This is a genomic window from Selenomonas timonae (assembly GCF_014250475.1).
Taxonomy (GTDB): domain Bacteria; phylum Bacillota; class Negativicutes; order Selenomonadales; family Selenomonadaceae; genus Centipeda; species Centipeda timonae.
Genome location: NZ_CP060204.1, coordinates 1 through 115343, shown reverse-complemented (window position 1 = coordinate 115343; position 115343 = coordinate 1). Strand labels below are relative to the sequence as shown.

At 57.8% G+C, this 115343-nt stretch carries 96 protein-coding genes and 2 pseudogenes (1 of these 98 running past the window's edge); 70 read left to right on the top strand and 28 right to left on the bottom strand.

Annotated elements, in window-relative coordinates; translation table 11 throughout:
* The 13 genes from secG to H1B31_RS00430 form a co-directional block, all read left to right on the top strand.
* Positions 1-29, top strand: the 3' end of a protein-coding gene (secG, locus tag H1B31_RS00490; RefSeq protein WP_185981183.1) for a preprotein translocase subunit SecG. The gene continues 184 nt to the left of window position 1, outside the view; the window shows 29 of its 213 coding nt (coding positions 185-213); its start codon lies beyond the left edge, outside the window; it ends in the stop codon at positions 27-29.
* 82 nt (positions 30-111) lie between these two features.
* Positions 112-861 (top strand): alpha/beta hydrolase, encoded by a 750-nt coding sequence (locus tag H1B31_RS00485; protein ID WP_185980463.1) that lies wholly within the window; start codon positions 112-114, stop codon positions 859-861.
* A gap of 42 nt (positions 862-903) precedes the next feature.
* A complete protein-coding gene (gene rnr / locus H1B31_RS00480; RefSeq protein WP_185980462.1) occupies positions 904-3615 on the top strand; it encodes a ribonuclease R in 2712 nt (903 codons plus the stop codon).
* Between the two features lie 9 nt (positions 3616-3624).
* The gene (gene smpB, locus H1B31_RS00475) at positions 3625-4098 is read left to right on the top strand and encodes an SsrA-binding protein SmpB (protein ID WP_009655063.1); all 474 of its coding nucleotides are present in this window, start codon (positions 3625-3627) and stop codon (positions 4096-4098) included.
* A gap of 12 nt (positions 4099-4110) precedes the next feature.
* Positions 4111-5460 carry an amino acid permease gene (locus H1B31_RS00470; protein ID WP_185980461.1) on the top strand — a complete coding sequence of 450 codons (1350 nt, stop codon included), beginning with the start codon at positions 4111-4113 and terminating at the stop codon, positions 5458-5460.
* A gap of 130 nt (positions 5461-5590) precedes the next feature.
* A complete protein-coding gene (locus tag H1B31_RS00465) occupies positions 5591-6238 on the top strand; it encodes a zinc ribbon domain-containing protein (protein WP_185980460.1) in 648 nt (215 codons plus the stop codon).
* Positions 6239-6610: a DUF488 domain-containing protein gene (locus tag H1B31_RS00460; RefSeq protein ID WP_185980459.1), complete on the top strand. Its 372-nt coding sequence runs from the start codon at positions 6239-6241 to the stop codon at positions 6608-6610.
* A gap of 203 nt (positions 6611-6813) precedes the next feature.
* A complete protein-coding gene (locus H1B31_RS00455; RefSeq protein WP_185980458.1) occupies positions 6814-7752 on the top strand; it encodes a sugar-binding transcriptional regulator in 939 nt (312 codons plus the stop codon).
* Between the two features lie 25 nt (positions 7753-7777).
* Positions 7778-8170: a transcriptional regulator GutM gene (locus H1B31_RS00450; RefSeq protein ID WP_037346001.1), complete on the top strand. Its 393-nt coding sequence runs from the start codon at positions 7778-7780 to the stop codon at positions 8168-8170.
* A gap of 30 nt (positions 8171-8200) precedes the next feature.
* Positions 8201-8755 (top strand): PTS glucitol/sorbitol transporter subunit IIC, encoded by a 555-nt coding sequence (gene srlA, locus H1B31_RS00445; RefSeq protein ID WP_009440416.1) that lies wholly within the window; start codon positions 8201-8203, stop codon positions 8753-8755.
* 24 nt (positions 8756-8779) lie between these two features.
* Positions 8780-9778, top strand: coding sequence for a PTS glucitol/sorbitol transporter subunit IIB (gene srlE, locus H1B31_RS00440; RefSeq protein ID WP_185980457.1), 999 nt, complete (start codon positions 8780-8782; stop codon positions 9776-9778).
* Between the two features lie 42 nt (positions 9779-9820).
* Positions 9821-10630 carry an SDR family oxidoreductase gene (locus tag H1B31_RS00435; RefSeq protein WP_185980456.1) on the top strand — a complete coding sequence of 270 codons (810 nt, stop codon included), beginning with the start codon at positions 9821-9823 and terminating at the stop codon, positions 10628-10630.
* A 163-nt stretch (positions 10631-10793) separates the two neighbouring features.
* On the top strand, positions 10794-11630 hold the full coding sequence (locus H1B31_RS00430) for an Rpn family recombination-promoting nuclease/putative transposase (RefSeq protein WP_185980455.1): 837 nt from the start codon (positions 10794-10796) through the stop codon (positions 11628-11630).
* A 131-nt stretch (positions 11631-11761) separates the two neighbouring features.
* Here H1B31_RS00430 and H1B31_RS00425 read toward each other — a convergent pair whose 3' ends face one another.
* The 3 genes from H1B31_RS00425 to H1B31_RS00415 form a co-directional block, all read right to left on the bottom strand.
* Positions 11762-13273: a Na+/H+ antiporter NhaC family protein gene (locus H1B31_RS00425; RefSeq protein WP_185980454.1), complete on the bottom strand. Its 1512-nt coding sequence runs from the start codon at positions 13271-13273 to the stop codon at positions 11762-11764.
* Positions 13274-13371: 98 nt separating this feature from the next.
* Complete coding sequence (locus H1B31_RS00420) at positions 13372-14079, bottom strand: response regulator transcription factor (RefSeq protein WP_185980453.1); 708 nt, start codon at positions 14077-14079, stop codon at positions 13372-13374.
* The gene (locus H1B31_RS00415) at positions 14076-15572 is read right to left on the bottom strand and encodes a HAMP domain-containing sensor histidine kinase (RefSeq protein ID WP_185980452.1); all 1497 of its coding nucleotides are present in this window, start codon (positions 15570-15572) and stop codon (positions 14076-14078) included. The genes H1B31_RS00420 and H1B31_RS00415 overlap by 4 nt, the downstream gene beginning before the upstream one ends.
* Before the next feature lie 344 nt (positions 15573-15916).
* Between H1B31_RS00415 and H1B31_RS00410 the strand changes: the two genes are divergently transcribed.
* Both H1B31_RS00410 and H1B31_RS00405 read left to right on the top strand, forming a co-directional pair.
* Positions 15917-16597, top strand: a complete 681-nt coding sequence (locus H1B31_RS00410) for a PepSY domain-containing protein (RefSeq protein ID WP_185980451.1) — start codon at positions 15917-15919, stop codon at positions 16595-16597.
* A 233-nt stretch (positions 16598-16830) separates the two neighbouring features.
* Complete coding sequence (locus tag H1B31_RS00405) at positions 16831-18966, top strand: methyl-accepting chemotaxis protein (protein ID WP_185980450.1); 2136 nt, start codon at positions 16831-16833, stop codon at positions 18964-18966.
* 78 nt (positions 18967-19044) lie between these two features.
* Here the strand turns inward: H1B31_RS00405 and H1B31_RS00400 are convergent, their stop codons facing one another.
* Together H1B31_RS00400 and H1B31_RS00395 are read right to left on the bottom strand one after the other, a co-directional pair.
* On the bottom strand, positions 19045-19998 hold the full coding sequence (locus tag H1B31_RS00400) for an AEC family transporter (RefSeq protein ID WP_009655055.1): 954 nt from the start codon (positions 19996-19998) through the stop codon (positions 19045-19047).
* Between the two features lie 15 nt (positions 19999-20013).
* Positions 20014-20970 (bottom strand): AEC family transporter, encoded by a 957-nt coding sequence (locus H1B31_RS00395; protein WP_185980449.1) that lies wholly within the window; start codon positions 20968-20970, stop codon positions 20014-20016.
* 268 nt (positions 20971-21238) lie between these two features.
* Between H1B31_RS00395 and H1B31_RS00390 the strand changes: the two genes are divergently transcribed.
* The 7 genes from H1B31_RS00390 (at position 21239) to eno (ending at position 29440) form a co-directional block, all read left to right on the top strand.
* Positions 21239-22594 (top strand): phosphohexomutase domain-containing protein, encoded by a 1356-nt coding sequence (locus tag H1B31_RS00390; protein ID WP_185980448.1) that lies wholly within the window; start codon positions 21239-21241, stop codon positions 22592-22594.
* 30 nt (positions 22595-22624) lie between these two features.
* Positions 22625-24073 carry a glucose-6-phosphate isomerase gene (locus H1B31_RS00385; RefSeq protein ID WP_185980447.1) on the top strand — a complete coding sequence of 483 codons (1449 nt, stop codon included), beginning with the start codon at positions 22625-22627 and terminating at the stop codon, positions 24071-24073.
* 93 nt (positions 24074-24166) lie between these two features.
* A complete protein-coding gene (locus H1B31_RS00380) occupies positions 24167-24697 on the top strand; it encodes a hypothetical protein (RefSeq protein WP_226372169.1) in 531 nt (176 codons plus the stop codon).
* 6 nt (positions 24698-24703) lie between these two features.
* Complete coding sequence (locus tag H1B31_RS00375) at positions 24704-25990, top strand: secretin N-terminal domain-containing protein (RefSeq protein WP_009440401.1); 1287 nt, start codon at positions 24704-24706, stop codon at positions 25988-25990.
* Between the two features lie 67 nt (positions 25991-26057).
* Positions 26058-26729, top strand: a complete 672-nt coding sequence (locus tag H1B31_RS00370; protein ID WP_009656547.1) for a response regulator — start codon at positions 26058-26060, stop codon at positions 26727-26729.
* Positions 26730-26852: 123 nt separating this feature from the next.
* The gene (locus tag H1B31_RS00365; RefSeq protein ID WP_009440399.1) at positions 26853-27632 is read left to right on the top strand and encodes a ZIP family metal transporter; all 780 of its coding nucleotides are present in this window, start codon (positions 26853-26855) and stop codon (positions 27630-27632) included.
* A 503-nt stretch (positions 27633-28135) separates the two neighbouring features.
* Positions 28136-29440 (top strand): phosphopyruvate hydratase, encoded by a 1305-nt coding sequence (gene eno, locus H1B31_RS00360; RefSeq protein ID WP_185980446.1) that lies wholly within the window; start codon positions 28136-28138, stop codon positions 29438-29440.
* 65 nt (positions 29441-29505) lie between these two features.
* Here eno and H1B31_RS00355 read toward each other — a convergent pair whose 3' ends face one another.
* Positions 29506-30018: a nitroreductase family protein gene (locus tag H1B31_RS00355; protein WP_185980445.1), complete on the bottom strand. Its 513-nt coding sequence runs from the start codon at positions 30016-30018 to the stop codon at positions 29506-29508.
* A 161-nt stretch (positions 30019-30179) separates the two neighbouring features.
* Between H1B31_RS00355 and H1B31_RS00350 the strand changes: the two genes are divergently transcribed.
* Positions 30180-31022 (top strand): ankyrin repeat domain-containing protein, encoded by an 843-nt coding sequence (locus tag H1B31_RS00350; protein ID WP_185980444.1) that lies wholly within the window; start codon positions 30180-30182, stop codon positions 31020-31022.
* Between the two features lie 142 nt (positions 31023-31164).
* Positions 31165-32985: a M48 family metallopeptidase gene (locus H1B31_RS00345; protein WP_185980443.1), complete on the top strand. Its 1821-nt coding sequence runs from the start codon at positions 31165-31167 to the stop codon at positions 32983-32985.
* Positions 32986-33013: 28 nt separating this feature from the next.
* On the opposite strand, the gene H1B31_RS00340 is transcribed toward H1B31_RS00345, so the two are convergent.
* The gene (locus H1B31_RS00340; RefSeq protein ID WP_185980442.1) at positions 33014-34192 is read right to left on the bottom strand and encodes an MFS transporter; all 1179 of its coding nucleotides are present in this window, start codon (positions 34190-34192) and stop codon (positions 33014-33016) included.
* Between the two features lie 157 nt (positions 34193-34349).
* On the opposite strand from H1B31_RS00340, the gene H1B31_RS00335 reads away from it, so the two are divergent.
* From H1B31_RS00335 to hcp, 3 genes are all read left to right on the top strand, one after another.
* Positions 34350-35507, top strand: a complete 1158-nt coding sequence (locus tag H1B31_RS00335; RefSeq protein ID WP_185980441.1) for an MFS transporter — start codon at positions 34350-34352, stop codon at positions 35505-35507.
* Between the two features lie 95 nt (positions 35508-35602).
* Positions 35603-36010, top strand: a complete 408-nt coding sequence (locus H1B31_RS00330) for a YkvA family protein (protein WP_185980440.1) — start codon at positions 35603-35605, stop codon at positions 36008-36010.
* A gap of 118 nt (positions 36011-36128) precedes the next feature.
* Positions 36129-37790, top strand: a complete 1662-nt coding sequence (gene hcp / locus H1B31_RS00325; RefSeq protein WP_185980439.1) for a hydroxylamine reductase — start codon at positions 36129-36131, stop codon at positions 37788-37790.
* 120 nt (positions 37791-37910) lie between these two features.
* On the opposite strand, the gene H1B31_RS00320 is transcribed toward hcp, so the two are convergent.
* The 4 genes from H1B31_RS00320 to H1B31_RS00305 all read right to left on the bottom strand — a co-directional run bounded on the left by H1B31_RS00320 (position 37911) and on the right by H1B31_RS00305 (position 43112).
* A complete protein-coding gene (locus tag H1B31_RS00320) occupies positions 37911-39560 on the bottom strand; it encodes a dipeptide ABC transporter ATP-binding protein (RefSeq protein ID WP_185980438.1) in 1650 nt (549 codons plus the stop codon).
* A gap of 31 nt (positions 39561-39591) precedes the next feature.
* A complete protein-coding gene (locus H1B31_RS00315; RefSeq protein ID WP_185980437.1) occupies positions 39592-41115 on the bottom strand; it encodes an ABC transporter substrate-binding protein in 1524 nt (507 codons plus the stop codon).
* A gap of 230 nt (positions 41116-41345) precedes the next feature.
* Positions 41346-42179: an ABC transporter permease gene (locus H1B31_RS00310; protein WP_185980436.1), complete on the bottom strand. Its 834-nt coding sequence runs from the start codon at positions 42177-42179 to the stop codon at positions 41346-41348.
* Positions 42180-43112, bottom strand: a complete 933-nt coding sequence (locus tag H1B31_RS00305; RefSeq protein ID WP_185980435.1) for an ABC transporter permease — start codon at positions 43110-43112, stop codon at positions 42180-42182. It abuts the gene before it with no gap.
* Positions 43113-43356: 244 nt separating this feature from the next.
* Between H1B31_RS00305 and serA the strand changes: the two genes are divergently transcribed.
* A complete protein-coding gene (gene serA, locus H1B31_RS00300; protein WP_185980434.1) occupies positions 43357-44952 on the top strand; it encodes a phosphoglycerate dehydrogenase in 1596 nt (531 codons plus the stop codon).
* A 144-nt stretch (positions 44953-45096) separates the two neighbouring features.
* A complete protein-coding gene (gene htpX / locus H1B31_RS00295) occupies positions 45097-45966 on the top strand; it encodes a zinc metalloprotease HtpX (RefSeq protein WP_185980433.1) in 870 nt (289 codons plus the stop codon).
* A 52-nt stretch (positions 45967-46018) separates the two neighbouring features.
* Here the strand turns inward: htpX and H1B31_RS00290 are convergent, their stop codons facing one another.
* Together H1B31_RS00290 and H1B31_RS00285 are read right to left on the bottom strand one after the other, a co-directional pair.
* Positions 46019-46858, bottom strand: a complete 840-nt coding sequence (locus H1B31_RS00290) for a hypothetical protein (RefSeq protein WP_185980432.1) — start codon at positions 46856-46858, stop codon at positions 46019-46021.
* A complete protein-coding gene (locus H1B31_RS00285) occupies positions 46855-47736 on the bottom strand; it encodes a LysR family transcriptional regulator (RefSeq protein ID WP_009655675.1) in 882 nt (293 codons plus the stop codon). The genes H1B31_RS00290 and H1B31_RS00285 overlap by 4 nt, the downstream gene beginning before the upstream one ends.
* A 77-nt stretch (positions 47737-47813) precedes the next feature.
* Here H1B31_RS00285 and H1B31_RS00280 point away from each other — a divergent pair.
* From H1B31_RS00280 to H1B31_RS00220, 13 genes and pseudogenes are all read left to right on the top strand, one after another.
* A pseudogene (locus H1B31_RS00280) lies at positions 47814-48934 on the top strand (DASS family sodium-coupled anion symporter).
* A 150-nt stretch (positions 48935-49084) separates the two neighbouring features.
* Positions 49085-49393, top strand: coding sequence for a type II toxin-antitoxin system RelB/DinJ family antitoxin (locus tag H1B31_RS00275; RefSeq protein WP_009440377.1), 309 nt, complete (start codon positions 49085-49087; stop codon positions 49391-49393).
* Positions 49390-49731 carry a type II toxin-antitoxin system RelE/ParE family toxin gene (locus tag H1B31_RS00270; protein WP_185980431.1) on the top strand — a complete coding sequence of 114 codons (342 nt, stop codon included), beginning with the start codon at positions 49390-49392 and terminating at the stop codon, positions 49729-49731. The genes H1B31_RS00275 and H1B31_RS00270 overlap by 4 nt, the downstream gene beginning before the upstream one ends.
* A 48-nt stretch (positions 49732-49779) precedes the next feature.
* Complete coding sequence (deoD, locus tag H1B31_RS00265) at positions 49780-50487, top strand: purine-nucleoside phosphorylase (RefSeq protein WP_185980430.1); 708 nt, start codon at positions 49780-49782, stop codon at positions 50485-50487.
* 273 nt (positions 50488-50760) lie between these two features.
* On the top strand, positions 50761-51366 hold the full coding sequence (locus tag H1B31_RS00260; protein WP_185980429.1) for a cytidylate kinase-like family protein: 606 nt from the start codon (positions 50761-50763) through the stop codon (positions 51364-51366).
* 12 nt (positions 51367-51378) lie between these two features.
* Entirely contained in the window at positions 51379-52800 is a 1422-nt protein-coding gene (locus H1B31_RS00255; RefSeq protein WP_006305824.1) for a glycoside-pentoside-hexuronide (GPH):cation symporter, read from the top strand.
* Positions 52801-52867: 67 nt separating this feature from the next.
* Positions 52868-55981 (top strand): beta-galactosidase, LacZ type, encoded by a 3114-nt coding sequence (locus H1B31_RS00250; RefSeq protein WP_185980428.1) that lies wholly within the window; start codon positions 52868-52870, stop codon positions 55979-55981.
* Between the two features lie 143 nt (positions 55982-56124).
* The gene (locus H1B31_RS00245; RefSeq protein WP_185980427.1) at positions 56125-57291 is read left to right on the top strand and encodes a galactokinase; all 1167 of its coding nucleotides are present in this window, start codon (positions 56125-56127) and stop codon (positions 57289-57291) included.
* An 18-nt stretch (positions 57292-57309) separates the two neighbouring features.
* Complete coding sequence (gene galE / locus H1B31_RS00240; RefSeq protein WP_185980426.1) at positions 57310-58299, top strand: UDP-glucose 4-epimerase GalE; 990 nt, start codon at positions 57310-57312, stop codon at positions 58297-58299.
* Positions 58300-58311: 12 nt separating this feature from the next.
* A complete protein-coding gene (locus tag H1B31_RS00235; protein WP_185980425.1) occupies positions 58312-59817 on the top strand; it encodes a UDP-glucose--hexose-1-phosphate uridylyltransferase in 1506 nt (501 codons plus the stop codon).
* A 196-nt stretch (positions 59818-60013) separates the two neighbouring features.
* Entirely contained in the window at positions 60014-61027 is a 1014-nt protein-coding gene (locus tag H1B31_RS00230; RefSeq protein WP_185980424.1) for a LacI family DNA-binding transcriptional regulator, read from the top strand.
* Positions 61028-61057: 30 nt separating this feature from the next.
* Positions 61058-63283 carry an alpha-galactosidase gene (locus H1B31_RS00225; RefSeq protein WP_185980423.1) on the top strand — a complete coding sequence of 742 codons (2226 nt, stop codon included), beginning with the start codon at positions 61058-61060 and terminating at the stop codon, positions 63281-63283.
* A 137-nt stretch (positions 63284-63420) separates the two neighbouring features.
* Positions 63421-67212 (top strand): phosphoribosylformylglycinamidine synthase, encoded by a 3792-nt coding sequence (locus tag H1B31_RS00220; RefSeq protein ID WP_185980422.1) that lies wholly within the window; start codon positions 63421-63423, stop codon positions 67210-67212.
* A gap of 60 nt (positions 67213-67272) precedes the next feature.
* Here the strand turns inward: H1B31_RS00220 and H1B31_RS00215 are convergent, their stop codons facing one another.
* The 5 genes from H1B31_RS00215 to nadE form a co-directional block, all read right to left on the bottom strand.
* Entirely contained in the window at positions 67273-68373 is a 1101-nt protein-coding gene (locus tag H1B31_RS00215; RefSeq protein ID WP_185980421.1) for a metal ABC transporter permease, read from the bottom strand.
* A complete protein-coding gene (locus tag H1B31_RS00210; RefSeq protein ID WP_009440371.1) occupies positions 68366-69241 on the bottom strand; it encodes a metal ABC transporter permease in 876 nt (291 codons plus the stop codon). Before H1B31_RS00210 ends, H1B31_RS00215 begins: the two co-directional genes overlap by 8 nt.
* A gap of 5 nt (positions 69242-69246) precedes the next feature.
* Positions 69247-69966 carry a metal ABC transporter ATP-binding protein gene (locus H1B31_RS00205; protein ID WP_009440370.1) on the bottom strand — a complete coding sequence of 240 codons (720 nt, stop codon included), beginning with the start codon at positions 69964-69966 and terminating at the stop codon, positions 69247-69249.
* A gap of 133 nt (positions 69967-70099) precedes the next feature.
* Positions 70100-71053, bottom strand: coding sequence for a metal ABC transporter solute-binding protein, Zn/Mn family (locus tag H1B31_RS00200; protein WP_009440369.1), 954 nt, complete (start codon positions 71051-71053; stop codon positions 70100-70102).
* A 148-nt stretch (positions 71054-71201) separates the two neighbouring features.
* Positions 71202-72866 (bottom strand): NAD(+) synthase, encoded by a 1665-nt coding sequence (gene nadE / locus H1B31_RS00195; protein ID WP_185980420.1) that lies wholly within the window; start codon positions 72864-72866, stop codon positions 71202-71204.
* A 65-nt stretch (positions 72867-72931) separates the two neighbouring features.
* Between nadE and ybaK the strand changes: the two genes are divergently transcribed.
* From ybaK to H1B31_RS00055, 28 genes and pseudogenes are all read left to right on the top strand, one after another.
* Positions 72932-73417 carry a Cys-tRNA(Pro) deacylase gene (ybaK, locus tag H1B31_RS00190; protein WP_009440367.1) on the top strand — a complete coding sequence of 162 codons (486 nt, stop codon included), beginning with the start codon at positions 72932-72934 and terminating at the stop codon, positions 73415-73417.
* A 53-nt stretch (positions 73418-73470) separates the two neighbouring features.
* Positions 73471-74961 (top strand): threonine synthase, encoded by a 1491-nt coding sequence (gene thrC, locus H1B31_RS00185; RefSeq protein WP_185980419.1) that lies wholly within the window; start codon positions 73471-73473, stop codon positions 74959-74961.
* Positions 74962-75118: 157 nt separating this feature from the next.
* Positions 75119-76738 (top strand): phosphoenolpyruvate carboxykinase (ATP), encoded by a 1620-nt coding sequence (pckA, locus tag H1B31_RS00180; RefSeq protein WP_009440364.1) that lies wholly within the window; start codon positions 75119-75121, stop codon positions 76736-76738.
* Positions 76739-76806: 68 nt separating this feature from the next.
* Complete coding sequence (recG, locus tag H1B31_RS00175) at positions 76807-78873, top strand: ATP-dependent DNA helicase RecG (RefSeq protein WP_185980418.1); 2067 nt, start codon at positions 76807-76809, stop codon at positions 78871-78873.
* A gap of 91 nt (positions 78874-78964) precedes the next feature.
* Entirely contained in the window at positions 78965-79753 is a 789-nt protein-coding gene (gene dapB, locus H1B31_RS00170) for a 4-hydroxy-tetrahydrodipicolinate reductase (protein WP_185980417.1), read from the top strand.
* A 12-nt stretch (positions 79754-79765) separates the two neighbouring features.
* Positions 79766-80797, top strand: a complete 1032-nt coding sequence (locus H1B31_RS00165) for an aspartate-semialdehyde dehydrogenase (RefSeq protein WP_185980416.1) — start codon at positions 79766-79768, stop codon at positions 80795-80797.
* A 255-nt stretch (positions 80798-81052) separates the two neighbouring features.
* The gene (gene mraZ, locus H1B31_RS00160; protein WP_006305864.1) at positions 81053-81496 is read left to right on the top strand and encodes a division/cell wall cluster transcriptional repressor MraZ; all 444 of its coding nucleotides are present in this window, start codon (positions 81053-81055) and stop codon (positions 81494-81496) included.
* Positions 81493-82428, top strand: a complete 936-nt coding sequence (gene rsmH / locus H1B31_RS00155; protein WP_009440359.1) for a 16S rRNA (cytosine(1402)-N(4))-methyltransferase RsmH — start codon at positions 81493-81495, stop codon at positions 82426-82428. The genes mraZ and rsmH overlap by 4 nt, the downstream gene beginning before the upstream one ends.
* Positions 82429-82457: 29 nt before the next feature.
* The gene (locus H1B31_RS00150; protein WP_009440358.1) at positions 82458-82826 is read left to right on the top strand and encodes a cell division protein FtsL; all 369 of its coding nucleotides are present in this window, start codon (positions 82458-82460) and stop codon (positions 82824-82826) included.
* Positions 82827-82832: 6 nt separating this feature from the next.
* Entirely contained in the window at positions 82833-84317 is a 1485-nt protein-coding gene (locus H1B31_RS00145) for a UDP-N-acetylmuramoyl-L-alanyl-D-glutamate--2,6-diaminopimelate ligase (RefSeq protein ID WP_185980415.1), read from the top strand.
* A 1-nt stretch (position 84318) separates the two neighbouring features.
* Positions 84319-85722 carry a UDP-N-acetylmuramoyl-tripeptide--D-alanyl-D-alanine ligase gene (locus H1B31_RS00140; RefSeq protein ID WP_185980414.1) on the top strand — a complete coding sequence of 468 codons (1404 nt, stop codon included), beginning with the start codon at positions 84319-84321 and terminating at the stop codon, positions 85720-85722.
* The gene (gene mraY, locus H1B31_RS00135) at positions 85722-86708 is read left to right on the top strand and encodes a phospho-N-acetylmuramoyl-pentapeptide-transferase (protein WP_185980413.1); all 987 of its coding nucleotides are present in this window, start codon (positions 85722-85724) and stop codon (positions 86706-86708) included. Before H1B31_RS00140 ends, mraY begins: the two co-directional genes overlap by 1 nt.
* A 24-nt stretch (positions 86709-86732) precedes the next feature.
* A complete protein-coding gene (gene murD / locus H1B31_RS00130) occupies positions 86733-88115 on the top strand; it encodes a UDP-N-acetylmuramoyl-L-alanine--D-glutamate ligase (RefSeq protein ID WP_185980412.1) in 1383 nt (460 codons plus the stop codon).
* The gene (gene murG / locus H1B31_RS00125) at positions 88112-89227 is read left to right on the top strand and encodes an undecaprenyldiphospho-muramoylpentapeptide beta-N-acetylglucosaminyltransferase (protein WP_185980411.1); all 1116 of its coding nucleotides are present in this window, start codon (positions 88112-88114) and stop codon (positions 89225-89227) included. The genes murD and murG overlap by 4 nt, the downstream gene beginning before the upstream one ends.
* Positions 89228-89232: 5 nt before the next feature.
* Complete coding sequence (murC, locus tag H1B31_RS00120; protein WP_185980410.1) at positions 89233-91563, top strand: UDP-N-acetylmuramate--L-alanine ligase; 2331 nt, start codon at positions 89233-89235, stop codon at positions 91561-91563.
* Positions 91560-92288, top strand: coding sequence for a cell division protein FtsQ/DivIB (locus tag H1B31_RS00115; protein ID WP_185980409.1), 729 nt, complete (start codon positions 91560-91562; stop codon positions 92286-92288). The genes murC and H1B31_RS00115 overlap by 4 nt, the downstream gene beginning before the upstream one ends.
* Positions 92289-92990 carry a DUF881 domain-containing protein gene (locus tag H1B31_RS00110; RefSeq protein ID WP_185980408.1) on the top strand — a complete coding sequence of 234 codons (702 nt, stop codon included), beginning with the start codon at positions 92289-92291 and terminating at the stop codon, positions 92988-92990.
* Positions 92987-93337 (top strand): small basic family protein, encoded by a 351-nt coding sequence (locus H1B31_RS00105; protein WP_009440348.1) that lies wholly within the window; start codon positions 92987-92989, stop codon positions 93335-93337. Before H1B31_RS00110 ends, H1B31_RS00105 begins: the two co-directional genes overlap by 4 nt.
* Before the next feature lie 106 nt (positions 93338-93443).
* Positions 93444-94697, top strand: a complete 1254-nt coding sequence (ftsZ, locus tag H1B31_RS00100; protein WP_185980407.1) for a cell division protein FtsZ — start codon at positions 93444-93446, stop codon at positions 94695-94697.
* Between the two features lie 32 nt (positions 94698-94729).
* Complete coding sequence (gene rpiB, locus H1B31_RS00095; protein WP_185980406.1) at positions 94730-95191, top strand: ribose 5-phosphate isomerase B; 462 nt, start codon at positions 94730-94732, stop codon at positions 95189-95191.
* A 330-nt stretch (positions 95192-95521) separates the two neighbouring features.
* Positions 95522-95863: pseudogene (gene tnpA, locus H1B31_RS00090) on the top strand (IS200/IS605 family transposase); the annotation flags it as partial.
* A gap of 256 nt (positions 95864-96119) precedes the next feature.
* Complete coding sequence (locus H1B31_RS00085; protein WP_185980405.1) at positions 96120-98039, top strand: BglG family transcription antiterminator; 1920 nt, start codon at positions 96120-96122, stop codon at positions 98037-98039.
* A gap of 187 nt (positions 98040-98226) precedes the next feature.
* Positions 98227-98697 carry a PTS sugar transporter subunit IIA gene (locus tag H1B31_RS00080; RefSeq protein ID WP_185980404.1) on the top strand — a complete coding sequence of 157 codons (471 nt, stop codon included), beginning with the start codon at positions 98227-98229 and terminating at the stop codon, positions 98695-98697.
* Positions 98698-98794: 97 nt separating this feature from the next.
* Positions 98795-99079 carry a PTS sugar transporter subunit IIB gene (locus tag H1B31_RS00075; RefSeq protein WP_185980403.1) on the top strand — a complete coding sequence of 95 codons (285 nt, stop codon included), beginning with the start codon at positions 98795-98797 and terminating at the stop codon, positions 99077-99079.
* A 40-nt stretch (positions 99080-99119) separates the two neighbouring features.
* Complete coding sequence (locus H1B31_RS00070) at positions 99120-100382, top strand: PTS galactitol transporter subunit IIC (RefSeq protein WP_185980402.1); 1263 nt, start codon at positions 99120-99122, stop codon at positions 100380-100382.
* A gap of 122 nt (positions 100383-100504) precedes the next feature.
* Entirely contained in the window at positions 100505-101563 is a 1059-nt protein-coding gene (locus H1B31_RS00065; protein ID WP_185980401.1) for a galactitol-1-phosphate 5-dehydrogenase, read from the top strand.
* The gene (locus tag H1B31_RS00060; protein WP_185980400.1) at positions 101560-102597 is read left to right on the top strand and encodes a zinc-binding dehydrogenase; all 1038 of its coding nucleotides are present in this window, start codon (positions 101560-101562) and stop codon (positions 102595-102597) included. Before H1B31_RS00065 ends, H1B31_RS00060 begins: the two co-directional genes overlap by 4 nt.
* 7 nt (positions 102598-102604) lie before the next feature.
* Entirely contained in the window at positions 102605-103300 is a 696-nt protein-coding gene (locus H1B31_RS00055; protein WP_185980399.1) for a ribulose-phosphate 3-epimerase, read from the top strand.
* Positions 103301-103376: 76 nt separating this feature from the next.
* Here H1B31_RS00055 and H1B31_RS00050 read toward each other — a convergent pair.
* From H1B31_RS00050 to ald, 10 genes are all read right to left on the bottom strand, one after another.
* Positions 103377-104779, bottom strand: a protein-coding gene (locus H1B31_RS00050; protein WP_404828656.1) for an IS3 family transposase whose coding sequence is annotated in 2 segments (ribosomal slippage) — positions 103377-104308 and positions 104308-104779 — 1404 coding nt in all. Because the reading frame shifts where the segments join, the coding sequence is not laid out codon by codon here.
* A 115-nt stretch (positions 104780-104894) separates the two neighbouring features.
* A complete protein-coding gene (locus H1B31_RS00045; RefSeq protein ID WP_226372111.1) occupies positions 104895-105653 on the bottom strand; it encodes a hypothetical protein in 759 nt (252 codons plus the stop codon).
* Between the two features lie 99 nt (positions 105654-105752).
* On the bottom strand, positions 105753-106112 hold the full coding sequence (gene aroH, locus H1B31_RS00040; RefSeq protein WP_009440343.1) for a chorismate mutase: 360 nt from the start codon (positions 106110-106112) through the stop codon (positions 105753-105755).
* Between the two features lie 3 nt (positions 106113-106115).
* Entirely contained in the window at positions 106116-107711 is a 1596-nt protein-coding gene (locus H1B31_RS00035) for an ABC1 kinase family protein (RefSeq protein ID WP_185980397.1), read from the bottom strand.
* 204 nt (positions 107712-107915) lie between these two features.
* Complete coding sequence (locus H1B31_RS00030) at positions 107916-109541, bottom strand: ABC-F family ATP-binding cassette domain-containing protein (protein ID WP_185980396.1); 1626 nt, start codon at positions 109539-109541, stop codon at positions 107916-107918.
* Positions 109542-109558: 17 nt separating this feature from the next.
* The gene (locus tag H1B31_RS00025; RefSeq protein WP_185980395.1) at positions 109559-110335 is read right to left on the bottom strand and encodes a glucosaminidase domain-containing protein; all 777 of its coding nucleotides are present in this window, start codon (positions 110333-110335) and stop codon (positions 109559-109561) included.
* A gap of 42 nt (positions 110336-110377) precedes the next feature.
* Positions 110378-111634 (bottom strand): nitrate reductase, encoded by a 1257-nt coding sequence (locus tag H1B31_RS00020; protein WP_185980394.1) that lies wholly within the window; start codon positions 111632-111634, stop codon positions 110378-110380.
* Positions 111635-111733: 99 nt separating this feature from the next.
* Positions 111734-112558 (bottom strand): PhzF family phenazine biosynthesis protein, encoded by an 825-nt coding sequence (locus H1B31_RS00015; RefSeq protein WP_185980393.1) that lies wholly within the window; start codon positions 112556-112558, stop codon positions 111734-111736.
* 144 nt (positions 112559-112702) lie between these two features.
* Positions 112703-114082 carry an amino acid permease gene (locus H1B31_RS00010; RefSeq protein WP_185980392.1) on the bottom strand — a complete coding sequence of 460 codons (1380 nt, stop codon included), beginning with the start codon at positions 114080-114082 and terminating at the stop codon, positions 112703-112705.
* A 112-nt stretch (positions 114083-114194) separates the two neighbouring features.
* Positions 114195-115316, bottom strand: coding sequence for an alanine dehydrogenase (gene ald, locus H1B31_RS00005; protein ID WP_185980391.1), 1122 nt, complete (start codon positions 115314-115316; stop codon positions 114195-114197).
* Between the last annotated feature and the right edge of the window lie 27 nt (positions 115317-115343).

Here is a 115343-nt window from a genome sequence, read left to right as displayed (position 1 = left end):
CGATTGTGATTGCGCGGATGTCGAGCTGATCGAAAAGGGAATATCCCTGTACCGCTATGCGGGGCAGGGATTTTTTCAAACAGGGAACGATCAGGAAGAGGAGGGAATGTCATGCACTTAGTGGGCGCGGAGCCATTTTTCCTGCCGGGTGGGCGGCATGGCGTGCTTCTCATTCACGGCTTTACGGGTCTGCCGGCAGAGCTGCGCCTGCTCGGTGCGTATCTGAACGAGCGCGGATTCACAGTGCTTGCGATACGCCTTGCGGGGCACGGGACGACGGTCGAGGATTTGAGCCGCATGGAGCACGAGGATTGGATGGACTCCGTGCGCGACGGCTATGCCATCCTCAGCGGTGCATGTGATCGGATCTCCGTCGTCGGACATTCGATGGGTGCGGTATTTGCCCTCCTGCTCTCCGTCGAGGCGGAGGTTGCCCACGTTGTCAGCCTCGGTGCGCCGATCATGATTGCGCCCGAGCAGGGACTCGAGCATCTGCCCACGCGCGAGGCGTGCATTGACCGCTATGTACCAAAGGCACGCAGGAAACTCAGGGACGTGCCGCAGGGCGCGAACAACACCTATCGGCGCATGCCGCTCGTCTCCATTCATGAGCTCTTGGATGTTGTCGCAATCCTCTGCCGTCAGATCGGGCGCGTGACGGCGCCGCTCCTGATTGTACACGGGGAGCGGGATCATACGGCGGATCCGAAGAGTGCGGACTATCTCTATGAGAACGTGGGGAGTCCTCACTGCGAGAAATTCATCCTGCCCGATGCGGGGCATCTGCTGCCGCTCGATACGGGGGTCAGAGAGCGCGTCTTTGCGCGCACGGCGGCGTTTTTGACGGGGGATACTCTGTAAATTTTGTAGGAACGGAAATAGGAACGGGAAAACGAGGAAATTATGGAACAGGAACAACTGGATACACTGAAAGAGCGCGTACACGCCTTTATGCGGGAGGACGCCTATCGCCCGCTGCCCGAGGCTGAGGTGCGGACGGAACTCGGGCTGCCCGAATCGGAGGAGCAGCTTCTTTCGTCTGCCCTCGCGGCACTTGAGGCGGAGGGCGCGATCATCCGCAACCGCAGCGGCCTCTATGGTCTGCCGAGCCGCATGAATCTCGTCGTCGGGCGGCTCTCCATGTCGCCGAAGGGCTTCGGCTTCATCATCCCCGACGTGCGTGCGACGGAGGACGAGTCGGATGTATTTGTACCAGGCTCTGCGCTCGCGACCGCCATGCACGGCGACCGCGTGGTTGCACGCGTTACGCCGTCCGAGATGCCGGGGCGCGCGCGTGAGGGCGAGATCATCCGCATCCTCGAGCGTGCGAACACGCATATTGTCGGCACATTCGAGCGCAGCAAGGCGTTTGGCTTTGTGACGCCCGACAGCGCGAAGATCGGGCGCGATATCTTTGTTTTGAAAAAGGACTTCGGCGGCGCAAAGACAGGGAGCAAGGTTGTCGTCGAGATTACGAAGTGGCCGGAGGAGCGCCGCAGCGCCGAGGGGCGCGTCATCGAGGTGCTCGGCAAGACGGGCGACCCGGGGGTCGATGTGCTCGCCGTTATGCGCGCCTACGATCTCGATGAGAACTTTCCGCCCGCCGTGGCGGAGGCAGCCGCGCACTGTCCGACGCATCCGCTGCCGGAGGAGTATGCGGGACGGCGTGACCGCCGCGATTTCCCCATTGTCACGATTGATGGCGAGGATACGAAGGACATCGACGACGGCATCTATGCGTATGAGAAGGACGGCGGCTTCTTCCTCGGCGTCTACATCGCGGACGTGAGCCACTATGTCCGCGCGGGCGAGCCGCTCGACAACGAGGCGGCGCGGCGCGGGACGAGTGTCTATCTGGTCGACCGCGTCATCCCCATGCTGCCAAAGGAACTGTCGAACGGCATATGCAGCCTGAACGAGGGCGTTGACCGCCTCTCGATGGCGTGCGAGATGGAGATCGGTGCGGACGGCGAGGTGCGCAGCTACGAGATCGTGCCGTGCGTCATCCACGTTGCGCGCCGCCTCACCTATACGCTCGTCAACCGCGTGCTCGCGGGCGAGGAGCCGTTTGTCTCCGACAACGAGGACATCCGCCCCATGCTCGAGACGCTGCGCCGTCTGCGTGAGGCACTGCGCGCAAAGCGCCACCGTCGTGGATCGATCGACTTCGAGCTGCCCGAGATCAAGGTAAAGCTCGACGCCGAGGGGCATCCCGTTGCGCTCGTGAAGCGCACGGGCTCGGTCGGCGAGTCCATCATCGAGGAGTGCATGCTCATCGCGAACGAGACGGTTGCGCGCCATATGGAACTGAAGGAGGAGCCGTTCGTCTATCGCGTCCACGAGACGCCAAACAGCGAGAAAATCGAACGCTTTCAGAGTCTCCTCGCCGCGCTCGGGCTGCGCCTCCACATCGACGAGGACGGCAAGGTGCGCCCGCGCGACATTCAGCAGGTGCTCGACCGTGTGAAGGGGGCGCCCGAGGAGCGCATCATCGGCGCGGTCGCGCTGCGCTCCATGCAGCAGGCGCGCTATGCAACGGCGAGTCTCGGACATTTCGGGCTTGCCGCGCGCTACTATACGCATTTCACCTCGCCCATTCGCCGCTACCCCGACCTCCTTGTCCACCGCCTCCTGCGCGAGACGTTTGCGACAGGGCATATCCCGCCCGAGAAGCGGGAGCGGCTGCGCGCGACCCTCGCCGAGGCGGCGGAGCATTCCTCCGCGCGCGAGCGCATTGCCATCGAGGCGGAGCGCGAGACCACGGATATGAAGAAGATTGAGTACATGGCGCAGTTCGTCGGTGAGACCTTCGAGGGAATCATCAGCGGCGTCACGGCATTCGGCATCTTTGTTGAGCTCGAGAACGGCGTCGAGGGGCTTGTCCACGTCTCGACGATGGTGAACGATTACTACAGCTACGTCGAGGAGCAGTATGCGATGGTCGGCGAGCGCACGGGCACGCGCTATCGCCTCGGCGACGCCGTGACCGTCATCATCACGCGCGCGGACGTACAGGCGCGGACGCTCGACTTCGTGTTGAAGGACAACGGCGTTTACGAGCCGAACATGGCGAAACCTGCGAAAACTGCAGTAAAGCCGAAGGCGGAGGGTGAAAAAAATAAAGACGGGCGCCGACGTTGCTCCCGTAAAAAGAAGAATGAGAAACGGCATGAGCCAATTATCGCGGATGTCGCCGCAACGCCCGCCGAGCGCCGCAAGAAGACGCGCGGCGCTCACGGTACGCAGGGCAAGCGCGTGCAGGAGGGCGAGCGTGCGGCGCGCACGGCGGCGGCAAGCGTGCCCGCAAAGCCGCGTGCAACTGCACAGAGGGCGGACGGTGCGCGCGGGCAGCGTCCTGCGCGTGCACCGCAGGCGGGCGCAGAGTGGCGTGACCGCGGGCGTGGCAGATCCTCGGATCGCTATGATGACGAGCGCGGCTCGCGCGACTATCACCGCGTCAAGGTCACGGGGCTGAATAGCGCCGTCTGGCCGGATCCGCCGGGCTACCGCGCGCAGAGACCTGACGCGGAGCCGTCGGAGAAGCCTCGTCGCGCGCCGCGTCCCGCACGCCGCATGAACCGCAAGACAGAGGGCGGCACCGGCAACGCCGAGTGAGGAATTTCTATGGGAAAGAAGAACGAAAGCATCAAGATCGCCTGCGAGAACCGCAAGGCGCGTCATGATTATTTTATCCACGAAACTTACGAAGCGGGCATGGAGCTCGTCGGGACGGAGGTCAAGTCCCTGCGTGCAGGGCGCGCGAATCTGCGCGACAGCTACGCCTATATCAAGAACGGGGAAGTATTCCTCGACCATATGCACATCAGCCCCTACGAGCAGGGCAACCAGTTCAACCACGACCCGCTGCGCGTCCGCCGCCTCCTCATGCACAAGGCGGAGATTCTGAAACTCTTCGGCAAGACACGCGAGAAGGGCATGACCCTCGTCCCTCTGAAGGTCTATTTCAAGCGCGGGCGGGCAAAGCTGGAACTCGCGCTTGCAAGCGGCAAGCACAACTACGACAAGCGTCAGACGCTCAAGGCGAAGTCTGCAAAACGTGAGGTGGAGCAGGCGCTCAAGGAACGTCAGCGCGGCTAGATAGGAGCATATATGCAGGAAAAGGAAGCATCGCCCGTCCTGAGGCGCGGGCTGAAGAACAGACATCTCCAGATGATCGCGCTCGGCGGCGCAATCGGGACGGGACTTTTCTACGGCTCGGCATCCACCATCGCGCTTGCGGGGCCTGCGGTCATGCTCGCCTATCTCCTCGGCGGCATCATGATTTTCTTCATCATGCGCATGCTCGGAGAGATGGCGGTCGATGAGCCCGTCTCCGGCTCGTTCAGTCACTACGCGGGCAAATACTGGGGCGATTTCCCGGGCTTCCTCTCCGGCTGGAATTATTGGTTCAACTACATCATCGTCTCGATGGCGGAGCTTGCGGCGGTCGGCATCTACATGAATTTCTGGCTGCCCGACCTCCCGCAGTGGCTCTCGGCGCTCATCTGCCTTGCCGTCATCACCGCGCTCAACCTCACGAATGTGCGCGCGTACGGCGAGACGGAGTTTTGGATGGCACTCGTGAAGATCACGGCGATTGTCCTCATGATCGGACTCGGCGGCTGGCTGCTCGTTACAGGTGCGCCGTTCCCCGAGAACGTCAGCAATCTCTGGGAACACGGCGGCTTCCTGCCGAACGGATGGTGGGGATTCTTCCTCGGCACCGCCGTCGTCATGTTCTCGTTCGGCGGCATCGAGCTGATCGGCATCACGGCGGGTGAGGCGGAGGATCCCGACCGCACAATCCCGCAGGCGATCAATCAGGTCATCTGGCGCATCCTGATTTTCTATGTCGGCACGATGGCGGTGCTTATGGCACTCTGGCCGTGGAACGAGGTCGGCATGGAGGCAAGCCCCTTCGTGCAGATTTTCCAGAACGTCGGCATTCCTGCCGCCGCGCATATTCTGAACTTCGTCGTGCTGACGGCGGCAATCTCCGTCTACAACTCTGCGATCTACAGCAACAGCCGTATGCTCTACGGACTGGCGCAGCGCGGGGACGCGCCGCAGGTGCTGAGGAGTCTCTCCGTGCGCGGTGTGCCCGTGCTCGGCATATTGATTTCTTCGGGCTTTACGCTCATTGTTGTATTCCTCAACTATTTCTTCCCGGGGGATGCATTCCTCTATCTCATCTCGATTGCTACCTGCGCCGCCGTCATCAGTTGGGTGATGATCGTTGTGACACATCTGAAATTTCGTCGCAAGATGGAGCACGAAGGAACGCCGATCAAATTCCGCGCACCGTTCTGCCCGTGGATCAACTATCTCTGTCTCTTCTTCCTCATCGGCGTTGTCGTCATGATGGCGCAGATTCCGGGCATGCAGCTCGCTGTGCCAATCCTGCCCACATGGCTGCTCGTACTGTGGATTGGGTATCGTTCGAGGCGCAGAAGAGGATAATAATGGAATGCCAAGGGACATGCACAAACTGTGTGTGTCCCTTTCTTGTATACCGTCTTTTTCATTAGACAAAAAAATAAATTTGTGTTAGAATATGTAATAAAATTTTGACAGCAAGGAGGAATATCATATGATCTGCAAAGAATGCGGCGAAAAAATTGAAGGGCTGACGCGTATTTGCCCGCATTGTGGCGAGCGGGCGCTGATCGACGATGAACTCGAAACATGGAACTTCATTGCTGATACGGCGGACAAACATCGGCGCGAAATGCCCGCAGAGATTGTGCTGAACGAACCCGTACCGATCCCCGACGAACGCACGGCGCAGATCGACGGACTGGAGCGCCTGAAGGACTACTTCGTTCAGCACAGCAACCTTTACAAGATTGTTGAGGATCTGGACTACATCGAGAGCGGTCTGCACCGTCCGTCCTTTGTGCTCTGGCTGCTCTCCGGCGGACTGGTCGCGGCACTCGTCTACTTCCCTCTCTCCCCATTCCTGCCGGATTTCATCTGGGCATACTACTTCGTGCTCTGGGGCGCGGTCACCACTGTCGGCTATCTGCGTGCCGGCCGCCGCTACGAACGCCGTAAGGCGGAGTACGCGCTCCTGCGCCGCGATGCAGAGAACGACCTGCGTGCGATGTACAACGACTGCGCGGACTGTTTCCTGCCTCTGGCATGGACGCCTCCACCGCGCATCAACCGCATGATTGACGCACTTCGCTCAGGGAAGTTTGACTCGGTGCGCGCATATATGGAACGGGAGGCGGGCTGAATGGCTGAGATTCGAATCAAACGTATTTATGAGGCAATGTCTGCGGATGACGGCTTTCGTGTGCTCGTTGACCGCCTCTGGCCGCGCGGTATCTCAAAGGAACGTGCGGCACTCGATGACTGGTGGAAGGATATTGCTCCATCGCCGGAACTCCGTACGTGGTTTGGACACAAGGCGGAGCATTTTGAGGAATTTGCTGTGAAATATCGCGTGGAACTCTCGACAGGAAGGGCTGCACCAACTCATATGGTAACGGTAGCTGAACATCTTGCAGCAGGGGAAAATGTAACGTTGCTCTATGGGGCGAAAGATCCCGCGGTCAACCATGCCCGTGTCTTGCAGGAATGGATGTATGCGATGATGGATAAGTGAGAAGATATCATCACTTATGAGATGAATACTTCACGTATGTGACGATAAAAACTGAAAATGACCGAAAAACGCTGTGGAATGCAAAATCCACAGCGTTTTTACTTGCCATATTTTCGGTTTCAGGATATATTCAGGTTGTCAGGATGACAAAAGCGCTAAATAATCACAAATGTGAAGGTAAATACTCTCGGGAGGAAAACAATATGCAGGCCGTGGATAAACGGATCCTTATCAAGGCGGCAAACCTTTACTACACCGACGGTCTGAAACAGGGGGAGATTGCGGCACGTCTCGGCGTTGACCGCACAACGGTGAGCAAGTATCTGAAGCGTGCCCTTGCGGCGGGGATTGTACGCATCACCGTCGAGACGGACAACAACGAGGAGCTAGAGAGCGCGCTCGAACGACGCTTTGGGCTTCGTGAAGCGTACGTTGTCGCACGCAGCATTGATCTCGAGCAGGTCAAGCGACGCATGGCGCAGGCGGGGCTGAGTCTCCTGCGTCGCATTGTCGCCAAAGGACAGACCATTGGTCTTGCATGGGGGACGAGCATCCGCGAGCTGACGCGCTGCGCGGCGGCGGAGCGCCTTCACCCCGTGAGCGCGGACTTCGTACCGCTTGACGGCGGGCCTGAGAGCCTCGACAGCGATCTCCACGTGAACACGCTCTGCTACGAACTCGCAAACGCATTCGGCGGACGCAGCCACTACATTTATGCCCCCGCGATTGCGCGCACGGCAGAGATTGCGGCGGCAATCCGGCAGGATGTGAACTTCGAGCAGATCATGAATCTCTGGGCGCGGCTCGACATCGGCATCGTCGGCATCGGCGCACCTGTAAAGTCCTCGAACCTCGTCTGGATGGGTAGCTTCGGTCGCGAGGCGATCGAAAGCCTCCTGCGCGAGCGCGTGGTCGGGGAGATCTGCTCCATGTTCTATGACATCGAGGGGCGTCCCGTCCAGACGGAGTTTCAGGATCGCATCATCGCCGTTGAGCTCGAGCGCCTCCGTGCGCTAGACTACAGCATCGGCATGGCGGCGTCGCGCGAGAAGGTACCCGCCATCCTCGGGGCACTGCGCGGGCGCTACATTAACGTCCTCATCACAGATGATGAGACAGCGAAGATTCTGCTGAACGAGTGAACAGATTAAGAAAGGAACGATGAGAATGCTCTGGCTTGTTTTGATTGCCGTAGGCATGTGGGTGCTCCAGCTGGTTCTGAGCATTCTGCAGTTCCGCCGCTTTGCCTCACATGTGAAGGAGATGCGCCGCGAAGGGCGCGTTGCCATCGGCAAGGCGAAGGGGCGCTTCGTTGCGGGGGCGATTGTCCTCTTTGTGATTGATGCAGAGTGCAATATTCTGCGCGGCGAGATCATGAAGGGTGTCACCGTATTTGCGGGCTTTCGCCCATTTGAGGACTTCACGGGCAAGAATTTGCTCGATCTCGACGAGGAGAGCGTCGCGGGCTATGACCGTCAGACGCGCCGCGCCGTGCTCGGTGCTCGTGAGGAGTACATCATCTATCAGGAGCAGGGCGAGACCCTTGCCAGTCATGCATAAAGGCTTTGTTTCCACTGAAAGGAGAAACACATGGATACTCTGATTCTCTTTGCCGAGGGATTCATCGGCATGTTCAACAAGGGCGGCGAAACCCTGATCGGGTGGGTCACGGGCATCATCCCGACCCTTGTCTGCCTGCTCGTCGCGATGAATGCGATCGTGCTCTTTGTCGGCAATGAGCGCGTTGAGAGATTTGCCCACCTCTGTGCCGGCAATCCCATCTCTCGCTACGTTGTACTACCGTTCATCGGCGTGTTCTTCCTCTGCAACCCGATGGCGCTCTCGCTCGGCAAATTCATGCCCGAGTATTACAAGCCCTCTTACTATGCAGCAGCTTCGTCTGCATGCCACACGATGAACGGTATGTTCCCGCACGTCAACCCCGGTGAGATGTTCGTCTTCCTCGGCGTTGCAAACGGTATCACGACCCTCGGTCTTCCGTACACGGATCTGGCGCTTCGCTATCTGCTCGTCGGACTCATCGTCAACTTCCTGCGCGGCTGGCTCACAGACTTCACAGTCGCCTATGTCCAACGTCAGCAGGGCGTAAAGCTCAGCAAAGAACCCGCCGTCCTCAAGTCGTAAGGAAAGCCGAAAGGAGAAATTATCATGAGCGAATACAAGAGCGTCATCGTGTCGGCAGGCTCGGGCGGATTTGGCGGCCCGCTGACCCTTACGCCGGATGAGAAGAAGAACAAGATCGTCAACATCACGGGCGGTGTGATCTCGGATGTTGCCGTACGCCTCGGCGAAATGACGGGTGCGGAGGTCGTGGACGGCTTCAAGACCAGTGTTCCCGAGGATGAGATCCTCGCGGCGGTTATCGACTGCGGCGGCACGCTGCGCTGCGGCATCTATCCGCAGAAGCGCATCTTTACCGTCAACATCAAGCAGACGGGACCCTCGGGACCCCTTGCCCAGTACATCAAAGAGGACATCTACGTCTCGGCAGTAAAGCCCGCAAACATCGCATTCAGCGACGGCACGGCAGCTCCTGCAGCAGCACCTGCCGCAGCGCTCGCAGAAGAAGAGAACAAGCCGAAGTATGATACCTCGAAGAAGATCACGGAGCAGTCCGGCAGCCTCATGGCAAAGGTCGGGCAGATGATGGGCGGCATCGTTGCTACCTTCTATCAGGCAGGCCGTGAGTCCATCAACACGCTTATCACGACGATCCTGCCCTTCATGGCATTCGTCTCCATGCTCATCGGTGTCATCCTCGGTTCGGGCTTCGGCGACTTCGTCGCGCACTTCGTTTCGCCGCTTGCCGCGTCGCCGATCGGGCTCGTCATCCTCGCGCTGATCTGCTCCTTCCCACTCCTTTCCCCGTTCCTTGGACCAGGGGCGGTCATCGCGCAGGTCGTTGGCGTTCTCATCGGCGTCGAGATCGGTCTCGGGCACATCCCGCCGAACCTTGCGCTTCCCGCAGTCTTTGCCATCAACGTACAGTGCGCCTGCGACTTCATCCCCGTCGGACTCGGCCTTGCCGAGGCAGATGCCAAGACCGTTGAGATCGGTGTGCCCGCTGTCCTCTACTCGCGCTTCATGACCGGCCCTCTCGCCGTCATCATTGCGTGGATTGCCAGTGCAGGCCTCTACGAGAGCTAAGTTTTTCGCTGAACACAGAGCAGTGCAGAAGGAGAATCTATTATGAGTTGGTTGAATCTCGAAGAAAAAACTGCCATCGTCACGGGCGGTGCATCGGGCATCGGTAAGGCCGTTGTGGAGGAGTTCCTGGCACAGGGCGCGAACGTGGTTGTTTGCGATATGAACCCGGAGGCACCCGCATTTGATGCAAAGAACGGCAAGGTTCTCTATGTTGTCACCGATGTCACGAAGCGCGAGAGCGTCGAGGCAATGGTCGCAGAGGCGAAGAAGACGTTCGGTGCGATCGACATCCTCGTCAACAACGCGGGTATCAACATCCCGCGCCTCCTCGTCGACCCGAAGGATCCGCATGGGAAGTACGAGCTGGACGACGCCGTCTTCGACAAGGTCACGGCAGTCAACCTCAAGGGCGTCTACCTCTGCGCACAGGCGGTCGGACGCGAGCTCGTCGCACAGGGACACGGCGTGATCATCAACATGAGCTCCGAGAGCGGCATTGAGGGCTCTGAGGGGCAGAGCATCTACGCTGCAACGAAGAATGCCGTCAACTCCTTCACGCGTTCGTGGGCGAAGGAGTTCGGCAAGTACGGCGTACGCGTCATCGGCGTCGCACCTGGCATCCTCGAGGCAACGGGGCTCCGCACTCTCGCCTATGAGGAAGCACTCGCCTACACGCGCGGCATCACCGTCGATGACCTGCGCAAGGGGTACGCGAGTACGAAGACCACGCCGCTCGGACGCAGCGGCAAACTCTCCGAGGTCGCCGACCTCGTCGCCTACCTCGCCTCCGAGCGCGCCTCCTACATCCACGGCGTTACCTACAACGTCGCGGGCGGCAAGACACGCGGGTAAAAACCTGACATTGAAAAACGCTCCTTACAGATGTGCATGACTGCCGTCTGCAAGGAGCGTTTTGCTGTCTCATGGAGGAATGGGATGAGTCGAAATTTTCATTCTTGACAAGAACCCTTGTTTTCCATAATATGATAGTATCAAAGGAGAAAGAGGCGAATCAATGAGTATCATCAAGAAGAATGTTCCGGCGGAATATCTTGCATTGATTCAGAAACTCCGTTTGATAGATGACACGTTTTTCAATGTATGTTTCGACAACAACACCGAGGGAATACAGCTTCTGTTGCGCATCTTCCTTGATCGGGACGATCTCGTGGTAAAGCGTGTCGTTACACAGCAGAGCGTTGATAATCTCTATGGACGCGGCGTTCGTTTCGATGTGCTCGCTGAGGACAGCGATGGGAAGCTCTACGACTGCGAGGTTCAGCGGGCAAACGAGGGTGCAGTCGCGCGTCGTGCGCGATACAACAGCAGCATGATGGATACGCGTGAGCTGGAAAAATCTGCAAAATTCTCCGCACTGCCCGAAACGTGGGTGATCTTTATCACGGAGAATGACATATACCGCGCGGGGCATCCGCTCTACCATGTGGAGCGCGTCATTCAAGAGCTTCAACGTCCGTTTGACGACGGCGCGCATATTCTCTATGTGAACGGGGCGAATCGTGAGGACACGCCTCTCGGTCGTCTGATGCAGGATTTCTTTTGTGAGCGTGCGGAGCAGATGCACTACAAGGAACTTGCAAAACGCGCCAGTTACTTTAAGGCGGAAGTGGAGGGGGTAAATACCATGTGCGAACTGATGGAAAAGTTTGGAGAGAAGAAGATGGAAGAGGGGCGTGCCGAGGGGCGTGCCGAGGGACGCGCCGAGGGACGGTTGGAGTCGGCTCGTGCAACGGCGCTGGCGTTGATTTCCTTGGGAAAATTGACGATTTCCCAGATTGCCGCAGCGACCCAGCTGCCGCTTGAGGAAGTTGAACAGATGGCGAGAGCCTAATGCTTTGAGTCTTTTTGCCACCGGATACACATAGAATCTGGATAGTTTTTTTGAAAAAAGTAATGTATAATACATAACGCCGCCGATGGGGTTGTACCTCATCGGCGGCGTTTGTATTTAGTAGATCGTATTTACTTCTCTGCAGATGTCACGCGTGTGGAAATTGCTGCCATTGTGAGGGCGAGGGTAGCGATGCCGACGGTGAGGCCGATGTAGCCGTTGCCCGTGAGTCCGTCGGCAATGTAGCCGACGAGGGAGCAGGAGGCGACAACGCCGACGTAGGGCAGCTGTGTCGATACATGGTCGAGGTGGTGACACTGTGCGCCCGCCGAAGCGAGGATGGTGGTATCCGAGATGGGCGAGGCGTGGTCGCCGCAGACCGCGCCCGAGAGGATGGCGGCGACGGAAACGACGAGGATGTCAGGAGCTGTCTGCCCGAGGACGGCAATGGCGATCGGAATCAGGATGCCGAACGTGCCCCAGCTCGTGCCCGTCGCGAAGGCAAGCCCTGCTGCGACGAGGAAGAAGAGCGGCGGCAGGAACATGACGACGCCCGCATTCGCCGAGACGACGGAGCCAACGAAGCCGCCGAGGTCAAGGTACTCCTTGCTGCAGATACCCGAGAGCGTCCACGCGAGGCAGAGAATGAAGATGGCGGGGGTCATCGCCTTGAAGCCCCAGCCGAAGCTGTCGCAGAACACGTTGAACGAGACAACGCGGCGCGGCAGATAGAGCAGCCCAGTAAAGACGAAGGCGATGAACGAGCCGAGCACGAGCGACTTTGACGAGTCGCAGTTGGCAAATGCGTCCGCAATACTCCTGCCCTCGTGGATACCGCCCGTGTAGAGCATGCCGTAGATACACGCGCCGATGAGGACGAGCAGCGGCAGCATGAGGTCGATCATCTTGCCGCGCCCCTCGCTCGCTGCGCTTGCAGATGCCTCCGCCGTGTCCTGATACTCCTTCGGAATCTCGAAATGAACATTTGACTTCTCTACGCTCTGCCGCATTGCCCCGAAGTCGCGCCCCGTCCAGATGACAAAGAGCATGAAGAGAATCGTCAGCCATGCGTAGAGGTTGAAGGGAATCGTCTGCAGAAAGAGCATGAAGCCGTCGATGTGACTGTCCTCGGGCAGCGAGGAACCGACTGCCGCCGCCCAACTCGAGACGGGGGCGATGATGCAGATCGGCGCGGCGGTCGCGTCGATGATGTAGGCGAGCTTCGTGCGCGCAATCTGGAATTTATCCGTGACAGGGCGCATGACCGTGCCGACCGTGAGACAGTTGAAGTAGTCGTCGATGAAGATGACGATGCCGAGCAGGACGGTGACGAGGGAGGCGCTGCGCTTGCCCTTGATCGTTCGCGTCGCCCACTCGCCGTAGGCGTTCATTGCGCCCGAGCGCGTGATGGCTGCGACGAGGATGCCGAGGATGACGAGAAAGACGAGGATGTTGACATTGCTGCCGACCTTGTCCGCCATGACTTGAAACATCGTGAGCGTCGCCTGCAGGAAATTCCCGCCCGCGAAGAGCATTGCGCCCGAGAAGATGCCGATGATGAGCGACATATAGACTTCCTTCGTCCAGAGCGCGAGGACGATGGTGATGATCGGCGGCAGAATCGACCATGCGGTTGCTGTCATGAGTTAGATACACTCCCTATATAGATTGATATCCGATAAAGACCGTTTCCCATTATAACAAAAAAACAGGATTTGGCAAAATATCCTCACGCAAAAATTCATTCCTCCTCCGTCGCTTCGCTATTGAAGCGGTAGCCTGCGCCCCAGACGGTCTGAAGCCAGCGTGGGTGCGACGGATCGTCCTCAATCTTTTCGCGCAGGCGGTTCATGTGGACGGAGACGGTGGAGGTATTGCCCATCGCGTCCAGATCCCAGACGCGGTCGTAGAGCGTCTCCTTGCTGAATACGATCTGCGGGTGCTCCGCGAGAAAGAGGAGCAGATCGAACTCGCGTGCGGCGAGATGTACCTCGCGTCCCGCGACAAAGACGCGGTGCGTCCACGGCTGGATCTCGAGCGCGCCAAACCGCAGGACGGTGGGCGTCGTCTGTGCGCCGCCCTTGAGGCGCTCATAGCGCGTGATATGCGCCTTGACGCGCGCGGCGAGTTCGCTCGGGCTGAACGGCTTGACGATGTAGTCATCTGCGCCGAGACCAAGCGCGCGGATCTTGTCCACGTCCTCGAGGCGCGCCGAGACCATGAGGATCGGGATGTCGAGCGTCTTGCGGACATCGCGGCAGATGGCAAAGCCGTCTGCGCCCGGCAGCATGACATCCAGCAGGAGGAGCCTGTACTCGCCCGTGAGCGCGCGGCGCTTGCCCTCGTCGCCGTCGGATACGATGTCGACGGCGAAACCGCTCGCCTCGAGATAGTCGCGCTCGAGTTCAGCGATGTCGTTATCATCCTCAACCAGTAATATCTTTTTCATTTCATATCTCCCTCGCTTGCAATGGGCAGGAGGAGCACCATGCACAGCCCTCCCTCGATCGACACTTCTGCGCGCACGCTGCCGCCGAATGCTGTCATGATCCGCCGTACGATGGCAAGCCCCAGCCCGCTGCCGCCCGCGACGTTCGTGCGTGCCGTGTCCGTGCGGTAGAAGCTGTCAAAGAGCTTCGGCAGCTCTGCAGCATCGACGCCGATGCCGTCGTCATCGCAGCGGATGGCGAGCTGCCGTCCTTCTTCGCTGAGCGACATACATACGTGTACCTCTGCGCCGCGCCGATACTTGCTGCTGTTCTCCCACAGATTTTTGAGAACGCGGGCGAACTCCCCGTGGTCAATCCGTATCTTTGCCGCTGTATTCGTCTTCTCCATCAAGATATGCACGCCGTCCTCGGCAAGGGCGGGGGCGTGTTCATGGATGTATTCTGTGAGAAAATCCCTTGCGCTGACCGTCTCCCATGTGAGCGGCAGCTCATCCGTGTCGAGGCGCAGGAACTCGCGCAGACGCGTCGTCAGGCGCTCCATTGTTGCGGCGGATTGGCTGATGCGTTCGGCGTAGGTACGCTGCTTCTCGGGCGTGCGTGCAATGCCGTCGAGAATGCCGCTCGCATAGCCCTTGATCGCGGTGAGCGGGGTTGCGATGTCGTGGAGGATGCCAATGAAGAGCTCTCTGCGCCGTGCCTCCTCGCGCTCCTCACGCATGCGAGCGCGCAGGAGCTCCCTGCGCATCTCGTCGAATGCATGGCAGGTTGCGCCCACCTCGTCGCTGCCCATCGGCGGGAGTTCATGACTCAGATCGCCTCGTTGGATTGCGGCCGCCGCACGGCGCATCTCCTCGAGCGGGGTGAGAATCTGCGCGGAGAGGAGGCGCGCGAGGTAGCGACCGAGGAGCAGGATGCCCGCCGAGGTCGTGAGGATGAGGAGGATGAGTGCGGCATTCAGGATGAAGTCTCGCGTATCGTGCGGAATCGGCGGCGGTTCATCGCCGCGCATCATGGGTACATCGCCGACGCCCATGATGACTGTACCGCTGCGCAGACCCTCATAGCGGAAGACAAGACCGTCCATGTCCCAGCTGAGCGCGGAGCCGCGCACGCCGCATTTGCGTGCAACGATGTGCTGAAGCTCATCCGGATTGCTCCCGGGCGTCAGATAGGCGCTGTCCTTCTCCTTTGCCACGGTGAGGATGCGCACCCCCGCTCCTTCGAGGACGTGGATGTCGCGTTCGATATTATCCAGCTTGAACTTGCGTTTCTCTGACTCGGCGCGCAGAGAGCTGAGTGCGACCTGCACGGAGAGCGTCCGTCCCTCCTCCGGCCAGAGGAGGGCAAGTGCTTGCTGCTGAAGGGTGCCCGCGTGGCGCAGACCGCCGAGCAGCACCGCGCCGATGGCGATGAGCACGACAATCGGGATGACGATCATGAGCGCGTTCGTCACGAGCAGTTTTTTCTTGAGGGACAGGTCGCGGAGCCGCATGGAGAACCTCACTTTCCGTTGGGGAGTGCGAGGCGCCCCTATCGGCTCGCAAGCTCGCCACTTCTACACGTTCCGCGCACATGCCCCGTTTCGACGGGGGAAGCTAATACGCTGTAACTCAAAGCCTCCCCCGTTTGACGGGGGAGAGGGATCGCAATGCGGTGGAAGGGGTACAATAAACAGACCTATTATAACCGAAATGCGCAAAAAAATCTGCGCGCTGTGAGGAATTTCAAAAAAGTTATTTTTGTGTTTACACTTTGTTTAAACTTTCCCCGTATGATGTACCCATCAGCAATGATAAACACAAACATGAACGCCGAAAGGCAGAGGAGGAAAACATCATGGAAATGCAGAATGTCAAGAATCAGGTCACGAATATCTTTACCCCCGCGCGTCTCAAAAAGGCAGTGGCGTTCGCCGTACTCGTCGGCGTCGTCACTGCGGGTGGTGCGTACTACCACCACGGCCAGGCGGAAGCACGCTCGGTCGCCGAAAAGCAGGCACGCTCCGAAATGATTGCAGTGCAGGCGCAGCAGCGTGGCATCGTGCTCCTCGATGAGGCAAAGGTGCGGTCGATTGCGGCGGAGGCGATCGGGAAGTCCGAGACGGAGCTGGACTTCCGCTCCGTCTATCTGACGGAGAAGGATCACGACAGAGACGGAAAGCATCACAAAAATCATCGTGACGACAAACATGGAAACAAACATGGAAACAAACATGATGACTGGCGCGATGGAAAGCACGATGACAGGGAGCACCGTGACGGACGCTGTATGCATGATCGCGGCGAGCATCCCGGTATGATGCCGCAGGCAGCACCGGCACAGGCGCCGGATGCCGGAAACGGTCAGCCCGCACCGCCGGCAGACGACGCGGCGAATGCGCCCACACCGCAGCCGATGTTCCATCCGGTCTACAAGGTGAAGTGCTATGCGGGTAGCGTCGAGTACAAGATCCGCATCGACGCCGTGACGGGAACAGTACTTTCGAGCGAAGTGGATGTGGACGACGATATTTTCTAATGACAAAATACGGCATACAGAAACAGCGATCCGATGGGGGCGCTATTTTTGTGCATAAAACGCAAATAAAATTTTCCTTAGCAGGAAAAAATAAGTATGTGGCGAATTAAAATTATCGTATACTAAAGTTATTTTTGACGGCAGCATGCGCTGCTGTCTTTGCGCACGGTTATGGCAAGGTGCTCCTCGTTCTGTGTCGGAATGGCCGGGTGCTGGGGAAAGGAGAGAATATTTTGCAAGAACAAGGGCAGAAAAGGGGAAGGGGTATTGGCTTCCAGCTGAACGCGATCACGCTCATCGGGATTGTTGTGATGGTGACGATCCTTGTCTCGTTCGTTGGCTACAGAGCTTATGATGAGCTTCTCGAGATGGGGACGGTGGCGCAGTACAACGAATTGGGTGAGCGTTCAAAGGCGGTCATTAGCCGCTATGAGTCTGTCCAGCAGTCGGGAGAGGATGTGCGCCAGCGCATCTATACGTATATGCAGCAGCATCCGCCTGCAGCGCGCAGCCGCGAGGCGCTGAACGAGATGTTTGCAGATGCGGCTGCTTCGAATGACAATCTCTCGGGAATTGGTGTCGTGTTTGAGCCGAACGCCTTCGATGGGCAGGATGCGGCACATGTCGGGGATCCGCTTTCGGATGAGTCCGGGCGCGTGATGCCCTATGCGAACCGTGAGGGAAATGCAGTCGAGTTTGAGGGCTGCACGGGCTATGAGACCGAGACGTGGTACCAGAAGCCAAAGTCTACGTCCAAGCAGGTTCTCTCGGAGGCATACTATGACGAAGTAAACGGGAAAAAAGCTCTGCTCGTCTCCATCGGCATGCCGCTCATTGTGGATGGGCGCTTCGTCGGTGCGCTCTCGCTCGACTTCGATGTCACGCAGCTTCAGGAGGATCTTGCCAAGATCAGTACGCCGGACAACATCTATCTGCTGATGGACAACGAGGGCGATCTCGTCGCGCATGGGACGAGCCCGGAGTCGATCATGAAGAACGCCTTCACGATCATGCAGTCTCCGGAGGAGGAAAAGAAGGAAGCCTTCTCGGAGGCTCCGTACAGCAAGTCGCAGGTTTCGCCGACGACGGGCAAGGACTCGGTCTACATTTTCCGCTCAGTCCACTTTGCAGGTGTGGATACGCCGTGGTCGATCTTCTCCATTACGGACAAGGATAAGTTCACCGGTGCCGCGCGCGATATGGTGATCTTCTCCGTGGTACTTGCCGTGATCTGTACCGTGGTGCTTGCCATTGCACTTGCTGTGTTCATTCAGCGGCGTCTGATCGTTCCCATTGGGGATGTGACGGATATTTTGACACGTTTTTCCGATCTCGATCTGGATCGCGAGAAGGGTAAGCATGCCGTGATCTATCTGGAGCGTTCCGATGAGGTCGGTGCGATGGTTCGCTCGCTCGGGCGTATGGCGAACAGCCTGCGCGAGATCATCGGCAAGATCAACGGCGCGTCCCAGTCGGTTGCGGCAACGAGCGAGGAACTGACAGCGACGGCGCAGAACACGGCGCACTCGGCGGAGACGGTGCGCAAGGGCATCCATGACATTGCCGAGAGCGCGCGCGTGCAGGTTGCGGACACGCAGAACGCGGTCGATCATACGGATGAAATCCTCCAGCTGCTCGAGGACAACCGCAAGGTCATGACGGAGATGAACGAGGCGACGGAGAACATCCATAAACGCCAGACCGAGGGCGCGGAGATTCTCGCCGACCTCATGAAGAAGTCTGCCGAGACCGCCGATGCCACACAGGAGGTCTCGCGTGTGGTCGAGGAGACGAATCAGCGTGCGGATCGCATCGAAGAGGCGAGCGCGATGATTCAGTCCATCTCCGAGCAGACAAACCTCCTCGCGCTCAACGCTGCCATCGAGGCAGCGCGTGCGGGCGAGGCAGGACGCGGATTCGCCGTCGTTGCCGAGGAGATCCGCAAGCTTGCCGAGCAGTCGCGCGGCTTTACGGATGAGATCAACGGCATCATCGGTGAGCTCAAGATGAAGTCGCAGCAGGCAGTCGATACGATGGAGGTCTCCAAGAAGCTTGTCGAGGAGAGCAATGTCAACCTCGAGCGTACACAGCGCCGCTTTGACATGATTGCCGAGGCTGTCCAAGGTGCGAACAGCGTTGTGAAGAAGCTCAACACCTCCTCCGAGAAGCTGACGGAGAAGAACAAGGCGATTGCCGACCTCAGCCGCAAGCTGATGGATATGGCACGTGAGAATGATGCGACGACGGATGAGGCTGAGTCCTCCGTTGACACGCAGACGCAGGCGCTTGCGGATATCGCCGAGGCGAGCGAGAGCTTGGCGCAGATCGCGACGGATCTGCAGAACGAGATCTCGCGCTTCCGCGTTTGATCTGCCGTTCGAACGCATACAGTATGCAGAAAGCCCTGCCGCGATGCGGCAGGGCTTTTGTGATGCCTCGCATAAGGTTCAGCGCAGGAAAAAGAACAGTGCAGGGTAGACGATGAAGAAGAATGCAATGCTTGTTGTGAGGAAGCCAGAGATCGTGTAGTCGACGTTCAGATGATAGAGCTTCGCCGCCGTGACGGAGTTAATCGCACCCGGAGTGACGGAGAAGACGAGGATTGCGCCGAGGAGGACGGGATCGCGGACGAAGGGATAGCTGACCGCCATCATGAACGCAGGCAGGATGAGGAAGCGCAGGGCAAAGAGGTCGAGGGTGTACGGTGCATAGCGTCGTGCGCGGTGGAGATTGACAAGCGCGCCGACGGGTAGCATGCCGAACCATGCGCCGAAGTGGATGAGTCCCTCGAATGCCGTGCCGACTGCAGGAGGGCGCTCGATGCCCGCTGCGTTGAGCGCGAGCCCCGCCGCCATGCCGATGATGCTGAGCTGGTTCCACGAGAGGAAGATGTCGAGGAAGCGCATGTGAATCCTGCCGCCGCGCCCATGGTTTTTGTGCTGCAGATAGTAATACTGCGCCATCGGAAAGACGGCGAGGACAAGCATCAGCGTCTGAAAGATGCCCATGATCTGCGCGTAGGCAAAGCCCTGCTCACCGTAGATGATGTAAGCACAGACGCCGCCGAGCGTGGTGATGTTGGACATCATCGCGTTCGAGAGATACGCGCCGCGATCGAGCGGGTTGTGATATTTGCGGATGAAGAACGCCCAGCCGACAAGTCCCGGAAAGAGGACGATGAGGATGCCGTAGATCGGAATGAGGGCGAGATCCCACGAGATGGGGAGCGTCCAGCAGCTCATGAGGGCGAGCACGGTGTAGATGATGATGACGTTCAGGCGCAGGATGCGGCTGATGAGGGCGTCGGAGATCTTGCCGTGCCGATAGAGCAGATAGCCGACGATGAGCGGTGCGAGGAGGTCGGTGAAGAGGTAGATGATGCGGAAATCAGAATTGTCCAAGAGAAACGCCTCTTTCTAACGAAACAGGAAAAATGTCACGGGGAAAAGCACGGTGAGGTAGAGCACTGTCGTCACGAGGAAGACGGCAATCGTATAGTCGACGTTGAGATGGTAGAGACGCGCGGTGAGCGTCGCGTTGATCGCTCCCGGGGCGCTCGCGAAGATCACGAGTGCGTTCTGCACGGTCGGGTCGCTGATGAGGAGGAGCGCGGCGGCAAAGGTGACAATGGGAACGACGAGGAAGCGGAGCGCGATCATGTCGAGCGTCAGATAGACGAAATGGCGCGCGCGGCGAAAGTTGATGAGCGAGCCGATGGGCAGCATGCCGAACCACGCCGCAATGTGGATGATGCAGCCGAATGCATCCGACAGGACAGGCGGACGCGCGATGCCCGAGGCGTTCAGCAGGAGTCCCGCCGTCATGCCGAGGATGCTGAGCTGATTCCACGAGAGGAGGAGCCCGAGGAAGCCGCGCCCCTCGAGACGTGGCGCACGTCCACGCGCCTTGTGAAGCAGATAGAAGTACTGTGCGATCGGGAATGCGAGCAGAACGAGCACGAGGTTCTGGCACGCGCCGCCGATCTGCGCATAGGCAAAGCCGCGTTCTCCGTAGATGATGTAGGCGCAGATGCCGCCGAGCGTGCCGATGTTCGAGAGCAGTGCGGATATGAGATGCGTGCCGCGGTCGATGGGACTGTGAAAGCGCCGTCCGAGAAATCGCCAGCTGATGAAGCCCGGGAAGAGGATAATGAATGCGAAGAACGCGGGCAGAATGAAGAGATCCCGCGTGAGCGGCAACGCCCAGAAGCTGAAGAGCGAGAGCAGGGTAAAGAATACGATGACATTGATGCGGATGAGCAGGTTGACGGCCGCATCCGAGAGGAGGCGACGCTGATAGAGGAGATAGCCGACGATGAGTGGCAGGATCAGATCGGTGAAGAGATAGATCAGGCGCGCATTGATTCCGTCCATAAGATTCCCAGCCTTTCCCAATCAATTCGGATGGTGCGTTCATCCTAGCACAAGTCACAGGCGTTGTAAACATTTACAATCCGTGGAAAAAATGGCAAGAAAAGTTCGTAAGATTTTGATGTGAGAGAGAGGAAAAGGAGGAAAGGGCGGCGAATATTTACCCTATGTTATATAGTGTTTTGTTATGACCCGGAGACTCCGCATCAAATGGAGCGGAAGGGTGTTTGTGGGACGCCGAGGGGGCTTCCCATGGAGGAGGGGACGTTACATGGCAGTGACAGACAAAGGTTTTGGCGCATACGATGTACGCGGTATCTATCCCGACGAGGTGAACGAGGAGCTCGCTTACCGTGTCGGACGCAGTTTCCCCACGCTGTTCGGCGCGAAGAAGGTTGCCGTCGGACATGACATTCGTCTCTCGGGACCTGCGATCCGCGACGCACTTGCAAAGGGGCTCACGGAGGCGGGTTGCGATGTTGTCGACATCGGTCAGTGTGGCACGGAGATGATCTACTTCGCGACGGCGCATCTCGGGCTCGGCGGCGGCATCATGATTACGGCGAGCCACAATCCGAAGCAGTACAACGGCATGAAGTTCGTGCGCGAGGAGTCGCGTCCGATCTCCAGCGACACGGGGCTCAAGGACATTGCGGCAATGGCGGTCGGCGAGACCTATCCCGCACCCGCAGCGACGCCCGGCAAGATCGAGCAGGTGGACATACTCAATGAGTATGTGAAGCACATCCTTACCTATGTCGATGTGAGCAAACTGAAGCCGTACAAGATCGTCGTCAACACGGGCAACGGCGCGGCGGGGCCCATCATCAACGCAATGGAGAAGTTCCTCCCGTTCGAACTGGTCAAGGTCTACAACGAGCCGGACGGCAATTTCCCGAACGGCGTACCGAATCCGATCCTGCAGGAGAACCGCGAGGCGACGGCAAAGGTCGTGCGCGAGACCGGCGCGGACTTCGGCGTTGCATGGGATGGCGACTTCGACCGCTGCTTCCTCTTTGACGAGAAGGGCGGCTTCATCGAAGGGTACTACATGGTCGGCTTCCTCTCCGAGGCATTCCTCAAGAAGAACAAGGGCGCGAGCGTGATCTACGATCCGCGTCTCATTTGGAACACGATCGAGATCGCCGAGAGCCTCGGCGGCAAGCCCGTCATGTGCAAGAGCGGTCACGCGTTCATCAAGGACAAGATGCGTAAGGTCAATGCGATCTACGGCGGCGAGATGAGCGCACATCACTATTTCCGCGACTTCTCGTACTGCGACAGCGGTCAGATTCCGTGGCTGCTCGTGGCGGAGCTGATGAGTGCATCGGGCGGCAAGACGCTCTCCGAGCTGATGAAGGCGCGCATGGATCGCTATCCGACCTCGGGTGAGATCAACAGCAAGGTCACGGACGCAAAGGCGGTCATGGATCGCATCGAGGCGAAGTACGGTTCCTCCGGCAAGGTGACGAAGGTGGACGGTCTTTCCATCGAGTTTGATAAATGGCGCTTCAACCTGCGTATGTCGAACACGGAGCCCGTTATCCGCCTGAACGTCGAGACGCGGCAGGATAAGGCACTGCTGAAGGAAAAGACGGACGAACTGCTTGCAGAGATTCGTGCCTGATCGCGTACTGGTACAGGAAGGAGTTTTTTGATGAGCCTTGTACTGAAATCCGGATTTACATTTGACTATGACAATCTCTATGGCGAGGGCAAGGTGACGGACGCCGACCTCGCATTCTATGCGGACGATCTCAAGAAGGCGCATGAGGCGATGAAGGTGATGCGCAAGAACGGCTTCATCCGTGGACATCTCTCGAAGGACGGCGAGCCTGAGAAGGTGCTCTTCTCGCAGACACCCTACATAGAGGACGGGCATATCAACTCACCTGCGTCGATTGCACGTCTGAAGGAACTCGGGAAGCATGCGCAGGAGCATACGGATGTCCTTATCTCGCTCGGCATCGGCGGCTCGTTCCTCGGGAACAAGGTACTGTTCGATGTGCACTGCGGCGAGCTTTGGAACTCGCTCTCGAACGAGCAGCGCGACAATTACCCGCGCATCTACTTCAGCGGCAACAACATTGACCCGCGCCGCACAGGCGACATCATCAATCATCTGAAAGACGTTGCCCAGATCAAGAAAACGCATGGCGGACAGCCGCTGCGCATCATGCTCCTCGTCATCTCGAAGTCGGGCGGCACGCTCGATACGATGTCGAACTTCATGGTCATGTATGACGAATTCATGAAGGCGGATAATGTCGAGGTCGAGGTGGTTGCGGTCACCGACCCGAACGAGGCGAAGCCGACGCTGCTGAAAAAACTCGCGATGGACAAGGGGTGGAAGCAGTTTGCCGTGCCGGACGGCGTAGGCGGGCGCTTCACGGTGTTCACCGAGGTCGGACTGACGCTTGCCGCGTGCATCGGCTTTGACATCGAGAACTTCCTTGCGGGCGCACGTGATATGGATGCGGCATGTCAGAATGACGATCTCTGGCAGAACCCTGCAATGCTCAATGCGGCGCTGAAGTTTGCCGCGTCGGAGAAGCACGGGCGCGACATTGAGGTCATGATGCCGTATGGAGACTATCTGAAATCCGTCTCCGAGTGGTACATCCAGCTGCTTGCCGAATCCCTCGGAAAGCAGTTCAACAAGGAGGGCAAGGAGGTCTGCTACGGGCGCACGCCGGTTGTCGCCGTCGGCACGACCGATATGCACGCACAGACGCAGCAGCACCAGGAGGGCAAACTCAACAAGGTTGTGCAGTTTATCCGCGTGGATAAATGGGCGGATGATCTCGTCATCCCGAACGTCTTCCCCGATGTGAAGAAGCTCGCGGATATTGCGGGCGTCACGATGGGGGCGGCGCTCGAGGTTGCGCGTCAGTCAAACGCGGACGCACTTGCGTCGAACAAGCGCTACAGCGCCGTCTTTGCTCTGCCGGAGCTGACGCCGTACCATCTCGGCGAGCTGCTCTACCTGCTTGCGATGTCTGTCGCCTACGAGGGCGAGCTCGCGGATGTGGACGCATTCGATCAGCCGGGTGTGGAGGCGTACAAGCGGATCATGGGGCCGAAGCTTCAGGCGCTGAAGGGATAAATTTTCGAAGGTGGATGCCTTCATGAGGGGAGGGGCTGCTGCGGCAGTCCCTTTCTGTGTGTTAGGAAATAGCGGGAGGTTCTTGTGATCGAAATGTGGCGTGCGCGTCTGCGCGAATTGTCTGCGCGACAGATGGTACTCATTGGTGCATTTCTTTTGGGCGGAATCAGCGGCATTGCGCTCCTGTGGACAGATGATACGGAGACTGTCGTCACACTTCAACAGGAGCCTGTGCCGCAGTCAGCAACGGAGATTGCAGGACTTTCTGCAGCGGCGCAGAAAATGCCGCTGCGCAATCCTTTTTCGTACGCGCATGAGACGATTGCGGAGACTTCTCCTGCTATAGAAAATTCCAAGGGTGACGGACATCCACCGCTGCAGTCTGTTTCACTGGCACAGCCTTCACCTGCAAGCACTCCTCCCGCACCTCCTCCCGCGCCGCTCGTCCTGCGCGGTGTGGTGACGGATGCGAACGGCGTGCGCATCGCCATCCTCGGCAAGGGGACAGAGGGTGCGGCACTGAGCGTTGGAGAGACGTGGGAGGGACATACCCTCCGAGGACTGACGGACACATCTGCGACATTGGAGACGATGTCGGGCAGCATCACGGTAGCGAGGGAGTAGAACTGTATGAAACGATGGATGACAGCAGCAGCTCTTGTGTGGACACTCCTCCTCTCCGTTCCTGCCGCCGCTGCACCCGTGACGATCGACGTGACGGGCGGCGATGTGCGTGCCGTTCTGCTTGCTGTTGCACGCATGGCGAATATCCCCCTCATCGTTGACGACGGTGTGGCGGGGGCGGTGACAGCGCATCTGACAGGCGAGGGCGAGGAGGTTCTGCGCCTCGTGGCTGCCGCACGCGGCATTCACATCGAGCGGCACGGTTCGGTCTTTCTTGCACTTTCTGCAGACGCACGCACGGAGAATCGGCGCGTGCACGTCTACACCGTGCGCTATGCCGACCCGGAGGAATTGGCACATGCTGCAAATTTATCCCTAACAGGTGAAGGAAAACGGGCAATAGTGTCGAAAAATAACGAAGAGAGATGGAATGAGGGCTCAGATTCTGATACCCAGCGGCGTGTGCTCGTCGATCGGGCAACGAATACGCTTCTCTTTTATGGGACAGAATCTGAGGCTCTTTCCGTGCGCGAAATTATCTCCGCACTCGATGTCGCTCCACGGCAGGTATCGCTTGAGGCTCGTGTCATTGCTATCTCTAAGCAGGCGGCAAAGGAACTCGGCGTGGACTGGTCATGGTCAGCGCTCCCGCAGTATCCGCGTGTTAGGCGCGGCGATGATGGCGCATGGGAGGTTGGCGGGCGGAATGCCGGAAACGAGGGGACGAGCGCACCGGGGATCATCCGCTTTGGCAGAGGACCCGAGGGTGTTCCCTTCGAGTTCTACTACTCCGCGGCGATTCGCGCGCTCATCACGGACGGCAGGGCAAAGATGCTTGCACGTCCGAACATCACGACAGTGCAGGGACACGAGGCGCTCATCAACATCGGCGCGGAGGTACCTGTACCGCGCACGACGACCTCGAATACCGTCACCACGACAGGCATTGACTACCGCGAGGCGGGAATCATCCTGCGCTATACGCCGCGTGTCACCGCAGACGGCAACATTGTCGCGCGTGTGCACACAGAAGTCAGCACGCCTGTCTTTGTCGAGGATCTCAAGGCGTACCGCTTTCAGAAACGGAGTGCAGACACGACCGTCCGTCTGAAAAATGGCGAGACGATGGTGATCGGCGGCCTCATCGACAGTGATGAATCACGATCGCTTTCAAAAATACCGTTTCTCGGAGACATTCCCATACTTGGCGCGTTTTTCCGCTCCGTGCGGACGAGCAAGACCGAGACCGAACTCATGATTTTTCTCACAGCTCACGTGTTGGATGAAGAATAGATATATAAGGAATCAGTGATTATCAGTGATTCCTAAATGCAGGATGCATGGAAAAGAGGAGATGTCAGTGGCAATCAGGATATTACTTGCGGATGATCACGCACTTTTGCGGCAGGGAATCAAGCGTGTGTTGAACTTCGAGGATGATCTCGAGGTCGTCGGCGAAGCGGAGGACGGACAGGAAGCCCTCGCGCGCACGCTCATGCTGAAGCCTGACATCCTCCTGCTCGACATCAATATGCCGGGGCTGACGGGACTCGATGTCACGAAGCAGCTCAAGCAGGCGCGCTCGCGCACGAAGATCATTGCGCTCACAATTCATGACAGCGACAACTATGTGCTCGAGCTCCTGAAGAACGGCGCGCTCGGCTACCTGCTGAAGGATGTTGAGCCGAACGTCCTCATCAAGGCAATCCACATGGTCAACGAGGGCAATCCATTCGTCTATCCGAAGCTCGCGGAGCGCCTCTTTGGCAGCACCGCGGTCTACGGCGATGTCAGCCGGATGGCAAAGGAGATCTGGGATGAGAGCCGCGGCGAACGCCTCACACCGCGCGAGATGGATGTGCTCGGCTGTATCGCAAAGGGACTCTCGAATCAGGATATCGGCAAGGCTCTTGGCCTCAGCGAAAAGACCGTCAAGAACCATTTGACGAGCATCTTTCACAAGCTCAAGGTCAATGACCGTACACAGGCACTCGTCTACGTGCTCAAGAATAAGATCGTCACGTTGGAATAATCATACGAAGCGGCTCAGCTCTTATGGGAGAGGAGTCGCTCTTTTTTGCAATATTATTGAAAAAATTATCATTTGTGAATAAGAAGTGACCGTGCTATAATATCCGTCATGAGGTGAACACTTATGTTGGATATTTTTCAAGGATTGATGATACCGTTCATCGGCACGGCGCTCGGTGCGGGCTGCGTATTCTTTCTCAAGGGGGCGCTGAACCGCAACGTGCAGCGCGGGCTGACGGGCTTTGCAGCGGGCGTGATGGTTGCGGCGTCGATCTGGAGTCTGCTGATCCCCGCGATGGAAGGCTCTGCGGAGATGGGGCAGCTTGCGTTTGTACCTGCCGTTGTGGGCTTCTGGGCAGGAACCCTCTTCCTGCTTGCGCTCGACCACATCATCCCGCATCTGCACATGAACGCAAAGAAAGCAGAGGGACCGCACAGCCGCCTCTCGCGGACGACGATGCTCTGTCTTGCAGTGACGCTCCACAATATCCCAGAGGGGATGGCGGTCGGCGCGATCTATGCGGGGTGGATGAGCGGCAGCGAGGGGATTACGCTCGGCGCAGCGCTCGCGCTCTCGCTCGGCATTGCAATTCAGAACTTTCCCGAGGGCGCGATCATATCCATGCCGCTGCGTGCGGCGGGGATGGGGAAGTGGCGTGCGTTCGGCGGCGGCGTCCTATCTGGCGCAGTAGAGCCGATCGGCGGTGCTCTCACTATTCTCGCGACGGCTCTCGTCGTGCCGATTCTGCCATATGCACTCGCATTTGCAGCGGGTGCGATGCTTTACGTCGTCGTCGAGGAGTTGATTCCGGAGATGAGTGAGGGGGAGCATTCGGATGTGGGCGTCATCTCGTTCGCAGCGGGCTTCTCGCTCATGATGATGCTCGATGTCGCACTCGGATAAAATCGGATAAAAAAGAAAATAGAAAAAGAGCCGTTGGCGGGGTGCCAAGCGGCTCTTTTTCCTGGAAAGGGATGCGCGCAGGTCGGGAAAAACCTGCGGCTTGAGAAATGGGATGTAAGGGTTATTTGCCTTACAATGAGGAACGCAGGGAAACGTTCCTATAGAGGGATGATCAACGGGGAAAATGTCGGGGAGGACGTTTCGTAGTTCCCGTTGACATCTGTATTATATCATATTATTTTTGAAAATTTTGTAACCCAAGTCACACAATACAAAAAAAGATACATTAAGAATGAAAAATATCGAAAATTTTTGTGTGATCGATGTACTGTGCAGTGCTTGAAGAATTTCTTAGAAATATCTCAGATATGGGACTCTGCATGCGGCTCCTGCATTGCTTTTTGAGAAAAAAAATCGTATAATATCGAGAAGGAGAATACGCTCCATAGAGTGGCGTATTCGGAGGGGATGCTCCCTTTGTTTGGTGATGAGGAGGAATATTCATGCGTGATTACTTAAGAATCGCTCAGGTTATCGGCCGTGAGATCATCGACTCACGTGGCAATCCGACCGTTGAGGCGGAGGTTGTGCTCGAGGACGGCACGATCGGCCGTGGTGCGTCCCCGTCGGGCGCGTCCACGGGTGAGTTCGAGGCGCTTGAGCTGCGTGACGGCGACAAGTCGAAGTTCGGCGGCAAGGGTGTCTCCAAGGCGGTTGAGAACGTAAACGAGAAGATTGCGCCCGCCCTCATCGGCATTGAGGCGAGCGACATCTATGCAGTCGATCAGGCGATGTTCGATGTGGACGGCACGAAGGATAAGTCCAAGCTCGGTGCGAATGCGATCCTCGCAGTCTCGATTGCGGCGTCGGATGCGGCGGCAAAGTCCGAGGATATCCCTCTCTATCGCTTCCTCGGCGGTCTGCAGGCGAACGTCCTGCCCGTACCGATGATGAACATCCTGAATGGCGGCGCACATGCGTCGAACTCCGTGGACACGCAGGAGTTCATGATTATGCCCGCAGGTGCTCCGACATTCCGCGAGGCGCTGCGCTGGTCGACCGAGGTCTTCCACTCCCTTCAGTCCCTCCTCAAGAAGGAAGGCAAGACGACGGCGGTCGGCGACGAGGGCGGTTTTGCGCCTGACCTCGACTCCGATGAGGACACGATCGAGCACATCCTCAAGGCGATTGAGAATGCCGGCTACAAGCCAGGCACGGATTTCGTCCTCGCGATGGATGCGGCGTCGTCCGAGTGGAAGGATCGCGAGAAGGGCAAGGGCTTCTACCATCAGCCGAAGTCCGGCAAGAAGTTCACGTCCGATGAGCTCATCAAGCATTGGGAGTCGCTCGTCGACCAGTTCCCGATCTACTCGATCGAGGACGGTCTTGATGAGGAGGACTGGGACGGCTGGAAGGCGATGACGAAGGCGCTCGGCCACAAGGTTCAGCTCGTTGGCGACGACCTCTTCGTCACGAATACGGAGCGTCTGAAGAAGGGCATCGAGCTCGGCGCAGGCAACTCCATCCTCATCAAGCTCAACCAGATCGGCTCTGTCTCCGAGACGCTCGAGGCGATCAAGATGGCGCACAAGGCTGGCTATACGGCGGTCACGTCGCATCGCTCGGGCGAGACCGAGGACACGACGATTGCCGACCTCGCTGTCGCACTCAACACGGGGCAGATCAAGACGGGTGCACCGTCCCGCTCCGAGCGCGTTGCGAAGTACAACCAGCTTCTCCGCATCGAGGAAGAGCTCGGCAGCAGTGCGGTCTATCCGGGCAAGCGCGCGTTCAGCTTCATGAAGTAAGATATTCCATTACGGATGAAAAATCCCCCGCTGCGGCGGGGGATTTTTGTGTATGTGGGGCGCTCTTACAATATCTCTACCAGCTCCACAGCAGCTTTACGCTGTGTGTGGCGCGGGGAGGGGACGCCCTTCTCTGTGGCATAGCCGATGGGGAAGATGGCGATGAGGTCGTAGTCTGCCATCTGAGGGAATGCCTCCTTGAGTTTTGGCGCATCGAAATGTCCGACCCACGTAGAGCGCAGTCCCTCATTGTGAATGGCGAGCATGATGTAGGTTGCGACGATGCTTGCATCCACGTCGGCGAAGTTGCGTTCGTCGTATTGTCGCACCCATGCGTCTTCGTGCTTTCCACCGACAACGAGGAAAACACCCGCACCGAAGGTGTAGTTTGTCGTCTCCGCGAGCTTTGCCCGTGCCTCGGGGCTTTCGACTGCCCAGATTTTGAACGGCTGCTTGTTGACCGCCGTGGGGGCGACGCGTGCCGCCTCGAAGATGCGGTCGAGTGATTCGTGAGGGATCTCGCTGTCCGAGAGGGCGCGGCAGGAGAAGCGATCCTGAATGAGTTCATTGAATTCCATGATGATTACCTCCTCGTGTAGATTCTTCTTAAAGTATAGCATAAAACAGAGAGAATCGGCGGGATTTTTCGGAACATCCCTTGAAATTGCAGGAAATAGGGGACGTACAACGAATTATTATTACTGTTGAATGTCTTTCACGTCTATGAGGGGGATTTCAAATGAAGAAATATATGGCAGTGACCCTTTCGGCAGCTGTGCTGGGCATGGGAAGCACGGTACTCGTTTCTCCGACAGAGGCCGCGGGGGTCTTTTTTGCGGATGCTCCCGTGGTATCGCCTACGGTGACTGCGCCTACTTCGGCGCCCGGTGCACGTCCCACGATCCACATCCCCGGACAGATTACCACACCGTTTGTGGATCGCGACCTTACGACGGATGAAAATATGTTCTTCCTTGCCATCGAGAAGGCGGACTACAATACGATGCAGCTGATGCTCGACAAGGGCGTTGACATCAATGCCTACTACACAAAAAAAGGGACGACGCCGCTCGGGCGCGCCATGGCGCTCAACAACCGTACGACGATTCAGTTCCTTCTCGAGCGCGGCGCAGATGTGCAGGGCTATGTCTTTCATCGCGGAGAGAACCGCACGCACTCCTATCTGGTAGAAGCCGCCGATAAGGGAGATCTTGCACTTGTGCAGTATCTGCACAACTGGGGCGCGGACATCAATGGCGTTTCGTGGGATTGGGGAACGGGTTTTTTCAATGCTCTTTTTACGCTGGGTACGTCATCCGATGATATGAATATTCGGCGCTATCTCATTGCACAGGGAATCAATGTAAACTATGTGACGAGCGAGGGCGGTGCAACACCGCTCATCAATGCTGCGGCGAAGTATATTTCTTCAGGAGAGCGTCAGAACCTCCTCAAAATGCTGCTCGATGCAGGCGCGGATCCCGACGTTCGGAACAAGTCCGGAAAGACGGCGGTCGACTACTGCATTGAACAGAACGATCTCGAGAGTGCGCGTTATATCCAGACCTATCAGCGTCAGTAATCGTCATGAACTCCTTCGGTACGGGCAAATCCGGCGGATCACATCTGCCGTTTGCCCGTGCCTTTTGTATTGCGTCTTTCAGTCTGTTTTAGGAAACAACTGCTATACTGAGCCTCGATCAGACAGAAATGTGAGGTGAAAGATGCGGAAAACAGCGGCAGCAATGCTTTCGGTTCTCGTGATTGCGGCAGCGGTACTCCTTCCTCCTGCGCGCGCAGAGGCGATTGATGCGTGGGGGATTGCGGCGCAGGCACTCGGTGTGCTCGGTGCATACCACTCGGCACTCGGTGCGGTACTTGCGCTCGGCAACGATGTCCACGCGCAGGTGCAGAGTAAGCGGCAGGATGTTGCGGAAAACGGGCGCGCGCGGAATGCACGCGACATCGAACTTGTGGACAGCATCATGGAACGCCTCGTGAAGGATGGCGACTATGTGCTGCGTGTGAACTCACTGCCATTTACATGGGCGGTGACGGACAGCCCTGTCTTTAACGCCGCTTGCTATCCGACGGACTACGTGAGCATCAACCGCGGGCTGATCCGTGGGCTGAACGGCAATGTGGATGAGCTTGCCGCCGTGCTCGGGCACGAGATGACGCACGGCATCCGTCAGCACAGCGCGCACAACTATGCCAAGGCGGCAGCGCAGTTCTACGGGCTCAGCTTCCTCAACATGAATTTTGGCCTGATGGACTGGAACAAGCTTAACGCGCTCGTGGGATACTCCATTGCGAAAAATGTTACGCTCCCCACGGAATACGAGGCGGATGAGGGCGGCTTCCGCATTATGACGAGTGCGGGCTTCAACCCCGGCGGCGGGGCGGCGGCAATGGCGCGTATGGGCTACTACCTGACCTATGTGACGCAGGAACTCCAGGAGTACCAAGATCCAACACAGAAGGATCTGCCGCAGGATGATTTCTCCGATCACCCTGCGACGGAACGGCGTGAGGCAAAGCTGGCGGAGTTCATGACAGACTACAGCGCGGGTCATGTAACGGTTATTGATCGAAAAACAATTTGTATTGACGGTACGCCGCTCCTGACTGTTACGTGGACGAATGAGGACTATGACAACAGTCCCGAGAATGCCTATCTCACGGCGGGTGCACTTGCGCGTGCCTTCCATGACTATGACCGTGCGGAGGATTGGAACCTCGCACTGACGCGGGATGGTGGGGCAACTCTCGGCGGCGATTCGCGTGTGAATGAACTGCTTGTGCATTTTCTCGCAAAGGAGCGAGCGGGGGCGCAGCTTATTTCGCTTGTTCATGAGGCATATGCACGTGAGGCGGAGACGGGTGCACGTGAGAAGCTGCGCGCAGAGGAGAAGGCACGTGCGGACGCACGAGCGGCAGAGCGCAGTGAGGTCGAGAATGCTGATGCAAAGGCGATCAAGAAGATGCGTGAGAACAGTGATGCATACAGCGACTACGGCGACAGTCAGCGGGCGCTCGCGCTGATGAAGCGCGTCTTTACCTCAGAGCACGATGACAGCCGTGCGCAGAGCTTCGTCATCCGCGCACGTGCGTATGCCGTGCAGGGCGATGCGGCGCAGGCACGCGCGGATGCCGATCGCGGCGTTACGGATGACCCGAAGGATGTCTACACGTGGCTGAACCGCTCGGATGTGCGCCGCATGCTCGGCGACCGCACGGGTGCGCTCTCGGATGCATTGAAGGCGATTGAGGTGGATGCGAAGAATCCGTACGGCTATCTGATTGCCGCCGAGCTCTATGATGAGATGGGGGAGAAGGCACAGGCGCAGGAGTATTTCAAGAAGCTCTATGCAGTCGAAAAGGATGCCTTGGGGCGCATTCCGGACGAGTATCTCGAGGCGGTGGACAAGCGTGCCTACGAGAAGCGGATGATGGAGAAGAAGAAAGCGCGTGAGGCGCATGAGAAGGAGCTGCGGGAGCAGCTCGACAAAAAAAGCCGTCCGACGGACGGCAGTACAGATTGATGAGGGGCGCGGCTCTGTGCCGCGCCTTTTACGTGCGTGCAGATCTGCGCCACAGTGCGTAGCAGACTGCGCCGAGCGCAATGACCGCAACGTCGACGATGCTGTAGGTGAATGCGTAGCCGTAGGTGACGGCGACAACGCCGAGCCCTGCGGCGGCAAGCCCGACGCTGATGTCGAGTGACCAGAAGTAGGTCGCCGTAGCGACACCTGCACGTGCGGGCGGCGCGCTGCGAACGGCGAGCGTCTGGAGGGCGGGCGTGACGGCACCAAAGCCGGCACCGAGCAGCAGTGAAGCTGCGATCAGACCCGATAACCCCTCGATATTTCCGAGGAGGAACATCCCCGCCGCGAAGAGGGCAAGCCCCGGATAGACGGTGTAGTCTGATCCCTTTCGGTCGAAGATGCGCCCGACGAAGGGGCGTGTCACGAGAATTGCGCCCGCATAGCACGCGTAGAAGAGGCTCGTCTCGGAGGAGAGACCGAGGCTGCGCGTGTAGAGCGGGATGAAGGTGAGCACGCTGCCGTACGCGAAGAAGAGAATCCCTGCAATGAGCGCGGGCGCGAGCGCACGCCGTTCGATGAATGTAGTGACGGAGAGTGCGCGCCCTGTCTTCGCGGGCAGGATGATCTCGTCCGGTAGACGATGCGCCCCGCCAGCTGCGATGGAGATGGCGGCGAGTACGCTGAGCGCGGCAAAGAGTACGGTTGGGGTGAAATACTCCAAGATCAAAAGTCCGATCATGGGACCTGCGACCATCGCAAGATTCGTCGAGAGGGCGAAGTAGCCGATGCCCTCACCCTTGCGTGCGGGCGGGAGGATGAGAGCGGCGAGCGCTGCCGCTGTCGTGGTTGCAACGGCAAAGACGACTCCGTGCACGAGGCGCAGACCGTAGAGTGCGGAGAGCGTCGCAGCGAATGCAAAGCTGCACATGAGGATGAAGAATACTGTCAGAATGGAAATCATGAGCCTCCGCTTGTTGACGGCATCGATGAGGATGCCTGCACAGGGGCGGGCGACGACCGTGCCGATCTGGAAGAAGGTCATCGCAAGACCCGCCTCGACATCGCCGCCGCCGTACTCCGTCATGATAACAATCGGCAGCGCCGCGATCATGGCATACTGTGCAACATAGATGAAGGTGTTGCTCAGGCTCATCCCGATAAACTCGCGCGTCCAAATTTTTTGGCGTTCGCCCTGTTGATTCATAAGTGTCTCCTGTTTCCCCTTTTTAACGGTGCTTTTCAATATACTACGAAGAAAACATTGTGTAAAGGCGGTACTTGCTTTTTTGCCATGCTGTGATAGAATGGCAGAAGTTTTTTGCGCGCCGTTCGGGCGGCATGCAGCTAGGGGGGGAATGGAAATGACGGAATTTGGAGAACGAGAGACGAAGATTGGCGACCGCGAGGCAAACGCGACGCGTGCGATCTTCTTTGTCAGCGGCTTTGGCGCGGCATCGTGGGCACCGCTCGTGCCTGTTCTGCGTGAGCGCCTCGTAATCGGGGATGATCTTCTGGGGCTGCTTCTCCTCTGTATCGGAATTGGGTCAATCGTCACCATGCCGCTTGCGGGAACGCTTGCTGAGCGCATCGGATGTAGGCGCGTGCTGATCGTGGGGGCAGTCCTCTATGCAGTGAGTCTTCTCTCTATCTGCTTTGTAGACTCCTTCCGGGTCGCTGTTCCCGTCATCTTCCTATTCGGCGGACTGATGGGCTGTGTCGATGTTGTCATGAATATTGCGGCGGTCATCGTGGAGCAGGGGATCGGGCGGCGCATCATGAGCGGCATGCATGCCTTTTGGAGTCTCGGCGGCTTCGTCGGCGCGGGTCTCTACGGCGTCTGGGTTGGTCTCGTGGGGCTGACGCCGCTTCAGTCAACCCTGATTGCCGCAGCACTCATGCTCACGCTGACGGCTGCGTTCGGCAGGTATCTCATTCCCTATGGCGGGGGCGGTGGCACACTCATCGCCATCCCACGCGGGATTGTCGCCTTCATCGGCGTGGCGGCGTTCATCGCATTCCTCAGTGAGGGCGCGGTTATGGATTGGAGCGGCGTCTACCTCACGACGGTGCGCGGCATGGATTTCTCGCTTGCCGGCGTTGGCTTCTCCGTCTTCTCCGCTGCCATGCTGCTCATGCGCTTCCTCGGCGACCGCACCACGCAGAAGGTCGGTCAGTGCCCCGTCGCCGTGGGCGGTGCACTGCTCACGTTCGTCGGCATCCTGCTCGTCATGTTCGCGCCCGTGGATGCGCTCCTGTATCTCGGTTTCTTCGCCATCGGCATCGGCAGTGCGAACATCGTGCCCGTCTTCTTCTCCCTCATGGGGCGGCAGAACGTTATGCCCGTCGGCACGGCGGTCTCTGCGGTCAGCACGATGGGCTATCTCGGCGTACTCGCAGGTCCTGCCGCCATCGGCTTCGTCTCCGCGCATACGAGCCTCACGACAGCATTTGGCATGCTCGCCGCGCTCAGCATCCTGCAGGCGACTGTTGGCTTCTATGTATTCAGGAAGCTGGTCTGAGGTCAATGGGTACAGGAGATTTTCGGACGAAAAATGGGATTGTTGTACGAAAAATTCGTATACAGTATAAGTAGGGATCAAATGGAGGTTGTGACATGAGCACACATGATGAAATCAAAGCCGAAGAGATTGAAAATCTCGATATTGAGAAGTACAGGGACAAGTACTCCGAGGAGGGGCTTTGGGAGAAGATCCGCAAGAACATCGCGAAAATCGGTGTGAAGGTCATCTATCAGGCGCTGCTCCTCTTCTATGTGGCGCAGTCGCCGAACTGTCCCACGAAGATCAAGGCGGGCATCATCGGTGCGCTTGGCTATCTGATCTCGCCGCTCGATCTCGTTCCGGACTTTATGCCGGGCATCGGTTTCGCCGACGATGCGGCGGCGATTGCGGCGGCTGTTGCACTTGCGCAGGTCTATATCAATGATGAGATTCGCGCGCAGGCACGTGCGAAGATCGTCGACCTGCTCGGTGAGGATGCGCTCGAAAATCTTGATGATTAAATTTGAGAATTTTTATTGATTAGCACACGGTAACATATGTTACGTCTATGGAGAGACTCCTTTGCTATAATCAACACAACAAATGTGTATTGTATATGACAGCAAAGGAGAGTTTCTCATGGATGCTAAAATGTTTTGTTATCAGTGTCAGGAGACGGCGGGCGGCAAGGGCTGCACGGTGCAGGGCGTCTGCGGAAAGAAGCCGGATGTCGCGGAGATGCAGGATCTGCTCGTCTATGTGACGAAGGGGCTCGGCGCGGTGACGACGGCACTGCGCGCAGAGGGCAAGAAGGTTGCGATTGAGGTCAACCATCGCGTGACGATGAACCTCTTCATTACGATCACGAATGCGAATTTCGACCGTGAGGCAATCATCGATGTGATCGAGGAGACGCTCGCGCTGAAGTCGGATCTGCTCGCACAGCTTGCCGATGCATCGAAGCTGCCCGAGGCGGCACATTGGACGGCTCCGCGCGCGGACTTCGAGGCGAAGGCAAAGACGGTCGGCGTACTCGCGACGGAGAACGAGGATGTCCGCAGTCTGCGCGAACTGACGATGTACGGCCTGAAGGGGCTGTCCGCCTACGTTGAGCATGCGAATGCACTCGGCCACGAGAACGAGGAGATCGATGCGTTCATGCAGCGTGCGCTTGCGCAGCTTCTCGACGATACGATGGATGGCGACGCGCTGACGGCACTTGTGCTTGAGACGGGCAAGTGGGGCGTGGACGGTATGGCTCTGCTCGATGGCGCGAACACGAGCACGTATGGACATCCCGAGATCTCGAAGGTGAAGCTCGGTGTCGGCAGCCGCCCCGGGATTCTCATCTCAGGACATGATCTCAAGGATCTCGAGCGTCTCTTGGAGCAGACGAAGGGCACGGGGGTCGATGTCTATACGCACGGCGAGATGATTCCCGCACATTACTACCCCGCATTCAAGAAGTACGACAACCTCGTCGGCAACTACGGCAACGCATGGTGGCTGCAGAAAGAGGAGTTCGAGAAGTTCAACGGCGCGATTCTCATGACGACGAACTGCGTTGTTCCGCCGAAGGACAGCTACAAGGATCGTCTCTTCACAACGGCTGCGGTTGGCGTGCCGGGCTGCACGCACATTCCTCTCGTGAACGGTGAGAAGGACTTTACGCCTGTAATCGAGTGTGCGAAGAAGTGCGCGCCTCCGACGGAACTGGAGACGGGCGAGATCGTCGGCGGCTTCGCGCATGAGCAGGTCTTTGCTGTCGCGGATAAGGTCGTCGAGGCGGTGAAGAGCGGTGCGATCAAGAAGTTCGTCGTCATGGCAGGCTGCGACGGCCGCATGAAGTCGCGTGAGTACTACGGTGAGTTCGCGGAGGCTCTGCCGCACGACACGGTTATCCTCACGGCGGGCTGCGCGAAGTACAAGTACATCAAGAAGGATCTCGGCGACATCGGCGGCATCCCGCGCGTCCTCGATGCGGGGCAGTGCAACGACTCCTATTCGCTTGCACTGATCGCGCTGAAGCTCAAGGAAGTATTCGGTCTGGATGATGTGAACAAGCTCCCGATTGCGTACAACATTGCGTGGTATGAGCAGAAGGCGGTCATCGTTCTCCTCGCGCTGCTCCACCTCGGTGTGAAGAACATCCACCTCGGCCCCACGCTTCCCGCGTTCCTCTCTCCGAATGTCGCAAAGGTACTCGTCGAGACTTTCGGCATCGGCGGCATCACGAATGTTGAGGATGATATGGCAATGTTTGGCATTGAGGTGAATGTGCCCGAAGCCGCTGCTGTGTAAGAAAAATAGAATGATATAAACGAGGGGGCTCGCACGAAATAATATTCGTGCGAGCCCCCTCGTTATGCTTTGTATAATGGGGTAAGGAATCGCTGATAAAGCTGAATTTATCAGTGCTTCCTATAATGCCGCCCGCAGGAGATTCCGCGTATAGTCCTCGCTTGGTTCTCTGAGGACGCGGCTGGTCTCGCCCTGTTCGACGATGCGGCCATTCTGCATGATGAGAACGCGGTCGGCGATGGAGCTGACGAGCGGCAGATCGTGTGAGATGAAGAGGAGACTCATGCCATGCTCTCGCTGCAGATGCAGGAGTAGGGAGATGATCTTTGCCTGTACGGACACGTCGAGTGCTGAGGTCGCCTCGTCGCAGACGAGAATTTCGGGGTGAACTGCCATCGCCCGCGCAATTGCCGCCCGCTGGCACTCGCCGCCGCTCATCTCGTGCGGGTAGCGCGTGGCATAGGATGTGGGAAGCCCTACCTCCGTAAGGAGCTCGGCGACACGTTTTTCTGTTGCGCGTGCGTCCGGTGTGCAGAGGCGGCAGATGGTCTCGCCGATCATTGCACCAACAGTGCGACGCGGGTTGAACGAGCCCACTGCGTCCTGAAACACCATCTGGATGCGCGTGTAGAGCGTGCGCCGCTCCTTTCCGACTGCGTGGGTGATATCCTTGCCGTCGAGGAGAATCTTCCCGCCCGTCGGTGTATGCAGTCCCGTGAGCAGTTTTGCAATGGTAGATTTGCCGCTGCCGCTCTCGCCGACAATGCCGAGGAGTTCGCGCCGCGCAAGGGAGAAGGAGATGCCGTCGATTGCCTGGACGCGTCCCGCCGCATCGTCAAAGTGCATGGAGACGTTATCAAAGCGCAGGAGGTCTTGGAAATGGGCGCCCCTTCCACTGCTTATGCGGTCCTCCTCTCCCGTCGTGACGGGGGAGGCTATCGGGACGGCATTTTCCTCTGTATGATCTCTGCGGTCGCAGTCCATATGTGTCGCAGCGGACATCTTCGGTACGGCTGCAAGCAGTTCCCGCGTATAGGGATGCTGCGGATTTTCGAGCACCTCCGTGACACTGCCCTGCTCGACGATCCTCCCTTTGCACATGACGGCGACGCGGTCAGCGATGTGCCGCACGACGCCGATGTTGTGCGTGATGAGGAGGATTGCCGTGCCCGTGCGCTCTTTGAGCGCACGCAGCTCGTCGAGGACTTGCAGCTGGATTGTCGCGTCGAGTGCCGAGGTCGGCTCATCGGCGAGGAGGAGCTGCGGGCGCAGGATAACGGCAAGTGCGATGGCCGCACGCTGTGCCATGCCGCCCGAGAGTTCGAACGGATACGTTGCGAGGATACGACGCACGTCGGGAAACCCCATGCCGCCGAATACCTCTGCCGCGCGTGCGTAGATTTCCTCACGCGACAGATCGGTGTGTGCACGCATCGTCTCAACGAGCTGTGTGCCAATCTGCCGCGTAGGATTCAGCGATGCACCTGCATACTGAAACACCATTGCGATCTCCTCGCCGCGCAGTCTGCGCCGCTCTCCCTCGGAGAGTACGGCAAGGTTCTTCGTGTCAAAGGAGACTGTACCTGCGTGAATCTCGGTGGAGAGCCCGCGAATCTGCGCGATTGCCTTGAGCAGGGTGGATTTGCCGCTGCCGCTCTCGCCGACAATACCAAGCACCTCGCCCGTGTGAAGGCTGATGCTGATGTCCTCGATCACGGCATCGCCGCCGTACCCCGCAGTCAAATGGTCAATTCGTAAGAGTTCCTGCATGATGCTGCTCCGCTGTGCGCTGTGTGTGCGCTCACTTCTTGTCCAGATCCTTTGTCACATGATAGTAGTCGCTCGGCGTGGAGAGGAATCCGCTGACCTTCTTCGAGATGCCGACCTGCATATTGTTGAACCCAATGAAGTCCATTGCCGCATCGTCGATCACCTGCTGCTGAATGTGGTTGACGAGCGCGATGCGCTTTGTCGAGTCAAATGTATTCGGCAGGTCGGCCAGCAGCTGCTCCACGATGGGGTTCGTGTAGTGCCCAAAGTTTGCAACGCCCTTTGCGCTCAGCACGTCACGCAGGAATGCATACGGGTCGCCCGTTGGCATGGTGATGACGGAGTAAAGACCGATTTCGTATTCGCCCGCCTTGTAGTAGTTCGATTTCTCATGCGAAACAATGTTGACATTGATGCCGATTTTCTTGAGCTGTGCCTGCATCTCCGTTGTGATGTTCTCGTTGAAGAGACGCTTGTAGACACCCATCTCGACGGTCAGCGGCTGTCCGTTCTTCTCGACAATGCCGTCGCCGTTCGTGTCCGTATATCCTGCCGCCGCAAGCACCTGCTTTGCCTTTTCGGGATCGTAGGAGCGTGCCTTGAGCGCGGGATCGCCATAGGGCGTGGAGGCGAGGAACGCACTGTTCGACGCTGTCATTGCGCCCTTGAGGTACTGGTCGCCGATGGTCTTTTTGTCGACACCGTACATGATCGCCTGACGAACCGCAGGATCGGTGAGCTTATCGAGATTCATGTAGAGCTGATAGGTACGCGTCTGCGGTGTCTTGACAACCGTAAACTTGTCATTCGCCGCAATCGTCTCTGCCGTCTCGGGGCTGAGATCCAGTGCTACGTCGATCTCATCGCCCTGCAGTGCCATTGCGAGCGTGTTGAAGTCTGCGATCTTCGTATACTCGACCTCGTCGACTTTCACGTCACCGCCCCAATACTTCGGGTTCTTCGTCATGACGGCGTGCTTGTCTGCTTCAAAGCTGCTCATGACAAACGGCCCCGTGCAGATGGGTGCATTCTCAAAGTCCTTCGTGCCTGCGACATCGACGATGACAGCGTACGGGTCGCACAGATCGTTGACGAGGGTCGCATACGGCTCTTTCGTACGGATCGTGAGGACATTTCCCTCTGCCGTGTACTCTGCATCCTTCAGCCATGCGGCGCGGTCGTTCGTCTCCGCCGTGCGTTTGAGCGAGGCGATGACCTTGTCCGCCGTCATCTTCTCCCCGTTGGAGAACGTGACATTGTCCTTCAGTGTGATGCGCCAGACGGTCGGCTCGACATTCTCCGCCTTCTCTGCGAGCCACGGCTGCGGCTTCATACTGTCATCGAGACGGAAGAGTGTTTCGCCGACACCGTAGCGTACGGCATACCAGCCCATCCACTCCTTCGCGGGATCCATCGAGCTCGTCACGGCGACTGTGCCGCCGACGCGCACGATTTTCTTGCTGTCTGCCGCCTGATCCGAGCCGCCGCAGCCGCTCATGGTGAGCGGAACGGCGAGCAGGAGCGCGGCGCAGAGACGTTTCAGTGTTTTGTTCATGGTTCCTCCTATTAGAAATGCACAAGGGATGATAATATGTGGTAATATGATGCCATGTCCTAAAGCGAATCCTAGTGGAGCAAACGGAGAAAAGCGTGCGACCCGCCCCCTGCGGATTTCTTTCGTCCAAGCGAAGCGCGTTTAAGAAGTCCGCAGGTATTTAGGCGGACGAGCACGCGACCGTTTGCGTAACGAGGTGTTTGCGTAGGACTTGCATCATAAAACTGCCTTTACACTTGTTTTTCCCGCATCTTGGGATCGAGCAGGTCACGCAGCTGATCGCCAAACATATTGAACACCATCATGACGGCGACCATCACCGCGCTCGGTGCGAGTGCCGCCCACGGTGCCTGTTGGAGATATTTCTGCCCCTCGCTGATCATCGCCCCCCACTCGGCAGCGGGAATCTGAACGCCAATGCCGAGGTAGGACAGCCCCGCGAGCCCCATCATCATTGTGCTGACGTGGAGCACAGCGGTGACGACGAGAGGCCCCGCGATGTTCGGCAGGATGTGTCCGAAGAGGATTCGCGTATCGCTGCATCCTGAGAGGCGTGCCGCCTGTATGTATGTCTCCTCCTTTGCCGCGACCGCCGCGCTCCGCGCAATGCGCGCGTACTGTGTCCATGTCGTAAGGATGAGTGCGAGTACAGCGTTCACAAGTCCGCCGCCGAGCACACCCGCAACCGCAATGGCAAGGACGATGTCGGGGAATGCCTGAAAGATGTCGGTTACGCGCATCAGCATTGCATCCATCCGCCCCCGGTAGTAGCCCGCGAGCAGTCCGATGAGACTGCCGAGCGAGCCGGCGACGAGAATGATGAAGAGCGCGGCAAAGATGCTCGTTTTTCCACCCGCGAGAATGCGCGAGAGGATGTCCCTGCCGTAGTTGTCCGTGCCGAGGAGATGCTCTGCAGACGGTGCCTTTAGGATCAGCTGCGGATCGGTCACATACGGGTCATAGGGGGCAAGCTGCGCGGAGAAGAGGCTTACGATCAGGATAAGTGCCGCGAGAAACGCGAACGTGCGAAAGAGGAGCGGCGTTTGCAGAAAGAACTTCATCATTTAGAGATCCTTGATTTTCGGATTGAAATAACGATAGGAGAGGTCGGCGATGAGATTTACAAGGAAGAATGCGAGTGCCATCCAGACGACCACCGCCTGAATGACGGGATAGTCGCGATTCCCGATTGCCCCCATGATGAGGCTGCCGATGCCCGGCCAGTTAAAGATGGTCTCAATAATCACCGTGCCGCCGAGGAGCGAGCCGATGGAGATGCCCGTGAGTGTGATGACGATGACCATGATGTTCTTCAGGACATTGCGGAACAGGATCACGCGCTCCGTGATGCCGCGTGCGCGCAGCCCGATCACATAGTCCTTTGCCAGTTCGTCGAGTGCCGCTGCACGAATCTGGCGGATGTAGCGTGAGGACATGACGAGTCCAAGCGTCAGCGCGGGCAGGATCATGCCGATCGGCTTCGTCGTTGCGAGTACGGGAATCCATCCGAGCCGATAGGAAAAGATAAACATGAGGACAATCCCGATGATAAAGCCGGGCGTCGCATTCAGGACGAATGTGAGAAAGCGAACGACATAGTCCATGCGGCTGTTGCGGCACGCGGCGATGGCGATGCCGAGCGGCAGGGAGATGAGGAGTGTGAGCCCCATCGCCGTACCCGCCATACGGAGCGTGTAGGGGAGTGCCTTCCAAAACGTTGCAGCGACAGGCAGGTCGGTGATGTAGGATTTGCCCATATCGCCCTGGAGGAAATGGATGAGCCAGTGTCCGTACTGCACGAGAAATGGCTGATCGAGCCCCATCTCCGCACGCATCCGCTCCACGAGCTGCGGATCGGCGGCGATGCCGCCCGCCGAGAGACGGATGCCGACGGGATCGCCGGGGGCGATGTAGATGAGTCCAAAGGAAAGCAGGGTGACGCCGAAAAAGACGGGGATGAATTGCAGACATCGCCCGAGGATGGTCTTGTATGTCATAGGTACTCCATTATATTGTAGGTTTTTGAGGTGGACGATTGTTTTTTATCATTTATCTGTTAGACAATGGTTCTTAGTATATCGCCCATGGAAGAAGATTGTCAACCGAAGCGTAAAGATATGAATATGCGTGAATTTATCGGCGTTTTTTCAAGTATTTGACACACGTCGCCCCTTTTGTCTATAATGAAGCTCACACGGTGCAAATAGACTGCGGTGCTGTGCCGCATGGGAGGGCTTACGGATGAAGATTTTGGCTGCGGATGGGATTTCGCCCGAGGGGATCGGGCTGCTGGCGGAGTATGAGGTCGACGTACGCGATAAGATTGCGCACGAGGAGCTCGTGGAGATCATCGGCGACTACGATGCGCTCATGGTGCGCTCTGCGTCGAAGGTATCGGCGGATGTGCTCGCGCGCGCGGATAAACTCAAGATCATCGGACGTGCAGGTGTCGGCGTGGACAACATCGATGTAAAGGCGGCGACGGAGCGCGGGATCATTGTCATCAACTCGCCGGGCGGCAATACAATCGCCGCGACGGAGCACACGATGGCGATGATGCTCTCGCTCGCACGCAAGATTCCTGCGGCGGATGCGACGATGCACGCGGGGGCGTGGGATCGCAAGTCATTCGTCGGCGTGGAGCTGCGCGGCAAGACGCTCGGCGTGATCGGCATGGGGCGTATCGGCAGCGGTGTCGCAAAGCGTGCGCTCGCCTTCGATATGAACATCATTGCGTATGACCCGTACATCAATGAGGAGCGTGCAAAGGCACTCGGCGTGACCGTCGGGACGCTCGACGACATCTTTGCGGCGGCAGACTTTATCACAGTACATATGCCACTGACGAAGGAGACGCGCGGCATGATCTCGATGCCGGAGCTGCGTAAGATGAAGAAGGGCGTGCGCCTCGTCAACTGCGCGCGCGGCGGCATTATCAACGAAAGTGATTTGGCGGCGGCGGTCAAGGATGGGATCGTCACGGGGGCGGCGATCGACGTGTTCGAGAGCGAGCCGCTTGCAGAGGATCATCCGCTGCGCGGCGTCCCGGGCATTGTGCTCACACCGCACCTCGGCGCATCTACCGTGGAGGCACAGATCGGTGTGTCCGTCGATGTGGCGGAGGGTATTCGTGCGGCTCTGCGCGGCGAACCCGTGACGGCGGCGGTCAACATGGCACCCGTCTCGAAGGAAGTCATGCGCGTCATTCGTCCCTACATCACGCTTGCGGAGCAGCTTGGCTGCACCGTTTGCTCGCTCGCCGAAGGGCCCATCTCCCATGTGGAGGTCGTCTACAACGGCGAGATCACAGAGGTCAATACGAGTTTTCTTACGACGGCACTCCTCAAGGGAATGCTCAACCCGATCCTTGAGAGCGAGATCAACTATGTCAACGCGCCGAGTGTTGCGAAGTCGCGCGGCATCAAGGTGACGGAGATCAAGGAAAAGGAAACGTCGCACTATTCGACGCTCATCACCGTGCGTGTCACGACGGCGGCGGGGACGGCAGAAGCGGGCACGGCAGAGGTGCAGGGCACGCTCTTCGGCACGGAGGGGCGCATCGTACGGATCAACGGATTCCGTGTGGACATCGACCCGCACGAACGCCTCCTCATCTGTCCGCATATCAACCGTCCCGGTGTCATCGGCACGGTCGGCTCCATCATGGGCGAGGCAGGCATCAACATCTCGTCGATGCAGGTCGGCAAGTCCAAGCGTGAGGGCATGAGCATCATGGCACTCACGATCGACCATGACATCCCCGATGATACGCTTGCGCGTGTGCTTGCGATCGATGGCATCTTCGATGCAAAATTTGTCAACTTTGAGACGATATAAAACGAAATTCCTGTGCAAGCCCCACGCGAACGATTAAGGAATGTACATTGGAATCAACGTAAGAATTTCATCCTTTTTCCATAATCAATCTGTATGATATAGTCAAAAGGACAAAGACTTGATTGATAAGGGAGGCAGAAGCCTATGAATACACTCAAGACCACAATGCTCATGGCGCTCCTCATGGCACTCATGGTTGCCCTCGGCGGTATCTTCGCCGGACATACAGGCATGACCGTCATGCTCATCATCGCACTTGGTATGAACTTTTTCTCATACTGGTTCTCCGACCGCATGGTGCTCAGCATGTATAACGCGCAGGAGGTTGACCGCTCGAGTGCACCTGAACTCTACGGATTGGTGGAGAAACTTGCGGGGCGTGCGGAGCTGCCCATGCCGCGCGTCTACATCATCAACGAGGATGCGCCGAATGCATTTGCAACGGGGCGCAATCCCTCGAACGCAGCAGTTGCCGTCACGACGGGACTCATGCGTGCGCTTGACTACAACGAGATCTCGGGCGTGCTCGGACACGAGCTCGCGCACGTCAAGCACCGTGATATCCTCATCTCGACCATTGCGGCGACAATGGCGACTGTCATCTCCTATGCCGCTAGCATTGCTCAGTGGGCGGCGATCTTCGGCGGCGGTCGCTCGAGCGACGATGACCGCGGCGGCATCATCGGCATGATTGCGACAGCAATCATCGCGCCGATTGCGGCAGCACTCATCCAGATGGCGATCTCACGCTCGCGCGAGTACAGCGCAGATGAGGGCGGCGCAGAAATCTGCGGCAACCCAAACTACCTCGCGGCGGCACTTGAGAAGATCGAGTACTATGCCGTACACGGCGCACAGCTGCCGGAAGCGACCCCCGCCACGGCGCACATGTGCATTATCAACCCGCTGACGGGGCGTGACATCTCGTTCAAGAGCCTGTTCTCGACCCATCCCGATACGCAGGAGCGCATTGCGCGTCTGCGCGAGCAAGCACAGCGCATGCATATTCGTTAACCAACAAAAATGGAATCCCCTTCGACGGCAATGAATCGTCGAAGGGGATTTTCTACTTCTTGAGAGCATCAATCTTCTCGTGCAGAAATTGGAGCAGTTCCAACCGCTCCGAGATGTAGTCTTGCAGCCTTTCGGGCGGCAGCTCTCTATGCGTGTGCGCTGCAGGAATACTGTCCGGCTCTGCAATTGCCGCCTGACTGACGACTGTGCGGATCGTACCCGCTTGCAGGATGTCGATGGCGCTGTCCACATCGGCGGCGATCTCCCGCAGCTGTACAGGAGAATGCGCTTCAGAGTGCCAACGTGCGCGCAGATCGTCCAGCAGGATGCCCGCGAGGCTGCGTAGCACGGCAAAGGCGGAGCGGAGGGATGCCGTGCGCTTTCCTGCGATGATCTGGACATCGGGGCGCAGGACGCCAGCATAGGGGGGCTGTTTCAGCAAGCTCACGAAGCGATCCACGCCGATGATATAGGGGGCGTTGGATAGGATGCGCAGCAGCTCCTCTTTTGGGAGCTCCTCGAATGCGAGCGGGATGTAGTTCACCTGATCCATGCCGAGCGTGCGGCAGTATGCCGCGAGTTCCTTCGGATAGGCGATGTGATTGTTGAAGATATAGACATCACTCTCCGCAGGAATGCGCGATATGGCAAAGAAGAAGGTCGAATCCGGCTGCAGTTCCATGAGGAAGAGCCGCTCCTTCGGAATGATGCGGGAGAGATGATCGTACTGGGTGCGTGCGCACAGATAGAGATCGGCGCTCCGATCATCTGTGATCTCCTCCGTGCGGCGGAGGATGACGGGGAGACGTTCGCTCAGCAGGGCACGCGCAATATCACGGATTTCCTCTGCGATGAGGGAGCTGCTGCCGACGGCTGCGATTTTCACATTCATGATTGCGCTCCTTTCCGTGCCATTTCTTCAAATGCCTGTGCCGCATGGGAGAGCAGCTTGTCTGTCTTGTATACGACACTCGGATGCAGGTAGATCGACGGTGTGAGTGGGACGGCGCTGAGATTTCCGTCGTGCTCGATGAGGCTCTCGGGCAGGATGGAGATGCCCGCATTCTCGGCAACGAGCGACTTGAGCAGCTGCACCTGTGCAATTTCCATGCAGACGGGCGGCATACTGTCTGCTTCCTCGAAATGCTTTACGAGTATTTGGCGAAAAAGACAGGTCGACTCCATGAGGATGAAGGACTCCTCTGTCAACTCCGCGAGTGTGATGGAGTTCCTGCGGCTCAGCGCGTGTCTGCGGGCGCAGCACACCATGAGCTCCTCGCGCGGCAGCGGGAGCTCGTTTAGACGCGTGCGCTCCTGCTCCGTCAGATCAAACACAAAGGCAAAGTCGAGCTTGTCTGCGTGCAGCAGTTCGAGCAGCTGTCCAACATCGTGTTCCGCAAAGCAGATGTTGATATTGGGGTAGGCGGCGCGGAACTCTGCGAGCAGACGGCTCGTGGATGCGATTCCCGCGAGCGGCGTCACGCCGATCACGAGATGACCTCGGTTGTGGGATTTGAGGTCGTTGATCTCATTTAGCGTTGTCGATATGCCCTGCATGATGTTCTGAATGTGCCGATGGAATATCTTTCCCTCTGCCGTGAGCGTCACCTTGCGCTGACTGCGGTCGAGCAGCTGTATGCCAAGTTCTTCCTCGAGGCTGCGTACCGCGTTCGTAACGGCGGGCTGTGAGACGTACAGACGCTCCGCTGCGCGCGTAAAGCTCGCGAGGTCGCTCACCATGAGGAAGTATTCGAGCTGCCGTAATTCCATTTCATTTGTGTTGATGGGGAACCCGGCGGGATCACAGCCGGGTTCTTTTCAAAGGAATTGCTTGTGAGGTGAATAAAATGGATATGCGGCGCAGGAAACTCCTTGCCGTTCTGGCTGTTGCGCTCGTCCTCTGGTTCCTGCCGATTCCGGAGGGACTGACGCCGGCGGCATGGCATATCTTTGCCATCTTTGCGGCGACCATTTTGGGATTTATCTTTCAGCCCATTGCAATCGGCGCGATGGGATTCATCGGCGTAACGGTCGCGGCGCTCACGGGGACGATTTCCATTTCGGTGCGTACATCATGCAGATCGAGTATCAGGCGAATGCCATCACCTGCGCCATGTTCATGACGGCGATGGCGGGAAACCCGCTGTCCGTGGAGCTGGCAGCAAAGGCGACGGAGACACAGATCACATGGAGCGGCTGGGCGCTTGCCGCCATCGTGCCGGGGATGATCTCGCTCATCGTCATGCCCTATCTGCTCTACAAGCTCTTTCCACCTGAGATTGAGGAGATGCCGCTTGCAAAGCAGATGGCGACGGACGAGCTCGCGAAAATGGGTGTCATGTCCGGCGTGGAGAAGATCGTTGCTGTTGTATTCTGTGGGGCGCTCGTCCTCTGGGCGACCTCCGAGATCCACCACATCGGCGCAACGACCGTCGGCATGCTCGCCGTTGTCGTCATGCTCCTCACGGATGTTCTGACGTGGGACGATGTGTTGAACGAAAAAGGCGCATGGAATACAATGTTCTGGATGGGCTCGCTCATTGCACTTGCCTCGGCGCTCTCTAAGAGCGGCTTTATCAAATATGTTGCGGAGGGTGCGGGCAGCATGATCGAATCGGCGGGCATCAGCTGGACGCTCGCATTCGTCCTGCTCATCCTGATCTACGTATACTCGCACTATGGATTTGCAAGCGTCTCGGTGCATATCGGGGCGATGTATGCCGCCTTCTTGACGGTTGCCATCGCCGTCGGCACGCCGCCGATGCTCGCTGCCATTGCATTCGCCGCGATGTCGAACATTATGATACCGCTCACGCATTACGGCGGCGGAGCAGCTCCCATCCTCTACGGTGCGGGCTATGTATCGCAGAATGATTGGTGGCGGCTCGGCTTCATCATCACCACCGTCAACGTCTCCATCTGGCTCATCCTCGGCGGCGCGTGGTGGAAGGTCATCGGACTTTGGTAGGCTATGTGAACTAAATACAAGGACAGTTCTGCGTGTTTTATATGCGCGGGACTGTTTTTTTAGGAAGTGTAATATGTATTGCACTTGTCCGCACATACAGATATAATATCAGTAGAATGATTTACGCAAGGAAGAAGGAGGGGCGTTATTATGGCAGCAAAATCCGCCAATCTATATGCGAGAGTCGAGCCGGACGTTAAGGAACGGGCAGAGGAGATACTTGCGGCGCTCGGCATTCCGGCATCCAATGCAATCAATATGTTCTATCGTCAGGTGATCCTGCAGCAGGGGCTTCCGTTCGATGTGAAAATACCGCGCAGACACTCTCTTGATGTGAGCAGGCTGTCGGAAGAGGAGCTTAATAGAGAGCTTGAAAAGGGCTATGCCGATATTGAGGCAGGACGGACGCGACCCGCGCGCGAGGTCTTTGCTGAACTGCGGCGGGAGTACGGGCTATGATGTATCGCGTTGAACTCTCTGCGCAAGCAAAGGAGGATATGCGTGAGATTTATGAGTATATCGCATTTGAACTCCGAGCCATAGGTAGTGCAGAGGCACTCTTTCGACATTTGGAGGAGCACATCTATGCACTTGAAGAAATGCCTGAACGGTATCGGCTCTATGAAGGTGAGCCGTGGCGCACGTGCGGTCTTCGCATTATGCCTGTCGACCATTATCTCGTTTTCTACATACCGAAGCACGAGAGCTGCATTGTGACCGTCATCCGCATTTTATACGGAGGGCGGGATACCGCAGCGCAGCTCGCGAGATATACGGAAAATAATGATATGGTATGACCGCGTTACAATAAGGACGACAAATCTATTTCAATAGGAGGAAACAACATGAGTTCACTGCACATTGCCGCCGAAAAGGGCGAGATCGCGGAGCGCATCCTGCTGCCGGGGGACCCGCTGCGCGCGAAATTCATCGCGGAGAATTTCCTGGAGGGGGCGAAGGAGTACACATCCATCCGCAACATCCTCGGCTATACAGGCACGTACAAGGGCGTTCCGATCTCCGTGCAGGGCACGGGCATGGGTATGCCGTCGATCTCCATCTATGTGAATGAGCTGATGGACTACTACGGCGTGCAGAAGCTCATCCGCGTCGGCACCTGCGGCGCCATGCACGAGAAGGTGAAGGTGCGTGACGTGTTCATCGCGCAGGGAGCGACGACGGACTCGTCCATGCTCCGCAATATATTCGGCGGTGCGATCAACTATGCGCCGCTTGCGGACTACGAGTTGCTCTCCGCCGCTGTGGAGAATGCAAAGAAGCTGAACCTCCCCGTGCGTGTTGGCAATGTCATCTCCGTCGACCGTTTCTACGATGAGGAGATTGACAATGCGAAGCTGCGTCAGTACGGCGTGCTCGCGGTCGAGATGGAGGCGGCGGCACTCTATACACTCGCGGCGAAGTATGGACGGCAGGCACTCGCGCTCTTCACGGTCAGCAATCACCTCCTCACGGGCGAGGAATGCACGGCGGAGGAACGTCAGACCACATTCAACGACATGATTCGCATCGCACTCGAGACGGCGGTCGGCTGAGCGCATACCATACACAGATATCAAAGATTGCTGCATGGATCTCGTAAGGGACGCATGCAGCAATCTTTTTATATGGATGATTTTGAATGGTACTCACGTAATTATCATCAAAAGTTTAAAAGAAAACGTTTGCTTTTTGGAAAATGATGGCGTATAATAAAAACCGTAAGAAAGAAAACGTTTACTTTTCCAAAAACCTTTTCCATTTTATCATTTTCAAGAGTTGTTTATGGGAAACACTCATCCGTTTCCCATGATGAAGGAGGGAGTCACATGGAGGAGAAGAAATTCATCCTCACAATCAGCCGTCGGTACGGCTGCGGCGGACGGGAACTTGCGAACATTCTCGCCGAGAAGCTGGGCGTTCATCTCTACGATCGCCAGATCGTCCACCTCGCGGCGGCAAAGCTCGGCATCAACGATCTGCATGAGAAGGAACTGCTCGAGCTTGAGAACACGGTGAAGCCGCTTGCATCGCGCTTCATTCCGTTCCACTCGTTCGGCATGGCGATGGGCGAGTCCAGTCAGGGGATGTTCATGGCGGAGTCAAACGTTGTGCGGAAACTTGCTGATGACGGTCCGTGCATCTTCCTCGGACGCTGCGCGGACTATGCGCTCCGGAAGCGCGACGATGTGTTTTCCATCTTCGTCTGTGCGGACGACGACTACCGTGAGGAGCGCGGACGTACGGTCTACGAGGGCAAGACGCTCAAGGAGATGGATCGCGAGGACGAGAAACGCGCGCGCTACTATGACTACTATACGGGGCGCAAGTGGGGCGACGGCGCACACTATGACCTCGTTGTGAATGCGGGACGTGCGCCGCTCGCGCAGATTGCGGATGGCATCATTGCCTACATCCGCACGGTCAAAGGCTGAGGAGGGCTTCCCATGTCGGACAAAAAGAGCAAGTTCTGGCCGCGCATCGCTTATTCCTGCGGCACCTTCGGACATGATGTGTTCTATGCTATGCTCGGTACGTACTTTATGATCTTTGTCACGAGCAATCTGTTCCACTCCGACAACCATGAGCACGATGCCTATATGATCGGCATTGTGACGACGATCATCCTTGTCCTGCGCGTGGGCGAGCTGTTCCTCGACCCGTTCATCGGCAATACGATCGACAAGACCAAGACACGCTGGGGCAAGTTCAAGCCGTGGGTCATTGTGGGCGCGTTCGTTGCGGCGATCACGCTGGCGATCCTATTTACGGATATGGGCGGGCTGACGGTGTCGAATCCGATGCTCTACCTCGTCCTCTTTGCAGTCCTCTACCTCATCATGGATGTGTTCTACTCGGCAAAGGACGTTGCCATCTGGTCGATGATCCCTGCGCTCTCGTTCGACTCGCGCGAGCGTGAGGTGACGGCGACCTATGCACGTATTGGTTCGGTGTTCGGCGGTCAGCTGGTCACGGCGATCGTCATGCCCGTCGTGCTCTACTTCTCGCTGAACGAGAACGGCGGTGCGGGTGACTCTGCGGGCTGGTTTGCGTTTGCGGTCATCGGCGGCGGCATCGCAACCCTCGGCGCGATTATCCTCGGCCTTGGGACAAAGGAGGAGGATTCCGCGCTGCGCGAGAACAAGACGGAGACCTCGTTCAAGGACGTGTTCTCGATCCTCATCAAGAATGATCAGCTGCTCTGGGTGGCGATTGCGTATCTTGTTTTTGTTCTTGGGCAGAATGTCATCAATAATTTCAACCTCTATTACTTTATCTATGTGCTCGGCGACGCAAAACAGTTCTCGTTCCTCGGCGTTATCAACGTTATCATCGGCTTGCTCGCCGTGGCTCTCTTCCCGACGCTGACGGAGAAGTTCAGCCGTCGGAGGCTCTTCTTCGGCTCGGTTGCCGTGATGCTCGTTGGCATCGTGCTCTACGCGATGGCGGGCACGAGCGTCCTTATGACCCTCTTTGCCGCAGGTCTCTTTGCTCTGCCGCAGCCGCTGATCTTTCTCGTTGTGCTCATGACGATCACGGATACAGTCGAGTACGGGCAGCTGAAGCTCGGGCATCGTGATGAGGCTCTTGTCCTCTGCGTGCGTCCTCTGGTGGATAAGCTCGCGGGTGCGATTACAAGCGGGCTGATCGGTCTGACTGCGATCTGGGTCGGCATGACGAGCGGCGCGACGGCGGCGACGATCACGCCGGAGAACCTCTTCAACTTCAAGCTCGTCATGTTTGCACTGCCGTTTGTGTTCATCCTGCTTGGGACGATTCTCTATCGTGCGAAGGTGACGCTTACGGAGGCGGAGCATGCACGCATTGTGGAGGAACTGGAAGAAAAATGGGATGAAATGAATAAGTAATCCTGTGGCAGCATTTGTGGAAGCGGTCGGTGTCGGCCGCTTTCTTTGCAGAAATGGAGGTCTTGATATGAGCGGCTTCGATTTTGAGAAACTGAAAGACCCGCAGTATTTTGCGGAGAACCGCCTGCCTGCGCACAGCGACCATATCTTCTATCGTGATGAGGCGGAACTGGCACGCGGCGTATCCTCGTTCTACCGCACGCTCGGCGGCATTTGGCATTTTGCTTATGCGCGGAATACGACACTCATCCCGCAGGGCTTCGAGGCGGCGGATTATGATTGTCACGATTGGGAGACGATCCGTGTGCCGGCGCACATCCAGATGGAGGGGCATGGTGTACCGCATTACACGAACACGACGTATCCATGGGACGGACACGAGAGCATCGCGCCGGGGGAGATTCCGACGCGCAGCAACCCCGTCGGCTGCTATGTAAAGTATTTCAACGTGCCGAAGGACTGGGAAAATGTTTTCATTTCCTTTGCCGGCGTGGACGCGGCACTCGCGCTCTTCCTCAACGGGCATTTCGTCGGCTACAGTGAGGACAGCTGCACCCCTGCGGACTTCGATCTGACACCGTATCTTGTGGCGGGCGAGAACAAGCTGGCGGCGATGGTATTCCGCTATACGAGTGCGAGCTGGCTTGAGGATCAGGACTTCTGGCGCTTCTCGGGAATCTATCGGGATGTCCTTCTCTATACCAAGCCCGCCGTGCACATCGAGGACATCGAAGTCCGTGCAATCCCTGTTCATAACTATGCGGACGGTCAGCTCTCCATTCGTCTCTCGTTCGGCGATGCGGGGGACAAGGGCGTTCTGCTCGATCTCTATGATGCGGACGGCACCGAGGTGCTGCAAGTCAATGAGCATATCGAGGGGGAGGCATACGAGTTTTCGGCGGACATCACGGGGGTTCATCTGTGGAGTGCGGAGGAGCCGTATCTCTACCATGCCGTTCTCTGTGTCTATGATGCGGACGGTCTCCTACAGGAGGTCGTGCGCGTGCGTGTCGGCTTCCGTGAGTTCTGCATGAGGGACGGTCTGATGCAGATCAATGGCAAGCGCATTGTGTTCAAGGGAGTCAACCGCCACGAGTTCGACTGCGACCACGGGCGTGCGATGGACCCCGCGCTCTTTGAGCAGGATCTCATTGCACTCAAACGCGCGAATGTCAACGCGATCCGCACGTCACATTATCCGAACAGCAGCCGTCTCTATGAGCTGTGCGATATTTACGGACTCTATGTCATCGATGAGACGAATCTTGAGACGCACGGCTCGTGGATGAAGAATGGCGCGTGTGCGAAGGACGAGCATACCGTGCCAGGCGATCACGAGGCTTGGCTGCCCGCCGTGCTTGACCGCGCACAGTCGATGTACGAGCGGGACAAGAACCATCCGTGCATCCTCATCTGGTCGTGCGGAAACGAGTCCTGCGGCGGGCGTGACATCTACGAGATGAGCGAATACTTCCGCCGCGTCGATCCGACGCGTCTCGTGCACTACGAGGGGATTTTCTGGGATCGCAGCTATCCCGCAACGAGCGATATGGAAAGCCAGATGTATACGAAGGTGGCGGACATCGAGGCGTTCCTCAAGGAGCACAGGGACAAGCCCTTTATCTGCTGTGAGTATACGCACGCGATGGGCAACAGCTGCGGCGGTATGCACAAGTACACGGAGCTGACGGAGCGCGAGCCACTCTATCAGGGCGGCTTTATCTGGGATTTCGGCGATCAGGCAATTCGTCGGCGCGGGCGGTACGGTGAGGATGTATTTCTCTATGGCGGCGACTTCGGCGACCGTCCGTCGGACTACAACTTCAGCGGCAACGGCACTTTCTTTGCCGACCGTCGAGGGACGGCGAAGTTGCAGGATGTGAAGTTCAACTATCAGAATTTCACGCTGCGCCCTTCGTGGAATGGTGTGGAGATCGAGAACAAGAGCCTCTTTACAAATGCGGACTGCTATGTGCTGCAGCTTGTTCTTGCCGTGGACGGACAGACGGTCTGGCAGCGGCGTATGCCGGCACCCTCCGTACCGCCGGGAGAAACGCGCTGTGTGCCCTGCGCCGTACCCGCATTCGGCAGCGGGGAACACGTCCTGACAGCGTCTCTCGTGCTTGCACGGGAGGAGCGTTGGGCAAACGTGGGGCATGAGGTTGCGTTTGGGCAGACGATTCTGCCGGCATGGACGGGTGACGCACTGCAGATCCGCGATGTCGTTGCGGCGTGTCCTTCCGCACCCGTTTATGCACCGCTCGCGGAGAATGGAAGTCTGCGTGTGGTGCAGGGGGACATCAATCTCGGTGTGCAGGGGGCGGGTTTCTCCCTTATGTTCTCAAGTGCACAGGGCAATCTCGTTTCCTATCGTTATGGCGGGCGGGAGCTGATCGAGGAACTGCCGCAGCCGTCGTTCTGGCGTGCGCCTGTTGACAACGACTACGGCAGCGGACGCATGGCGGATTGTGCGCAGTGGAAGCTTGCGAGTCTCTATCGCCGCTGCACGCGGATTGAGTACAGCGTGGACGGCGCAGCGTCTACGGTGGTGGACGGATTCTTCGGCAGACAGGAGGAACGCCGCGCCAAGAGCGTCACTGTGCGCTTTACCTATGCACTCACAGCGTCTCCTGCAGCAACCTGCAGCGTCACCTATACGGTGGATGTGACGGGGGCGCTCCGCGTTGCACTCGACTATGAGGCTGCAGCGGGGCTGCCCGAGATGCCGGACTTTGCGATGCTCTTTACGCTCTCTGCGGACTATGACCGCATTCGCTTCTATGGGTACGGGCCAAAGGAGAACTACATTGACCGCTGCGAGGGTGCGCGGCTCGGTATCTATGAGAGTACGGCGGCAGACGAGGTTGAGCCGTATCTGCGTCCGCAGGAGACGGGCAATCATCGTGGTGTGCGTTGGATCGAGGTCACGGATCGCAGCGGGCATGGGATTCGCCTTGCGGGCGATGTGCCGTTCGAGGCATCGGCACTTCCGTATAGCCCACATGAACTTGAGAATGCGCGTCATGCATACGATCTGCCGCGTCCGCAGCACACGTATCTACGTGCGTCGGCAGGGATGTGCGGCGTGGGCGGAGACGATAGTTGGGGCGCACCCGTGCTTGCAGAGTATGTGCAGAAAAACGAAACGCGGCATTTGGCGTTTACGCTGAAGGGGATTTGAGGAAAAACAAAAACGCAGGAGTTTTCAAAAAGCTCTTGCGTTTTTTTGCAAAAAGAGATAGAATAGAAAACGGAAAAGAAAACGTTTACTTTCGCTTGGCTACATTTTGATGCTTACCCAAAGATGAACGGAGGATGCAGACGATGGCGATATTGGACGAGATGAACAAAGTGTTTCGAGAGAAGTTCGGTGCGGCGGACACACACGCGTATTTTTCTCCGGGGCGCGTGAATCTCATCGGCGAGCATACGGACTACAACGGCGGACATGTCTTCCCGTGCGCGATCTCGCTCGGTACGTATGCGCTCGTTGCACCGCGCACGGACGGCGTGTCGCGGCTCTACTCGATGAATTTGCCGGAGCAGGGCGTGGTGGAGTTCCCCATGCACGGCGCGGTGAAGACGGATGTCTATGGCTGGGCGAACTACCCCATCGGCGTTGTGCGCATGATGGAGGATGCGGGTCACGCGGCGGCGCACGGCTTTGACATTCTGTTCTACGGCAATCTGCCGAACGGAGCGGGCCTCTCCTCCTCCGCATCCATCGAGGTGCTGATGGCAGTTATCCTGAACGACGAACTCGGGCTTGGCATCGACATGGTGGAACTCGTGAAGCTCGCGCAGAAGGCGGAAAATATCTTTGTCGGCATGAACTGCGGCATCATGGATCAGTTCGCGGTTGGAATGGGGAAGAAGGATTGTGCAATCCTCCTCGACTGCAACACGCTTGCGTACCGCTACAGCAAGCTCGACCTCAAGGGCTGCAGCATCGTCATCACGAATACAAACAAGGCGCACAGCCTCGTCACCTCGGCGTACAACGAGCGTCGGATGCAGAGCGAGGCGGCACTCAAGGCGCTGCAGAAGGTGAAGGCGATCAAGTCACTCGGCGAGCTGACAAACGCAGAGTTCGATGAGAATGCCGCCGTAATCGAGGATGAGGTCGAGCGCAGACGCGCACGCCATGCGGTCTACGAGAACCGCCGCACGCTCGAAGCGGTGGAGGCACTTGAGAAAAACGATGTGAAGCGTTTCGGTGCGCTGATGAACGACTCCCACGTCTCCCTGCGCGACGACTACGAGGTGACGGGGCTGGAGCTGGATACGCTCGCAGAGCTTGCGTGGCAGCAGGAGGGCGTGCTCGGCTCGCGCATGACGGGCGGCGGCTTTGCAGGCTGCACGGTCAGCATTGTGCGCGACGAGGCAATCCCCGCATTCGAGAAGAATGTTGCAGAGGCGTATACGGCGAAGATCGGCTATGCACCGAGCTTCTACGTGGCAAATATTGCGGACGGCGCACGCCGCCTGTAAGGTGAAAGGAGCATACTCATGGCTATCTTGGTTTGCGGCGGTGCGGGCTACATCGGCTCCCATGCGGTGCACGCGCTCGTCGAAAAGGGCGAGCAGGTCGTCATTGTCGATAATCTGCAGACGGGGCATCGCGGCGCATTGAACCCTGCAGCGAAATTTTACGAGGGCGATATTCGTGATGCTGCAGTGCTTGACAAGATTTTCACGGAGAATAAGATCGAGGCGGTCATTCACTTTGCGGCAAATTCGCTTGTCGGCGAGAGCATGGAAAAGCCGCTGCTCTACTTCAACAACAACGTCTACGGAATGCAGGTACTCCTCGAGGCGATGGTGCGGCACGGCGTGGACAAGATTGTCTTCTCCTCGACGGCGGCGACCTACGGCGAGCCGAAGCGCGTGCCGATCCACGAGGACGACGAGACGTGCCCGACGAATACCTACGGCGAGACGAAGCTCACGATGGAGAAGATGATGAAGTGGGTGAGCCGCGCGAACGACGTGCGCTATGTTTCTCTGCGCTATTTCAACGCGGCGGGCGCACTGCCCGATGGCTCGATTGGCGAGGATCACAAGACGGAGACACATCTGATTCCGCTTATCCTGCAAGTGCCGACGGGCAGGCGCGATCATATCACGGTGTTCGGCGACGACTATCCGACGCCGGACGGGACGTGTCTGCGCGACTACATCCATGTGGTCGATCTCGCGGATGCGCATGTGCTTGCGCTCGAATACCTCAGAAAGGGCGGCGCGAGCGATATCTTCAACCTCGGCAACGGGCAGGGCTTCTCGGTGAAGGAGATGATTGCGGCGGCGGAAAAGGCGACGGGACGCTCCATCAAGGTGGAGATCGGCGCACGCCGCGCGGGCGATCCTGCACAGCTCATCGCGTCGAGCGAGAAAGCGCGTACCGTGCTCGGGTGGAAGCCGCAGTTCACGGATGTGGAGCAGGTCATCGGGACGGCGTGGAAGTGGCATGAGAGCCATCCGCACGGGTATGAGGACTAGGGAGGATGCATCATGTGTGACATTCAGCATGAAATCAGCCGTCTCCTGCACTTTGCGCGTCAAAAGGGGCTGATTGCGCCCGAGGACGAGGTCTATGCGGCGAACCGCCTCCTTGATGTGCTGCACGTTGAGGAATATGTGCCCGAAGAGGTGGATGAAACGCTTGAAACGGCAACGCCGATTCTGGAGTGTATGCTCGACTACGCTGCGGAGAAAGGGCTGATCGAGGGGACGACGGACGAGCGCGACCTCTTCGATACGCGCATCATGGACTGTGTGATGCCGCGTCCGTCCGAGGTTGTGAACGAGTTCCACACGCGCTATGAGACATCCCCACGCGAGGCAACGGACTACTACTATGCGCTGAGCATCGCCTCGAACTACATCCGCAAGGCGCGCATCGACAAGAATATCGCGTGGAAAACGGCGACGGAGTTCGGGGATCTCGACGTGACGATCAACCTCTCGAAGCCGGAGAAGGATCCGCGTGACATTGCCAAGGCAAAGCTCGCGAAGGCGGCAGGCTACCCGAAGTGTCTGCTCTGCCGCGAGAACGAGGGCTATGCGGGGCGTGTGAACCATCCCGCACGTGAGACGCATCGTCTCATTCCTCTGGATCTCGCGGGACATCCGTGGTTTTTACAGTATTCCCCCTATACCTACTACAACGAGCACTGCATTGTACTGAACAGCGATCATGTGCCGATGGTGATTTCGCGCGAGACGTTCGAGAATCTTACGGCATTTCTTGAGATCTTCCCGCACTATTTCGCGGGGTCAAATGCAGACCTTCCGATTGTCGGTGGCTCGATCCTCTCGCATGACCACTATCAGGGCGGGCGTTATACATTTGCGATGGAGCGCGCGGCGGTGGAGCAGGAATATCGCTTTGCGAACTATCCACAGGTGCGTGCGGGGCGTGTGAAGTGGCCGATGTCGACGCTGCGGCTCACGTCCTCCGACAAGGGGGCACTTATTGACCTCGCGACGGCGATTCTCACGGCATGGCGCACGTACAGCGATGCCTCCGCGGACATTCTTGCGGAGACGGATGCGCCGCACAATACGATCACGCCGATTGCACGGCGGCGCGGCGCGGACTATGAGTTCGATCTCGTGTTCCGCAACAACCGCACGACGGCGGAGCATCCGCTCGGGCTGTTCCACCCGCACGCGGAGGTGCATCACATCAAGAAGGAGAACATCGGCCTGATCGAAGTGCTGGGGCTGGCGATCCTGCCCGCGCGTCTCAAATCGGAGATGGAGCAGATCCGTGCGGAGCTGCTGCGGGGAACGGCGGACATTGCGGGAATTGCGGACATCGAAAAACATGCGGACTGGTATCGCTCGGTACGTGCGGCGCATCTGTCGGTCACGGAGGGGAATGTCGATGGGATTCTGCGCGACGAGATCGGAAAGGTGTTCCTGGAGGTGCTCACGCACGCGGGGGTGTTCAAGCGTGACGCGGCAGGGATGGCGGCGTTCGACCGCTGGATTGAAAGCATAGCGGGCGTGTAGATGTCTGCGTACTCCTCGCAAACACCTCGTTACGCAAACGGTCGTACACTTATCTGCCTAAATACCTGCGGACTTCTTAAACGCGCTTCGCTTGGACGAAAGAAATCCGCAGGGGGCAGAACGTGTACTTTTCCCGTTTGCTTCACTAGGGTTTGCTTAGGAGTATCGCATGACAATGATACAGGGAGAAGAGAGAATGAAAGCGACGATCGTTGATGTGGCGAAGGCGTCGGGGGTGTCTGTGGCGACGGTTTCGCGCGTCGTGAACGGGAACTATCCCGTGCGTGAAAAGACGCGGCTCAAGGTGGAGAACGCCATCAAGAAACTGGAGTATCTGCCGAATCTGCAGGCACGCGAGCTGAACACGCAGCGTTCTTCGAGCATCGGCGTCGTCGTACCGAGTTTTGACAATATGTTCTTTGCCCAGGTGCTCGACGGCATCGAGGAGTATCTGCGGCAGAGCTCGTACTCTCTGCTCCTCGCGTGTGCGCAGAACGATGCGGCGCGCGAGGAGGAGTGTGTGCGGGACTTCATCACACGCAATGTTTCGGGCGTTATCGTCGTCAGTCCGAATACGGAGACGGCAGTCTCGGAGTTCTACGAGAACACGGCGGCGCGTCTGCCTCTGGTCTTTGTCAACAGTGAGCGCGAACGCGCGGGCATCTCGTATGTGACGAGCGATCAGCGCGGCGGGGCGCGTGCGGCACTCGAGCATCTCTTTCACTATGGGCATGAGCGCATCCTCTTTGTGCAGGGCGAGAACAGTGATTCCTACCGCATCAAGGAGAAGGTCTACCGCGAGATCATGCGGGAGCGCGGGGCGTTCCATCCGGAGGACATTGTAAACGTCGGCGAGGGCAACCGCATCGAGACGGTGGAAAACACCATGTTCATTCTCATGGATATGATGCTCGACCTACAACCGACGGCGATCTTCTGCTGCAACGATCTCATGGCGATGGGGGCGGTCAACGCCTGTCAGCGCATGGGGCGGCGCGTGCCGCAGGACATCTCGGTGATTGGTTACGACAACACGGCACTCAGCCAATATACCGCACCACAGCTCACAACCATCGATCAGAATATGGGCGATCTCGGGCGGGAGGCGGCACGTCTCATGCTGAAGCAGATCGAGGAGAACGTGACGGAGAATGTCGTGCTTGCGAATACCGTGGTTGAGCGTGAGACGACGGGCTTTCGTGTGGAGTAAAACGAACAACCAATCGAAGGGGGATATCCAATGAATATCATCTATCATGAGCGGGGTAAGGTCTTTCATCTCTTCAACGATTCCATCAGCTACATCCTCATGGTGCTGCCCCACGGCGGGCTTGGATCGCTCTACTACGGAAAAGTGCTGCGCGATCGCACGGGCTTTGAGCACCTATTTGAGCGCGTCCATCGCGGCATGTCGGCGTGCGTCTTTGCGGACTGCCGCGACTACTCTCTGGATGCGATTCGGCAGGAGCTGCCGACCTACGGTTCGTCGGATTTCCGCCGTCCCGCGCTGAACGTATTGCAGGAGAACGGCAGCCGCATCCTTGATATGCAGTACACAGCGCATCGTATCGTGGATGGCAAGCCGAAGCTCGCGGGTCTGCCCGCGACCTACGTGGAGTCGGACGATGAGGCAAAGACCCTCATCGTTGAGGTGAAGGATGCGGTCACGGGGCTGCGTGCGGAACTCCTCTATACAATTTTTGCCGAGGGCGGTGCGATTGCGCGCAGTGTGCGCTATAGCAACGATGGGCAGGAAGTGCTGCACCTGCAGAAGGTCATGAGCATGTCGATCGACCTGCCCGATACGGAATACGACTGGATGGAGCTGACGGGGGCGTGGACGCGTGAGCGTCACGTCGAGATCCGTCCGCTTGCAACGGGCATCACGGCAATCGGCAGCCGCCGCGGGCACTCCTCGGGGCAGTACAATCCGTTTGCGGCACTCCTGCGGCGGGGAACGACAGAAACGCAGGGCGAGGTGCTCGCTATGACCCTCGTCTACAGCGGCAATTTCGAGATGCTCGCAGAGGTCGACAACCACGGTGTGACGCGACTGCAGGCAGGCATCCACAGCACGGATTTCGATTGGAAACTTGAACCTGGTGCGGAGTTCCAGACCCCCGAGGCGGTGCTCGTCTGGTCGGATGAGGGGCTGAACGGCATGAGTCAGACCTATCATCGTCTTTATCAAAAACGTCTTGTGCGCGGGCAGTGGCGTGAGAAGGTTCGTCCCATCCTCATCAACAACTGGGAAGCGACGTATTTCGACTTTACGGAGGAGAAGCTGCTCACGATCGCGGACAAGGCGGCAGAGTGCGGCATCGAACTCTTTGTGCTCGACGACGGCTGGTTCGGCGCACGCACGTCCGACTATGCGGGGCTCGGCGATTGGACGGTCAATCGCGACCGTCTGCCGAACGGCATCGACGGACTCGCGGAGAAGATCGAGGCGCGCGGCATGAAGTTCGGCATCTGGGTTGAGCTCGAGATGGTCAACGAGGACTCCGATCTCTATCGTGCTCATCCGGACTGGGTGCTCTCCGTGCCGGGGCGGCGCAAGTCGCTCGGACGCTCGCAGTGCGTGCTCGACTTTTCGCGTAAGGATGTGGTCGACAACATTTATGAACAGATGGAGGCGATTCTCGCGAGCGGCAAGGTCTCCTATGTGAAATGGGATATGAACCGCAGCATCACGGAGTGCTGGTCGCACGCGCTGCCCGCCGACCAGCAGGGCGAGGTGTTCCATCGCTACATTCTCGGACTTTACGATCTCTACGAGCGGTTGACATCGAACTTCCCCCATGTGCTCTTTGAGTCCTGCGCCTCGGGCGGCAACCGCTTCGATCCCGGCATGCTCTACTATGCGCCGCAGACGTGGGCGAGCGACAACTCCGATGCGTCCGAGCGGCAGAAGATCCAGTACGGAACATCCATGTGCTACCCCGTGAGCAGCATGGGCAGCCATGTCTCCGTCGTGCCGAACCATCAGGTCAACCGCATGACGCCGCTGCATACGCGCGCAAATACGGCGTACTTCGGGACGTTTGGCTATGAGCTCGACCTCAACAAGCTGACTGCGGAGGAGATCGCCGAGGTCAAGGAGCAGGTCGTCTTTATGAAGGAGTACCGTGAGATCCTTCAGTTCGGCACATTCTACCGTCTGCAAAGTCCCTTTGAGGGAAATGTAACGGTGTGGATGAGCGTGAGCGCGGACAAAAAGACGGCGATCGTCGGCTGGTACCGCACACTGAACCGTGTGAACTACCGCTTCGAGCGTGTACGTCTTGCGGGGCTCCTGCCGGATATGCTCTACGAGAACAGCCGCAGCGGTGCATGCTGCTACGGTGATGAGCTGATGAACTACGGACTCATTACGACGGACGGTACGGCGGGTGAGCCGAATGCAGAGAACGGACTGACCACAGACTTTGATTCGCGCATCTATGTGCTGAAGGCAGTTGAATAGTTTTTCATAGTGGGACGGGTATCTTTGCGGATACCCGTTTTTGTGTACGCGTATTCACGCAGAAACAATCATTGCATATTTGATTAAGTTTCGATAAAATAGAGGACGGGAAACAGCGTTTGAGAAGGAGGATTCCTATGGCTGTCAAACGAATCTTTGTGGAGAAGCGTCAGGGTTTCTTTGATATTCCTGCCCAGCGGCTCTGCAGTGATCTGGTGGAGACGTTCCGCCTGACGGATCTGCGCGCCGTGCGCATCATCACACGTTATGACATAGAGGGACTGAGCGACGAGGAATTCAGGCGGGTGCGGAACATTGTCTTCGCCGATCCGCCCGTGGATACCGTCTATGAGGATGTATTGCCGTCTTTTTCCGATGCGCGGATATTTGCGATCGAGCCGCTGCCGGGGCAGTTTGACCCGACGGCAGCCGCGGCGGCGGAGTGCGTGCAGCTCGTGACACAGGGGGAGCGTCCCGATGTGCGCACGGCGCGCGTGATCGTTCTGATCGGCAAGGTGGATGACCACCTTTTTGAGCAGATTAAGGCGTATCTGATCAACAAGGTGGAAAGCCGAGAGGCGTCGCTTTCAACACCTGCGACGCTCGAGAGCCGCATTGTGCTGCCGATGGACGTGGAGGTTCTCACGCAGTTCAATCAGCTCTCGCGCAGTGAGCTCGAACGCTTTCACAAGGAGCATGGCTTTGCGATGAGCGAGGAAGATCTCGCATTCGTTCAGCAGTATTTCCGCGATACAGAGCATCGTGCGCCGACGATCACGGAGCTGCGCGTCATTGATACCTATTGGTCGGATCACTGCCGTCACACGACGTTCACCACGGCGATTGACGCCGTAAATATCGAAAACGGCTTCTTTTCCATGCCGATCTTTGAGACCTATCAGACCTACATGGATGACCGCAAGCTGCTCTATAGGGACGGCAAGCAACGCGATATGACACTGATGGACATCGCTGTCATCGGCATGAAGGCGCTGCGTGCGGAGGGGAAGCTTGACGATCTCGATGAATCCGAGGAGATCAACGCATGCAGCATCCGCGTTACGGTCGATGTGAACGGGAAAGATGAGGAATGGCTCCTCATGTTCAAGAACGAGACACATAACCATCCAACGGAGATTGAGCCATTCGGCGGGGCTGCAACCTGTCTCGGCGGCGCGATCCGCGACCCGCTCTCCGGCCGCTCCTACGTCTATCAGGCGATGCGCGTGACGGGCGCCTATGACCCGCGTGCACCGATCGAGGATACGCTGGCGGGCAAGCTCCCCCAGAAGAAGATCACGCTCGGTGCGGCGGAGGGTTACAGCTCTTACGGCAACCAGATCGGGCTTGCGACGGGGCAGGTACGCGAGATCTATCATAAGGGCTACCTCGCAAAGCGCATGGAGATTGGCGCGGTCATCGGCGCGGCTCCCGCGGCTCAGGTCGTGCGCGAGTGCCCTGTGCCGGGAGATATCATCGTCCTTCTCGGCGGACGCACGGGGCGTGATGGCATTGGCGGTGCGACTGGCTCCTCCAAGCAGCATACGGAGTCGTCGCTTACGACTTCGGGTGCCGAGGTGCAGAAGGGCAACCCGCCGACGGAGCGCAAGATTCAGCGACTCTTCCGCAGCTCCGAAGTCAGCCGCATGATCAAGCGCTGCAATGACTTTGGTGCGGGTGGTGTTGCCGTTGCGATTGGAGAGCTTGCGGACGGCCTGACGATCAATCTCGATGCCGTCCCGAAGAAATACGAGGGGCTCGACGGCACGGAGCTTGCAATCTCCGAGTCGCAGGAGCGCATGGCGGTCGTGCTTGCGCCCGAGGATGTCTCCGCATTTCTGCGTCATGCGGATGCGGAAAATCTCGAGGCAACGGAGGTCGCCGTCGTGACCGCAGAGCCGCTCCTCGTCATGAAGTGGCGCGACAAGGAGATCGTACGAATCGCACGTAGTTTCCTCGCGACAAACGGCGTGAGGCAGCACGTCCGCATCGTGGTCGATCCGCCGAATGAGAAGGCGCCCTATCTCCAGCAGGTGCCTCCACAGGTAAAACAGGTCGGACGTGGGCTCGAGGATATGTGGCTCGCGAATCTGCGTGATCTCAACGTGTGCAGTCAGAAAGGGCTAGGGGAGCGGTTCGATGCGACCGTTGGCGCTGCATCGGTTCTCATGCCGTTCGGTGGGAAATTCCAGCTGACGCCATCGGAGGCGATGGTCGCAAAGCTCCCCGTGCGCCACGGGACAACGAATACTGCGTCTGCAATGGCGTTTGGCTTCGATCCTGACCTCTCCACGTGGAGTCCGTTCCATGGGGCGGTCTACGCTATTGTCGAGGCGGTGGCGAAGATTGTTGCCACGGGCGGCAGGGCAGACCGCGTGCGCCTGACCTTGCAGGAGTATTTCGAGCGGCTCGGCACGGATCCGAAAAAGTGGGGCAAGCCGTTTGCCGCGCTCCTCGGTGCACTGCGCGCGCAGCACGAAATGGGGATTCCCGCGATTGGCGGCAAGGACTCCATGTCGGGGACGTTCGAGAATCTGAACGTGCCGCCGACACTCGTTGCCTTTGCTGTAGCGACCATGCCTGCGAACGAGGCACTCTCACCGGAATTCAAGTATCCGGGCAATACCGTTGTCATGGTTCCCGTTCCGCATGATGCGCAGGATCTGCCAGTATTCTCACGGCTGAATACGAACTTTGCAAAGATCCATCAGCTTGTGGCGGAGAAGAAAGTCTTCTCTGCGATGAGCGTCGGGCGCGGCGGCATTGCGGCAGCAATCTCGAAGATGTGTCTCGGCAACAATTTGGGCTTCAAATTCACGTCCTTTATCCCACAGGACGATCTCTTCAAACCGCTCTATGGGACAATCCTGCTCGAGGTCTCGCCCTCGTTTGACATTGCGGCGAACCTCGCGGGCACGGGTGCCGTTGAGATCGGCAAGACGCGCGATGTGCCGAGCATCATCACGGATCTTGACACGATCGTGCTCTCCGATGTCAAGGATGCGTTTACGGAACCTCTTGAGAAGATCTTCCCGACGACCGTGCCGCAGATCGTGCGGCAGATCGACCGTCCGACGTATGCGCCCTATACGAAGGGGAAGATCGTTGGCAGCTCCGTGAAGATCGCGCGGCCGCGCGTGTGCATTCCCGTCTTCCCAGGGACGAACTGCGAGTACGATTCCGCGCGCGCATGGGAGCGCGTGGGGGCAATTCCGGAGATCTTCGTTGTGCGCAATCTGACGCCCCGAGCGGTGGAGGAGACTGTCACGGCGCTGGCAGCAACGCTTCAAAAGTCACAGATTCTCATGCTGCCGGGTGGATTCAGCGGCGGGGACGAGCCGGACGGCACGGGGAAATTCATTGCGGCGATGTTCCGCGCACCCGCGCTTGCCGAGGCGGTGCAGCGTCTCCTGGGCGATCAGGACGGCCTCATCCTCGGCATCTGCAACGGCTTCCAAGCGCTGCTGAAGCTCGGGCTGCTGCCGTATGGCAAGATTACCGATCTGGACGACAGCTCGCCGACGCTAACGTACAACAACATCGGACGTCACGTCTCGCAGACCGTGCGCGTGCGCGTTGCGTCGAATCTCTCGCCGTGGCTCTCGGGCGTGAACGTCGGGGATACGCATACGATTGCCGTGTCGCACGGCGAGGGGCGGTTCTACGCCGACGCGAAGACGGTTGCGAATATGCGCATACGCGGGCAGATTGCGACCCAGTACGTGAATGAGAAGGGTGAGCCGACGCTCGACCAGCCGTACAATCCGAACGGCTCTGTGAACGCCATCGAGGGCATCACGAGCCCCGACGGGCGCATCTACGGGCGCATGGCGCACGCAGAGCGCATCGGCGAGAACATCGGCAAGAACGTGCCTGGCGAGATGAACCAGATGATCTTCGAGTCAGGCGTCTCCTACTTTATGCGATAACTCTACAGGAAAAGACCGTTGGATAGGCAGACAGCCTGACCAACGGTCTTTTCGCGTATTTCAGATATAGTACCTCTTGCAGAGCGCTGTGTATGCCGCCGCGCCCGCCTCCGTGAGCAGGTAATAACTGCCCTCGCGTGCGAGCAGATGGCGGTCGATCAGCTCGCGGCTGACGCGGCGCACCTTGTTCTCATTCCATTTCAGATGGTTGCCGATCTCGCCTGCGTCATTCTCTGCGCTCTCCTTGCACTCGGCGGTATGTCTGCCGATATGCAGGAGGAAGAGGTCGCGCTGCATCTGCCGCACGCTCTGTAGGCGGCGGATGTAGGAGGTGACTGCGCCCTTCGGCCCTGTGAGGAGCGCGCCGAGATAGACGAGCATATTCATGACGGCGCACAGCCCCGCGATCGAGGCGTTCATATGCACGGCGAACGCGTAGCCGATGACAGCGTTCACAACTGCGATGAGGAGGGCAAGGAGCAGCGTGTGAGACAGATGCTTCGTAAAGAGCAGTGCAGTCGCCCCGGGGGCGATAAAGAACGAGATGACGAGAATCGCACCGACTGCGTCGAATGCCGCAACCGTCGTGAGCGAGGTGAGCGACATGAAGGCGTAGAAGAGGATGCCCGTCGGTATGCCGATGATCTGCGCATACTCGCCGTCAAAGGTGGAGACCTTCAGCTCCTTGTAAAACACCGCGATAAATGCGGCGATGACGAGGAGCAGTCCGCCCATCTTAATCGAAGAGGCGGCGACCTCCACGCCGCCGATCTCCACTGTGTTCAGTCCCGCATAGATGACCTCGCCCATGAGCACCATGTCCGTGTCGAGATGGGCGTTGCCCGCATATTTGCTGATGAGGATGACGGCAAGCGCGAAGAGCAGCGGGAAGATGACGCCGATGGCATCGTCATATTTGACGAGGTTCGTCTTGCCGAGGAGCTCGACGAGCGAGACGGTGATAACGCCCATGAGTGCCGCACCGAAGAGCAGCCACGGCGAGCCAAGGTCATGCGTGAGGAAGAAGGCGAGCACGATGCCGAGCAGCACCGTGTGACTGATGGCGTCCGCCATCATGGAGAGGCGGCGCAGGATCAGGAAGACACCGAGCGGTGCGCATGCAGCAGCCGTCAGGAGCAGTACGAGGAGTGCGTCATCCATTGCGTGCCCTCCGTTTCAAAACCCTGCCGAGAATCCCCTTTGTCCCGAAGAGTATCGAGAAAAAAGCGATGAGGGAGGCGACGAGGATGATGGACGGCCCCGTCGACATGCCCTGCTCAAGCGTGCTGATGTAGGTGCCGACGAGCGCAGAGACCGCACCGATGAGGCTGCTCAGAACGAGGACGCGCGCAAAGTTGTTCGACCACTGATTTGCTGCGACGCACGGGATGATGAGGAAGGAGCTGATAAGGATTGCTCCCACGGCTTTAATCCCGATACCGATGACGGCAATCGTCATGACGAGCAGCAGGATGTGCAGCAGACGGCAGGGCAGCCCGACGACCTCTGCGTACTCTGCGTCAAAGACGAAGAGTTTCAGCTCCTTGTAAAAGAGCAGGAGGAGCGTGAGGCAGACGGCAGAGACGGCAGAGATGAGGAGGACGTCGACCTCGAGCATATACGCTGCCTGTCCAAAGATGTAGGTGCCAAGACCCGCCTGTGATGCCCCCGCATAGTCGGGGTTGCCCTGGATGAAGCTCTTGAGCGCCATGCCAAGACCAAAGAAGCCCGAGAGAAAGATTGCAAGATTTGCGTCGAGTCCGAGCCTCTTGTCCCTGTGCGCGAGCTGGATGAGGGCGTAGCTTGCCGCACCCGCTGCGATTGCGCCCATGAGGAGCACGACGGGGCTGCGTGTGGCGAATGCCATATAGGCGAGGATGATGCCGGGGAAGGTCGAGTGTCCGATGGCGTCGCCGATGAGGCTCTGCCCCTTGTAGACGCTGAACGCGCCGACGGGACCCGCCGTGACGGCGAGGATGACGCTGCCGAGCGCGACGATCTGGAAGGTGTAGTTCATCAGGATGTCCATCGCCGTCACTCCTTCAGCCGATAGGCGAGCGCAAGCGCCGCCTCCTTGTCCAGATTGGCGAGGTAGTCCGACGCCTTCACCGTGCGGTTCAGTACGACGAGGTAGTCAAAATACGCATCGAGCGTGCTGAGATCGTGATGGACGGCGATGACTGTGCGCTTCTCGCGCTGCAGATCCATGAATTTGTCCATGATGATCCGCTCCGTCGTCTCATCGACGCCCGCAAGCGGCTCGTCCATGATGTAGAGCTGCGCGTCCTGCGCGAGTGCCCGCGCGATGAAGACACGCTGCTTCTGTCCCCCTGAGAGCTCCGAGATCTGACGGTCAGCGAAGTCCGCCATCTTCATCTTGTCGAGTGCATCCATCGCCAGCGCGCGATCCTCCTTGCCGGGGCGCTTAATCAGCCCGAGATGCGCATAGCGTCCCATAAGCACGACATCGAAGACCGTAGTCGGGAAGTCCCAGTGGACAGACCCGCGCTGCGGCACGTAGGCAATCTGCTTGTGTACGGCAGCGAGGGGCTTCCCCCAGAGGCGCACGGCGCCGGAGACGGGCTTTAAGAGGCCGAGGATGCCCTTGAGGAGGGTGGACTTTCCAGCGCCGTTCGGCCCCACAACCGCGCAGCGCACATACGCCGGAACATCGAGGTCGATGTCCCAGAGCACGGGTGTCTCGCGGTATGCCATTGTCAAATCCTCGACGTGTATGACGCTGTTTTGTTGCATTGAGTATCACCTCGCTCATAGTATCTTCCCTTTATGTAAATGTTGCTGCTGATCGTTCAAGGCGCCCCTTTCGGCTCGCTGCGCTCGCCACTTCCCCCGTTTCGACGGGGGAAGCTTTTCACCTAAGGCGAGCCTACTTCAAATGTGAAACAATCAGATCGATATTGCTGCGGTACATTGTGATATACGTATCGCCTTTCTGTCCCTCTGGTGCGAGTGAGTCGGAGAAGAGTTCATTGCCCTCGCCGCCGACAATCTCCACATCAAAGCCCTTTGTCTTGCAGACCTCCTGCAGCTTCTTCATACGCTCGGGATTCGTCGTGCTTTCGGCAAACACCGCCTTGACCTTGTGATCGACAATGTAGTTCGCCGTCTTCTCGATGTCGGCATTTGCGACCTCGGAGTCCGTGCTGACACCCTGTGGCGCAATGACATTGACGTGGTAGCGATGCGAGAAATAGTTGAACGCATCGTGCGGCGTCACGAGATTGCGCTGATTCTCGGGAATCTGGGCGATTTTCTCCGTGATTTCCTTGTCCAGAGCGTCGAGGTCTGCGAGATATTTCTTCAGATTCTCCTGAATCTCCTTCTCGTGCTCGGGCAGGAGTTTGATGAGCTGAGCAGCAGCCTCCTCGGTTGCCTGCTTGTAGAGGGCGACATCAAACCAGAAATGCGGGTCGACAATGCGCTTGCCGTCCTCCTCCATGTAGTTGATGTTCGCATCCGCGAAATTCTTTGTCACGGCGGCGCCCTTCTTCTCCAGCACCTCTGCCATCTTGCCCTCGAAGTGCAGACCGTGATAGAGGAGGAGATCCGCTTTCTTGATCTTCTCGAGGTCGGCGGGCTGCGCAACGTAGAGATGCGGATCCTCGCCCGCAGGGATAATCAGCTCGATGTTCACGTAGTCGCCCGCGAGCTGCTTCGTCATATCCTGCAGGAACGAGGTTGTGACCGTGACGGTCTTCTTCGTATCGGCAGCCTTGCCGTTGCCGCCGCTGCCTCCGCCGCAGCCAACGGCAAGGAGTGCCGTGATGGCGAGTACAAGGGTGAGCAGCAGCGTTCGTGGATAATTTTTTCGGATGTTCATAGAGACACCGTCCTTTCATTTGTATTGAGAATAACACAAAAATTCCGTCTTGTAAATGAGAAAATTTCTCAATGATGAAAAATTGAGGATCGAACAAAAAAGAGCTGTGTACGAAGCGGAAAGTTTCGCACACAGCTCCTATGAATTTTTATTTTTTGAGCAGCTGCTTTTTCAGTGCACGATAGCGGATTGTCTCATACGCGTCGATCTGGGACTCGGGATGATCACTGCCGTAAGCGCGCCCGCTCGTCGAGAGGAGCGGCGGCGACTGGATGCGCTTTGCAACCGCCATGCCTGTATAGAGTCCCCACCAGCGTTCGAGGTCGACGATAAATTCCTCCGCCGTCGGGAAATAATCCGCGACGAGCCCCGCCGCGCAGCCGATATACTCCTCGAGGTCTCCGTCCGCATAGTGAGCCAGGATGTCTTCGGGAATGCGGTTCTCTTCGGCGAATGCGCGGAAGAGGTAGTCGTGATAGGGATAGCGGATGGGGTCGCCCTTGCCCTCGTCGACGTTCTGTGCGTCGGAGAGCTCGGCACTCGGTACGATGTCGATGATGCCCTGCGGCACGACCTCGCGCTTGTAGATCTCCGTGTTCAGATAGCGTGCGAGTGCATACACTTCGTGCTTCCAGAGGTCGGCAAGCGCGGAGAGGAAGCCCGCCTGATCGCCATAGAGGGTTGCATAGCCGACGGTGGACTCCGCCTTGTTTGCGTTGCAGGTGAATCCTGCGCCCCACGTAGCTGCGACGGCGGAGAGGACGCGCCCGCTGCGGTCACGCGCCTGCATATTCTCGCGCACGAAGGAGGAGATCGTGAGGTGCTCGGCTGCCTGCGCCGCTGTGCCCATGATGGGAACTGCGGTGAGCTGCTGCACGGTGTGTGCGACGCTCTCCTCGATGGGCACGATCATGTGGCGGCAGCCGAGGTTCTCGGCGAGCTGCGCCGCGAGCCCCTTCGTTGTTGCAGAGTTGAACTGACTCGGCATGTTGACGAGCAACACTTTGTCTGCGCCGATGGCATCGACGTAGAGCGCGGCGGCAACGGCGGAGTCGATACCGCCCGAGATGCCGATGACAACGCGCTCCATATGGATGCGCTCGAGGAATTTTTGCACGGCGTAGCGCAGCATGCGGTACTTCGGTGCAATGGGGGCTTCCTTCGCCGCTGTGAGCGGAGCGGGCATTGACTCTGTATCGACGACGGTCATCCCTTCCGTGTAGGCGGGCGACATAAGGACGCGCATGCCGTCTGCGCTGAATACCTGCGCCCTGCCGGCGAAGGTGTAGATGGTCTTGCCCTTGTCCTGAAGTCCGAGCGCATTGACATAGAAGATGTGCTTCCGCTTTTCGCGCGCCGTATCTGCGAGTGCACGCACGTCAAAGCAGACAGGGAAGGGGCTCGCGTCGGCGGCGAGGATGATGTCCTCGTTCGGTAGCTCGTAGAGGAGCGGGGAGAAATGCGTGCCCGCCCCGTGGAGCGGACTGTGTGCGACCTCACGTAGTACGCCGTCCCGCGCCTCCATGAGTGTGCGGCGCACGCCCGTGCAGCCGTCATCTGCCGCCCCATTGCCGAACAGGACGGTGATGCCGTCTGCTGTGGCGGCAATCTCCTCGGCGTAGGCGGTGCAGTCGCGTAGAAATGCGGGCTGTTTCCAAACATTTCCGAGGAAGAGCCCCGAGAGACTGAGTGCGGGGAAGAGGGCAAGATCGGCGCCCGCCGTCTTTGCCTCCGCTATTTTCCTGCGCATGGATGCGGCGTTCAGATCGGGGCGGCCGGGGACGACCTCCATTGAAATCAGTGCAATTTTCATGTTCATGCTTCCTTTCGAGCTTCCTTTTATCCCGCCGTGATGGTATAATCTCATCTGGTGAGTATATGGCAAAGAAGAAAATCCAGAAGACAAATGCGGCGCGCATCCTCGACCGCCTCGGCATATCCTATGAGCTCCTGACCTACCCCGTCGACGAGAGCGATCTCTCGGCGATCCATGTGGCGGAAGTGACGGGGATTCCCTTGGCGCAGCTCTATAAGACGCTCGTTGTGCGTGGAGACCGCACGGGTATCTTTATGGCGGTCATTCCGGGCGGCGCGGAGCTCGACCTCAAGGCGGCAGCTGCGGCGTCGGGGAATAAGCGCGCGGAGATGGTTCACCTCAAGGAGGTTTTCGATCTCACGGGATATGTGCGCGGGGGCTGCTCCCCGCTGGGGGCGAAAAAACCCTACCCCGTGTACTGTGACGAGAGCATCGTGCAGCACGCCCGCATCTGCGTGAGTGCAGGGCGGCGCGGTGAGCAGCTTGCCCTCGCGCCGTCGGATCTGATCCGTGCGGCACAGGCGGTCACGGCGCATCTCATCCGCTGACGGCGCGCCGAACCGTACGACATAGTATTATAACACAGATGAATCGGGAAAGGATGTATACAATGGACTATTTCAGCACGCGCGGAGCAACGGAACGCGTCTCCTCGGCAGAGGCAATCCTCAAGGGGCTTGCCTCGGACGGCGGACTCTTCGTGCCCGCCTCGTTCCCGCAGATGACGCTCCCCGAGATCGAGGCGCTCCGCGATCTCTCGTATGAGGAGCGCGCCGTGCGCATCCTTCGCCTCTATCTGACGGACTATACGGAGGAGGTGGTGAAGGGCTGCGTCAGCCGCGCCTACGGGCATACGTTTGACGATGTGCGGCGTGCGCCCGTGCGTGCGGTCGGCGATCTCGAGGTGCTCGAGCTGTGGCACGGCCCGACGAGTGCGTTCAAGGACATGGCACTGCAGCTCCTGCCGCAGCTCATGAGTACAGCGCGCTCAAAGACGGGGGAGCAGGACACGATCCTCATCCTCGTTGCAACCTCGGGAGATACGGGCAAGGCTGCGCTTGATGGCTTTGCGGATGCCGAGGGCATCCGCATCATGGTGTTCTACCCCGACGGCGGCGTCAGTCCCGTGCAGCGCCTCCAGATGGTGACGCAGGAGGGCGCGAATGTCTCCGTCGTGGCGGTGCGCGGCAACTTTGACGATGCACAGCGCGGCGTGAAGGAAATCTTCGGCGATGCTGCGATGGCGAAGGAACTTGCCGCGCTCCATACGAAGCTCTCCTCCGCGAACTCGATCAACTGGGGGCGCCTCGTGCCGCAGATTGTCTACTATTTCAGCGCATATGCCGACCTCCTTGCCGATGGGAAAATCGAGACGGGTGATCCCGTGAACTTCACCGTGCCGACGGGGAACTTCGGCAACATCCTCGCGGGTTACTACGCAAAGCGCATGGGGTTGCCCGTCGGAAAGCTCGTCTGCGCGTCGAATGCGAACAATGTGCTCACGGACTTCCTGCAGACGGGCATCTATGACCGCAAGCGCGACTTCTATCAGACGATGTCGCCGTCGATGGACATCCTCGTCTCGAGCAATCTCGAGCGTCTGCTCTATCATCTGACGGAGGACACGGGGCAGGTCGCCGCATGGATGCAGGATCTCGCAGAGGTCGGAAAATACGATGCGAGCCGCCTCCTTCCCGCGCTGCAGGAGCATTTCTGGGCGGCGTTTGCCGATGATCGTGCAACCGAGGAGGAGATCCGCGCGGTGTACGAGCGCACGCAATATACGCTCGACACGCATACAGCGGTTGCCTATCGGGCGGCAGAGGACTATCGGCGTGAGACGGACGACAGGCGTCCGATGGTCGTGCTCTCGACGGCGAGCCCGTACAAATTCGGCGCGAGCGTCCTTCATGCACTCGGCGAAAACGTGGCGGAGCTGGACGAATTTGCGCAGATGGAGCGCCTGCATGCGCGGAGCGGGATGGAGATCCCTGTGCACCTCGCCGCGCTGCATACGGCAGCGGTGCTGCACGAGGGCGTCTGTGAGAAAGATGGGATGCCGGCAGCGGTGCTGACGTTCGCGCGTGCATAAGAAAAAACAGGAAAACAATAAAATTTTCATAGTAAAGGAGGATTTCCGGAGTACGTGAAGAATTTTATATACGTTAATTATATTATGATAATGAGGCATGCTTTTTGCTTCAGATCTATACCAACCAAATTTTTATTTTGGGGAAAGAGGTTATCACATGGCAACGCTTGATCTCACACAGTACGGAATCACGGGAACGACGGAAATCGTTCACAACCCCGATTATGACCAGCTCTTCCGTGAGGAGCTGCGTCCCGATCTCGAAGGGTATGAGCGCGGACAGGTGACGGAGATGAAGGATGCTGTCAACGTTATGACGGGCATCTACACGGGACGTTCGCCGAAGGATAAGTACATCGTGGATGATGATACGTCGCGCGATACGGTCTGGTGGACCTCCGACGAGTACAAGAATGACAACCATCGTGCGAGCCAGAAGGCATGGAATGCGGTGCGCGACATTGCGATTCGTGAGCTGTGCAACAAGCGTCTCTTCGTCGTCGATGCGTTCTGCGGCGCGAATGTCAATACACGCATGGCAGTGCGCTTTATTACGGAGGTTCCGTGGCAGGCGCATTTCGTCACGAATATGTTCATCCGCCCGACGGAAAAGGAGCTTGCCGAGTTCAAGCCCGACTTCGTGGTCTATAATGCTGCAAAGGCACGCGTCATGCACTTCGGCGATCTCGGTCTCAACTCCGAGACAGCGGTCATGTTCAACCTCACGAGCCGTGAGCAGGTCATCGTCAACACATGGTACGGCGGCGAGATGAAAAAGGGTATGTTCTCGATGATGAACTACTATCTCCCCCTCAAGGGCATTGCCTCCATGCACTGCTCGGCAAATACGGACAAAGAGGGGCAGAATACGACGCTGTTCTTCGGTCTCTCCGGCACGGGCAAGACGACGCTCTCGACTGACAGCGCACGTCTCCTCATCGGCGATGATGAGCACGGCTGGGACGATGAGGGGATCTTCAACTACGAGGGCGGCTGCTATGCAAAGGTCATCAACCTCGACCCCGAGGCGGAGCCGGACATCTATCAGGCGATTCGCCGCAACGCGCTCCTCGAGAACGTCACGGTCGACCTTGCGGGACATGTGGACTTCGCCGACAAGACGGTCACGGAGAACACACGCGTATCGTACCCCATCAACCACATTGAGAACATCGTGCTCGGCCATGTTGCGGACAAGTCTGCAGGCCCGCACGCAAAGCACGTCATCTTCCTCTCGGCGGATGCGTTCGGCGTTCTGCCGCCGGTCTCGATCCTGACGCCGGAGCAGACGAAGTACTACTTCCTCTCGGGCTTCACCTCGAAGCTCGCGGGCACGGAGCGCGGCATCACGGAGCCGACCCCGACGTTCTCGGCATGCTTTGGTCAGGCGTTCCTCGAGCTGCATCCGACGAAGTATGCGGATGAACTCGTGCGCAAGATGGAGGAGCACGGCTCGCGCGCCTATCTCGTGAACACGGGCTGGAACGGCACGGGCAAGCGCATCTCGATCCAGGATACGCGCGGCATCATCCACGCGATTCAGGACGGCTCGATCGACAGCGCACCGACGAAGAAGATTCCGTACTTCGACTTCGAGGTGCCGACGGAGCTGCCGGGCGTCGATCCGAAGATTCTCGACCCGCGCGACACCTACGCAAGCCGTACGGAGTGGGATGAGAAGGCACGCGATCTCGCCGAGCGCTTCATCAAGAACTTCAAGAAGTATGAGGGCAACGAGGCGGGACGTGAACTTGTTTCTGCAGGTCCGAAGCTCTAAGCTGTATTTGTTTATGGAAAAAGCTGCCGTGTATGCGGCAGCTTTTTTTATCAAGGTAGGGAGGCGCGATGAAACTCTCGGACAGTATCAATAAGGTGCGCGGCGTCGGCGTGAAAAAGGCGGCGGCATTTGCGCGTCTCGGCATTCAGACCGTGTACGACCTTCTGACCTACTATCCGCGCGCCTATGAGGATCAGAGCCGCGTGACACCCATCGCCCAGCTGCGAGCGGGAGAACGCGCGACCGTGCTCGCCGTCATTCAGCGTGTGACGGAGCGTCAGGCGCGGCGGCGCGGCTTTACGGTGCTGACGGCACTCCTCGGCGATGAGACGGGCTATGCACAGGCGGTCTGGTTCAACCAGCGCTTCCTCAAGACGAAGCTGCGCGAGGGGCGGCGCATCCTTCTCACAGGCAAGGCAGACTATGCCTATAACGGCGGCGGGCAGCTTGCCCTCACGAATATCACGTCGTTTGAACTCCTCGGTGCTGAGGAGGACGCAGGGGAACATCTTGGCATCCTGCCTGTCTATGCGGCGACGGAGGGATTGACGCAGAAGCAGCTGCGCGCGATGATGGAATATGTTCTTCTACAGACGGTGGATGAGCTTGAGGAGAATCTGCCGCAGCGCGTCCGTGAGGAGTATCGGCTGATCGGGCGGAGAAGCGCCTTTCGGCATATTCACTTCCCAAAGGAGGAGGAGGAGCTGCGCACGGCGCGGCGGCGGCTCGCCTTTGAGGAACTCTATCTCATTCAGTGCGGGCTGCTTGCGCTCAAGAAACGCACGGCAGAGGAACAGGAGGGGATTGCGCACGATCCGAACGGTGCTCTTGTCGAACGCGTCCGTGCAGCACTGCCCTTTGCACTGACCGACGACCAGGAGAAGGTGTGGGCAGAAATCACGTGCGACATGGAGTCGCTGCTGCCGATGCGCCGTCTCGTACAGGGCGATGTCGGCTCGGGCAAGACGGCAATCGCGCTGCTCGCGCTCGTCAAGACAGTGGAGAGCGGCCATCAGGGGGCCATGATGGCACCGACGGAGATCCTCGCGCGGCAGCACTATGACTATCTGCGTGAACTCCTTACGCCCCTCGGTGTGCGCGTGGGCTTTCTCTCGGGACGGCTCACGAAGAAGGAGCGTACGGCGATGGATGCGGCGCTCGCCGCGCATGAGGTGGACATTGCCGTCGGGACGCATGCACTGATACAGGATCACGTAGCGTTCGCCGCGCTCGGACTCGTTGTGACGGATGAACAGCACCGCTTCGGTGTAGCGCAGCGCGCGGAACTCGAGAAGAAGAGTGAACGGACGCCCGATGTGCTCGTCATGACGGCGACACCAATTCCACGCACAATGACGCTGACGGTCTACGGCGACCTCGATGTCTCGCGCATCGAGCATTTGCCGCCGGGGCGGCAGCCCATCCGTACCTTTCTGCGCGATGAGACGGCGCGCGCAAAGATCTATGCGTTCGTGCGCAGGGAGATCGAGAGCGGGCGTCAGGCATATGTCGTCTGCCCGCTCATCGAGGCGAGCGAGGAGACGGATCTGCCCTCGGCGGAGGCGGTCTATGAGGAGCTCGCGCATGGCATCTTTCGCGGAATTCCCTGCGGGCTGCTGCACGGCCGCATGAAGTCTGCGGAGAAGGAGGCGGTGATGGACGACTTCTACGCGAACCGCGTCAAGCTGCTCGTCTCGACCACAGTCATCGAGGTTGGCGTCAACGTGCCGAATGCGAGCATCCTCGTAGTGGAGCACGCGGAGCGCTTCGGACTCTCCCAGCTGCACCAGCTGCGCGGGCGCGTCGGGCGAGGCGCCCATGCCTCCTACTGCATCCTGATTGCGGGCAGGAGCGCGGCATCGCAGGAGCGGCTGCAGGTCATCGAGCAGACGAGCGACGGCTTCCGTCTCGCCGAGGAGGATCTGCATCTGCGTGGTCCGGGGCAGTTCTTCGGCGCGATGCAGCATGGACTCGGCGATCTCAAGATAGCGGACGTGCTCGCCGACATGGATCTCCTCCTCCTCGCACGGCGCGCGGCACTTGCCACCATGGACGACCCCGCAGCCCTCTCCTTTGTCCTGCCGACCCTCATGCGCCAGTACCGTGAGCGATTCGAGCATATGCGGGAGGTTTGAGGAGAAAAGCGGCAGCGCATTTTGTATTCCTTGACATACGGGGATTCTCTGGTCTAGAATAGCAGCATATTGAATTTGGGAGGAGATTGCCTTGACAAAGGTTTTGGTAAATGGCGCGGCAGGGCGCATGGGGAGCGCGGTGCTGAAAGCCGTGATTGACGATGCGGAACTCGAACTCGTCGGTGCGGTCGATATCGTCGGCGGCGCGGATGCGGGGGAGCTTGCGGGGACTGCGAAGAACGGCGTGCTCGTGGAGACCGACCTCGCCGCCGCACTCAAGCGCCTACAGCCCGATGTGATGATCGACTTCACGCGTCCTGACGTGGTGTATGGGAATGTGCTGACTGCTCTTGCCCACAAGGTTTCGCCCGTTGTCGGTACAACGGGGCTGACGGAGGAACAGAAGGCGGCGATTCGGGCGGCGGCGGACGAGAACGATACACCCGCATTCATTGCACCGAATTTTGCAATCGGCGCCGTGCTCATGATGCTTATGAGCCGCATGGCGGCGAAGTATATGCCCGAGGTCGAGATCATCGAACTTCACCACGACAACAAGCTGGATGCCCCCTCGGGGACGGCGGTGCAGACGGCGGCAATGATCGCCGAGGTGCGTGCAGAGCACGCACAGGGACATCCGGGCGAAGAGGAGAAGATCGCGGGGGCGCGCGGCGCGGAATACGAGGGCATGCACATCCACAGCGTCCGTCTGCCGGGCTATGTCGCGCATCAGGAAGTCATCTTCGGCGGTCTCGGGCAGACGCTCACGATTCGCCACGACTCGCTGAACCGCGAGTCCTTCATGCCGGGCGTCGTGCTCGCCGCAAAGAAGGTGCGCGGACTCAAATCGCTCACCGTCGGACTGGATAAATTGCTGTAAGGGGAGTATATCATGAAGAAATATCGTGTCGCCATTCTCGGCGCAACGGGCGCCGTCGGTCAGGAGTTCCTCAACCTCATCGAAGAGCGCAAATTCCCGTTCTCGGAGCTGCGCCTCCTCGCATCCAGCCGCTCGGCGGGTAAGAAGATCGCATTTATGGGGAAGGAATACACCGTTGAGGAGACAACGGCAGATTCCTTCGCGGGCATCGACATCGCACTCTTTGCGGGCGGTGCGGCGAGCAAGGAGTTCGCGCCCCACGCCGTCAAGGCGGGTGCCGTCGTCATCGACAACTCGAGCGCGTTCCGCATGGATCCCGAGGTGCCGCTCGTTGTGCCCGAGGTCAACCCCGAGGCGATCAAGAAACATAAGGGCATCATTGCAAACCCGAACTGCTCGACCATCATCATGGTGATGGGGCTGAAGCCGCTCTATGATCTCGCGAAGATCCGCCGCATCGTCGTCTCCACCTATCAGGCGGTCTCGGGTGCGGGCAAAGAGGGCATGGCGGAGCTCGAGGAGCAGGTCGCCGCACTCTCGGCGGGCAAGGACGCCGAGGCGAACATCCTGCCCGTCGGCAAGTTGCCGAAGCACTATCAGATCGCGTTCAACCTCATCCCGCAGATCGACGTTTTCATGGACAACCTCTACACGAAAGAGGAGATGAAGATGATCGACGAGACGAAGAAGATCATGGAGGACGACAGTCTGCGCATCACGGCGACCACCGTGCGCGTGCCCGTCTACCGCAGCCACGCCGAGTCCGTCAATGTCGAATTCGAGAGCGAGATCTCCCTCGATGCAGCCCGCGCCGCGCTTGCGGCATTCCCAGGCGTCATCCTGCGCGACAATCCGTCACAGCAGGAGTACCCGATGCCGCTCTTCACCTCGGGCAAGACCGACGTTGAGATCGGACGCCTGCGCCGTGACGAGTCGACGGACAATGCGCTGAACTTCTGGATCTGCGGCGACCAGATTCGCAAGGGCGCGGCACTCAACGCACTCCAGATTGCAGAGTATATGATCGCGCACGAGCTCGTCTGAATATAGAGTTTTAGGGACATATTTTCACCTAGGAGATATGTCCTTTTTATATTTTTACTTACATACATGCGAAAAGCCTCTACTCCTTTTATTTCAAGGAGTGAGAGGCTTTTTCTATGGATTGAAGATAAAAAAGAGAATGCGCGTTTTCTTGAAAAAAAAAGGCGTTTTTGTTATAACTGTTAGTAAAAGTGGTGGAAAGTGGCGTTTTGTGTCACGTAGTGGAGGTCTGATTCGGAAAGGTGGTGCGGCCGGATGTTCATGGGGGAATACGCCCACAGCATTGATGCCAAGGGTCGCGTCATCCTGCCCGCCGATTTCCGTCAGGAGCTCGGCGTCTCCTTCATCATCACGAAGGGGCTCGATGGGAGTCTTTTCCTTTTCCCACAGGCGGCATGGGATGAGTTCGCGGCAAAGCTGCGCACGCTCTCGATTGCCGACCCGAATGCGCGCGCTTTTGCCCGCTTCTTCATCGCGGGGGCGCGCACGCTCGAATGCGATAAGCAGGGGCGTTTCCTCGTGCCCGCGAATCTGCGTGCCTACGCGAACATCGGGCTCAAGCAAGATGTCATCCTCACGGGTGCGGATGCGCGCATTGAGGTCTGGGATAAGGAGAAGTGGCTGCGCTATGCGGGTGAGGTCGACCCGAATATCACGGAGATCTCGACGCAGCTTGCGGGCTACGGGATTACGATATGACGGACTTTCATCATGTGAGCGTTCTGCCCGAGGAGACGCTGGCGGCTCTGCACATTCGTCCCGACGGCATCTATGTGGACTGCACGCTCGGCGGTGCGGGGCACGCGGGACACATTGCGGCGCAGCTATCGTCCAAGGGGCGGCTGATCGGCATCGATCAGGACGAAGTGGCGATTGACGCCGCACAGGAGCGTCTTGCAGCGGTGAAGTGTGGAGTCACGCTTGTCCATGATAATTTCCGCAATCTGCGGGCAATTCTCGAGCGCGAGGGCATTTCATCCGTCGATGGGATTCTTTTCGATCTCGGTATTTCGTCCCCGCAGATCGATACGGCGGAACGCGGCTTCTCCTATATGCAGGACGCGCCACTCGATATGCGCATGGACAGGCGCGCCGCACACAGCGCGCGCACTGTTGTCAACGAGTACACGGCTGAGGCGCTGACGGAGATCTTCTACACCTACGGTGAGGAGCGCTGGGCGAAGCGAATCGCAGAGTTCATCATAGAGGAACGCGCACAGCATCCTATAGAGACAACAGGGGAGCTCGTCGCCGTGATCGACCGCGCCGTGCCGAAGGCAGTGCGCGCGCAGGGTGGACATCCCGCAAAGCGCATCTTTCAGGCAATCCGCATCGAGGTCAACGAGGAGCTGACGATCCTTGCGGATGCAATGCAGGATGCCGTCGATATGCTCAGTGCGGGCGGACGGCTTGCCGTTATCACATTCCACTCGCTCGAGGATCGCATTGTAAAGAAGACGCTGAAGCAGCTCGCGCAGGGCTGCATCTGCCCGCCGAAAACACCGGTCTGCATTTGCGGGCACACACCGAAGGTGCGGCTGATCGGCAAGGCACGTGCGGCAAGTGCCGCCGAATGTGCCGCGAATCCGCGCGCAAAGAGCGCAAAGCTGCGCGTTGCAGAGAAATTATAAGCTATCAGAGATAAAGGAGGTGAGGGCGTATGCTGGCACGCAGAGAAGATGATTATGCCTACGAGATACCTGCGGCGCCCACACCGGAACTGGAGCCCCCGAAGGAGCCGCTCGTACGGCGCGAGGTCAATACGAATCTGCGCAACTGCCTGCGTGCGATTTTCTTCCTCATTGCGTTCGGCGCGATGGTGGTGACGCTGCTCGGCGGCATCGCTGCAAAGAACGGCTACACCCTGCTCGACACGCAGCAGAAGGCGGATCAGCTCGAGCAGGAGAATGAGCGGCTCAAGATCGAGATTGCACAGCTGAAATCACCCGCGCGGATCGAGTCGATTGCCGTAGAGCAGCTGCATATGCAGGTGCCGCAGAATATGTATTTTTCGCATGAAGGGGAATGATGGCGCATGGTGAAGCGGTTACAGGAACTCGCAGACCTTCTGCCGGGCGCGCGGCTCTTAGGGGGCGACGCCGAGATTACGAGCATTGAGCGGGATTCGCGGCGCATTGGAGAGGGGGCTCTCTTTGTCTGTATCTCCGGTGCTCATGTGGACGCACACAGTTTCATACCAAATGCGGCGCGGGCGGGAGCTCGCGCCATTTTGACGGAGCGGGAGACGGTGGATGTGCCCGATGGACTGAGCGTCCTCCATGTGCAGGATCTACAGGCGGCGCTGGATGTGATTGTCCCGTATTTCTACGACTATCCCGCGCGCAGCATGCGCGTCATCGGCATCACGGGCACGAATGGCAAGACAACGACGAGCTATCTCGTGCGCGCAATTCTCCGACATGCGGGAAAGCGCGTGGGTCTGATCGGGACGATACAGATTATGATGGAGGACGAGGTGTTCCCCACGGCGAACACAACACCCGATGTCATCGTCATGCAGCAGCTGCTCGCGGAGATGCGTGCACGCAGCATGGATACGGTCGTCATGGAGGTTTCCTCCCATGCTCTCGATCAGGGGCGCGTCGCAGGCATCGAGTTCGATACAGCGGTGTTTACGAATCTGACGCAGGATCACCTTGACTATCATAAGACGATGGAGAACTACGCGCGGGCAAAGGCGCGCCTCTTCGACCTCGTGTCAGAGGCGGGAACAAAGGCGGGCAAGACCGCCGTGCTCAATGCGGACGATGCGGCGAGTGCGACGATGCGTGCCCATACGCGCTGTCCCGTCATCTCCTACGGCGTGGAGAGCAAAGCAGACCTTACGGCGCGGGATGTGCACCTCGCGCAGGACGGCATGGAGCTGACCCTCGTGCATGGAGAGGCAGAACCTGTCAAACTGCATATCGGCCTCACGGGATTGTTCAACGTCTACAACGTACTCGCGGCCACGGGCGCAGCGCTTGCGGAAAAGATGCCCGCAGCGGATATCGCGGCGGCGCTCTGTGCGTTCACGGGCGTGCCGGGACGCTTCGAGCTTGTGCGCGCGGGACAGGACTTCTCGGTCATTGTGGACTATGCGCATACGCCGGACGGGATGGAGAATGTCCTGCGCACGGCGCGCGCTGTGACGGCAGGGCGGATCATCGCCGTCTTTGGCTGCGGCGGCGACCGCGATCGGACGAAGCGTCCCATCATGGGGCGAATTGGAGCGGAGCTCGCGGACATCGTCGTCCTCACCTCGGATAATCCGCGCACGGAGGATCCTGCGGCGATCTTGGACGAGGTGGAGACGGGCGTTCTGCCTGTGATTGGTGCAAAACCTTACGAGAAGCTTGTGGATCGGCGCACGGCAATCTTTCACGCCATCGGTAGGGCAAAGGCGGGAGATACCGTTGTCATCCTCGGTAAGGGGCACGAGAACTACCAAATCCTAAAGGGTGGGACGATTCATTTTGACGACCGCGAGACGGCACGCGAAGCAATTGGAGGGCTGTGATATGGCGATGACATGGGACGAGCTGCGTGCGGCGACAGGCGCACAGCTGCACAGTGGGAAACTCGCGGGGAATGTCGTCATTCCGCATATCACAACCGACACGCGGAAGATTTCGGATGGAGACCTCTTTATCGCACTGCACGGCGAGAACTTTGACGGCGCGGATTTTGCAGCAGATGCGCTCAATAAGGGGGCAGCGGCGGTGCTCATCGCGGAGCCGATTTCCGACCCCGTACAGAAGGCACTTAAAAAGGCAAAGGGCGCTGTCCTCACGGTGGCGGACACACTTACGGCGTATCAGGCAATCGCGCACGCGTGGCGCATAAAGTTCGATATTCCCGTTGTTGCAATCACGGGTTCGAACGGCAAGACGACGACAAAGGATCTGACCGCCGCCGTGCTCTCGGGGCGCGGCGCGGTCTGCCGCACTGAAGCGAACTACAACAACGAGGTCGGATTGCCTCTCACGCTGCTCGGCATCACGGCGGAGGATACCGCCGCTGTGGTGGAGATCGGTATGCGCGGCATGGGACAGATCGCGGCGCTCGCTCCCGTCGCCGCGCCGAACGTCGGCATTGTGACGAATGTCTGTGAGGTGCATATGGAGCTGCTAGGCTCCATTGAGAATATTGCAAAGGCAAAGGCAGAGCTCGTGGAGGCAATCCCTGCGGGGGGGACGGTCATCCTCAATGCAGATGACGCACGCGTCGCCGCAATGCGTGCACGCGCAGCGGAGGGCGTGCGTGTCCTGACCTATGGCATCTCTGCGGATGCGGACGTGCGCGCCGAGGCGCTGCGCTGTGCAGCAGACGGCTCGCAGTTCATGGTGACGTGGGCGAACGAGCGGCACGACTACAGCATTCCGCTTGCGGGCAGACACAATGTCAGCAACGCCCTCGCAGCGCTCGCGGCGGGCTTTGTGATCGGGCTCACACCCCAGGAGATGCAAATGGGGCTTTCGCATCTCGCCGCGTCCAAAATGCGCTACGAAGTGCATGAGGTCGGCGCGTGGCGGTTCATCAACGATGCCTACAACGCGAGCCCCTCGTCCATGCGCGCAGCCATTGAGACGACGGCGGCGCTCTATGCGGGGCGCAAGATTGCCGTGCTCGGCGATATGCTCGAACTCGGTGCAGCCGCTGAGGAGGCGCATCGGGATATCGGAAAAAGAGTTGCAGAGCTGGGGTTTGCGGCACTCGTGACCTACGGACCGCAGGCGCGATGGATGCACGAGGAAGCAGAGGGAGCAGGCTGCACCGTGCATCACGCGGAGACGCATGCGGAGGCGGCTGACGTGCTAAAGAATCTGCTTGCGGATGGTGACACTGTCCTCTTCAAGGGGTCGCGCGGGATGAAGATGGAAGAGATCATTGGACTTTTGACGGGCAAGGAAGCGGGGCACTGATGGAACATCTCGTAGATTTTCTTTCTCCGCAGCTGCGTGCTCTTGTGACCGTCGTGACATCGCTTGCCATTGTGCTGTTCAGCGGCGTATACTTCCTCCCATTCCTACACCGTCTGAAATACGGACAGAGCATTCGCGAGGAGGGACCCGCGAGCCATCAGAAAAAGAGCGGCACACCGACGATGGGCGGCGTGATGATCGTGCTCGCCGTGACGGTCTCGACTCTCCTTTTTGCGCCGTTCACGGTGACGACCCTGCTCGTGCTCTTCATCTTTCTTGGGCATTTCCTGCTCGGCTTTGCGGACGACTATATCAAGGTGGTCAAGAAGCGCAACCTCGGGCTGCGCGCCTACCAGAAGCTGCTCGGGCAGATCTTCATCTCCCTTGTCACCATCCTAATCGGGCGTGCACTCCTCGGACACGATACGAGCGTGTGGATGCCAATCCTCGGTGAAACACTCGACATCGGCGCGCTGTACTATGTCCTCGTCGTATTCGTGCTCGTCGGCACGTCGAACGCGGTCAATCTGACGGACGGGCTCGACGGGCTTGCCTCGGGTACAGTTGCCGTGGCAGCGCTCTTCTATGCGGCGCTCCTGTATTCTGTCGACAGCGGTCTCATGACGTTCTCTGCGGCGATAATTGGTGCAACGGTCGGTTTTTTGTGGTATAATCATCATCCGGCGAGAATCTTCATGGGAGATACAGGTTCGCTTGCACTCGGCGGAGCGCTCGCGGGCATTGCAATCCTCTCGCATACGGAGATGCTCCTGCCCATCGTGGGCTTCGTCTTCTTTTGCGAGGCGCTGTCCGTGATCCTGCAGGTCATCTCGTTCCAGACGCGTGGCAAGCGGATCTTTCGCATGAGTCCGATTCATCACCACTTCGAGCTCGGTGGATGGAGCGAGACGCGCGTGGTCTATACGTTCTGGGCAGTCGGCGCAGTGGGTGCTATACTCGCGTGGACTCTTGTACTCATATCATAATTCCAATAAGGGGGACACAGGGAATTGTCCTATCAAAATCAGTCTGCACTCGTCATCGGGGCGGGCATCAGCGGCTTTGCGGCGGCGCGATACCTCGCGGCAGCGGGCGCGCGCGTGACGCTCTCCGATGCGAAGGACGAGGCAGATGCGGAAAAAGATGCACTGACGCAGAAACATATTGAAGATTTGCGGGCGCAGGGAATCTCCTGCGTCTTTGGCGCACAAAGGGAAGAACTGCTCGAGGGGACGGATCTTATCGTCCTCTCGCCCGCCGTGCCCGAGCGCATCCCGCTCGTGACTGCCGCACATGCACGCGGCATCCGTGTTACGACAGAGGTGGAGCTGGCGGGAGAGATTGCACGCGCACCCATCTACGCCATCACGGGGACGAACGGCAAGACCACAACGACGACTCTGCTCGGCGAGCTGCTGCGCGCGCATTTTGCATCGGTTGGCGTCGGGGGCAACATAGGCGTGCCGCTCATCGACGTGGCGCAGGAGATCCCCGCAGACGGTGCGATTGCGGCGGAGATCTCGAGCTATCAGATGGAGGCAACCGCACATTTTCACGCTGCGATTGTCGCCGAGCTGAATGTGACCCCCGACCACATCGTCCGCCACGGTTCGATGGAGGTCTATCAGGCGATGAAGGAGAAGCTCTTTGCCGCGCAAACGGCGGAGGACTTCCTCGTGCTGAACTATGACGATCCGCATACGCGCGGGATGGCGGATCGTGCCAATGGGCAGGTATGTTTCTTCAGTCGGCGTGAGGAACTCGCAGAGGGCGCATGCGTGCGCGCCGACGGCATGATCGTCGTCCGCTGGGACGGCGAGGAGCATGTCCTCATTGAGACAATCGAACTCGGAATTCCGGGCGGACACAATGTCGAGAATGCACTTGCGGCAGCGGCGATGGCGTTCTTTGCGGGGGTGACGCCTGCAGAGATGCGTCCCGTACTGCGCGCGTTCAAGGGCGTGGAGCATCGTATCGAATTTGTGCGGACGTTGGACGGCGTCAGATACTTCAATGATTCGAAGGCAACGAATACGGATTCCGCGATCAAGGCGCTCGAGGCATTCGATGGGCACATCATTCTGATTGCGGGCGGCGACGACAAGCTGACCGACCTCACGGAGTTTATGGCACTTGTACATGCGCGCGTGGATGAACTCATCCTTGTCGGCGATGCCACGGAGCGATTTGCTGCGGCGGCACTCGAGGCAGGAATCTCGGCGAAGCAGATCCATCGCGCGGGCTACCATATGGCGGAGGCGGTACGAATTGCGCATGAACGCGCCTCCGCCCCGCAGACTGTCCTGCTGTCTCCCGCATGTGCCAGCTTCGACATGTACGGCGGCTACGAGGAGCGCGGACGGGACTTCAAGAGGATCGTGAACGAGCTATGAATATCATCGTATCCGGCGGCGGCACGGGCGGACACATCTACCCCGCGCTCACGATCATCCGCGCGATTCAGCAGCGCGAGCCGTCTGCACGCATCCTCTACGTCGGCACGCCGCACGGGCTGGAGGCGGACATCGTGCCGCGCGAGGGGATTGACTTCATTCCGATTGATCTCGCGGGTTTTCAGCGAAAAATCTCATTGGAGAATATCTCACGCGCGTGGCGCGCACTGCTCGCTGTGTCACGCGCACGCGGCATCGTGCACGGCTTTCAGCCCGATGTAGCAATCGGGACGGGCGGCTATGTCGCGGGGCCAATCCTCCTCGCGGCGAGCCTTGCGGGCGTGCCAACCCTCGTGCAGGAGCAGAACGTCTTTGCAGGCGTGACGAACCGCATCCTTGCAAAGTTTGCAACGGCGATTGCCGTGGGCATGGAGGACGCAAAGAATGTTTTCCCAAAGGAAAAGACCTATGTGACGGGCAACCCGATCCGCCCCGAGGTGCTGACGGCGACGCGTGAGGACGGGGCGCGGGCATTCGGCTTCGATCCCGCGAAAAAGACGGTGCTCGTCTCGGGCGGCAGCCGTGGGGCGCGCTCAATCAACCGCGCGATGGTCGAGGTCATTGCGCACGCGGCGGAGCAGAGCGAGGTGCAGTACCTCCATGTGACGGGTGCGGACGAGCATGGCGACACGCTCGCGCGCATACGGAATGCGGGCGTACGGCTCGAGGATCATCCGAACCTGCGCGTTTTGCCGTATCTCTACAATATGCCTGAGGCAATGGCGATGGCGGATGTCGCCGTCTTTCGCGCGGGCGCAACGGGGCTGGCGGAGCTCGCGGCACGGGGGGTGCCCGCGATTCTCATCCCGTACCCGTATGCGGCGGAGAACCATCAGGAGAAGAACGCGCGCGCTGTCGAGGCGGCGGGCGCTGCGGAGGTCATCCTCAACCGCGATGTCAGCGGCGCAGCGCTCGAGGCTGCGCTCGGCGGACTACTCGCGGACGATGCGCGTCGCGCGGGTATGGCGGCGGCGATGAAGCGCCTCGGCAAGCCCGAGGCGGCAGAGGAGATCGCAGCACTCGCGTTGGGGATTTGTAAAAGAGAAGGGTGAGGACGTTGCTCAAGGATTTGAAGGGGATTCACAACATACACTTTGTCGGCATCGGCGGCGCAGGGATGAGCCCGCTCGCAAAGATTCTCCTCCTGCTCGGCTACAATGTATCCGGCTCCGATCAGGGAACCTCGCCCATCATTGCGGAGCTCGTGCGTCTCGGTGCGCGCGTCTCGACGGACGGACAGCGTGCGGAGAACGTGCGCGGTGCGGATGCCATCGTCGTCTCCACGGCAATTCCCTACGACAACCCCGAGGTTATTGCGGCGTGGGATCTGCGCATCCCGAAGCTGCACCGCTCGGACATTAACGCGGCGCTCGTCAATGAGTACGACGGCATCGCCGTCGCAGGCTCGCACGGCAAGACGACGACCACGTCCATGATTGGCGTGACCCTTGACCACGTGGGCGTGTCGCCGACCATCATCGTCGGCGGCGAGGTGCCCGATCTCGGCACGAATGCGAAGCTCGGCACGAGTCGGTACCTTGTCTCCGAGGCAGATGAGAGCGACGGCTCCTTCCTCAAGCTGCGCCCCCACGTCGCCGTTGTGACGAACGTCGAGGACGATCACATGGATCACTACGGCACGATGGAGAAGATCATCGAGGCGTTCCGCACATTCGTCGATCAGGTGGACGAGGACGGGACGGCGGTGCTCTGCTTTGAAAATGAGATCCTGCGGCAGATCGCCGCACAGACGAAGCGACGCGTGATTTCCTATGCCATCGATAGGGAGGCGGACTACCGAGCGGCGGACATCGAGACGCACGGCTCTGTGATCTCCTTCACCGTCTTTGAGCGCGGGACGGAGATGGGGCGTGTCTCTCTCAATATCCCGGGGCGGCACAACGTGCTGAATGCGCTTGCCTGCATTGCAGTCGCACGGCTTGCGGGTGTCGACTTTGTGCAGATTCGGGATGCGCTCGCGGGCTTCCACGGGGCAAAGCGACGCTTCCAGACGAAGGGCAAGGAGCGCGGTGTCTGGGTGGTGGACGACTATGCCCACCATCCGACGGAGATTGCCGTGACGCTGACAGCGGCGCGTGCGACGAATCCTGCGCGCCTCATCTGCGTATTCCAGCCGCATCGCTACTCGCGGACGCAGCTCCTGCGCGCGGAGTTCGGCGGATGCTTTGCCGCCGCCGATCTGCTCCTCCTGACCGACATCTATGCAGCAGGCGAGGCACCGATCCCCGGCATCAGCGGCGAGACGCTGATGGAGGAGGTCGCAGAGGCGACGGGGCAGGACGCAGTCTACCTGCCCGAGCGCGCAGATCTCGAGCGTTATCTCGCACAGCACGTGCGCGCGGGCGACCTCGTCATCACGATGGGCGCGGGCAATATCCTCGAGGTTGGGGAGGCGCTTGTCGAGCAACTCAAAAATGGCACGGCCGGCTCCAATGAACCGCCCGTCGTCGTCGTCATGGGCGGCCCCTCCACCGAGGCGGAGGTCTCGCGCCGCTCGGGCGGGCAAATCTTGCAGGCACTGCTGTCAAAGGGCTATCCCGCCGTCGGCATGGAGCTGAATCCGTCCACCTTTGCCGAGGAGATTCAAAATCTGCATCCTGCAATCGTGTTCAATGCGCTGCATGGAAAGTATGGCGAGGACGGTGTTCTGCAGGGCACGCTTGACATGCTCGGCATCCCCTACACGGGCTCGGGCGTGCGCGCTGCTGCGCTCACGATGGACAAGATGATGACGAAGCGCATCTTCCGCGCGGAGGGGATTGCAACCCCTCGCTTCCTCTGCATTCATGCGGGGGAGAGAGATGCGCAGACTGCCGAGCGCGTGCGTGCAGAATTCGATCTGCCGCTCGTTGTCAAGGCGCCTGAGCAGGGATCGAGCATCGGCGTCTACATCGTGACGCGTGAGGAGGACTTGCAGTCTGCCATCGATGAGGCGTTCTCCTACGGAGATACGGTGCTCGTGGAGGAGTTCATCCAAGGGCGCGAGCTGACGGTTGCCGTCTGGGGAACGTCCTCCCGCGGGAAAGCATTCCCGATCATCGAGATCACGACCACCTCGGGTCGCTATGACTACGCGAGCAAATACACGCCGGGTGCCTCGCGGCATCTCATTCCTGCTGAGCTCTCCGCAGAGTGCACAGCGGCGGTGCAGGAGATGGCCGTCCGCGCATTCAATGCGTGCGGCTGCGCGGGCGTTGCGCGCGTCGATGTCATGCTGAGCGATGCGGGCGAGCCGTACGCCATCGAGGTCAATTCCGTGCCGGGCATGACGGCGATCTCGCTCGTGCCTGACGCCGCGCGTGCCGTCGGTATCGAGTTCCCTGAGTTCTGCGAGGAGATGCTCGCGATGGCAGGGTACCGTCGATGAGGTCTCGCCGCGTTCTAAAGGGGGCACTCTACCTCCTGTGCGCCGCTGCGATCATCGCGGCGCTCATCTACTCACCGCTCTTCACCTTTCAGCATCTGGTTGTGCGCGGCAACGTCCATCTTGACGAGGCGGAGCTCTGTGAGATCGCGCGCATTCAGTATGGACAGCGCCTCTTCGAGCTAAAGACGGATGCCATGACGACGAATCTGCTGCATGATCTGCGCATCGAGTCTGCTGTTGTGCGGCGTCAGCTGCCGAATAAGATTGAAATGGAGATTGTCGAGCGCATTCCGGTTGCGACCGTTGCCTGTGACTACGGCTATCTGGATTTCGATCGGCAGGGCAAGGTGATCGCGAGCTACCGCACGCTCAAGGGGGCGGACATCCCCATCATCACGGGGGTGAAGCTGCGCGACCTCTACATCGGGGATGACAATTCCGATGCGCGGGTTGCAAAGGTGATTACATTCCTTGGCAAAATTGACCCGGCGGATATCGGAGAGATTTCCGAGGTCAATATCACCGTGCCGTCCGCCGTCGTCGCTTATACGAAGAGCGCCCTGCCCATCCGTCTCGGAGACCTCGAGCGTATCCCGGAGAAGGCGGGGCTGACACAGGACTTTTTACAGGATCAGAAGACCACGCGTCATACGATCGAGTATGTCGACTTCAGCTATGACGCGCCATTTATCAAACTAGCGGATAAAGTGACAGAGGGGAAGTAAATGAAACAATTCCGGCAGGGCGGGTGGCTGATCGCGCTCGTCTGCATCCTGATCGGCTTCATGATTGCCGTGCAGTTCCGCACGGCGCAGGACGGAAAGGCGAGCCTTTCGCAGCAGCGCATCGAGGAGATCTCGGATCGTTTGCTTCAGACGGAGCACGAGCGTGACGAGCTCGGTGAGGAGCTGCGCAAGATGCAGGCAGCCGCCTCCGAGGCGGGGAATGAGCAGGATCGGGAGATGCTGCGCTACCGTGCGGCACTCGTGCCCCTTGAGGGCGAGGGCGTCATCGTCCGCATGGACGACAGCACAAAGCCTGTGAAGGCGGGCGAGAATCCGAATCTCTACGTCATCCACGACGACGACCTCCTGCGCGTCATCAACGAGCTGCGCGCAGCGGGCGCGGAGGCGATCTCCGTCAATGGACAGCGCCTCACAGGCATCTCGGAGATACGTTGTGCGGGGCCGACGCTCTCGGTGAACAACGTGCGCTCCTCCGCGCCGTTTGAGATCCGCGCCATCGGTGACAAGAAGTCGCTCGAGAACTCGCTGCGCATGCGCGGCGGCGTCGTCGAGACGCTGAGCGTCTGGGGGATTCAGCTCGCCATTACTGTGAGCGATGATGTCTACATCCCGCCCTATCGCGGGAGCATACGCCAGAGCTATGCACGTGAGACCACGGAGCGCGAGGAGGGAAATAAATGATCTACATCGTCCTAGTCAGCCTCGCCATCGGTCTCCTCATCGGCTACATGAGCCCGATCGTTATCCCGCTCGCGTATTCGAAGCTCTTCTCCGTCGCGCTTGTCGCTGCACTCGATGCCGCATTCGGCGGACTTCGGGCGGCAGTTGCGGAGCGCTTCGACAAGCACGTATTTGTCACGGGATTTTTCTCGAATACGCTGCTTGCGGCGGCGCTCGTCTTCATCGGCGACCGCCTCGGCATCGACCTCTACTACGTCGCGCTGCTTGCGTTCGGCTTCCGTATCTTCAAGAACCTCGCTATCCTGCGCCGCTATCTGCTGAAGGACTACCGGGACGGCGTTCAGTAAGACGGAGCTAAAAATTTTCCTCTGCTATGGAAATATATTGATTTTCATGGTAGAATAGGCAAGACGACTACTATTTATTGATCGAAGAGCATCATACAGACACGATATGGAGGCTGAAGCTGTGTTCGAAATGGATGATAACTTTGAAGAACTCGCAAAGATCATCGTTGTCGGTGTAGGCGGCGGCGGCGGTAATGCTGTGAATAATATGATCGACTCCGGTCTGCAGGGCGTCGAATTCGTTGCGATCAATACGGATGCACAGGCGCTCCTGCAGTCCAAGGCGGCGGTGCGCATCCAGATCGGCGAGAAGCGCACGCGCGGACTCGGCGCGGGCGCGCGTCCCGAGATCGGAGAGGCTGCTGCAACTGAGAGCCGTGAGAAGATCGTGGAGGCGCTGCGCGGCGCCGACATGGTATTCATTACCGCGGGCATGGGCGGCGGCACGGGTACAGGCGCAGCGCCTGTGGTCGCAGAATGCGCGCGTGAGCTCGGCGCCCTGACGGTTGCCGTTGTTACGCGGCCCTTCTCCTATGAGGGGATGACGCGCGCGCGCAATGCGGACTCCGGTATCACGAATCTGCAGCAGCATGTCGACACCATCATCACAATTCCGAACGATCGTCTCATGAAGATCATCGACAAGAGCACGCCCGTCACCGAGGCGTTCAGCAAGGTGGACAATGTTCTCTGGCAGGGTGTCAAGGGCATCACCGACCTCATCACAAATCAGGGCGTTGTCAACCTCGACTTCGCGGATGTTCAGACCACAATGGCGAACGGCGGCGCAGCAATCATGGGCATCGGCGAGGCACGCGGTGAGGGTGCCTCGGTTGCGGCGGCAAAGGCGGCGATCGAGTCGCCGCTGCTCGAGACGAGTATCGAGGGCGCAACCTCCGTCATCATGAATTTCACGGGCTCCAAGACGCTCAGCATGTTCGAGGTCAACGAGGCATCCGAGTGGCTGAACAGCGTCATCATGAATGCGTCGAATGGGCGTCAGGCGAACATCATCTGGGGCATTGGTGTGGACGAGAACCTTGAGGACAGCGTGCGTGTCACCGTCGTTGCGACGGGCTTCGGAATGACAGAGGGCGGCACTGCAGTAGCCGCCGAGACCGCAACGGGTCTGACAGAGGACTGGATCTCCATGCCGGGCATGGGAAGTGCATCTGCGCCGAAGGCGGCACCTGCACAACCTGCTGCACCGCAGGCACAGGCACGTCCTGCAGCGGCAATCGTTCCCCCGAACACGGGCAATGCGTCAAACAATCGCCGTATGAACGTCGTCGAGCCGAACGCAGGCTCCGGCGGTACGGACATCATCGACATCCCAGCATGGATGCGTCGTCCACGTTGAATAGAAAACAGTGCTTGTGGAGGGGATTGCGATTGAAACCGATCATTGTCATGGGGGCTGACCATGCCGGCTGGAGTATGAAAGAGTTCCTCAAACGTAAACTCGAAAGTGAAGGATATACCATCGTAGACAAGGGGACAGACAGTGAGGCTTCTGTAGACTCCCATGACTATGCTGTAGCAGTAGGTGAGGAAGTCTCTGCGGCGGAGCATACACTCGGTATACTTGTCTGTGGCACAGGGATCGGTATGTCGATGACGGCAAACAAGGTCAGCGGAATCCGTGCCTCACTGGTTTCAGATCTCTTTTCAGCGCAGATGACGCGGGAGCACAATGCGGCAAACGTACTTTGTCTGGGCGCGCGTGTCATTGCACATCAGATGGCGTGGGAAATCACAAAGGTTTGGCTCACGGCAGAGCCTCTTGGAGGAAAGTATGCAAACCGTGTAGCGAAAATGATGGCATATGAACAATCAAAAATGAAAAAAGCATAAGCATACAACATCTATCAAAGAGGCTATTGCACGAAGGCAAAATTTGTCTTCGTGCAACGCCCCTTCTTTCATGGAAGCACATCATTTTCATAAAAGCCCAGCAAAAAAGGCAGGCCCCACTAAAACAGGGCAGAAGAACAAGGGAGATCCCTATACGCGCCCTTGTTCTTCTGCCCTTATTGGTATGGGTCGTGACCCAGTTGAGAGAGCGAAGCGAGCGAAACAGAAACCCACCCGCTATGCGGGTGGAAGACAAAAAGTTATACAAAAAGTATCTTTCCCGCTTATACTAAGGTTGTTCAAGCCAGTAGAAGAAAGGAAAGATGCTTAATGGCACAGAAAGCAAATAGCTTGTCGCACACAAAGTGGCTCTGTAAGTACCATATCGTATTTACCCCGAAATATCGGCGGAAAATCATATATGGCCAATACAAGGAGAGCATACGTGATATTCTAAGGCAACTGTGTGCATACAAAGGAGTGGAGATACTGGAAGGGCATCTTATGCCGGATCATGTGCATATGAAGGTAAGTATCCCCCAAAAAATCAGTGTATCACAATTTATGGGATATCTCAAAGGGAAAAGTGCCTTGATGATCTTTGACAAACACGCCAACTTGAAATACAAGTTTGGGAATCGGCACTTTTGGTCGGAAGGTGATATTGTCAACTGTTCTTGACAATATCAGCATATGGGAAATAACTTTCTAAGTACAATAAAGCGTCGTTGTGAAAAACAGCGGCGCTTTTGTTATGTCTGCATTTCTGTACCATTGATGTGCAGATGGTGGTGAATTCGCATCAGAGAGAGGAATGCGGAAAAACGAGAGGAAATTTCCGTAATTTAAGGAAATAAATCAATCTATGAACTCCCGTAGAGAGATCCTATAATTATGCTGTATTATAATATTCGCGGGAGGGATGGCGATGCAGAAGCAAGAGCGATGCAAAAAAATCTTGGAACTTCTTTTAAAGAATACAGGTGGGATGACTGGGATAGAGCTTGCACGCCGCATGGATGTCTCCTCACGGACGATTCGGTCGGATATTAAGTTTCTGCAGGAATTGCTTGCAGATAAGCCTTATCAGATACTTGCCGCACCGAATCGCGGTTATAAACTTTTGTGTGAGGAAAGTGAGACGGAGCTTCTTCGGTTGGTAGCCGAAAAGGATGGAAGTGTCGGGCTGACGAATGCTGAAGAACAGCAGAATTATATCATCGGGCGCTTTTTGGAGTGCATGTTGAAGGATACATCTGTTACACAGATGACGCTTGCGGATGAGATGTATGTCGGTCTTTCAACCATAAAAAATTATCTTAATACGACGCGGGAACGTTTTGCAGAATATGATATTAAGATTGCACAGTATAAGACAGAAGGGATGCGTCTTGAGGGGGCGGAAGGTGATCTGCGCAGCTTTGTGGTCGATTATCTGCATGAGGTTAGGGATACAGAACTGCGCGGGCTGCTCTTTGATAAGATCGGCTACGATGCGATGGAGAAGATTTTGTCACAGACGGCGAGTGTTCGCAACCTTCAGCTGACGGATATGGCTAGGCGAGATCTCGCTGTGCAGACGGCACTTGTCCTCCACCGTTCTGCCGCAGGACGTACAATTGAATGCCGTGCCAGTATGGCTCAGAAGTTGGAGGAGACCTTTGAATACAGTGCAGCGAAAGAAGTTGCCAACGAGATTTTCCGCTACACGGGGATGGATATTCCGTACAGTGAGGTCTTTTACATCACCCAGTGTCTGTTGACGGGCAAGAAACTTCTGGATATCGGGAGTACGGTCAACGATGCACACGTCAGGGAGCTTGTTGAGAAGGTTCTCGTAGCAGTAGACAAGAAATTTGGTTTAGACTTTACTGCGGATGAGTACCTGAAAGATGGTCTCATGCTCCATCTGCGTATTGCTATTGCCCGCGTAAATTTCCGTGTAAATATTCGCAACGAGTTGCTTGCTTCTGTTAAGCAGGATTATCCACTTGCTTTCCAAATTGCCGTTTATGCGGCAAAGATGGTGCGCGAAATTGATCACATCGAGTTTAATGAAAATGAGATTGGATATATCGCCCTCCACTTCGGTGCATCAATGAGCCGTAACAGCATGGCAGAGGATGATCATCCAAAGAATGTTTACGTGATCTGCTCTGCGGGACTTGGTGTTTCTGTGCTCATGAAGGCGAAGCTCAAAGAACATTTTCGAAGCAGCATTCATGTAATCAGTGTATTGCCGGCATATAAGCTGACAGAAGAAATGCTTGGGGAAGCGGACTATATCATCTCTACTGTTCCGCTTGAGGTGGAGTCCCCAAAGATCATTCATGTAAACCATATGCTGCGTGCAGACGACATCGAGAAAATCAGACGCGTGATGTTTCAAAAACGGGACTTATTGGATGCAGAGATTGTTCGACAGTTCTTTCGTCCAGAAGGCTTCTACGTGGATAAGAAATTTCGTACCCGTGAGGAGTGTCTGGAATTCCTTACGGATGATGCATTTGCAAATGGTTGGCTAGATGAGGAAGGAAAAAGTTCTGTCTTTGAACGAGAGCGGATGTCTTCAACGGCTATCGGCAGTCTTGCTGCGATTCCTCATGCGATTTCTACGGAATGCGTCGTTTCAAATATCTCTGTGCTTATTCTGAAAGAACCTGTGCAATGGGAGGACTTCCCGGTACGCGTGGTTTTTTTGCTCAATATCGAGCAGGCAAAGGCTCAGCTCTGGGAGAAGTTATTTCTAAAGCTCTATGAATTTATCAAAGAACATGATGGGATAGAATCCTTACTTAAGCATAAATCTTATGAAAGATTTCTTGAAGAGTTCTCGGCGGTCATATGACCGCCCTTTTTTATTTGTATTGATAGGAGTAAGCATACTTTATATTGCGGAAATGGAAAGGAGATAATATTCTCACATTTCCTCTTTTCAGAAATGTTTCAGGAAAGAGATATGTCTATGAGGGACATTTTGTTCTCGCTATAATGAAACTGGTTTTGAGGAATGACAGACGAGAGGAGGGGAGAACATGGACGTTGCACTCAGTGATGAGCTAGTTCTCTTGGACGTGGAGGCGGAGGACAGCTTCGATCTGCTGCGGCAGGCTGCGCAGCGGTTGTATGAGCAGGGCTATGTAAAGGACAGCTATGCTGACGCTGTTGTTGCCAGAGAGAAGGTGTTTGCAACCGGTCTGCCGACCGTCATGGGCGGCGTGGCGATTCCGCATACGGATGTGGAGCATGTGAATACACCTGCAGTTTGCATTGCACGCCTCAAAAAGCCGGTGGACTTTATTATGATGGGAGATGATACGGAGAAAGTTTCTGTGGACTGTATCTTCATGCTGGCGATGAAGGAGGCACATGCACAGCTCACGCTGCTACAAAATCTCATGGGAATTTTGCAGGATGAGGATGCGCTAAAGCTCGTGAAAACTGGGGAATCGGCGCAGGAGATCTGTACGTTCGTCAAAGAGCGTTTATCGAAAGTGCCAGAGTAAAATACGGTGCAGTTTTCCCAGATGCTTATGTCGGAGCGGTATGGAATTTCAAAGCGCCTGTATGATGGATCTGATGAAAAGTGAAGGAGAACTGAAAATGGCTGAAAAGAAGCGTGTACTCGTCGCCTGTGGTACGGGTATTGCAACGTCGACTGTTGTATGTAAGCGGGTTGAGGATCTGCTTAAGAATAACGGTATCGATGCAGAGGTGATCCAGTGCAAGATTGCTGAGATCGGCACTTACGAGGATCAGGCAGATGTGCTGGTAACTACGACGATTCCGTCCCGTGAGTATAAGATCCCGGTCGTGAAAGCAGTGAATTATCTTACTGGAATGCAGACGGAAAAGACAGATCAAGAGATTCTGGATGCATTCAAGTAAGAAAAGGACTGATTCTTTCGAGTGAATGGAGGAAAAAATTATGGTCCTGGAAGTCGTACAGTTTATTTTGGGGCTTGGTCCCACGGTTATGCTCCCGATCGTTATCACGATCATCGGCATGTGCTTTGGACAAGGGTTTCGCAAGGCCTTTCAGTCCGGCATAACCATTGGTGTCGGTTTCGTCGGCATCAACCTTGTTATTGGTCTCCTGACGTCTAATCTCGGTGATGCGACACATCAGATGGTCGAACGTTACGGTTTGGCACTGAACATCATCGACGTCGGCTGGCCTGCAGCTGCTGCAATGACATGGGCGTCGCCGATTGCTGCAATTATGATTCCAATCAGTATGTTGGTCAATATTGCGATGCTCATGACCAAGACAACAAATGTCGTGGACATTGATATTTGGAACTATTGGCACTTTGCAGCGGCTTCCGCTACAGTGCTTGTCCTTACGGGTGGGAACTGGATTCTTGCAATTATTGCCGGTATTGTCTATGAGATTGCCGTTCTGAAGATCGCGGACTGGACGGCACCAATGGTGCGTGACTACTTTGGCATGGAGGGGCTTTCCTTCCCGACTGGGTCTACCTGTGCGCAAGGTCTTATTGGTATCCCCATTGTCAAGGTAATCTCGAAGATTCCCGTCATCAAGGATCTCAAGGCGGATCCTGATACCATCCAGAAGCGCTTTGGCATCTTCGGTGAGCCTCTCATGATGGGGCTTATCCTTGGTCTTGCACTGGGTGTCCTCGCGGGGTATCCACTCGCAAAGATTCTCCAGATCGGCGTTATCATGGCTGGTGTCATGTTCCTTATGCCGCGTATGGTTAAGATTCTGATGGAGGGGCTTATCCCTGTTTCCGAATCTGTCAAGGCCTATCTGCAGAAGAGAGATTTTGGCAAGGATCGTGAGCTCACCATTGGTCTTGATGCTGCTGTTGCCGTTGGTCATCCTGCGGTTATCGCTACGGCTCTCGTACTCGTTCCGTGTACGCTTTTCCTTTCTGTCGTCATTCCTGGCAACAATGTTCTGCCGTTTGGTGACCTTGCGACTATTTGCTTCTACGTGGCCTTTATTGTAGGTGCCGCGCGCGGAAATATCGTTCACTCTGTGCTTGCCGGAATGATCGTTATGGGGCTTGCTCTGCTGATGGCAACGAATATTGCGGAATTCCATACCTCGATGGCGATTGATGCACAGTTCCAGATGCCGGCAAATACGACGATGATTTCCAGCTTGGATCTTGGTGGCAATTTCCTCAACTGGGCCGTTATCAAAGTGTTCCAGTTCTTCTGATATAGCCTTTATCTCTATGAAACCCCAAGCGTTCATGCCATGTGGCATTGGACGATTGGGGTTTCATCTTCAAAACCCGCACAACAGTGTGATTATAAAAACTTTTAAGGGGGTACTTACGGATGAAAGCAGGCGTTATCTATGCAACAGGGGATATTCGTTATGCGGATTTTCCGGATCCGTCCTGTGGGGCAGATGACATCATTGTCAAAGTGGCAGCATGTGGTATATGCGGGTCAGATTCTCCACGCATTCTGAGTGGTTGGAAATATCCACTGCCGGGGGTGCCGGGGCATGAGTTCTCTGGAACTGTTGTCGAGATTGGCAAGAACGTCAAGAATTTTAAGGCTGAGGATAAAGTGGCGGTACAGCCCTTTATACCTTGCTGTAGCTGTGATAATTGCCGCACGGGGTACGTTTCCATGTGCGATGGAGCACAGATGATTGGCGCTGATATGCCGGGCGGCTATGCAGAATACTGCCGCGTACCCGCGACGAATGCTGTCGTTCTTGGGGATGTAAACATAACGGAGGCAGCACTTTTGGAACCCTGTGCTGTCTCTCTTTACGGCGTCCTTGGCATTGAACCGGTTCTGGGTGATACGGTTGCCATTCTTGGATGCGGGACAATCGGACAGCTCGCCCTGAAGTGGTTCCGTATAGCAGGGGTGCGTCGCATCATTGCCGTGGATATCTCTCCCACAAAGCTGGCCGAGGCACGCGCTCTTGGTGCAGATGAGTGTGTTAACGGGCTGGAACAGGACACCGTGGAGGCGATTCTTGAGCTCACCCATGGCAAGGGCGTGGACATTGCCATGGAGACTGCGGGATCAAAGATTACACAGGAACAGTGCCTCCTAGTGGCAAAGAAACGCGGCAAGGTCGGTTTCCTGGGCATCGCACGGTCGGATATTCTTCTGCGTGAGAAGTCTTTTGAGAGTATTTTCCGCCACGAGCTCACACTGCGCGGATTCTGGAATTCCTATTCGGCACCTTTCCCCGGTCCTGCGTGGATGAAGAGCATTGAGGCGTTCCAAGATGGGACAATTGACTTTAAGCCCTTTATTTCACATAAATTCCCCCTCAGCAAGGTGACGGATGTCTTTGAAATGATTCAGGGACGCAAGGAAGAATACAATAAAATCCTGTTTGTGATGGATGAAGAAGGAGGAAAAGCATGAAGGCATTGGTCAAGGTCGCAAAGGGCGCAGGCAACTGGAATGTCATCGATAAGCCGGAGCCGGCTGTTGGTGAGGGACAGGTCAAGATCCGCGTGGAGTACATCGGCATCTGCGGCAGCGATCTCCATACGTTCGAAGGTCATTACAACGCGGACGCCGAGGGGCTGACGATCGGGCATGAGTTTGCGGGCGTGGTCGCCGAGGTCGGTGTGGGTGTCACGAATGTCAAGGTGGGCGATCGCGTGACCTCCGAGACGACGTTCAAAATCTGCGGTCACTGCCGCTACTGCAAGGCTGGGGAATACAATCTCTGCTCGAGCCGCAAAGGTCTTGGCACGCAGCAGGATGGTGCAATGGCGCAGTACGTCCTTGCGCGTGCAAAGAGTCTCCATATCCTGCCGGAGAACGTGACGACACGTCAGGCATCGATTACGGAAGCCGCAGCATGCGCCTACCACAGTGTCAATAAGGCGAAGTTTGACAAGGGTTCCATTGTGCTCGTCCTTGGTCCCGGACCCATCGGACTCCTCGTGGCACAGGTTGTTATGGCATATGGCGGTCGCGTGGTGATGACGGGGCTGACGCAGGATATGGGGCGCCTGACGATTGCAAAGGAGAAATTCGGCGTCGAGCATATCGTGGACGTGCAGAAGGAAGATGTGAAGGAACTGGTCGGAAAGCTGACCGAAGGCTATGGCGCGGATGTCTGCTATGACTGCACAGGCGCAGTTCCCTCCATGCAGCTCGGCATGGATCTCCTCAAGAAGGGCGGCCAGTATGTACAGGTCGGGCTTTTCGCAAAGAATGAGGTGACCGTCGATTTCTCCAAGATCATCCAGAAGGAGCTGACTGTCGTCGGCAGCCGCAGCCAGAACACGCATGACTGGGAGCCGACACTGAAGCTCATGAGCGAGCGTAAGATCGATGCGGACAAGATGATTACACATGAGGTCGGCATCGACGAGTGGGATAGGGCATACCATCTCCTCAAGGGCGGCGAAGCGACCAAGATTGTCATGCATCCGATCGGATGATAAGGCTATGGGGAGAACAGCAGATCTGTCCCATGGAGTTCCTGCCGTATCTGCATCCGTATCGTGCATGGACATGGGGCGTCTTACCGCAGTCATTGATGAGGTCAACGCCTCAGATGTTGCTTTCTGGCACTATGATGTTGTGGACGGCCGATTCAATCAATGCTTCATCCTCGGCGATCTGCTTTATCCCTATCTTCGTGAGAAGAGCAAACTGCCGATTGAGGTCCATCTTGCAGCAGAGGATCCCGAACACTATATCGACGTCTTTTCACGTTATGAGCTTGACTATGTCGCCGTACATGCCGAGGCGATGAAGCAGCCGGAGCGTATCTTCCAAAAGATACGGGCGATTGGTGCGCAGCCTGTCCTTGCCTATCGGGCGGAGACTGCACCAGGGGATGACTTTGTCGATCTCGCAAAGGAATGTGCGTGGGTGCTGAAGCTCACAGTCAATCCAGGATTTTCGGGGCAGCGCATCCAACCGCACGCATTGGAACACATTCGTACAATGAGTGAGCGGCTTGAAGATGTTGGGGTGGGAATCCCGATTCAGGCCGATGGAAATGTGAACGTACAGACGGTACGTACGCTGTATGAGGACGGAGCCGGTATCTTTACCGGCGGAACGTCGGGGCTGTTCTTAAAAGAGAGCAGCGTGCAGGAAAATATTGAGCGTCTACTTTACGCGGCGCTACATTAAAAAAGCAGGTGACATATGTAGTGACCCCGAAAAGTTAGACCTGAAAGCGTGGGAAAGCGATTTCCTGCGCTTTTTTCTATGCGGCGAGATGTTTGCGACGGAACTGAACAGGACTGAGCCAGCCGAGAGACTCCTTGATGCGACACTCATTGTAGTAGATGATATACTCTTCGATCGCCGTCTTGAGTTCCTCGTAGCTATGGTAGACGCGCCCATAGTAAATCTCTTGCTTTAAGAGTCCAAAGAAGTTCTCCATCACACTGTTGTCCAGACAGTTCCCCTTGCGTGACATGCTCTGAAAGATTCTCTCCTCCTTGAGCCGCTTCGTGTACGACTTCATCTGATATGCCCACCCCTGATCGGAGTGGAAGGTGCGCCGATAAGGACAATCTGCTGTCACACGAATTGCTTCCTCAAGTGCGGACTGAATCCCCATCGCAGACGGTGTCTTTCCAATGTGGAAGCTGACAATTTCGTTGTTAAACAGATCCATATACGGATCAAAATACAGCTTATGTACGACGGACTTTCCATCCTCGCCCTGCAGCCAGTACTTGAACTCACTCGTGTCCGTTGTAATCTTTTGATGCGGTATGGAAGTTTTGAATCTGCGGTTCAGGAGATTGTCTGCTACCGTTCCGACAGACCCCCTGTAGGAGCTGTACTTGCGTGTTCTGTGCGTAAAGGAATGCACTTGAAGTCTGAGCTTTTGTACAATCCGCTGCACTGCCTTACGATTGATCTTGTGCCCAAGATTGCGCATCTGTGCCCATAGGCGGCGATAGCCATAATCTTTGTGCTCCTCACGAATGGCAAGGATGATCTGCTCCCGCTCGTCCGGCACTTCCGGTTGCGTAAATTTCTTCTGCCAGTACATATAGGTCGCTTTCGGAAAACCTGTGACGGCAAGGATGTCTTTCAACTGAAACTCTCCTCGGAGGCTGCGGACGATCCTTGCCTTTTGCTCTGCATCTTTTCCTGCAGACGCAGCCTCCTGAGTTCTTTTAAATAGGCGACCTCGATGCGCAGTTTCAGATTCTCATCCTGCAGGGCTTTGAGTTGCTGCGCGGTCTCGTCTTGTGGGAGGTCTTTTGTTTGCTCTTTTTTCTTTCTTGGCATAGCGGGGGCTCTTCCTTTCGGTTTTGGTCTTAGGGCATCTACGCCGCCGTTGCGATATTCCTTTGTCCAACGCGCAAGGAGGGACGGATTGTTCAGACCAAACGCGATAGCTACCTCTTGATAGGATGCCTCTGTTGACAGATAACATTCTACCGCAGAACACTTAAATTCGAAAGTGTATGTTTGCTGTGCACGGGAGCGTCGGAGTCCATCGTCACCGAATGCCTGATAAGCCTTTACCCATTCCTCAATGGATTTGCGCGAAACATGATAGAGCTTCGATAGTGTTTCATAGCCTCCGTGTCCTGCAAGATATTCCTGCACAACCTTCAGCTTACACTCTGTACTGTATTTTGCCATTACAATACCCCCAAAAGTTAGATTCTCTAAGTCTAACTTTTGGGGGTCAGGTCAATAGGGTCACCTGCTTTTTTAATGGCTGCCAACGAATCATTTGGAAGGAATGAACTGACTTTTAGAGGGGGCGCTTGTGCGCTTCCCGCTCTGCATCATGGAGACATCTCTCGAAGTAATCTCCGAGGTTCTTTTCCAGTACGGCGACATCCTTTTCGTTCGATGAGGAGCCGGGATTGTCAGATAGGGTGGCGGCCCAGTCGTTTCGACCTTCCAACTTGAAGGATAGGAGAAAGACCGCCTTGGTCATGTCATGCTCTGCGGGCGGCAGATAATAGAATGTGATCTTGCGCCCGTATAGGTTGGAGAGGATTACTCCGTTTCCTTCCGGTTTATACATATCGTAGAGTTCCTTGCAGACCGCGACCATATCCGCACCCGATGCCCCGTCACTAACGAAGATAAAATCCCCCTCGTCAAAGAGCGAAAGCTCCACATTTCCTTGACGGCGTTTTACCTTCGATTGGATCAGAGCCGCAGACTCTTCCGCTGTGGCGGTGCAAAAGCCGTATTGTGCCGTCATGGAGCAGATCTGCGGGTTCAGATGGGCGGCATAGGCCTCAGCGTAGGCAAAGGCTGCGTTCGTATCTCGCTGGGCACCTGGGAGCGGGAGCGTCGGCCTACGGACGACGGCATTGCAGGAAAAGGTGAAATCATTCGCCTCGTCGTACAGGACGTATGTATTGCGCTGGAACGGTTTTTCTTTTTCAACTTGAGTTGTCACGGGGACAATATGAGGTTTGCAGACGGCGAAATCCGATGTCACGATGTCGATCACATCGTCGACTGTATATGGCGCGCTGCCTTCTGTTGTCAGCATGGAGGAACATCCGGAGAGGATTAAAGTCCCTAGAACGGCGAATGCGGCGCAGAGGAGGGATATATTTTTCATGATGCTTCTCTCTACAGAACGCTGACTTTATCCTTCGAGATCAGGCCGCAGCTCCGCCGCCGCACGCAGGTAGACGTGGTGGATCTCGCTCTGCGGCACATCTGTATTGACGAGCAGGAGGACGCGGATGCAGCGCGGGAGGCTGTCCTCGATCGCGCATTGGCGTGCGTCGAAGAGGGGCACGAGATCGAAGCCTGCAATGCGCCGCACACCTGCCGTGGGGAATGCCGCCGTCAGATCCTCGGTCACGCTGAAGATTGCCGCGCCGATGTCGTCGGCTGAGATGGCATTCGTGCGCAGAAGTTCAGTGATGAGTTCCTGCGCCGCCTGCCAGATTTCTTCCTTTTCATTGCGCCCGACCGTAATGGCGCCGCGTATACCGCGCATGCTCTACACTCCCTTATGAATGTTCCAGATGAGACGGATGCTCAGGATGAACGCGATGAGATAGCCGAGGATGCCAAGGATGGGAATGCCGCCGACCTGTGGCTGCATATCCGTTGTGCAGATGGTGCTCGAGGCAATGAGGAGCGCGGCGCACAGAAGGGCGATGATGAGCTTGTTGATCATCTTGTCGAGGCGTTGGACGGGCTCCTCCGAGCCTGTGAGGTCGATGTTCAACTTTGCCTGTCCGCTCATCGTCATCTTGAGCAGGTCGGCGAGCTGCTCGGGGATCTGGACGGACTTGCGCAGGAGCATGATGCCCTCCTGCCGCGCCTTCGTCAGACCCTCGCGCCACGTCATGCCCTGCACAATGCCGAGCGAAAGGCTGCGTGCAAAGATCTCGAGGAAGCTGACTTCGGGCGCACAGCGGCGCATGACAATCTCCACGGTCATAACCCCGCGCGCGAACATGGCGAGTCCGCTCGGACAGCCGATGTGGTGCATGCGCAGAATGCCGAGGATCTGATTCGTCAGCACGCCCATGTGCACATCGCTGAAATCGAGGGAGCCGTACTGCTCCATCATCACGTCGATGTCCTGATAGAGCTGTGCGTGGTTGATGCGTCCGCGCACAATGCCGAGCGCAAGGACGGCGGATTTCATCTCAAAGGTGTCGTGGGTCGCGAGCGCGAGAATTGCACGGCGCAGAGCCATGCGGTCGCGGTTGCTGAGGCGTCCCATCATGCCGAGGTCGAGCCAGACAATCGTGCCATTTCGGATGCGGATGTTGCCTGGGTGCGGGTCGCCGTGAAAGAAGCCGTCCTCGATGATCTGCTTTGCGTAGTTCTCGCCGAGGCGGCGGCCGATCTGCGTGACGTTGACGCCCGCCGCGTGGAGCGCGTCGGTCTGGTCGAGGGGGATGCCGTCAATGTACTCCATGACGAGGATGTACTGGGTGGAGAGGTCGCGCAGGACGCGTGGGCAGGAGATGAAAGGATTTTCGCGGTTCAGATGGGAGAACTCCTCGATATGTCCCGCCTCGATGAGGAAGTCCATCTCCTGCTTTGCGATGTTCCACATCTCATCCATCAGCGTGCGGAAGTCGACGACATCATCGCGGCTGACAAGGCGGATGATGGTTGCTGCACGCTTCATGAGCGTGAGATCCATGCGCATGATCTCGTGGATGCCGGGGCGCTGCACCTTGATGACGACATCCTCGCCCGAGGTGAGCGTCGCGCGGTGTGCCTGCGCGATGCTTGCAGAGCCGAGCGGTGTGCTGTCGATCGTGTGAAATACCTTGTTCCACTCGCGCTTGTACTCCTGCTCCACGATGGAGAGGATCACAGGGAAGGGGAGGGGGCGTGCGCCCGTCTGTAGCTTCATTAGCTCGTCGCAGTACTCTGTCGGCAGAAAGTCGGGACGCATGCTCATGATCTGCCCGAACTTCACAAAGGTGGGCCCCAGATCCTCGAAGATGGCGCGCAGCTTGGCCGGTGTCAGACCGTGTACGATGTCGTGGCGGCGCAGAACTGTGACCATCTCGCGCAGACGCAGCGCGGCGTTCTTGTTCTCCGTGCCCTGCAAGAGCGTACCTAGCATCCTCTCACCTCCTGCCTAAAAGCATGAACCGACATGCTCCACGCGAACGCTTAGTTACGCAAGTGATCGCGTGCTTATTCACCTAAATACCTGCGGACTTCTTAAACGCGCTTCGCTTGGACGAAAGAAATCCGCAGGGGGCGAAACGCCCGCTTTACTCACTTGCTCCACTAGGGTTCGCTTAGGAGCCATGTCGTCTCCCTTTTACTCCGCGGCCTTGTACTTCTCCGCAAGCTGCTGCTTCACCGTCTCGTTCGAGAGATACTCATCGTAGGTCGAGATGCGGTCGACAACGCCGACGGGCGTGATCTCGATGATGCGGTTCGCAACGGTCTGTGTGAACTCGTGGTCGCGCGAGGCGAAGAGAATCGTTCCGCCAAACGACATGAGTCCGTTGTTCAGCGCCGTGATGGACTCGAGGTCGAGATGGTCGGTCGGCTCGTCGAAGATGAGGACATTCGCGCCCGAGAGCATCATGCGCGAGAGCATACAGCGGACGCGCTCGCCGCCCGAGAGCACTTCGGCACGCTTCTGACTTTCTTCGCCCGAAAAGAGCATGCGCCCGAGGAAGCCGCGCACGAAGGTCTCGTCCGGATCCTTCGAGTACTGGCGCAGCCAGTCGACGAGGTTCAGCTTGACATCGTCGAAATAGGCGCTGTTATCTGCGGGCAGGTAGGTCTGCGTCGTCGTCACGCCCCATTTGAACGTGCCCTCGTCCGCCTCCTCCTCGCCCATGAGGATCTTGAACAGCATTGTCTTTGCCGCGCCGTTCGGACCGACAAAGGCGACCTTGTCGCCCTTTTTCAGCGTGAAGCTGACATTCTTAAAGAGCTGACGCCCATCCACTTCCTTTGAGAGTCCCTCAACCGTGAGCAGCTGATCGCCCGCCTCGCGGTCGGGCGTAAATGCGATGTATGGATAGCGGCGCGTCGAGGGCTTGATGTCGTCGAGCGTGATGCGCTCGAGGAGTTTCTTGCGCGAGGTCGCCTGACGCGACTTCGACGCGTTTGCCGAGAAGCGCTGAATGAAGGTCTGCAGCTCCTTGATCTTCTCCTCTTTCTTCTTGTTTGCGTCCTTTGCCATCTGCAGGGCGAGTTGGCTGGACTGATACCAGAAGTCGTAGTTACCCGCAAAGAGGGAGATCTTGCCGAAGTCCACGTCGCAGATGTAGGTGCAGACCTGATTGAGGAAGTGGCGGTCATGCGAGACGACGATGACTGTGTTCGGGAAGTCTGCGAGGAAGTTCTCGAGCCAGTTGATCGAGGAGACATCGAGATGGTTCGTCGGCTCGTCGAGGAGCAGGATGTCGGGCGAACCGAAGAGCGCCTGTGCGAGCAGGACGCGCACCTTCTCCGAGGGGGAAATTTCGTTCATCTTGAGCGTATGCTTTGCATCGGGTACGCCGAGTCCGTTGAGGAGCTGCGCCGCCTCCGTCTCCGCGTTCCAGCCGTCGAGCTCCGCGAACTCAGCTTCGAGTTCCGAGGCACGCATGCCGTCCTCGTCGGAGAAGTCCGGCTTTTCGTAGAGTGCATCTTTCTCGTCCATGATCTCGACGAGGCGCGGATGCCCCATGATGACCGTGCGCAGCACCTCCACCTCATCGTAGGCATAGTGATCCTGCTGCAGGACGGCAAGGCGCTCGCCCGGCGTGATGTCGACGATGCCGCCCGTCGGCTCAATGTCGCCCGAGAGGAGCTTGAGAAAGGTGGACTTGCCCGCGCCGTTTGCGCCGATGATGCCGTAGCAGTTGCCGGGGGTGAATTTCAGATTCACGTCCTTATAGAGGACGCGCTTGCCAAATTGCAGGCTCAGATTGTTGACGGTAATCATCTTTCCGTTCTCCTTCCCTACTTGCGCAGGATTGCGCGGAACATCGACAGGATGCTCTGACCGTACGAGTCGCCGGGGACTGCCCAGCGACCGTTCAGATCCTGCCAGTGACCGAGTGTGCTCGTGCCATAGACGTTTCGGACAAGGTTGTATCTGGGGTCGACCACAGGCTGTATGGGCTCGCGGGTCGACGCATAGGCGAGCAGATGTTGGATATGGGCGCGTACACCGATCTGCGAGGTGGCAAAGTATGCCCCCTTGACGGTTGCACTCGTCGTACCGAGTCCGCAGTAGTTGTTCTGGTCGGGCGTCACCGTGCCGCCGTAGCGGAAGAATCCCGTCTCCTTGAGCGCCTGTGCAAAGGCAACATCGGGCCGGATGCCCTCGCGTGCGCCTTCCTCGTAGTAGTAGGAGACGAGTTCATGCGGCGTGACTGAGATCGCGGGGTGGGGGTTCACACTGAGGAGATAGTTCACGCATTGTTCCTGACTTGCGAGCGGCGTGCCGATGATGGCGGTGTCGTACTCCGAGAGCGTCTGCGGGACACTGAAGAGCGGCTGCGGTTTCGCCGTTTCTGCTGTCACGGCGTTTGCCGGCTCCACTTCCTTGATGAGTGCATCAATGCGCATGCGGAAATCAGGTTTTTCCTCAGGCTCTGCACCGCGTTCCGTACGAATCTTTGTCGATGTATTCGGGTCGTGCACGCGGCGTGCCTCGCCGCTTGTCATCGTCAGAATGAAAAGCCCCGTGAGGGCTGCGGCAAGAGAGCCGCGCAGAAGAGTATCCTTTCGCAAATGATGAACCTCCCAATTTATTTTTTTGAGGCACGAAGCCCTCTACAGAATCCATTTGAGCAGGGCAAATACGGCGAAGAATGCCGTCAGTCCCCATGTTCCACGCGCGATTTTCTGGCTGCTCGCCGCCGTGAGCAGCGTCCAGAGAATAAGTGCGAGCGTCAGCCCCGTTGCTATATCATATGACGCGAGGAGGAATACGGCGATGACAGCGCCCTCGCTCAGACCGACATCCTCCGTACTGGGGAGCATCTGAACGCCGCGGGCGAGGAGCAGCAGACCTGTCGCCGCTAGCGCAATGGCGGGGACGGCGGGAAAATCCGCAAGTGCCTGCATCAGCGGCGCGCAGGGCAGGAGCACGAGCAGGAGCAGTGCGGAGAACAATGCGGTCATCGGCATGCCGACCCTGCAGTGTCCCTCGTCAACCTCGGATACGGCAAGCGAGATCGGCGCAATCGTCAGCGGGAATGCACCGATGAACGATGCAGCACCGTTCACTGCAAAGAGCCGTGTGAGCGGCTGTGTACTTTCCTCATGCGTTCGCACCGTCAGCACTGCCATCGCCTCGATCATGAGCGCGAGCAGCAGTGTCATGCCGAGCGTGATTGCCGCAAATGGCTCCTCCTGCGGGAGGGTCAGCGCAAATGCGGAAGAGAGTTCGGGCGCATAAAACGGCGCGGCAGGAATCTCCCAGAAGCCCTCTGCCCATGTGAGTACGCCAATCAGCAGCATGCCGATTGGCAGTGGCGCTCGCACGCCGCGTGCAGAGAGTACGAGGACGAGCAGAATGCCCGTCAGCGTAAAGTAGGTGAGCGGATCGCTGAGTGTGCCGCCCATCGTGAGCGCCCACGGCGACGGCAGAAGGATGCGTGCATAGAGCGCCGCCGTCACGAGCATTACGAGTCCAAGTCCTATGACAAGACCCGTGCGGATGATCGGGGGCACGGCGCGCATAAGTGCCGCAGCGTACTTCGTGCGTGTGAGCACTGCGCCGATAATGGCAACGACTGCGGCAATGCCGAGCAGCTCCTGCCATGCAAGCCCCTTCGCAATGATCTCCTCATAGACGAGCCATGCTATGATGGCGGGTGAGGGGAGTGCGATCAGCGTCCGTCCGCCGTATGAGGCTGCGCATGTTCCGACGACTGCGGCAAGGATGCTGACCGTATATGCCGCTGCGAACGGCATACCCGCGCGCGTGAGCAGCGATGCCGTCAGAACGATCATCAGCACGGCGACAGAGACGAGTACGAATGCAGAAGAGAGTGCTGTGAGCGCATTGTTTTTTTCAAATGTCATAGCACCCTCCCGCAGCGCACCAAAACATTTTTATTTTATCACAAAGAAGGAAATTTCTCAAATAGGAATGATTTCGTCCAGCGAAAAAAGACGCAAATTTCAGTACCGTCGGCTCGCATATGCTTCTCCAAAGGACAGGCCGTGTATTGCAATCTGCAGCTCAGCGATCGCATAGAGCGCCGCCTTGCCTGCGATGCGCACGCGGTCGCCCTGCACGCTGCAGTATAGCGTGCCGCCGCGCGCCGAGCATTGATATGCCGTCAGCCCTTCTTTGTCGAGTCTCTTCGCCCAGAAGGGCGCCGTATGACAGTTGCCGGATCCGCATACGGGATCTTCGGCGATGCCGAGCTTTGGGGCATAGCTGCGCAGAACGTAGTCTGCATCCTTGCCTTGTGCCGTTGTATGCAGGATCAGCCCTGGCAGATGGAGTGCCTTTTCGGCGTCGGGAACGAAGGCCTGAACATCATCCTCGGAGGGGAGAACGCAGAGCAGATCGCGCCCCATCCATGCCTCCATAGGACGGATTCCAAGTGCCTCCTCCATTTCGTTCGTCACCGGGACTTCATGTAATTCGTATGCAGGAAAATTCATTTCGTACAGATCGCTGTGCCTCTGCACCGTCAGATCGCCGCTCAGGGTATCGAATACAATCTGCGGCACATTCTGCTCATAGTAATTCAGCAGGACATATGCCGTCGCAAGTGTTGCATGCCCGCAGAGATCGATCTCCGTACTTGGCGTAAACCAGCGCAGACGATTGCGTGCACCCTCTTTTACGGTGAATGCCGTTTCAGAGAGATTATTCTCTGCCGCGATTTGGATCATCAGGTCATCGGGCAGCCATTGCTCCAAGACACAGACTGCGGCAGGATTTCCGTGAAAAATTCTGTCGGTAAAGGCATCCACAATGTATTGCTTCAACATACTTTGAGCGCCTCTCTATAGCATCCATATAGTATCATTCTAGCGAATGTCCATGCAATGTATTTTTCGCTGTACGGCATCCGCGTCAAAAGAAAAGCAGCCCGTCTCGGTCGACGAGCTGCTTTTCTTTTTATCATTTAGGAGCTACTTCTTTTCCCAGCAGCGATGTGAAGGTGCGTAGCTGTTGTAGAAGAAGTAACCGAGAATCATGAGCACGATGAAGGTGATATTCGTCTCAAGGGAGAGTGCCCAGATCAGATAGAGGCAGACGAGCATACCAATCGGTGCAAGTACGTAGAGCAGGGGGAAGGTGAATGTGCGCGGCAGGTCGGGGGAATGACGGCGGAGTGCAATCAGACCGACGAAGACGATGAAGAATGCCGCGAGCACCCCCGTATTTGCGAGCTCGACGATGTAGAGCATCGGGACGCAGCCTGCAATGAATGCGATGAGCACGGAGCCGACGAGTGTGATGAAGTAGGGCGTGCCGTATTTCGGATGGATATTCGCCATCGACTTGGGCAAGAAGCCGTCACGCGACATTGCGAAGAAGACGCGCGCTTGACCGAAGATGTAAACGATTAGCGTTGTAATCATACCGAAGAGGATACCGACCGTAACGAGGTTTGCCAGCCCCGTGTAGCCGATGAGGCGGAGGCAGTAGGCAACTGGGTCTGCACGGTCAAGATCCGTGTAGTTGATCGTGCCCGTGAGGACGAATGCCACGACAGAGTAAATGCAGAGGCAGACGAAGACCGAGGCGATGATGCCGATCGGGAGACTCTTCTCCGGCGTCTTGCACTCCTCGGCGGAGGTTGCAACCGTATCGAAGCCCATGAAGGAGAAGAACACGACCGCTGCGCCCGTCATGATGCCGGCTGCGCCGAACGGGAGGAACGGATCCATATTCTTCGCGAGATCCATGTGGGGCGAGGTGACAATGACGAATGCGACAATCGCGCACAGTGTGAGCGAGATGAGAATCGTGTTGAGACGCGAGCTCTCCTTCGTGCCGTGCGCGAGGATGAAGCCGATGAGGAGTGTGATGACGACGGCGGGGAGGTTGATGATACCGCCCTCTGGTGCCGTTGTGAGCCATGCCTTCGGTATCTCCATCCCTAGGGACGCCATCATACCTGAGAAGTACGCGGAGAAACCGACGGCGACCGCACTCGCGGTGACGATGTATCCGATGATGAGCGACCAGCCGCAGAGGAACGCCATGCCCTCACCGAGGGAGGCGAAGGTATAGGCATATGCACTGCCCGCAGCGGGGATGAGAGATGCGAGCTCGGCGTAAGCAAGTCCCACGAGCATACAGAGGAGACCTGCGGCAACGAAGGATAATACGATACCGGGACCTGCGTAACGCGCGGCACCGATACCGGTCAGAACGAACACGCCCGAGCCGATGATGCCGCCGATGCCAAGGAAGGTAAGATCAACGGTGCTCAGCGTGCGGTGCATGCCGCTGCTTTCTCGCTGTGCACTGAAGTCCTCCAGTGTCTTCTTCTTGAAAAACATACAAAAACCTCCAAGCCTTTCTTTTCAGTTTTTTTAAGAGAAAGGGGCTGTTTCACGGCGCATATGAAAGCATATGGGAGTGAAGCAGCCCCTCAGCAGTCAGAGTGGAGAATTACTTCAGGAACTCATCGATGGACTTGAACGGAATGTTCAGAGCCTTAGCGACCGCCTCGTTGGTGAGGTGACCGTCGATGGTGTTGAGACCGTACTTGAGGCCGGGAACCTGCTGGAGCGCAGCCTTCCAGCCCTTGGTCGCGATGTCAACCGCATAGGAAATCGTCGCGTTCGTGATGCCGAGCGTGGACGTACGGGAAACAGCGCCCGGGATGTTTGCAACGGAGTAGTGAACAACGCCGTGCTTCTCGAACGTCGGGTTCTCATGCGTCGTGCAGTGATCGCAGGTCTCGATGGAACCGCCCTGGTCGATTGCAACGTCGACAACAACGGAGCCCTTCTTCATGGTCTTGATCATTTCCTCGGTGACGAGGATCGGGGTACGAGCGCCCGGGATGAGAACGGAGCCGACGAGGAGGTCTGCCTCTTTGACCCACTTAGCGATGTTGTAGCTCGAGGAGTACTCGGTGACGATGCGGCCGCCGAAGATGTCATCGAGCTCACGGAGACGCTCGATCGAGAGATCGATAACCGTGACGCGTGCGCCGAGACCGACAGCAATCTTAGCAGCGTTCGTACCGACGTTGCCGCCGCCGATGATGACGACCTGGCCTGCAGAGACACCTGCGATACCGCCGAGGAGGACGCCGCTGCCGCCGTAACGGCTCTCAAGGAACTGTGCACCGATCTGGACGGACATACGGCCTGCGATTTCGCTCATGGGAGCGAGGAGGGGGAGACCGCGGCCATTCTTGCCGATAACCGTCTCATAGGCAATGCCGACAACCTTCTTCTTGAGGAGAGCCTGTGTAAGTTCGGGCTCAGCTGCGAGATGGAGGTAGGTGAAGAGGATCTGACCCTCATGGAAGAGGTCATACTCGGATTCGAGAGGCTCTTTTACCTTAACAATCATTTCAGAACGATCAAACAGAGCCTTCTTGTCCGAGATGATCTCAGCACCGACAGCCTTGTAATCGGCATCCGTGAAGCCGCTGCCAACGCCGGCACCCTCTTCGATCAGGACCGTGTGACCAGCACGGCGCATCGCCTCGACACCCGAAGGGGTCATACCGACGCGGAACTCATTGTTCTTGATTTCCTTCGAAACGCCAACAATCATGTTTTTTCCTCCTACTACAGATAGATA

Coding starts and splice junctions, on each gene's coding strand:
- H1B31_RS00485 (WP_185980463.1), top strand. CDS start 112: ATGCACTTAGTGGGCGCGGAGCCATTTTTCCTGCCGGGTGGGCGGCAT.
- rnr (WP_185980462.1), top strand. CDS start 904: ATGGAACAGGAACAACTGGATACACTGAAAGAGCGCGTACACGCCTTT.
- smpB (WP_009655063.1), top strand. CDS start 3,625: ATGGGAAAGAAGAACGAAAGCATCAAGATCGCCTGCGAGAACCGCAAG.
- H1B31_RS00470 (WP_185980461.1), top strand. CDS start 4,111: ATGCAGGAAAAGGAAGCATCGCCCGTCCTGAGGCGCGGGCTGAAGAAC.
- H1B31_RS00465 (WP_185980460.1), top strand. CDS start 5,591: ATGATCTGCAAAGAATGCGGCGAAAAAATTGAAGGGCTGACGCGTATT.
- H1B31_RS00460 (WP_185980459.1), top strand. CDS start 6,239: ATGGCTGAGATTCGAATCAAACGTATTTATGAGGCAATGTCTGCGGAT.
- H1B31_RS00455 (WP_185980458.1), top strand. CDS start 6,814: ATGCAGGCCGTGGATAAACGGATCCTTATCAAGGCGGCAAACCTTTAC.
- H1B31_RS00450 (WP_037346001.1), top strand. CDS start 7,778: ATGCTCTGGCTTGTTTTGATTGCCGTAGGCATGTGGGTGCTCCAGCTG.
- srlA (WP_009440416.1), top strand. CDS start 8,201: ATGGATACTCTGATTCTCTTTGCCGAGGGATTCATCGGCATGTTCAAC.
- srlE (WP_185980457.1), top strand. CDS start 8,780: ATGAGCGAATACAAGAGCGTCATCGTGTCGGCAGGCTCGGGCGGATTT.
- H1B31_RS00435 (WP_185980456.1), top strand. CDS start 9,821: ATGAGTTGGTTGAATCTCGAAGAAAAAACTGCCATCGTCACGGGCGGT.
- H1B31_RS00430 (WP_185980455.1), top strand. CDS start 10,794: ATGAGTATCATCAAGAAGAATGTTCCGGCGGAATATCTTGCATTGATT.
- H1B31_RS00425 (WP_185980454.1), bottom strand. CDS start 13,273: ATGACAGCAACCGCATGGTCGATTCTGCCGCCGATCATCACCATCGTC.
- H1B31_RS00420 (WP_185980453.1), bottom strand. CDS start 14,079: ATGAAAAAGATATTACTGGTTGAGGATGATAACGACATCGCTGAACTC.
- H1B31_RS00415 (WP_185980452.1), bottom strand. CDS start 15,572: ATGCGGCTCCGCGACCTGTCCCTCAAGAAAAAACTGCTCGTGACGAAC.
- H1B31_RS00410 (WP_185980451.1), top strand. CDS start 15,917: ATGGAAATGCAGAATGTCAAGAATCAGGTCACGAATATCTTTACCCCC.
- H1B31_RS00395 (WP_185980449.1), bottom strand. CDS start 20,970: ATGGACGGAATCAATGCGCGCCTGATCTATCTCTTCACCGATCTGATC.
- H1B31_RS00390 (WP_185980448.1), top strand. CDS start 21,239: ATGGCAGTGACAGACAAAGGTTTTGGCGCATACGATGTACGCGGTATC.
- H1B31_RS00385 (WP_185980447.1), top strand. CDS start 22,625: ATGAGCCTTGTACTGAAATCCGGATTTACATTTGACTATGACAATCTC.
- H1B31_RS00380 (WP_226372169.1), top strand. CDS start 24,167: ATGTGGCGTGCGCGTCTGCGCGAATTGTCTGCGCGACAGATGGTACTC.
- H1B31_RS00375 (WP_009440401.1), top strand. CDS start 24,704: ATGAAACGATGGATGACAGCAGCAGCTCTTGTGTGGACACTCCTCCTC.
- H1B31_RS00365 (WP_009440399.1), top strand. CDS start 26,853: ATGTTGGATATTTTTCAAGGATTGATGATACCGTTCATCGGCACGGCG.
- eno (WP_185980446.1), top strand. CDS start 28,136: ATGCGTGATTACTTAAGAATCGCTCAGGTTATCGGCCGTGAGATCATC.
- H1B31_RS00355 (WP_185980445.1), bottom strand. CDS start 30,018: ATGGAATTCAATGAACTCATTCAGGATCGCTTCTCCTGCCGCGCCCTC.
- H1B31_RS00350 (WP_185980444.1), top strand. CDS start 30,180: ATGAAGAAATATATGGCAGTGACCCTTTCGGCAGCTGTGCTGGGCATG.
- H1B31_RS00345 (WP_185980443.1), top strand. CDS start 31,165: ATGCGGAAAACAGCGGCAGCAATGCTTTCGGTTCTCGTGATTGCGGCA.
- H1B31_RS00340 (WP_185980442.1), bottom strand. CDS start 34,192: ATGAATCAACAGGGCGAACGCCAAAAAATTTGGACGCGCGAGTTTATC.
- H1B31_RS00335 (WP_185980441.1), top strand. CDS start 34,350: ATGACGGAATTTGGAGAACGAGAGACGAAGATTGGCGACCGCGAGGCA.
- H1B31_RS00330 (WP_185980440.1), top strand. CDS start 35,603: ATGAGCACACATGATGAAATCAAAGCCGAAGAGATTGAAAATCTCGAT.
- hcp (WP_185980439.1), top strand. CDS start 36,129: ATGGATGCTAAAATGTTTTGTTATCAGTGTCAGGAGACGGCGGGCGGC.
- H1B31_RS00320 (WP_185980438.1), bottom strand. CDS start 39,560: ATGCAGGAACTCTTACGAATTGACCATTTGACTGCGGGGTACGGCGGC.
- H1B31_RS00315 (WP_185980437.1), bottom strand. CDS start 41,115: ATGAACAAAACACTGAAACGTCTCTGCGCCGCGCTCCTGCTCGCCGTT.
- H1B31_RS00310 (WP_185980436.1), bottom strand. CDS start 42,179: ATGATGAAGTTCTTTCTGCAAACGCCGCTCCTCTTTCGCACGTTCGCG.
- H1B31_RS00305 (WP_185980435.1), bottom strand. CDS start 43,112: ATGACATACAAGACCATCCTCGGGCGATGTCTGCAATTCATCCCCGTC.
- serA (WP_185980434.1), top strand. CDS start 43,357: ATGAAGATTTTGGCTGCGGATGGGATTTCGCCCGAGGGGATCGGGCTG.
- htpX (WP_185980433.1), top strand. CDS start 45,097: ATGAATACACTCAAGACCACAATGCTCATGGCGCTCCTCATGGCACTC.
- H1B31_RS00290 (WP_185980432.1), bottom strand. CDS start 46,858: ATGAATGTGAAAATCGCAGCCGTCGGCAGCAGCTCCCTCATCGCAGAG.
- H1B31_RS00285 (WP_009655675.1), bottom strand. CDS start 47,736: ATGGAATTACGGCAGCTCGAATACTTCCTCATGGTGAGCGACCTCGCG.
- H1B31_RS00275 (WP_009440377.1), top strand. CDS start 49,085: ATGGCAGCAAAATCCGCCAATCTATATGCGAGAGTCGAGCCGGACGTT.
- H1B31_RS00270 (WP_185980431.1), top strand. CDS start 49,390: ATGATGTATCGCGTTGAACTCTCTGCGCAAGCAAAGGAGGATATGCGT.
- deoD (WP_185980430.1), top strand. CDS start 49,780: ATGAGTTCACTGCACATTGCCGCCGAAAAGGGCGAGATCGCGGAGCGC.
- H1B31_RS00260 (WP_185980429.1), top strand. CDS start 50,761: ATGGAGGAGAAGAAATTCATCCTCACAATCAGCCGTCGGTACGGCTGC.
- H1B31_RS00255 (WP_006305824.1), top strand. CDS start 51,379: ATGTCGGACAAAAAGAGCAAGTTCTGGCCGCGCATCGCTTATTCCTGC.
- H1B31_RS00250 (WP_185980428.1), top strand. CDS start 52,868: ATGAGCGGCTTCGATTTTGAGAAACTGAAAGACCCGCAGTATTTTGCG.
- H1B31_RS00245 (WP_185980427.1), top strand. CDS start 56,125: ATGGCGATATTGGACGAGATGAACAAAGTGTTTCGAGAGAAGTTCGGT.
- galE (WP_185980426.1), top strand. CDS start 57,310: ATGGCTATCTTGGTTTGCGGCGGTGCGGGCTACATCGGCTCCCATGCG.
- H1B31_RS00235 (WP_185980425.1), top strand. CDS start 58,312: ATGTGTGACATTCAGCATGAAATCAGCCGTCTCCTGCACTTTGCGCGT.
- H1B31_RS00230 (WP_185980424.1), top strand. CDS start 60,014: ATGAAAGCGACGATCGTTGATGTGGCGAAGGCGTCGGGGGTGTCTGTG.
- H1B31_RS00225 (WP_185980423.1), top strand. CDS start 61,058: ATGAATATCATCTATCATGAGCGGGGTAAGGTCTTTCATCTCTTCAAC.
- H1B31_RS00220 (WP_185980422.1), top strand. CDS start 63,421: ATGGCTGTCAAACGAATCTTTGTGGAGAAGCGTCAGGGTTTCTTTGAT.
- H1B31_RS00215 (WP_185980421.1), bottom strand. CDS start 68,373: ATGGATGACGCACTCCTCGTACTGCTCCTGACGGCTGCTGCATGCGCA.
- H1B31_RS00210 (WP_009440371.1), bottom strand. CDS start 69,241: ATGGACATCCTGATGAACTACACCTTCCAGATCGTCGCGCTCGGCAGC.
- H1B31_RS00205 (WP_009440370.1), bottom strand. CDS start 69,966: ATGCAACAAAACAGCGTCATACACGTCGAGGATTTGACAATGGCATAC.
- H1B31_RS00200 (WP_009440369.1), bottom strand. CDS start 71,053: ATGAACATCCGAAAAAATTATCCACGAACGCTGCTGCTCACCCTTGTA.
- nadE (WP_185980420.1), bottom strand. CDS start 72,866: ATGAAAATTGCACTGATTTCAATGGAGGTCGTCCCCGGCCGCCCCGAT.
- ybaK (WP_009440367.1), top strand. CDS start 72,932: ATGGCAAAGAAGAAAATCCAGAAGACAAATGCGGCGCGCATCCTCGAC.
- thrC (WP_185980419.1), top strand. CDS start 73,471: ATGTATACAATGGACTATTTCAGCACGCGCGGAGCAACGGAACGCGTC.
- pckA (WP_009440364.1), top strand. CDS start 75,119: ATGGCAACGCTTGATCTCACACAGTACGGAATCACGGGAACGACGGAA.
- recG (WP_185980418.1), top strand. CDS start 76,807: ATGAAACTCTCGGACAGTATCAATAAGGTGCGCGGCGTCGGCGTGAAA.
- H1B31_RS00165 (WP_185980416.1), top strand. CDS start 79,766: ATGAAGAAATATCGTGTCGCCATTCTCGGCGCAACGGGCGCCGTCGGT.
- mraZ (WP_006305864.1), top strand. CDS start 81,053: ATGTTCATGGGGGAATACGCCCACAGCATTGATGCCAAGGGTCGCGTC.
- rsmH (WP_009440359.1), top strand. CDS start 81,493: ATGACGGACTTTCATCATGTGAGCGTTCTGCCCGAGGAGACGCTGGCG.
- H1B31_RS00150 (WP_009440358.1), top strand. CDS start 82,458: ATGCTGGCACGCAGAGAAGATGATTATGCCTACGAGATACCTGCGGCG.
- H1B31_RS00145 (WP_185980415.1), top strand. CDS start 82,833: ATGGTGAAGCGGTTACAGGAACTCGCAGACCTTCTGCCGGGCGCGCGG.
- H1B31_RS00140 (WP_185980414.1), top strand. CDS start 84,319: ATGGCGATGACATGGGACGAGCTGCGTGCGGCGACAGGCGCACAGCTG.
- mraY (WP_185980413.1), top strand. CDS start 85,722: ATGGAACATCTCGTAGATTTTCTTTCTCCGCAGCTGCGTGCTCTTGTG.
- murG (WP_185980411.1), top strand. CDS start 88,112: ATGAATATCATCGTATCCGGCGGCGGCACGGGCGGACACATCTACCCC.
- H1B31_RS00115 (WP_185980409.1), top strand. CDS start 91,560: ATGAGGTCTCGCCGCGTTCTAAAGGGGGCACTCTACCTCCTGTGCGCC.
- H1B31_RS00110 (WP_185980408.1), top strand. CDS start 92,289: ATGAAACAATTCCGGCAGGGCGGGTGGCTGATCGCGCTCGTCTGCATC.
- H1B31_RS00105 (WP_009440348.1), top strand. CDS start 92,987: ATGATCTACATCGTCCTAGTCAGCCTCGCCATCGGTCTCCTCATCGGC.
- ftsZ (WP_185980407.1), top strand. CDS start 93,444: ATGGAGGCTGAAGCTGTGTTCGAAATGGATGATAACTTTGAAGAACTC.
- H1B31_RS00085 (WP_185980405.1), top strand. CDS start 96,120: ATGCAGAAGCAAGAGCGATGCAAAAAAATCTTGGAACTTCTTTTAAAG.
- H1B31_RS00080 (WP_185980404.1), top strand. CDS start 98,227: ATGGACGTTGCACTCAGTGATGAGCTAGTTCTCTTGGACGTGGAGGCG.
- H1B31_RS00075 (WP_185980403.1), top strand. CDS start 98,795: ATGGCTGAAAAGAAGCGTGTACTCGTCGCCTGTGGTACGGGTATTGCA.
- H1B31_RS00070 (WP_185980402.1), top strand. CDS start 99,120: ATGGTCCTGGAAGTCGTACAGTTTATTTTGGGGCTTGGTCCCACGGTT.
- H1B31_RS00065 (WP_185980401.1), top strand. CDS start 100,505: ATGAAAGCAGGCGTTATCTATGCAACAGGGGATATTCGTTATGCGGAT.
- H1B31_RS00060 (WP_185980400.1), top strand. CDS start 101,560: ATGAAGGCATTGGTCAAGGTCGCAAAGGGCGCAGGCAACTGGAATGTC.
- H1B31_RS00055 (WP_185980399.1), top strand. CDS start 102,605: ATGGGGAGAACAGCAGATCTGTCCCATGGAGTTCCTGCCGTATCTGCA.
- H1B31_RS00045 (WP_226372111.1), bottom strand. CDS start 105,653: ATGCTGACAACAGAAGGCAGCGCGCCATATACAGTCGACGATGTGATC.
- aroH (WP_009440343.1), bottom strand. CDS start 106,112: ATGCGCGGTATACGCGGCGCCATTACGGTCGGGCGCAATGAAAAGGAA.
- H1B31_RS00035 (WP_185980397.1), bottom strand. CDS start 107,711: ATGCTAGGTACGCTCTTGCAGGGCACGGAGAACAAGAACGCCGCGCTG.
- H1B31_RS00030 (WP_185980396.1), bottom strand. CDS start 109,541: ATGATTACCGTCAACAATCTGAGCCTGCAATTTGGCAAGCGCGTCCTC.
- H1B31_RS00020 (WP_185980394.1), bottom strand. CDS start 111,634: ATGACATTTGAAAAAAACAATGCGCTCACAGCACTCTCTTCTGCATTC.
- H1B31_RS00015 (WP_185980393.1), bottom strand. CDS start 112,558: ATGTTGAAGCAATACATTGTGGATGCCTTTACCGACAGAATTTTTCAC.
- H1B31_RS00010 (WP_185980392.1), bottom strand. CDS start 114,082: ATGTTTTTCAAGAAGAAGACACTGGAGGACTTCAGTGCACAGCGAGAA.
- ald (WP_185980391.1), bottom strand. CDS start 115,316: ATGATTGTTGGCGTTTCGAAGGAAATCAAGAACAATGAGTTCCGCGTC.